At 46.4% G+C, this 115,343-nt stretch carries 86 protein-coding genes and 1 riboswitch (2 of these 87 only partly in view); of the genes, 66 read left to right on the top strand and 20 right to left on the bottom strand.

The window, feature by feature from the left end; all coding sequences use genetic code 11:
- Positions 1-1,133: the 3' portion of an MFS transporter gene (locus tag LOZ80_RS19135; protein ID WP_238172812.1), read on the top strand. Its footprint begins 76 nt before the window's first position; 1,133 of the gene's 1,209 nt are visible here — the last part of the coding sequence; its start codon lies beyond the left edge, outside the window; it ends in the stop codon at positions 1,131-1,133.
- A gap of 96 nt (positions 1,134-1,229) precedes the next feature.
- Complete coding sequence (locus tag LOZ80_RS19130) at positions 1,230-1,973, top strand: WecB/TagA/CpsF family glycosyltransferase (RefSeq protein ID WP_238172811.1); 744 nt, start codon at positions 1,230-1,232, stop codon at positions 1,971-1,973.
- Positions 1,974-2,557: 584 nt separating this feature from the next.
- Here the strand turns inward: LOZ80_RS19130 and LOZ80_RS19125 are convergent.
- Positions 2,558-3,739 carry an NAD(P)/FAD-dependent oxidoreductase gene (locus LOZ80_RS19125; RefSeq protein ID WP_238173041.1) on the bottom strand — a complete coding sequence of 394 codons (1,182 nt, stop codon included), beginning with the start codon at positions 3,737-3,739 and terminating at the stop codon, positions 2,558-2,560.
- Positions 3,740-3,761: 22 nt separating this feature from the next.
- Positions 3,762-4,193, bottom strand: coding sequence for a helical membrane plugin domain-containing protein (locus LOZ80_RS19120; protein WP_238172810.1), 432 nt, complete (start codon positions 4,191-4,193; stop codon positions 3,762-3,764).
- Positions 4,194-4,490: 297 nt separating this feature from the next.
- Here LOZ80_RS19120 and LOZ80_RS19115 point away from each other — a divergent pair, with 297 nt between their 5' ends.
- A complete protein-coding gene (locus LOZ80_RS19115) occupies positions 4,491-6,527 on the top strand; it encodes a Na+/H+ antiporter (protein ID WP_238172809.1) in 2,037 nt (678 codons plus the stop codon).
- Here LOZ80_RS19115 and LOZ80_RS19110 read toward each other — a convergent pair.
- From LOZ80_RS19110 to LOZ80_RS19095, 4 genes are all read right to left on the bottom strand, one after another.
- Positions 6,503-7,078 carry a VanZ family protein gene (locus LOZ80_RS19110; protein ID WP_238172808.1) on the bottom strand — a complete coding sequence of 192 codons (576 nt, stop codon included), beginning with the start codon at positions 7,076-7,078 and terminating at the stop codon, positions 6,503-6,505. The genes LOZ80_RS19115 and LOZ80_RS19110 overlap by 25 nt on opposite strands.
- Positions 7,075-7,953: a M15 family metallopeptidase gene (locus tag LOZ80_RS19105; protein WP_238172807.1), complete on the bottom strand. Its 879-nt coding sequence runs from the start codon at positions 7,951-7,953 to the stop codon at positions 7,075-7,077. The genes LOZ80_RS19110 and LOZ80_RS19105 overlap by 4 nt, the downstream gene beginning before the upstream one ends.
- Before the next feature lie 98 nt (positions 7,954-8,051).
- Positions 8,052-9,137, bottom strand: a complete 1,086-nt coding sequence (locus LOZ80_RS19100) for a sensor histidine kinase (RefSeq protein ID WP_238172806.1) — start codon at positions 9,135-9,137, stop codon at positions 8,052-8,054.
- Positions 9,130-9,825 (bottom strand): response regulator transcription factor, encoded by a 696-nt coding sequence (locus LOZ80_RS19095; protein ID WP_238172805.1) that lies wholly within the window; start codon positions 9,823-9,825, stop codon positions 9,130-9,132. The genes LOZ80_RS19100 and LOZ80_RS19095 overlap by 8 nt, the downstream gene beginning before the upstream one ends.
- 169 nt (positions 9,826-9,994) lie before the next feature.
- Here LOZ80_RS19095 and LOZ80_RS19090 point away from each other — a divergent pair, with 169 nt between their 5' ends.
- On the top strand, positions 9,995-11,215 hold the full coding sequence (locus LOZ80_RS19090; protein ID WP_238172804.1) for an MFS transporter: 1,221 nt from the start codon (positions 9,995-9,997) through the stop codon (positions 11,213-11,215).
- A gap of 45 nt (positions 11,216-11,260) precedes the next feature.
- Here the strand turns inward: LOZ80_RS19090 and LOZ80_RS19085 are convergent, their stop codons facing one another.
- Entirely contained in the window at positions 11,261-11,437 is a 177-nt protein-coding gene (locus tag LOZ80_RS19085; protein ID WP_238172803.1) for a YjfB family protein, read from the bottom strand.
- Between the two features lie 654 nt (positions 11,438-12,091).
- Positions 12,092-12,574 carry a hypothetical protein gene (locus LOZ80_RS19080; RefSeq protein WP_238172802.1) on the bottom strand — a complete coding sequence of 161 codons (483 nt, stop codon included), beginning with the start codon at positions 12,572-12,574 and terminating at the stop codon, positions 12,092-12,094.
- Positions 12,575-13,206: 632 nt separating this feature from the next.
- Between LOZ80_RS19080 and LOZ80_RS19075 the strand changes: the two genes are divergently transcribed.
- Entirely contained in the window at positions 13,207-14,076 is an 870-nt protein-coding gene (locus tag LOZ80_RS19075; RefSeq protein WP_238172801.1) for a prohibitin family protein, read from the top strand.
- Positions 14,077-14,151: 75 nt separating this feature from the next.
- Here LOZ80_RS19075 and LOZ80_RS19070 read toward each other — a convergent pair whose 3' ends face one another.
- A complete protein-coding gene (locus tag LOZ80_RS19070) occupies positions 14,152-14,310 on the bottom strand; it encodes an asparagine synthase (protein WP_238172800.1) in 159 nt (52 codons plus the stop codon).
- A 149-nt stretch (positions 14,311-14,459) separates the two neighbouring features.
- Positions 14,460-14,607: riboswitch (FMN riboswitch) on the top strand.
- A gap of 141 nt (positions 14,608-14,748) precedes the next feature.
- Here LOZ80_RS19070 and LOZ80_RS19065 point away from each other — a divergent pair.
- The 10 genes from LOZ80_RS19065 (at position 14,749) to LOZ80_RS19020 (ending at position 31,206) form a co-directional block, all read left to right on the top strand.
- Positions 14,749-15,699, top strand: coding sequence for a DMT family transporter (locus LOZ80_RS19065; protein WP_238173040.1), 951 nt, complete (start codon positions 14,749-14,751; stop codon positions 15,697-15,699).
- A gap of 143 nt (positions 15,700-15,842) precedes the next feature.
- A complete protein-coding gene (locus tag LOZ80_RS19060; protein ID WP_238172799.1) occupies positions 15,843-17,666 on the top strand; it encodes a sensor histidine kinase in 1,824 nt (607 codons plus the stop codon).
- Positions 17,659-19,179: a response regulator transcription factor gene (locus LOZ80_RS19055; RefSeq protein ID WP_238172798.1), complete on the top strand. Its 1,521-nt coding sequence runs from the start codon at positions 17,659-17,661 to the stop codon at positions 19,177-19,179. The genes LOZ80_RS19060 and LOZ80_RS19055 overlap by 8 nt, the downstream gene beginning before the upstream one ends.
- A gap of 176 nt (positions 19,180-19,355) precedes the next feature.
- Positions 19,356-20,834 carry an ABC transporter substrate-binding protein gene (locus tag LOZ80_RS19050; RefSeq protein ID WP_238172797.1) on the top strand — a complete coding sequence of 493 codons (1,479 nt, stop codon included), beginning with the start codon at positions 19,356-19,358 and terminating at the stop codon, positions 20,832-20,834.
- A 75-nt stretch (positions 20,835-20,909) separates the two neighbouring features.
- The gene (locus LOZ80_RS19045) at positions 20,910-21,848 is read left to right on the top strand and encodes an ABC transporter permease (RefSeq protein WP_238172796.1); all 939 of its coding nucleotides are present in this window, start codon (positions 20,910-20,912) and stop codon (positions 21,846-21,848) included.
- Positions 21,849-21,877: 29 nt separating this feature from the next.
- On the top strand, positions 21,878-22,798 hold the full coding sequence (locus LOZ80_RS19040) for a carbohydrate ABC transporter permease (protein ID WP_238172795.1): 921 nt from the start codon (positions 21,878-21,880) through the stop codon (positions 22,796-22,798).
- A gap of 46 nt (positions 22,799-22,844) precedes the next feature.
- Positions 22,845-24,164, top strand: a complete 1,320-nt coding sequence (locus LOZ80_RS19035) for a glycoside hydrolase family 125 protein (RefSeq protein WP_238172794.1) — start codon at positions 22,845-22,847, stop codon at positions 24,162-24,164.
- Positions 24,161-27,274 carry a beta-galactosidase gene (locus LOZ80_RS19030; protein WP_238172793.1) on the top strand — a complete coding sequence of 1,038 codons (3,114 nt, stop codon included), beginning with the start codon at positions 24,161-24,163 and terminating at the stop codon, positions 27,272-27,274. The genes LOZ80_RS19035 and LOZ80_RS19030 overlap by 4 nt, the downstream gene beginning before the upstream one ends.
- A 3-nt stretch (positions 27,275-27,277) precedes the next feature.
- Entirely contained in the window at positions 27,278-30,007 is a 2,730-nt protein-coding gene (locus LOZ80_RS19025; protein ID WP_238172792.1) for an alpha-mannosidase, read from the top strand.
- 392 nt (positions 30,008-30,399) lie between these two features.
- Positions 30,400-31,206, top strand: coding sequence for a serine/threonine protein kinase (locus LOZ80_RS19020; RefSeq protein WP_238172791.1), 807 nt, complete (start codon positions 30,400-30,402; stop codon positions 31,204-31,206).
- A 31-nt stretch (positions 31,207-31,237) separates the two neighbouring features.
- Here the strand turns inward: LOZ80_RS19020 and LOZ80_RS19015 are convergent, their stop codons facing one another.
- Both LOZ80_RS19015 and LOZ80_RS19010 read right to left on the bottom strand, forming a co-directional pair.
- Positions 31,238-31,429, bottom strand: a complete 192-nt coding sequence (locus LOZ80_RS19015) for a hypothetical protein (protein WP_238172790.1) — start codon at positions 31,427-31,429, stop codon at positions 31,238-31,240.
- Between the two features lie 65 nt (positions 31,430-31,494).
- A complete protein-coding gene (locus tag LOZ80_RS19010) occupies positions 31,495-32,343 on the bottom strand; it encodes an EcsC family protein (RefSeq protein ID WP_238172789.1) in 849 nt (282 codons plus the stop codon).
- A gap of 314 nt (positions 32,344-32,657) precedes the next feature.
- Here LOZ80_RS19010 and LOZ80_RS19005 point away from each other — a divergent pair, with 314 nt between their 5' ends.
- The 3 genes from LOZ80_RS19005 to LOZ80_RS18995 all read left to right on the top strand — a co-directional run bounded on the left by LOZ80_RS19005 (position 32,658) and on the right by LOZ80_RS18995 (position 34,787).
- Positions 32,658-33,083: a helix-turn-helix domain-containing protein gene (locus tag LOZ80_RS19005; RefSeq protein WP_238172788.1), complete on the top strand. Its 426-nt coding sequence runs from the start codon at positions 32,658-32,660 to the stop codon at positions 33,081-33,083.
- 20 nt (positions 33,084-33,103) lie between these two features.
- Positions 33,104-34,297, top strand: a complete 1,194-nt coding sequence (locus LOZ80_RS19000; protein ID WP_238172787.1) for an MFS transporter — start codon at positions 33,104-33,106, stop codon at positions 34,295-34,297.
- 67 nt (positions 34,298-34,364) lie between these two features.
- Positions 34,365-34,787 (top strand): universal stress protein, encoded by a 423-nt coding sequence (locus LOZ80_RS18995; protein WP_238172786.1) that lies wholly within the window; start codon positions 34,365-34,367, stop codon positions 34,785-34,787.
- Between the two features lie 41 nt (positions 34,788-34,828).
- Here LOZ80_RS18995 and LOZ80_RS18990 read toward each other — a convergent pair whose 3' ends face one another.
- Positions 34,829-35,605 carry a helix-turn-helix domain-containing protein gene (locus tag LOZ80_RS18990; RefSeq protein ID WP_238172785.1) on the bottom strand — a complete coding sequence of 259 codons (777 nt, stop codon included), beginning with the start codon at positions 35,603-35,605 and terminating at the stop codon, positions 34,829-34,831.
- Between the two features lie 147 nt (positions 35,606-35,752).
- On the opposite strand from LOZ80_RS18990, the gene LOZ80_RS18985 reads away from it, so the two are divergent.
- The 9 genes from LOZ80_RS18985 (at position 35,753) to LOZ80_RS18945 (ending at position 45,515) form a co-directional block, all read left to right on the top strand.
- Entirely contained in the window at positions 35,753-36,526 is a 774-nt protein-coding gene (locus LOZ80_RS18985) for a phytanoyl-CoA dioxygenase family protein (RefSeq protein ID WP_238172784.1), read from the top strand.
- A 649-nt stretch (positions 36,527-37,175) separates the two neighbouring features.
- Positions 37,176-37,559 (top strand): VOC family protein, encoded by a 384-nt coding sequence (locus LOZ80_RS18980; RefSeq protein ID WP_238172783.1) that lies wholly within the window; start codon positions 37,176-37,178, stop codon positions 37,557-37,559.
- A 19-nt stretch (positions 37,560-37,578) separates the two neighbouring features.
- Positions 37,579-38,334: a class I SAM-dependent methyltransferase gene (locus tag LOZ80_RS18975; RefSeq protein WP_238173039.1), complete on the top strand. Its 756-nt coding sequence runs from the start codon at positions 37,579-37,581 to the stop codon at positions 38,332-38,334.
- Positions 38,335-38,435: 101 nt separating this feature from the next.
- A complete protein-coding gene (locus LOZ80_RS18970; RefSeq protein WP_238172782.1) occupies positions 38,436-39,578 on the top strand; it encodes a GntR family transcriptional regulator in 1,143 nt (380 codons plus the stop codon).
- A 179-nt stretch (positions 39,579-39,757) separates the two neighbouring features.
- Complete coding sequence (locus LOZ80_RS18965) at positions 39,758-41,062, top strand: glycoside hydrolase family 125 protein (protein ID WP_238172781.1); 1,305 nt, start codon at positions 39,758-39,760, stop codon at positions 41,060-41,062.
- An 83-nt stretch (positions 41,063-41,145) separates the two neighbouring features.
- Complete coding sequence (locus LOZ80_RS18960) at positions 41,146-42,474, top strand: ABC transporter substrate-binding protein (RefSeq protein WP_238172780.1); 1,329 nt, start codon at positions 41,146-41,148, stop codon at positions 42,472-42,474.
- A 54-nt stretch (positions 42,475-42,528) separates the two neighbouring features.
- A complete protein-coding gene (locus LOZ80_RS18955; protein ID WP_238172779.1) occupies positions 42,529-43,416 on the top strand; it encodes a carbohydrate ABC transporter permease in 888 nt (295 codons plus the stop codon).
- A 69-nt stretch (positions 43,417-43,485) separates the two neighbouring features.
- On the top strand, positions 43,486-44,295 hold the full coding sequence (locus LOZ80_RS18950) for a carbohydrate ABC transporter permease (protein ID WP_238173038.1): 810 nt from the start codon (positions 43,486-43,488) through the stop codon (positions 44,293-44,295).
- Positions 44,296-44,300: 5 nt separating this feature from the next.
- Complete coding sequence (locus tag LOZ80_RS18945; RefSeq protein ID WP_238172778.1) at positions 44,301-45,515, top strand: glycoside hydrolase family 76 protein; 1,215 nt, start codon at positions 44,301-44,303, stop codon at positions 45,513-45,515.
- On the opposite strand, the gene LOZ80_RS18940 is transcribed toward LOZ80_RS18945, so the two are convergent.
- Positions 45,501-46,202 carry a hypothetical protein gene (locus LOZ80_RS18940; RefSeq protein WP_238172777.1) on the bottom strand — a complete coding sequence of 234 codons (702 nt, stop codon included), beginning with the start codon at positions 46,200-46,202 and terminating at the stop codon, positions 45,501-45,503. The genes LOZ80_RS18945 and LOZ80_RS18940 overlap by 15 nt on opposite strands.
- A gap of 198 nt (positions 46,203-46,400) precedes the next feature.
- On the opposite strand from LOZ80_RS18940, the gene LOZ80_RS18935 reads away from it, so the two are divergent.
- The 5 genes from LOZ80_RS18935 (at position 46,401) to LOZ80_RS18915 (ending at position 53,294) form a co-directional block, all read left to right on the top strand.
- Positions 46,401-47,429, top strand: coding sequence for a glycoside hydrolase family 76 protein (locus LOZ80_RS18935; protein ID WP_238172776.1), 1,029 nt, complete (start codon positions 46,401-46,403; stop codon positions 47,427-47,429).
- Between the two features lie 148 nt (positions 47,430-47,577).
- Complete coding sequence (locus LOZ80_RS18930; protein ID WP_238172775.1) at positions 47,578-49,146, top strand: glycoside hydrolase family 76 protein; 1,569 nt, start codon at positions 47,578-47,580, stop codon at positions 49,144-49,146.
- A 564-nt stretch (positions 49,147-49,710) separates the two neighbouring features.
- Positions 49,711-50,682: an ABC transporter permease gene (locus LOZ80_RS18925; protein WP_238172774.1), complete on the top strand. Its 972-nt coding sequence runs from the start codon at positions 49,711-49,713 to the stop codon at positions 50,680-50,682.
- Between the two features lie 64 nt (positions 50,683-50,746).
- Positions 50,747-51,634: a carbohydrate ABC transporter permease gene (locus LOZ80_RS18920; RefSeq protein ID WP_238172773.1), complete on the top strand. Its 888-nt coding sequence runs from the start codon at positions 50,747-50,749 to the stop codon at positions 51,632-51,634.
- A gap of 73 nt (positions 51,635-51,707) precedes the next feature.
- Positions 51,708-53,294, top strand: a complete 1,587-nt coding sequence (locus tag LOZ80_RS18915) for an extracellular solute-binding protein (protein ID WP_238172772.1) — start codon at positions 51,708-51,710, stop codon at positions 53,292-53,294.
- 84 nt (positions 53,295-53,378) lie between these two features.
- On the opposite strand, the gene LOZ80_RS18910 is transcribed toward LOZ80_RS18915, so the two are convergent.
- Together LOZ80_RS18910 and LOZ80_RS18905 are read right to left on the bottom strand one after the other, a co-directional pair.
- Positions 53,379-55,502 (bottom strand): helix-turn-helix transcriptional regulator, encoded by a 2,124-nt coding sequence (locus tag LOZ80_RS18910; protein WP_238172771.1) that lies wholly within the window; start codon positions 55,500-55,502, stop codon positions 53,379-53,381.
- A gap of 96 nt (positions 55,503-55,598) precedes the next feature.
- On the bottom strand, positions 55,599-55,775 hold the full coding sequence (locus LOZ80_RS18905) for a hypothetical protein (protein WP_238172770.1): 177 nt from the start codon (positions 55,773-55,775) through the stop codon (positions 55,599-55,601).
- Between the two features lie 427 nt (positions 55,776-56,202).
- On the opposite strand from LOZ80_RS18905, the gene hepB reads away from it, so the two are divergent.
- Both hepB and LOZ80_RS18895 read left to right on the top strand, forming a co-directional pair.
- A complete protein-coding gene (gene hepB / locus LOZ80_RS18900) occupies positions 56,203-61,374 on the top strand; it encodes a heparin/heparin-sulfate lyase HepB (RefSeq protein WP_238172769.1) in 5,172 nt (1,723 codons plus the stop codon).
- 90 nt (positions 61,375-61,464) lie between these two features.
- Positions 61,465-62,778, top strand: coding sequence for a carbon-nitrogen hydrolase family protein (locus LOZ80_RS18895; protein WP_238172768.1), 1,314 nt, complete (start codon positions 61,465-61,467; stop codon positions 62,776-62,778).
- Positions 62,779-62,872: 94 nt separating this feature from the next.
- Here LOZ80_RS18895 and LOZ80_RS18890 read toward each other — a convergent pair whose 3' ends face one another.
- From LOZ80_RS18890 to LOZ80_RS18880, 3 genes are read right to left on the bottom strand one after another with little or no spacing between them, the layout of a single operon-like run.
- Positions 62,873-63,994 (bottom strand): Ger(x)C family spore germination protein, encoded by a 1,122-nt coding sequence (locus LOZ80_RS18890; protein WP_238172767.1) that lies wholly within the window; start codon positions 63,992-63,994, stop codon positions 62,873-62,875.
- Between the two features lie 24 nt (positions 63,995-64,018).
- Positions 64,019-65,128, bottom strand: a complete 1,110-nt coding sequence (locus LOZ80_RS18885) for a GerAB/ArcD/ProY family transporter (protein ID WP_238172766.1) — start codon at positions 65,126-65,128, stop codon at positions 64,019-64,021.
- 14 nt (positions 65,129-65,142) lie between these two features.
- Positions 65,143-66,609, bottom strand: coding sequence for a spore germination protein (locus LOZ80_RS18880; protein WP_238172765.1), 1,467 nt, complete (start codon positions 66,607-66,609; stop codon positions 65,143-65,145).
- Positions 66,610-66,769: 160 nt separating this feature from the next.
- Between LOZ80_RS18880 and LOZ80_RS18875 the strand changes: the two genes are divergently transcribed.
- From LOZ80_RS18875 to LOZ80_RS18835, 9 genes are all read left to right on the top strand, one after another.
- Positions 66,770-68,584: a cache domain-containing sensor histidine kinase gene (locus LOZ80_RS18875; protein ID WP_238172764.1), complete on the top strand. Its 1,815-nt coding sequence runs from the start codon at positions 66,770-66,772 to the stop codon at positions 68,582-68,584.
- Positions 68,577-69,821 (top strand): response regulator, encoded by a 1,245-nt coding sequence (locus tag LOZ80_RS18870; protein ID WP_238172763.1) that lies wholly within the window; start codon positions 68,577-68,579, stop codon positions 69,819-69,821. The genes LOZ80_RS18875 and LOZ80_RS18870 overlap by 8 nt, the downstream gene beginning before the upstream one ends.
- A 221-nt stretch (positions 69,822-70,042) precedes the next feature.
- The gene (locus LOZ80_RS18865; protein WP_238172762.1) at positions 70,043-71,131 is read left to right on the top strand and encodes an ABC transporter substrate-binding protein; all 1,089 of its coding nucleotides are present in this window, start codon (positions 70,043-70,045) and stop codon (positions 71,129-71,131) included.
- A gap of 23 nt (positions 71,132-71,154) precedes the next feature.
- On the top strand, positions 71,155-72,264 hold the full coding sequence (locus LOZ80_RS18860; RefSeq protein WP_238172761.1) for an ABC transporter ATP-binding protein: 1,110 nt from the start codon (positions 71,155-71,157) through the stop codon (positions 72,262-72,264).
- Positions 72,242-73,933, top strand: a complete 1,692-nt coding sequence (locus tag LOZ80_RS18855; protein WP_238172760.1) for an ABC transporter permease — start codon at positions 72,242-72,244, stop codon at positions 73,931-73,933. Before LOZ80_RS18860 ends, LOZ80_RS18855 begins: the two co-directional genes overlap by 23 nt.
- An 83-nt stretch (positions 73,934-74,016) precedes the next feature.
- Entirely contained in the window at positions 74,017-75,252 is a 1,236-nt protein-coding gene (locus tag LOZ80_RS18850; protein WP_238172759.1) for an extracellular solute-binding protein, read from the top strand.
- Positions 75,253-75,281: 29 nt separating this feature from the next.
- Positions 75,282-76,139: a protein phosphatase 2C domain-containing protein gene (locus LOZ80_RS18845; RefSeq protein ID WP_238172758.1), complete on the top strand. Its 858-nt coding sequence runs from the start codon at positions 75,282-75,284 to the stop codon at positions 76,137-76,139.
- Between the two features lie 542 nt (positions 76,140-76,681).
- Positions 76,682-77,857, top strand: a complete 1,176-nt coding sequence (locus tag LOZ80_RS18840; RefSeq protein WP_238172757.1) for a SulP family inorganic anion transporter — start codon at positions 76,682-76,684, stop codon at positions 77,855-77,857.
- 20 nt (positions 77,858-77,877) lie between these two features.
- Entirely contained in the window at positions 77,878-78,969 is a 1,092-nt protein-coding gene (locus LOZ80_RS18835; protein WP_238172756.1) for an NAD(P)H-dependent flavin oxidoreductase, read from the top strand.
- Positions 78,970-78,976: 7 nt separating this feature from the next.
- On the opposite strand, the gene LOZ80_RS18830 is transcribed toward LOZ80_RS18835, so the two are convergent.
- The gene (locus LOZ80_RS18830) at positions 78,977-79,603 is read right to left on the bottom strand and encodes a nitroreductase family protein (protein ID WP_238172755.1); all 627 of its coding nucleotides are present in this window, start codon (positions 79,601-79,603) and stop codon (positions 78,977-78,979) included.
- Positions 79,604-79,868: 265 nt separating this feature from the next.
- Between LOZ80_RS18830 and LOZ80_RS18825 the strand changes: the two genes are divergently transcribed.
- The 18 genes from LOZ80_RS18825 to LOZ80_RS18740 all read left to right on the top strand — a co-directional run bounded on the left by LOZ80_RS18825 (position 79,869) and on the right by LOZ80_RS18740 (position 107,931).
- Complete coding sequence (locus LOZ80_RS18825; protein ID WP_238172754.1) at positions 79,869-80,291, top strand: MarR family winged helix-turn-helix transcriptional regulator; 423 nt, start codon at positions 79,869-79,871, stop codon at positions 80,289-80,291.
- Positions 80,292-80,343: 52 nt separating this feature from the next.
- Positions 80,344-81,615, top strand: coding sequence for an MFS transporter (locus tag LOZ80_RS18820; protein WP_238172753.1), 1,272 nt, complete (start codon positions 80,344-80,346; stop codon positions 81,613-81,615).
- Positions 81,616-82,086: 471 nt separating this feature from the next.
- Complete coding sequence (locus LOZ80_RS18815; RefSeq protein ID WP_238172752.1) at positions 82,087-83,109, top strand: LacI family DNA-binding transcriptional regulator; 1,023 nt, start codon at positions 82,087-82,089, stop codon at positions 83,107-83,109.
- A 77-nt stretch (positions 83,110-83,186) separates the two neighbouring features.
- Positions 83,187-86,321 carry an alpha-mannosidase gene (locus tag LOZ80_RS18810; RefSeq protein WP_238172751.1) on the top strand — a complete coding sequence of 1,045 codons (3,135 nt, stop codon included), beginning with the start codon at positions 83,187-83,189 and terminating at the stop codon, positions 86,319-86,321.
- A gap of 112 nt (positions 86,322-86,433) precedes the next feature.
- On the top strand, positions 86,434-87,930 hold the full coding sequence (locus tag LOZ80_RS18805) for an alpha-N-arabinofuranosidase (RefSeq protein ID WP_238172750.1): 1,497 nt from the start codon (positions 86,434-86,436) through the stop codon (positions 87,928-87,930).
- A gap of 5 nt (positions 87,931-87,935) precedes the next feature.
- Positions 87,936-88,202 carry a DUF6171 family protein gene (locus tag LOZ80_RS18800; RefSeq protein WP_238172749.1) on the top strand — a complete coding sequence of 89 codons (267 nt, stop codon included), beginning with the start codon at positions 87,936-87,938 and terminating at the stop codon, positions 88,200-88,202.
- A 456-nt stretch (positions 88,203-88,658) separates the two neighbouring features.
- A complete protein-coding gene (locus LOZ80_RS18795) occupies positions 88,659-89,705 on the top strand; it encodes a glycoside hydrolase family 88 protein (RefSeq protein WP_238172748.1) in 1,047 nt (348 codons plus the stop codon).
- Between the two features lie 369 nt (positions 89,706-90,074).
- On the top strand, positions 90,075-92,366 hold the full coding sequence (locus LOZ80_RS18790; RefSeq protein WP_238172747.1) for a glycoside hydrolase family 95 protein: 2,292 nt from the start codon (positions 90,075-90,077) through the stop codon (positions 92,364-92,366).
- 152 nt (positions 92,367-92,518) lie between these two features.
- Positions 92,519-94,903, top strand: a complete 2,385-nt coding sequence (locus tag LOZ80_RS18785) for a glycosyl hydrolase family 95 catalytic domain-containing protein (protein ID WP_238172746.1) — start codon at positions 92,519-92,521, stop codon at positions 94,901-94,903.
- Positions 94,904-94,924: 21 nt separating this feature from the next.
- A complete protein-coding gene (locus LOZ80_RS18780; RefSeq protein ID WP_238172745.1) occupies positions 94,925-97,231 on the top strand; it encodes a helix-turn-helix domain-containing protein in 2,307 nt (768 codons plus the stop codon).
- Positions 97,232-98,197: 966 nt separating this feature from the next.
- Positions 98,198-99,052, top strand: a complete 855-nt coding sequence (locus LOZ80_RS18775; RefSeq protein ID WP_443147071.1) for an ABC transporter permease — start codon at positions 98,198-98,200, stop codon at positions 99,050-99,052.
- Positions 99,053-99,067: 15 nt separating this feature from the next.
- Positions 99,068-99,964: a carbohydrate ABC transporter permease gene (locus LOZ80_RS18770; RefSeq protein WP_238172744.1), complete on the top strand. Its 897-nt coding sequence runs from the start codon at positions 99,068-99,070 to the stop codon at positions 99,962-99,964.
- Between the two features lie 126 nt (positions 99,965-100,090).
- A complete protein-coding gene (locus LOZ80_RS18765; protein ID WP_238172743.1) occupies positions 100,091-101,767 on the top strand; it encodes an extracellular solute-binding protein in 1,677 nt (558 codons plus the stop codon).
- A gap of 90 nt (positions 101,768-101,857) precedes the next feature.
- On the top strand, positions 101,858-104,308 hold the full coding sequence (locus LOZ80_RS18760) for a glycoside hydrolase family 27 protein (RefSeq protein ID WP_238172742.1): 2,451 nt from the start codon (positions 101,858-101,860) through the stop codon (positions 104,306-104,308).
- A gap of 111 nt (positions 104,309-104,419) precedes the next feature.
- Complete coding sequence (locus LOZ80_RS18755) at positions 104,420-105,097, top strand: GntR family transcriptional regulator (RefSeq protein WP_238172741.1); 678 nt, start codon at positions 104,420-104,422, stop codon at positions 105,095-105,097.
- Between the two features lie 66 nt (positions 105,098-105,163).
- Entirely contained in the window at positions 105,164-105,934 is a 771-nt protein-coding gene (locus LOZ80_RS18750) for an SDR family NAD(P)-dependent oxidoreductase (protein WP_238172740.1), read from the top strand.
- Between the two features lie 122 nt (positions 105,935-106,056).
- The gene (locus LOZ80_RS18745; RefSeq protein ID WP_238172739.1) at positions 106,057-106,785 is read left to right on the top strand and encodes a GDSL-type esterase/lipase family protein; all 729 of its coding nucleotides are present in this window, start codon (positions 106,057-106,059) and stop codon (positions 106,783-106,785) included.
- Positions 106,786-106,833: 48 nt separating this feature from the next.
- Positions 106,834-107,931: a mandelate racemase/muconate lactonizing enzyme family protein gene (locus LOZ80_RS18740; RefSeq protein WP_238172738.1), complete on the top strand. Its 1,098-nt coding sequence runs from the start codon at positions 106,834-106,836 to the stop codon at positions 107,929-107,931.
- A gap of 380 nt (positions 107,932-108,311) precedes the next feature.
- Here the strand turns inward: LOZ80_RS18740 and LOZ80_RS18735 are convergent, their stop codons facing one another.
- On the bottom strand, positions 108,312-108,770 hold the full coding sequence (locus tag LOZ80_RS18735; protein ID WP_238172737.1) for a GNAT family N-acetyltransferase: 459 nt from the start codon (positions 108,768-108,770) through the stop codon (positions 108,312-108,314).
- Positions 108,771-109,011: 241 nt separating this feature from the next.
- Here LOZ80_RS18735 and LOZ80_RS18730 point away from each other — a divergent pair, with 241 nt between their 5' ends.
- From LOZ80_RS18730 to LOZ80_RS18710, 5 genes are all read left to right on the top strand, one after another.
- Positions 109,012-110,685, top strand: a complete 1,674-nt coding sequence (locus tag LOZ80_RS18730; protein ID WP_238172736.1) for a permuted SH3 domain-containing protein — start codon at positions 109,012-109,014, stop codon at positions 110,683-110,685.
- A 33-nt stretch (positions 110,686-110,718) separates the two neighbouring features.
- Positions 110,719-111,441, top strand: a complete 723-nt coding sequence (locus tag LOZ80_RS18725) for an ABC transporter ATP-binding protein (RefSeq protein WP_283214774.1) — start codon at positions 110,719-110,721, stop codon at positions 111,439-111,441.
- Complete coding sequence (locus LOZ80_RS18720; RefSeq protein ID WP_189019661.1) at positions 111,438-112,616, top strand: ABC transporter permease; 1,179 nt, start codon at positions 111,438-111,440, stop codon at positions 112,614-112,616. Before LOZ80_RS18725 ends, LOZ80_RS18720 begins: the two co-directional genes overlap by 4 nt.
- A gap of 19 nt (positions 112,617-112,635) precedes the next feature.
- Positions 112,636-114,768: a hypothetical protein gene (locus tag LOZ80_RS18715; protein ID WP_238172735.1), complete on the top strand. Its 2,133-nt coding sequence runs from the start codon at positions 112,636-112,638 to the stop codon at positions 114,766-114,768.
- A gap of 146 nt (positions 114,769-114,914) precedes the next feature.
- Positions 114,915-115,343, top strand: the beginning of a protein-coding gene (locus LOZ80_RS18710; RefSeq protein WP_238172734.1) for an RNA polymerase sigma-70 factor. It continues 474 nt past the right edge of the window; only the first 429 of its 903 coding nucleotides appear in the window; its start codon is at positions 114,915-114,917; the stop codon falls past the right edge of the window.

The raw sequence follows: 115,343 nt of genomic DNA, 5'->3' as shown, positions 1-115,343 counted from the left end.
TGCTCGCCCTTGCAATGACAGGGTTTATCTGTATTCTAACCGAAACGATTCCATCCGGCTTATTGCTCCAGATAGGTGAAGGGCTTGGAGTGTCGGAGGCACTTGCAGGTCAACTAGTCACCCTGTATGCCCTTGGTTCACTAGTGGCAGCAATTCCATTGACCACTGCGACGCGCGGGTGGCGTCGTCGTCCGCTGCTTCTCATATGCATCCTTGGTTTTCTCGTATTCAACACGATCACCACACTTTCTACTAACTATACACTGACGCTCGCAGCCCGTTTCTTCGCTGGCGTCTCCGCTGGTGTTCTATGGGGGATGATAGCAGGCTATGCCCGGCGTATGGTACCAGAGTCGCTTAAAGGACGAGCGATGGCACTTGCAATGGTCGGCACGCCGCTAGCCTTGGCGCTAGGTGTTCCAGCTGGAACACTTCTTGGTTCCGTTATTGGCTGGCGCCCTGTCTTAGGGTTGATGTCGCTGCTGTCTCTTCTATTGATTGCCTGGGTGCTGTGGAAGCTGCCGGATTATCCCGGAGAGGCCGCAAACAAACGCCTCCCTCTCCGAAAGGTTTTCGTCATCCCAGGAGTTCGACCGGTATTATTTGTCGTTCTGACTTGGGTGCTGGCACACAACATCTTATACACCTATATTGCGCCGTATCTTGTCCAGGCTGGGCTTAACCAACGTGTGGATTTGATCTTGCTTATTTTTGGCGTTACAGCGTTTGCGGGTATTTGGGTTATCGGGGTTTGGATCGACCGCAGCCTGCGGTCATTGGTTTTGATCAGCCTCGCGGCTTTTTCCTTGGCGTCCTTCCTATTAGCTATTGGCAGCAGTCAGCCACTTGTCATCTATCTCGTGGTTACTGTCTGGGGGCTGACGTTCGGGGGCGCAGCGACTTTACTGCAGACAGCAGTAGCCGAAGCTGCTGGCGAGAGTGCAGATGTGGCCCAGTCTATGCTGGTAACAGCGTGGAATCTTGCCATTGGCGGTGGGGGAGTGATAGGCGGTATACTTATCGAAACACTTGGCGTCGGTTCTTTCCCATGGGTATTGTTTATTCTACTACTCCTTGCGCTGCTAGTAGCGTTGCGCGCTAGAGATCACGGATTTCCACGAAAAAACGATTAACGTCTAAATAACACTGGAAAACATCACTTGGGAGCGCTGCGTAGTTTGAGATCATGGATTATGTTAAAATGGTCTAAAAGGCTAAGGATGGATGCAATGCAAAGCAGTTCGCAAATCATGGGAATTCCAGTACCCAAAATAACAATGCAACATACCGTCGATTTAATTGATCAAGTCATTACGGAGAAGCAAAAGGAGCTTTTCCATGTGGTAACCCTTAATCCGGAAATCACAATGTCCTGTCAGCATGACACAGGTCTGCGAGCCGTCATTGACGAGGCAGGTCACTTAACCGCGGATGGTGCGGGGATTGTCATGGTCTCCCGATTGAAAGGTAATCCGCTTCCTGAACGGGTAACAGGGTGTGATCTTCTCATCCATTTATTGGAGCGGGGAAGCCAAAGGAATTGGTCGGTTTATCTGCTGGGCGCGGATGAGCGAACGAGTGAGAAGGCGAAGGAAGTCATCAGCAAGAAATACCCTAACGTATCCGTTGTGGGCAGGCAGCATGGCTTTTTTGAGGCAAAAGAGGAGTCGCGCATTCTTGCTGAAATTGCGGCGCTAAGCCCAGATATTTTAGTCGTGGCGCTTGGAGCTCCGAAAGCTGAATTATGGATTCACAAATATAAAAACACATTGAATGCTAAGGTTGCTATGGGCGTTGGGGGCAGTCTGGATGTCATTGCAGGGACTGTAAGAAGGGCACCCGCTATTTGGCAGAAGTTAAACATAGAATGGCTGTATCGATTAATCAATCAACCTTCCAGATGGCGAAGACAATTAATTCTGCCCCGCTTCGCAGTGCGAGCCTTATTGTTCAAAGAGCGGAAACTCGAATAGAAGATTCAGGAGTGAAGCATGATCATTCGAATATTGCAGGAATCCGATGCGAAGTTGTACCAAGAAGTACGCTTGAGCTCGCTGACCACGAATGGGCAATACGCAGATGAAGATTTAATGGCGCTAATGCTGTAAAACAAAAGAGGCTGTCTCCGAAGGTTGAAAACCTAGGGAGCAGCCTCTTTTGTTTTGGCGATAAAACATACCTCTAAACGCGGTCGCTCATCTTTGAATGGCCACGATAGAGGTTTTCTCAAAATATAAGAGTTTATATGTTTTGGAGTGAACGCGGAGTTACTCCAGCTGCCTCGCGCGGACGTAAGGGAACTACGGTCCGCTATTCTAGCCAAAAGTGTCAGTATCGGGAAGTTGAGGGAACTACAGTACGTTATTTTGCTGTTTCAAGGCAAATTCAGCGTTTTTCGTGGAAATAAGACCCTGTAGTTCCGCTATTACCCACGCATCTCTACTTTTTGCCTAATTAGCGTCCTTTAGTTCCCTTACAAGGTTTTGCCGCAAAGAAGAGACTGATCTATCAGGGCGGCGAACCCGTTTTTCTTTAACCTTTTTCTTTATACTTCGTTCTAGTAAGCTAAAGCGAACAGACCATGAATGTGGGACAAATAGCGAACGTTACTTGCTTCTTTCATAAGCGAAGCCGGTAAGCCTTTGAGCTTCGTGTTATTTCCGCCGATTGTACCGATGCCGTCTTTACGGCCTAAGCTGCCAAGTGTTCCGGAGAATACAGGAACGAACTTGTCCATGACGCCGCCTTTAATTTGAACTGCAAGGTTGTAGCCAATCGTTTCACCCATTTGCCAAGCCAATTGTGCGGTTGGCGGATAAGGTCTTTCACTGCCTTCAGGGAATACAACCGCGCAATCACCTGCCAGGAAGATATCGGAATGGGAAGTTGATTGCAGGGTGGATGTAACCGTCGCGCGGCCACGATCTTCTGCGATGCCACAGCTTCCTACAACGTGATTGCCTTTCACGCCGCCAGTCCAAATGATCGTGTTGGACTCGATGGTTTGACCGCTCTTCAGAGCAACCGTAGTTTTGGTAGCTTCTGTAATCGCTACGCCTGTCAAGAAAGTAACACCGCGCTTCTCAAGGCTAGTTACCGCGCGCTCAATCAAGACTGGAGGGAATACAGGAAGGATGGCAGGGCCAGCTTCTACACAGTAGATGGAAACATCGCTGAAATCGATGCCTTTGCTGCGGCAAACTTCAGGAAGCTTATCAGCGAATTCGCCTACAAGCTCAACGCCTGTTAGACCGCCGCCGCCAACAACGATCGTTGCATCTGCTTTGTTGCCGGAAGCTTTGTAAGCGTCCAGACGAGCTTCAACATGCTCGCGAATGCGGTTAGCATCTGCCGCGGATTTGAGGATCATGCTGTTCTCTTCGAGACCTGGGATACCGAAGTAGTTGGTTTCGCTGCCCAGTGCAACAACGAGCGTATCATACTTGTGAACAGCGCCGCTGCTTGTAAGTACTTGTTTGTCATTAGGTTTGATTTCTTTAATTGTGTCGACAACAACATTGACATCTTTGTCGCCCAGCAATTTTTGCAGAGGAAGAGCAACCGCTTGTTCTTTGATTGTGCCACCCGCCAAGCGGTGCAATTCAGTAATAATTTGGTGTGTTGAATAACGGTTGATGATCGTTATGTTGGCTTCTCCAGCCGTCAAATGTTTACGTGCAGTCAAAGCGGTAAGCAGACCGCCATAACCGCCGCCAAGAATAAGTATTTGTTTAGCCATCATTATCCATCCCTTACCCGTATTAGTTTTTGCGTTCGGAGAGCACGTTCAAGAATGCTTGAGCAAAACGAAGAGTCTTCTGCACTTCAGGATCTTTCAACATTTTTAGCATACCAAATAGACCGATTGTTGTTCCTGCTTCAGCTTGTGAACGTTCACCAGCTTCAATCGCTGCCGATGCGATGTCTTTCGCTTTGTCCTGAACAGGTTTGATGAATTCACCGAGACCTTGAGCAAAATCATTGATCAATACTTTGTCAGTAGCTACGCTTTGTGCGAAATCGTAGGCTTTTGTTAACACGGTCATCATTTCTACCATTTTGGGCAGGTTATCAACCAGCACTGTCAAAGATTGCTGCACCTCAGGCTTTAGCAATTGGTCGAGTACGTCTAATGATTTTGGTTCAGCAGCAAGTGTTGCTGCTACTTCTTGAACAGCAGATGTCTGTGACATATGAAAAATCCTCCTTTGCGGGTTAAAATAATCGGGTACTGTCACAATGTGTAAAAGCCGATACGATCTTTTACAATCGTTGTAACATTTTTCACATAGTAAAATGTTCATCAACATCGACACAATTGGATTTAAACCGTATCTAGATATTCTACACCTTTTGACAAAAAAATTAAAAAGAAAATATTGCAAATTCGTGAACATGAATCTAATATTTGTTTGTACGCTAATCTGAGATGTAAATAGGGTGTTAAAAGATAGCGAGTAGGAGATGTTATCAATAGGAGGGAAGTCCATTTGGAAGTATTTATTATTATTCTTATGCTGCTCGTTCTAATCGGAGTGTCGAATGTTGTACATCGCTTCGTGCCATTCATACCTATTCCACTGATCCAAATTGCGCTAGGCGCCTCTCTGGTGATGGTACCGCTCGGTATTCACTTGCATTTGGAGCCAGAATTGTTTTTCATCTTATTCATTGCCCCGCTTCTGTACAATGATGGCAAACATACGCCGCGGGATGAATTGTGGAGATTGCGAGCTCCTATATTGCTGTTGGCTGTGGGCTTGGTTTTCATTACTGTGCTCGTCGTTGGGTACAGTGTCCACTGGATGATACCTTCGATCCCGCTCGCGGCCGCTTTCGGATTAGCGGCTATCCTGTCTCCGACGGATGCAGTAGCTGTCAGTTCATTGGCTGGCCGTATCCATTTGCCGCGCAGCTTGAAACGGCTGCTCGAAGGGGAAGCTCTGATGAACGATGCTTCGGGTTTAGTTGCCTTTAAGTTCGCCATTGCGGCAGCGGTCACAGGTGTTTTTTCCTTTCCCAAGGCAAGCTTAAGCTTCTTCGTTATTTCCATCGGTGGTTTGATTATAGGAGCCTTGGTTGCATTCCTCATCATAGGTCTGCGACAGCTGCTGCGCCGGGCAGGTCTTGAGGATGAAACGATGCATATGCTGCTGCAAATTTTGACGCCATTCCTGCTTTATTTGATTGCTGAGGAGCTAGGGGTGTCGGGAATTCTCGCCGCGGTAGCAGGCGGACTGGTACATGCCATCGAGAATGAACGCATGGCATTTACGATGCCCAATCTCAAAAACGTCTCCAATCCGACATGGTCGGTCATTTTGTTTGTTCTGAATGGTCTTGTATTCGTCCTGCTCGGGCTGCAGATCCCAGGCGTATCCAACACAATCCTCATTGACCCGACTTTCAATAATTACAGAGTTATCGGTTATGCCATTCTTATTTATGCGATGTTATTGGTTCTTCGGTTTGGCTGGACGTTCCTATTCTCTAGAGGAGGGCGCTGGTTTGGGAACCAAAGCAAGGAAGTGCCTAGTCTGCGAATTCTGATGCTGACCGCCATATCGGGCGTACGCGGCGCAGTCACCTTAGCAGGTGCCTTTTCGATTCCGCTATTGCTGCAAAATGGCGAGCCCTTTCCGCAAAGAGATCTCATCCTATTCCTGGCATCATCCGTCATTCTGTTATCTTTGCTGACAGCCAGCATCGTGCTGCCGCTGCTGGCGAAGAAGAAAAGTACCGCTGATGATGCGGAGAAGGAACGTATCGAGCGAGAGTGGCAGATCGAGGTCATGGCTGCCGCTGTGAAGGCTCTTCAGGAGTCGAGCAATGAGAAGAATGAGTTCGCGGTTACAACGGTGATCAGCGATTACAAGATTATGATGCAGCAGCTCGGTCAAAAGGACAGCAAAGTAAATCGCCTGCCGCGTTACCAGCAGGAACAAGCAGGCATGCGTCTCATGGCGCTAGGGATTGAACGCAAATATGTGAACGATCAAGTGGAGAGCGGTCAGGTGAGTCGTGATCAGGCGAATTATTATTTGCAAATGCTGGAGCAAGTAGAACTTATTTTGGCCAACAAGCTGGATCTGGGTAAAGCCATTATGAAGACCCTCTGGCGGCGCCTGAAAATGCTGCTAATTATTCGCAAGCCAAGTGTAGCTACTGGTTTCAGTGAGCCGGACATGGCAGCGCTGCGCACGCTCAAAATGCAGTGCAGCCAAGCCGTCGTGGATGAGTTCTCAAGACGCTGCACCATTCAAAGCGATGAAGCCACCGAAGGCGTGTTGGACTATTATCAGCAGATGCTCGATAGACTGCGCAGATTCACGATGGGGTCGCGGCGCAAAGACAGGTCTTTCGAGGACTGCCGGCGCGAGCTTCACTGGATTGCGATTCAGGCGGAACGCGATGCTGTGCAGGTATTCTTCGAGCGCGGAGATATCACACGTGATTTGGCCGCCCTGCTTCGCCGAGTGATCCGCAACAGGGAAGCATCGCTCTATGAACTTGAGGAAATAGGTTGATCGGATTGAATCAAGGAGCCGTCTGAACCATTGCGAACATGGGGAGGAGGGCTCTTTAATTTGGAGATCCGCGGCGAGAGGCGGTATAACCTGGCTGCGAAGCAGCCGATCAAGCTGCCAAATACGTTAAGAATAAGATCATCGACGTCAAAACTTCCGATAGCGAAAACAACCTGCAAGCATTCCAAGCTCAAACTTAGAGCCAAGGCTCGCATAAACACGCCAAGCAATGAAATTCTTCGTTGTTTGGCCAGGTAAACTAGGAAAATACCATAAGGGATGAATAAGGCAATATTCCCATACAAATTAATTAAGTTATGGCTGGAGACCATCTGCACATTACTCGATATAGATTCAAATGGAGTGAAATTAGCTCTCTGCAAACGCTCTTTGATAAAAGAAAGATCATCCAAATTCCTTTGAAGCTGATGCCATAAAAAGTTGAAATCAATCGCATTGAATTTAAATAAAATAATTTTAAAAACCGCATAAAGATATAAGGCGAAAAGCGCCGGCGCGACAACATCATCTTTTAATTGGGGGCGTTTCATTTGGCTGCCTCGCCAAAAATCGTAACGATAACACCGTCGATATTATTGCCTGACAGTTCATAATGACGGTTCTTCGGCACTCCTATAGTCGTGTTTTTGGAAATAGGATAATAAGAGATTGTATAGGACTTACTGGAAAACTTCGTTGAATACGTCTTTTGTTCCTTAAGGAAGTCCAGATATTGTTCCAAAGTTAAATTCTTTTGCTGCATGATCATACTGTGCGGCAGACCCACATAACGAAAGTGCCATGGTTCATACTGAATGCCTGTGATATCTGTTTTATCTTTGGGATATCGCAAAATAAATCCATAGATGCCCGCATTTTTTTTCAACCATTTCCCTTCAGGGGCTTGATTCATCTCCATCTGGGTAGAACCAATATCAAGCGCTAGTCCAAGGTTGTGTTCGCTGTATCCCGCTGGAAGTGCATAATCAGCCCCCATTTCTTTATAAAGCTGACTCTGTTCTTTATTGTCACGGTAACCGCTATTGATGATAAAATGGCTTATCCCATCTTTGTCAGCCGCCGCGAGCATCGTGGAAAAGGCTTGTACAACATTCTGCGACAAGCGAATCGAACTATCCAGCAATCCGAACCCTTTGATCAATTCTTTATGCTGAAATAAATTGACCACATCGGATTTCATCCCCGCGGGATGTACGGGATACTCCTTATTAATCAACACCAGATCTCCTTGATAGATTTGGTCTTTGCCCACTTTTATCGGTAGATCATCCTTTTGGGGAGTCGCTTCATTCGTCGGAACATTTGCTTCTTCAATAGGGATATTGTTAACTGCATCTGGTCGTTGATGAAAGGTTTCAAAACCAAGCAATAGAACAATAATAAGCCAAAAAACCCACTTCTTCATTTCGTTGTTTCCTCCTTCACCTTGCTTGCATTCAGGATAAGGAAAACAGTTTAAGAAAGAAGTGGGGCAAAAATAAAATTTTTCTTAAATTTCGCGATTCACAGAGGCAGTCGCACTTCGAACAGCGTTCGAATGACATTGCTTTGGACCAAAATCGTCCCGTTATGCTGCTCGACAATATTCTTCGCGATGAATAAGCCCAGACCCGTACTTCCGCCTTGATGGCTTCGCGCTTGGTCCCCGGTATAAAACATATCAAAGAGATGTGGCAGTTCTTCCTCTGGAATGCTGTCGCCATAATTAATGACTTGTACAACCGCATCTCCTGCGTCTAGTCGGCAATGGATATCGACGAATTGGCCGTCTTTCCCATAACGATTGGCATTCGTCAGAAGGTTTTCGAAGACACGCGCCAACAACTCGCCATCCGCCAGGATTTTCAAATGCGGAAGGATATCCATGCGGGCTATCAGCTGATTTTTCTCAAAGACCGGGAATAATTCTTCCTGCAGTTGGATGAGGAGTTCACTTAAATCAATTTGTCTTTTTTCAAGTGTGAGCATGCCATAGTTCATTCGGGTGATTTCAAATAGTTCATCAATCAGCTTCTCCAGCCGCTGGGACTTGGTATAAGCAATGGTCGTATAATGTTTGATTTGTTCCTTCGTCAATTGAGCATCTTGAAGTATAATATCCAAATAGCCTAGAACAGACGTCAGCGGCGTGCGCAAATCATGAGCCAGATTCAAGACCAGCTGGTCTTTGCTGCTTTCCGCAAAATCACCACGCTCAACAGCCTTTTGCAGCTTCTCGCTGGCCATATTGATGTCTTCCGCAATCGCCTTAAACTCGTCATTCGAGGAAATGTGAACCCGACTTTGAAAATCTCCACTGGCCAGACGATGAATGCCTGTTGATATTTCTTGAAAATAGGTTGCATACGGCTTCGTGAGGAAAAAGAAAAACAAAATGGCCAGTGGAATAAACACAATCAGGAAGAAGTTGAAATCCCCGAATTTGTAAATCATATGGCGAAATTTAGCTAGGGGATCTTCGTATCGAACGCCCGTGTAATAAAGTTGAAGCACCTTATAAAGGATGTAGGTGATAGTTCCGGACAGCGCCATGCTGAGACCTAATAGGAGAATCATTTTGGAGCGGAAACTTCGAAGCATGTTAGCCATGGAATGAATATCCCACCCCCCAAACCGTTTTGATTAACTTGTTCTTGTTGGTGTCTTCACCAAGTTTTTTGCGCAGCGTACGGATATGTACCATAACTGTGTTGCCACTTTCATAGTAGGCTTCCCCCCAGACCTGCTGGAAAATATGCTCTGCACTAAAAACTTTCTTAGGATGACTGGCTAGCAGATAAAGAATATCAAACTCTTTGGGTGTTAATTCAACCTGTTTCCCATAGAGAATAACGGTTCGTTGGTCGGGATCCATCGTTAAACCGGCTGATTCCAAGATGGATTTAAGGCTGGAAGCTGGTTGATTCAAACGCGTAGATCGGCGTAATTGCGCATTCACCCTAGCGACCAATTCCATTGGGTTGAACGGTTTGGTCATGTAATCGTCCGCGCCCATGACCAATCCTGTAATTTTATCCAAATCAGAGGATTTGGCACTCAAGAAAATGATCGGCATATGATACTGCTCGCGAATTTGGCGAGTCACCTCATACCCATCCATTTTGGGCATCATAATATCTAAAATTGCCAAATCAATCGCTTGCGATTGAATCGCATGAAGGGCCTCTTTCCCATCATAGACCTGGATAAGCTGGTAGCCCTCTTTCTCTAAATGCAAAGCGATCAGATCGGCAATTTCCTTCTCATCATCCGCGATCAAAATCGTGGTTCGTTTCATCCATTCCAGCTCCTATAATAAAGTAACCTAAACGACTAGTGTAAGCCGTTCATTCTTATATTAACCGATTCATCCACTTGAGCTCTACTTTTAAGGATGAAAGATCTTAGAAACAAGAAACTCAAAAGAAACAAGAAACCAAAAAGAAACAGGAGATTAAGTAAAAGATATGGCTACATTTTTTTTGATCATCATTTATTTGGCATTTATCAGCTTGGGGTTGCCTGATTCCTTGTTAGGAGCAGCTTGGCCCGTTATGCAAGGGGATTTTGAGGCACCGCTGGAGACGGCAGGACTGCTGTTTATGACAATAGCAGCTGGCACCATTGTCTCCAGTTTGTTGAGCGGAACAGTTCTTCAGCGATTTGGAACGGGGAAAGTCACCCTGGTCAGTTGTGTAATGACTGCTGGGGCCTTGCTAGGGTTCTCATTTTCACCATCACTTGTTTGGTTAATGCTATGTGCCATCCCGCTTGGATTAGGCGCAGGTTCCGTAGATGCAGGCCTTAATAATTATGTTGCATCTCATTACAAAGCGCATCACATGAGTTGGCTGCATTGTTTCTGGGGAGTCGGGGCTACGCTTGGCCCCATGATTATGGCCCAGTTTATCTCGGGGCAAAACGCATGGAGACAAGGATACCTGACGGTTGCAGGAATCCAGATTCTATTGGTTATTATCTTGTTTTTCACATTGCCCTTATGGGATCGGGTCGCCCAAATAAGCAGAGCTGCTTCAAAGCAAGCGGATGGCGATATAGAAATAGGCGCTGAGGATGCAGCTTCCCAACCGATTAAACCTTTGCAGATAAAGGGAGTCAAGTTCGCTCTGTTATCCTTTTTGTTTTATAGCGGGGTGGAGGCAACGGTGGGGCTGTGGGGAAGCAGCTTTCTGGTTAACAGCAAGGAATTACCGGCCTCCACAGCGGCGCAATGGATATCCCTCTTCTATGCTGGCATTACAATCGGTAGATTTATTACCGGATTTATTACGTTCAAACTTAGCAATCGTACTCTCATTCGCAGTGGTCAAGTGACTGCATTAGCCGGCGCAGCACTGCTATTTCTTCCATTGCCGACAGAATTCTCGCTTGCAGGCTTGATGATAGTAGGCTTGGGCTTAGCACCGATATTTCCATGTATGCTGCATGAGACACCTGAACGTTTTGGAAAAAAACACGCGCAAACCATCATGGGCTACCAAATGGCTGTCGCCTACACGGGCAGCACGTTCATGCCTCCGCTTCTCGGTTTGCTGGCTTCTTTTGCGACAATCGGGATCTTCCCTTATTTTATCGGCCTATCAGCCGTGGCAATGCTCTTGTTTTCGGAGCGGTTGAATGTGTTTCTGGGGAGAGGGAAGCGCGGGGAACGATTAACTGTTTTTTGAAATAAAAAAGAGCCGCACGAACGAATTCGCACGACTCTTTAAAAATTAAACACTGATATCGAGATTTCCACCTAAATTTGGTTGCACACTACGTGTCATCATTTGAATCATTTGTTGTGCTTGTTCAGTTGATTGATCTTTAGCCATTTTCAGCACGCTTAATCCAACAGCTTGGCCTAAATTGTTCTGAGCTAAAGACATTGAGAGAGCAGGGATGTCCATGAGGTTCCTCCTTCGAATGGATTATCTTACTTGTTATCTATCGGCAAATGCATTTGCAATCGTTAGCTCAAAGCCGGAAATGGGATGTTGAAAAGGAACGTTTAATTCACTAATACTCCTGAGGTGCTCATGTAGTAAGGTGCACTGTTTGCTCCACCTGCTATCCAAATAACGTAACTTGAATTTTCATCAACTTGAAATTCAAGTTGACTGAAGTAGGGACTCTGAACATCTCTCTTAACTATTGGAGCTTCAGTGTAGGAGCCATTTTGAATCTTATATGCAAAAATATACATGTTTGGATTATCGCTATACAAATTTACAATGAATGTTCCATTATCAAAGGCACTGAAACCATACCAATCTCTATCATTTACTGAACTGATATAAGAAGTAAGGCTACTGCTTGTGGAGCCAGGAATTGACCACGCGTTATAAGGGGTATCATTTGGTTCATAGGTGTCGTTTATTGCAAATGCTGATTGTGAGGAAAAAACAAGTGATGATGCGATAATACCGACAGTTAGGATTTTTTTTAAAGGCTCTTCATCATAATGGATTCTCTCCTCCTGAAATGCGTTTTTTTGAAATGAATTATAATATATTCCCAGTTAAAAGACGCCGTTCTTATTAGAACGACGTCTGTAGTAATGATTAATTTATTGCGAGCTGATATTTATAAGGGCTGACCGAAGAACTAAGGGAATAAACGTGTAATTTATATTCGACATTCGGTAGGAAGTTAATTCGATATTGAGTGAGTTGCTCAGTATTTGTAATTATCGTTTTATCAACGACGCCACCGTTAGAATCTAGAATCGAAACACCATACTGAATCCCGCCGAAAGGTGATACTAAGGTGATTAGTGCAGTAGCCCCAGGGAAGTAAGTGTTCGAAGGGAACGTGACTGAATACCAATCAGTATCACTTGGGCTACTTAGTGTACCTAATTTATTATAATTGAATGGATTGATAGTTCCCGCAGGAGCACCAGCAAGATATGCTTCAGGAGTATAATAATTATTGTTCTGTACATCTGCTTGCTCATCGATATTGGTGTTTGCGAAAGCGCTTTGTGCACCAAATGCTAACATAGAGACTGCTGACAATACGATTGCGATTTTCTTGAATTTCATTTCTCTTTCCTCCTAATTTTTACTATATTTACCTGCAAGAGTTATAGTATACCAAATCCCAAAATAATACAATTAAATATTTATTATGTAATTAAATTGTAATAAATGGTAACTAACTTTATCTAATTTTGATAGAATGGTAATGAGGATTGGGATAGGATTATTGCACAGCTCCATAAATAAAGAGGCTAAAGCCCTTATGTACCTGGGTTTTAGCCTCTTTATTTTTAAAAGTTCGTATATTCAAAGCTTTACTTTTTACGTAAATTTGACTTGTAAAAGCTAAAAAAGAGTAACAATCATCAGTCTTTACGAGCGGATGCAACAAGCAAGAACAAGACAAAGATCAGCAACCATATCCCTTGCACCATATGTACCATCGCCTTTTACTGTAGTCAGTCCATCATAACAAGAATGCAAATTAATTTCTGTCTGATTATTAACAAAAAATGTCGAAAATGCTCGTTTTATTGAAGTTTTTTTCTGAAAGTTGTTGTGATTTTCAACTAAATAACTATGAAAGCGCCGCGCAAGAGGTGTTCTCCTTGGCTTTAGTGATGAGATGTGCGAATTTCGCATATTTTGAATGTAGCAGGGATGGTTTCATCCATTTACTAATCAGGGGGGCTTTCATGGAAACAGGGAAGAATGTAGGCAAAGTAATCACATACGGCGTAGTCGGAGCGGCCATAATTCTTATAGCTTTAACTGCGTTTAGCACGGTGGAAAACGGCCATGTTGGATTCAGAAAAACATTGGGAAGTGTTAGCCTAACCGTGCTTGAGCCAGGCCCTCATTGGAAATGGCCGTTTATTTCAAACATTGTAGAAGTTAATACGCAAGTGGCTAAGTCAGAATCTGACGCAGCCGCGTCATCCAAAGACTTGCAACCTGTTCATAGCCATGTAGCTGTTAACTTCACTATCCCAAAAGGACTTGCGTACAAGTTATTGCATGACGTAGGTTTAGACTTCGATGCCAAAGTAATCAGTCCTCACGTGCAGGAGATATTTAAGGAAGTTACGGCAAAGTACAGTGCAGAGGAGTTAATCTCAAAACGTGAACGAGTTGCCTTAGAGACTAACGAGTTACTGAAGAAATCGCTGGAGGCTTATAACATTCAAGTGGGGGATATTTCAATTGTTAACTTCACATTCTCCGATGCTTTCAACCAATCGATAGAGCAGAAACAAATCGCCGCTCAAAATGCAATGAAAGCTCAGAACGATTTGGATAAAGCAAAGATCGATGCGCAACAAAATGTAGTTAAAGCAGAAGCAGACGCTACTGCCGCGAAAGCTAAAGCGGATGCCGATCTATATGTAGCGCAACAAAAGGCAAAGGGGAACCTGGAGTTAGCGAAGTCAATTACTGCGGAGTTGGTAGATTATAAGTTCCTTGAAACGTGGAAAGGTGATGTTCCTGATGCTTGGGGCAACGGTTCGTTAATTAACATGCTGCCGAGTAAAACTCCCGTGCCTACTGAAGCCGCTAAGAAGTAATCTTATAAGCGGGCGGGGGATAGATGACCTATAGAAGAGGGAGGCAGTGAAGCCTCCCCGTTGATCTCGCCAAACTTACCGATGTTCAACCAAATCAATTGCGCCTAGAACAACATGGGCAAGACCAAAGCCGAGGACACCGATCCCAACAAGTTTATACTTGCTGTTCAGCAGTGTAGCACCTGAAGCAGAAACCACAGTTCCAAGAACAGTAGGAATCAATCCTTCACGCATATACAACACTCCTTTTGGTTTTGTTTGGTGAGACATTTTAGTGTGCTTCAAAAACGAATCAATAAACATGAAAATCCTTGCTTTTTTCATTTTATGGTGTTAATATAAATTTCAACGTTACTTATATTTAGTAAGTGAATTTTAAATGATTGAACCTTCAGGGCAGGGTGCAATTCCCTACCGGCGGTGAGGATACGAACACGTATCTCAAGCCCGCGACTCCCAGCTTAATCAGCTGGGACTGACTTGGTGGAATTCCAGGGCCGACGGTTAAAGTCCGGATGGGAGAAGGTGAAGGACAACTTGTTAAACGCAGCCGTTTAACAAGTCTGTTTGTCGATGCCCCCGCAGATTAAATCGCGGGGGCCTTATTTCTTTCTGAAAGGTTCAATTCAAAACATTCCTCAGGAGGTTTTTGAATTGGAAAATGCATGGAAGCTGGAAAGTAAGCGCGTGAATGGGTTGACTTCGCGCACGAGCGCCATCAACGGGATTTGGTACGTTGCACTTGGCGCTGCCTTGTGGGGGGCGGATCCTTTATTTCGCATCCTGTTGTTGAAAAGTTTTACCTCTGCACAAATTGTATTTATTGAACATTTGCTTCTGGCTTGTTATGCGCTGCCGGTATTGATCAAATACCGCAAGACCTTGACCGGCAAATTAACGCTCGGCGTAATTGGTGCGCTGCTCTTCATCTCTTGGGGCGGGTCGGCGATTGCCACCGTATTGTTTACCGCGGCCTTCTCTCACGGCAGTGCCAATGCTGTCCTGCTATTGCAGAAATTGCAGCCTTTGTTTGCGATCATTCTGGCTCGCGTGCTATTGAAAGAGACGCTGCCCGCCAAATTTTTCACCTATATCGGGATTGCGCTATTGGGCACGTATTTGTTGACATTCGGCCTTGCTTCACCGCAAATGGGCTTGAAGGATTTGGGAACAATAAGCTGCTTGTTTTCAATATTGGCAGCTGTTTTATGGGGCGGATCTACCGTTATGGGGAAATTCCTGCTGCAAAAAAACATAGATTTCCCTGTCGTGACTTCGCTCCGTTTCCTGTTAGCCATCCCCTTGCTGACCGTTATTCTTCTGGTGAGCGGTGATGTTTGGAAAGTTACTGGACCCGGCAGTGAACTGGCGATGATCGCGGTAAATTTGCTGTTCCAAGCCTTTTTCCCTGGCTTGCTCAGCATGCTGCTATATTATAAAGGGTTGTCATCGACCAAAGCGTTCTTTGCAACGTTGGCAGAGCTCGCATTTCCAGCCATGGGTGTATGCTTGAATTGGATAGTTTTTGGTCAAAAACTGACGATAGGGCAGCTAGCTGGCTTCATCCTTATCTGGTTAACCCTGTGGTTAATGAGTCGAAGTCAAAGGAATGTTTCCGAATAATTTATTTGCTAAATAATAGTTGCCCTCGTCTGGTCTTCAACGACTGCATGAGAGCAGTTTTTTTGTGCGCATGGAACGAAATTCATCTGCTTGCGATTGTTATGCTATAATGAACCCGATTAACAGCAGGAGATGATAACTGGATGGCACTGCGTAAGATGTATCGGAATTATTTGCAAAATAATTTGTTTATGAGGCTGCTGCTCCTCTTTTCCATGATTACGGTCGTAACGATTATTTCGTTTTCTTATTTTATGTACTATTCGATGTCGCAAGCGGCGATCAATCGCGAATTGGATATACAGAAGAAAGCGCTGACGAATGTTAACAATTATTTGGGTGGAAAATATGATTCAGCCCAGTCAATCCTATTTGGCCTCTACCGGGATAGCTCGCTGGCCTCGGGTGTATCTTTTATGCTGCAGCACCCTTTTCAAGAGTATGTGCAGCATAGTTTGGAGCAGTATAATTTGGGCGGCAACAGCATGTGGAATGATGGGCTGCAATATTTTAAAAATCAGGTGGAAGATAACGAAGATATCCGTAATTTGCTGTTATACAGCGAGGATCAGCAGACTTTATATGCGCTCGGGCAAAATGGGCAAATGAAATTCGTTCCCACCAATCGCGCCCGCTCTTATATCCCGGATGTGATGGCTCTCGAAAGCAAGAGTGTGGAACTGCCGAATATTTGGGTGCGTGAAGCGATCGGTCAATGGGATCAGAACCTATATGCGATTCGAACGCCGATCACGGACAAGCTGACGCTGAAGACGATCGGGCAGCAGGTCGTTTATTTTAGCACGGATGGGATTTGGAAAATTCTGCAGAACGATAAGGATGACCTGAAAGGGATCATTCTTGTCTTGGCTCCGGACGGCGGTGTGCTGTTCGATTCTTCGAATCAGTACGTTGGGCAGCCTTATCCGCACATGGATCAGATCAATGCGATGTATGAGAACCGTGGTTCCAGCCAAGGCGACTATGTGACGAAACTTACGCAAAGCAAAGGGAATTTCAGCACTGTCAGCATCATCCCCCGCAAAGAGCTGGATGCCTCTTCGAAGAAAATCGGAAGTACGATTCTCCTCATCAGCGCGATATGCATCTTCTTCGCCATCCTGATTCCGTTCCTGGTGGTGATGAGTGTCGCCAAGCGGACCAATCAAATCATCCGATTCACGCGAAAGGTGAAACAAGGTGATCTAAGCGTGCGGATACCTGATGTGCGCGAAGATGAGATCGGGCAAATTTCACGGAGTTTTAACGAGATGATTGAGGAATTGAACCTCTATATTGACCGGGTGTATAAGGCTAATATCAAACAAAAGCAGACAGAACTGACGGCGCTGCAAGCTAGGGTCAATCCACATTTCCTGTACAATACGCTGGAAGTGATTCGGATGCGGGCAATCTCGCAAGGCGCACATGATGTCGGGGAAATGATTTACAGCCTATCGGCACTGTTCCGAAGTTTTGTCCAACAGAAGAAAATCTACACGCTCAAAAATGAGTTGGAAGCCTGTCGCCTGTACCTGGAACTTTTCCAAATTCGGTATAAGGATAAATTTACGTATGCCATGGACTGGGACAGGCGGCTCGGGTCTGTGCGTGTGATGAAAATGTCGCTGCAGCCGGTAATTGAGAATTACATTGTGCATGGTTTGCGAAGCGAAAGCTCGGATAATCAGCTTCACATTCGGGTGAAGCAAGTTGAGGCGTTTCTACATGTGCAGGTAGAAGACAATGGCAACGGGATTTCGCCGCAGCGGCTCAAGGAATTGGCGTTATTTCTGCAAGATGAGGAATTGGAAGGGGAGTCTTTCGGGTTGCGAAGCATCAATCAACGGCTTAAACTGCTGTACGGCAGTGAGTACGGCGTCAAATTACACAGCCAACCGGGCCAAGGAACGGTCATCGATATCTGGTTGCCGATGGACGGTGGAGCGGAGGTGGACGATGTTTAGGGTTTTTCTTGCGGACGATGAACCTTTCATTATCGAAGGGTTGTATGACATTATTGATTGGGCGGAAGTTGGATTGGAAATTGTGGGGCATGCCAGCAATGGACAGAAGGCTTTGGACGCTTTGCAGGAAACATCCGTCGATATTTTGGTAACCGACATTTCTATGCCGATTATGAATGGGCTGGATTTGATTCGGCATGCAAGATCGATTCACCCCGAGTTGAAGGTGATCGTTCTTAGTGGTTTCGATGAGTTCTCTTATTTGAAAGAGGGCATGCAGCTAGGCATTGAAAATTACTTGCTCAAGCCCATTAATATTCAAGAACTTAAGGCGTCGCTGCAAAATACCGTTGAGAAGCTGAATACGATGAACGAGACTCAGCTGGTACAAGCATACAGCAAGCAAATTCTGAAGGACAACACGCTGCATCGTTGGTTGACGCATCAGATTGCGCCGCTGGAGTTCTACGAGCGTGCAGAACTTCTAGGCATCAACCTAGCGTGCGCCTATATGGTAGCAGCGGTTCTGCGAATGCCTATGGATGCAGATAAGGGCTTGGAATTTATAGCCTCCAGGCTGGATGCTCACGAATGGGTGACTGTCTTCCTCGATTTGGACGGAGATATCGTGCTGCTTGCGTCCATGGACCAGATGGAAGAGGGGAAAAAAGCCTTGATGGCACTGCTTCAGCAGCTGCATACCGCGCTTCAAGACCAAACGGTGCGCATCTCCATTGGGACCGTCGGGCACCTCCCGGATCAGGTCGCGCAAAGCTATGAAGCCGCCAAAAAAGCGCAGGAGTATTTCTGGATTTATCCGGAGCTGCCCTTGATTGATTATCAGGAGTTGGCCATGCACCAAGACAATCCGAAGGTGGATTTCTCGATCATTGATTGGCCGGCCTATGCGAAGCTTATTATTGCCAAAGATATAGAACATCTGCGTGCTTGCATACATAACGATTTCAAGCGAATTCAAGCTTTGCCGGGAATTACGCCGCACGACTTCCAGAATATCGCCTTCGAGATGGTCATTCATTTCAAATTGGAAATCAAAGCAATCCGCCATACAGAAGAACTCGAGGCTTATCATCTTGCCTTTGACCAGATTCGCGCGGCGGTTGCGTTGGAAGAACTGGAAGCTGCCATTCTGGAGATTGCTGAGACGACAATTGGCTTCCTGATTTCGGATGTTCGAAGTCCGATTGTGCAGCAGGTGTTGAAATATGTTCAACAGTCTTATGCTGAGGAGCTCTCGCTCAAAATGCTGGGCGCTCACTACCACATTCATCCTGTTTACTTAGGGCAATTGTTTCACAAAGAAATTAATGAGACATTCACGGAGTATATGAACCGTTTCCGGGTTGAGAAGGCCAAAGAACTGCTCAAGACAACGCATGCGAAGGTTCATCAGATTGCCAAAGAGGTAGGTTATTCCGAATTGGGTTACTTTTATAAACAATTTAAAAAGTATGTCGGTATCTCGCCGACGGATTATCGTGGATTGCTCTAGGGAAAACTTAGAAGCAGTCTTTTTTTTGAGCGAAAATGATTTGATAGCGTTTTTTTCTTTATTTTAGACATGGTTCATTTAGTTTATCGTCTATTTGTAATTGCTTTCATGCGGTACTGTAAATATAGCCCCTACGGGCGTAGACAAACGAGTATTCACTAGGGAGGATTCAAAAAATGAGCAAGATGAAAAAAAACTTGGTCACTACATTAGGATTGACGTTAGCTGTTTCCATGACACTCAGTGCTTGCGGCAGCAAAGATGCCGGCGATGCAAAAGGAAATGGGGCAGCGAATAAACCCGTTGAATTAATTTGGTATACGATCGGAACGCCACAGAAAGATGTGGATCGCGTTATGGCTGAAGTCAGCAAGTACACCGCGGAGAAAATCGGTGTTACGGTGAAAATGAATATGACGGACTGGGGCGATTACGCTCAAAAAATGCAAGTTATGACCGCTTCCGGCACACCTATGGACATTATGTTCACGTCTTCATGGGCATTTGATTATGTGCAAAATGCGCGTAAAGGCGCATTCAAGCCGATTGACGAGCTGCTGCAAAAAAATGGACAAGGCATTGTTAAAGCATTGGATCCTGCTTTCTTAAACGGTTCCAAAGTAGATGGACATAACTACGGTGTTCCAGCGAATAAAGAGCTGCCAGCACAAGACGTATGGCGTTTCAATAAAAACCTGGCTGACAAATACAACCTTAGCTTGGATAACGTGAAATCACTGGAAAGCTTAGAGCCGCTGCTTTCAGCGATTAAAGCCAAAGAGCCGAATATTTACGGACTGGCTGTTGATAAAAACTACATGCCGTATGTGCCATATGACTACATCATTGAGAAAATGCCAATGGCTGTTAGCGTAGACAACAAAGATTTGAAAGTAGTTAACATTCTGGATACACCAGAAATGAAACAAGCTTTGAAAACTATGAATAAATATTACAAAGCTGGCTACGTTCCAACGGAAGCTTCCACGCTGACATCATTGAATGACGTACAAGTGACTGGCAAGTGGTTCTCCGATAAAGCGACAAATCAACCTTTCGCGGACAACCTTTGGTCAGCAAGCTATGGGTACCCGGTCGTATCCAAACCAGCAAGCCCAGCTTTAATTTATAACTGGTCCGTTATGGGTTCTATGCAAGCAATCTCGGCCAACTCCAAATATCCGGAAAAAGCGATGGAATTCCTGAACCTGCTCAACACAGATCCTGTACTTCGCAACATGGTCGATTCCGGTATTGAAGGCGAACACTACAAAAAAGTCGACAACGATAAAATGGAAAACTTGCCGGCATCCAAAAACTATGATATGCCGACTTTCTCCCTTGGTAATGTGTTGTTAACATACAAAGATGTCAAAGATCCTGCGAACAAATGGGAAGAGTTCAAGAAATTTAACGATACAGGCGTACCTGCTCCACTGCTTGGCTTTAACTTCGATCCAACCAAAGTAATCAACGAAATCGCCGCAGTACAGAACGTGAAAGAAGAGTTCTGGGCAACACTGATGACGGGTACTGTTGATCCAGATAAATACATTCCGCTTGCAAACGAGAAATTCAAAGCAGCCGGATTGGATAAAATTATGACAGAAGCACAAAGCCAAATTGATGCTTGGAAAACAGCTAACAAAAAATAGAGGCAAGTTTAAGGATGAGGTGAATGTTCTGCATTCACCTGATCTTTGTCTTGTCATCAGCGAAGGGGTGATTGTATGAACAGAATAGGAACTTTTTTCAAAGATGTTAAACAAAGCAGAGTGCTGCTGCTCATGGCATTACCGGCAACGCTTTGGTTCCTGTTCTTCTCTTATTTACCGATGGCAGGCATGGTGATTGCTTTCAAGCAGTACCGTTACAGCCGTGATGGTTTTTGGGCAAGTATTGTGGAGAGCAAATGGGTTGGATTGCAGAACTTCAAATTCCTTTTTAGTACGAATGACGCTTATATCATTACGCGCAACACTTTGCTATACAATATTGTGTTCATTATTGCAGGTCTGGTGCTGTCTGTTGGACTCGCCATTGTGTTATCCGAAATTACGAATAAAAAGCTTGCTAAGCTTTATCAAACAGGTATGTTCATGCCCTATTTCTTATCATGGGTCATCGTTGGCTATTTCGTATTCAGTTTCCTAAGTGTGGATAAAGGAATGCTTAATCATATACTTCCCTGGTTTGGCGTGGATCCGATTCGTTGGTACAACGACAAGACGTATTGGCCGCTTATCATTATTCTCGTTTACCTCTGGAAATCAGTCGGTTACAGCAGTGTTGTGTATTTGGCAGCGATCATGGGGATAGATAAGTCGCTTTATGAAGCAGCCATGATTGACGGTGCGAGCAAATGGCAGCAAATCCGCAACATTACGTTCCCGATGTTAAAACCATTAATGACGATTCTGACGCTGCTGGCGATCGGACGAATTTTTTATGCAGACTTTGGTTTGTTCCTGCAAGTGCCTAGAGATTCGGGGACGTTGTACTCCGTAACGAATGTTATCGATACGTATGTATACCGCGGCCTTAAATCTACAGGAGAAATCGGCATGAGTACAGCGGCTGGATTGTATCAGTCTGTGATCGGCTTTATTCTTGTGATGACTTCGAACTATGTCGTTAGAAAATTTGATAGAGACAATGCACTCTTTTAACCTAGGATTGTGGAAAGGAGGAACTGGCTATGAATGCTGTCAAAGCGATGAAAAAACAAGATTTTCATAAATTACCGCCCTTGTTGAATGTGTTCGCTCATGTGGCCGCGGGTCTTTTTACCATTGCATGTGTGTTCCCGTTTCTGTTTGTGACGATTATTTCGTTCACCGATGAGAAATCACTGAATACGAACGGTTATCGCATCATCCCGGAGAAATGGAGCCTGGAAGCGTACCGTTATCTCTTCAAAGCTGGCGATCAACTGCTGATGTCCTATGGGGTCACGATCCTTGTGACGGTCGTAGGTACGCTTGTCAGCTTGATTCTAACCGCTACATTCGCCTATGCAATTTCCCGGAAAAGCTTTAAATTCCGTAATTTCTTTGGCTTCTTCGCCTTTTTTACGATGCTCTTCAATGGTGGACTTGTGCCGACTTATATTGTGATGACACAATTGCTCGGGCTCAAGGATTCCCTATGGGCTTTGGTTCTGCCATTAGCGGGCAACGCCTTCTATATCATGATTATGCGTACTTTTTTTGTTACATCCGTACCGGATGCTATTATTGAATCGGGTAAAATTGACGGAGCCGGCGAATTCGGCATTTTCGTCAAGCTTGTGCTGCCGCTATCCCTGCCAGGGCTCGCGACGATCGGGTTATTCAGTACCTTGGGGTACTGGAATGATTGGTTCAATGCGCTGCTGTACATCGACACGCCGAATTTGGTGCCGCTGCAATCGATGCTGATGCGGATTGAGAACAGTATGCAGTTCCTGCTCCAGAACACGAGCAACCCGTCGGTTGGCATTGGCTTGCTGCAATCGCTGCCGCAGGATACTTCGCGGATGGCTATGGTTGTGCTTGCGACCGGACCGATTATTTTCGCTTATCCGTTCTTCCAGCGTTACTTTATTCAAGGCTTGACGATCGGTGCTGTAAAAGAGTAAGTGCTGTAACCAACTTCGTGGACTATAGAGATGTGGAGGATTTACCATGGAACAATTCAGACTGCCGAAAATTCCGATGCCCAAGCTGGAACTGCCACAAGCCATTCAAGATGTCTTGTTGGAAGCCGAAGAAAAGCTGGCGCATCGCCCTAAACTTTTGCAATTATTTAAAAATTGTTTTCCCAATACATTAGAAACGACAACCAAGTTGATGCCAGATGGCACCACTTTCGTAATCACGGGAGATATTCCGGCGTCCTGGCTGCGTGATTCTGTCGAGCAGGTCATGCATTACGTACCTTTTGCCAAAGAAGACACGGATCTTCAGCGCATCATTAGCGGTTTAATTAAGCGTCATATTCAGTACATCCATATCGATCCGTATGCGAATGCGTTTAATGAGTCGGCCAATGACTGGCATTGGAACAAAGCAGACCAAACGGAGATGTCCCCATGGGTATGGGAACGTAAATTTGAGCTCGATTCCTTATGCTTCTCAATGCGTCTGGCTTATGCGTATTGGAAAGAAACCGAATTGACGGATATCTTTGATGCTGGCTTTAAAGCAGCGATGGTTAAGATTTATGAGTTGTTCCTAACCGAGCAGCATCACTTCGAAAAGTCGCCATATCGGTTTACCCGCAATAATGGGATACCGACCGATTCTCTGCGCAATAATGGCTTGGGAATGCCTGTGAATTATACGGGGATGGTGTGGTCCGGCTTTCGTTCCAGCGATGATGCTTGTGATTTTCACTACAACATTCCAGCGAATATGTTCGCTGTAGTCGCCCTGCGCCACATGCAAGAATTCGCGGAATGGGTGTTCCGGGACATGGATTTCCTCGCACAACTACAAGCGCTCGAAGCGGACATTGATCATGGGATTCAATTGTATGGGATTTATCGTCATCCGACATTTGGTCCTATTTATGCGTATGAAACTGACGGTTTCGGCAATTACTGCCTCATGGATGATGCCGGGACGCCGGGTCTGATGTCGATTCCTTACCTAGGCTATGTGGCTGCGGACGACCCGATTTATCAAAATACAAGACGTTTTGCGCTTAGCAAAGAGAACCCGTTTTACTTCGAAGGCAAGGTGGCTCGAGGAATCGGCAGTCCGCATACGCCGGACGACTACATTTGGCATATGGCTCTGTCCATGCAAGGCATTACGGCAGCGACGGCGGAAGAGAAGCTGGCGATGATCGCGATGCTTGAAGCGACAGATGCCGATACAGGATTCATGCATGAAGGTTTTCACGTCGATGATCCAACGATTTTCACGCGCAAATGGTTTGCATGGTCGAACAGCCTGTTCTCTCAGTTAGTTTATCAAGCGATGAAGGATGGTCTTCTATGAGTCGTCCGGTCCTAATATTCCATGACCCTGGATTCCCGAGCAGCTCGTTTAGCGATGTGCAAATCGAGCAATTGACGGCGCAAGGGGCGGTTGTGGTAGGTGCCCATGCACTTGGAGAGGCACTGAGATCAGCAGCCCACGGATGTTTCGTTAATTTGCATGCGCCGTATTTTCCGAAAGCGGCGTGGCCTGAGATTCTGGCGTTTTTGCAGCGCGGTGGCGGCCTGCTGAGTATTGGCGGCGCAGCCTTCAAGCATCCTGTCCGCTGGGAAGACGAGAAGTGGCAGGTGGAATCTGAGCAGACAGGCTATCACCAGCAGCTGCATATTCATGAAATTCTGCGAGTAGAAGGTACACCAATCCGTTCCTATAGCGCATTAGAAACTTTACCGCTTCTGCAGGGGCAAGAATCTTTATTCGCGCTTGCCGATACTTGGAATATGGTGCCGCATACGACGCGAGACAGTGATTTGCCTCATCAGATGGGCGCTGCGGGTACAATGAGTACGCAGATTTATCCCTTGCTGAAAAGCGTCGGCAAGACAGGCCGCGAAGTAGCGGCTCCTGTCGTCTTATGGGAGAACTCGCGCGGTGTGTTTATCGGTTCGCGGTGGATGTTCGTCAATGTGCCGCTGAGTCCCTCTTTTTGGAGCGAAGGCGGCGCGCAGAGCTTGGTTCAATGGGCGAGATCCTGTGCGAGCGGTATGACGGAGCTGTGGATTAAGCCGAATTATGCCAGCTATGAACCTGGCGAGCATGCGATGCTGACGATTCAGACACAACTTATCGGGGATCAAGATACCGCTAAGGCTTGGACACTGGATCTTCGTGTCGAGCATGATAAGGGTATACAAGATGCTTGGACTCATCGTCTAACCGTTCAAGTCAATAAAGAATTCAATGTGGTGCGCATTCCGGTACCGCTTGACATACAGCAAGGTTTATATCGGATAACGTGCAAGGCAGTCTCAGAAGATGGCGAGCTGCGTTATCTCCGTCAAGGATTCTGGGGGCACGATGCGGGGCTGCTCGCAGAGGGCCAGCCAATCACTTGCGGACGCGATTATTTCATCAAGGATGGTCGTCCGCTGCCCGTGGTTGGCATGACGTACATGACATCCGACGTGGCTCGCAAATTCCTGTTCCTGCCTAATAGCGATGTTTGGGACCGGGATATGGCCCAAATGGCCAAAGCAGGCATCAACTGGATTCGTACGGGCATTTGGACCGCCTACCGCAATATCATGCAAGTGGATGGCCATGCATCGGAAGAAGTATTGAGAGCCATCGATGCCTTCCTCCTGACGGCCAAAAAACATCAGTTGCAGGTGACGTTTACCTTCTTCTCCTTCACACCCGAAACTTGGGAAGGGGTTAATCCCTATCTTGATCCGCAAAGTGTGGAAGCTCAGAAGCGGTTTATTCGCTCTATTGTTTCCCGACATCAAGCGACAACCCATGTGGATTGGGACTTGATTAACGAGCCATCGATGTTCGATCCTGCTCAGATTTTCTCGGATGGCCCTCGTTCCAGTCGGGACAAGTATGAGAAAGAAGCTTTCATCACGTGGCTCAAGCAGCGTCATGAGAGCATCGAACTGCTGCAAGAACGCTGGAATATGACGCCTGTGCAGCTTCCAACTTATGAAGCGGCTGCAATTCCGGAAGCGGCTGATATCAATTTCGACGTGCAGGATATGCATCGGGCGAAAAAGGGGACACGCTGGCTGGATTACTGCTTATTCTCGATGGACATGCATAACCAGTGGGCCAAAAAACTGTATGACACAATCAAAGAAATCGTACCTGGGCATCTCGTTGTCGTAGGTCAGGATGAAGCGCTTGGCGCGCAGCGGCCTTCACCGCTTTTCTACGAAGAAGCAGTAGATTACACAACCGTCCATTCGTGGTGGTTGAACGATAACCTCGTTTGGGATGGCATCTTTGCCAAAACAGCCAGTAAACCGAATGTCATTCAAGAGACTGGCATTATGTATGTAGAGACCCCGGATGGACGGGCTAAACGTTCGGAGATCGAGCTGCGCAGCATACTGGAGCGCAAATATGCCTACGCCTTCGCAACCGGAGGCGCAGGAGCTATTCATTGGATTTGGAACACCAATTTCTATATGGATAACGCGAACGAGTCGCATATCGGAGCGCTTCGTGCCGATGGCACGGAGAAGCCGGAAGCGGATGTTTCGTATGAATTCGGCCGCTTTATGGCCGAGATCAGAGATTTATTCCAGGAGCGGGAGCTGGAAGATATCGTGGCTGTATTCCCGTATTCCAACGATTTCTCCAACCGGAAATTGGCGTTCGATGCCACGACATCCATGACTCGCGTGCTGTCGTATGAGTTGAAGCTGCCGTTCCGCGCGGCTTCTGAGTATCATTTGGAGGCGCTGGAGCAGCAACCGGCGAAGCTGATTATGCTCCCAAGCGCGCATAATTTGGATGAACAAGCATGGAATAAGCTAATAGATATTGTGAAGCGCACGGGTGCGACATTGTTGGCTACAGGACCAATCAGTCTAGATGCGTATTGGAAGCAAAAGCCGCGACTTCAGGCTGAGCTGGGTGAAGCAGAACTTCACAATGTACGCCGTGAAGAGATGCTTGAGCTGGAAGGCAATGCGCTTCATGTCTCCTATGGTCGGCGCCGAATCGCTGAAACTTTGAAAGAAGTGCGTCATGGAGGAGTAGAAGCGAAGTCAAGTGCTGGCGGAGATCGCGTTGTCGATCTACCTCTGGGCAATGGCCGATTGATTTGGAGTCCCTTGCCAGTGGAAGTAAACGATCGGATGGACACGGTAGCGGAACTCTACCGATATGCGGTGAATGCCGCGGGGTGCACCAGCGGATTGCAGTGGATTCAAGGCGATATCGCGGGGATTTACGGAAGGAAGCTGCGGTTCAAGGGTGGTTTCTTGTATGTATTTGTTTCCGAGTTTGCCTGGGATGTGACGGTTAAAGTTCGGGACACCGATAGTGAGACGACATATGCTTTTACCCTGGAGAAAGAGCGTTCTGTGCTCTTTGCCGCAGATAGACGAGGGCAAGTTATTTCCATTTACCGCCCAGATGAAGTCCATATTGAGAGGAGCTAACCCATGAGTACCAAGCGAACGGCTCATATCATTTCCCATACCCATTGGGATCGGGAGTGGTATTTACCTTATGAGAAGCACCATGTGCGTCTAGTTAAACTCATAGATACTTTATTAGATAAAATGGATCAAGATGCGAATTATCGCAGTTTCTTCCTGGACGGTCAGACGATTATTCTGGAGGATTACTTGCAGGTTAGACCCGAGCAGAAAGATCGCCTAAGCAAATTCATTCGGGATGGCCGCATTCTCATCGGACCTTGGTATATTTTGCAGGATGCCTTCTTGACGAGCGGGGAAGCCAATGTCCGCAATATGCAGATTGGACATCATGATGCGAAAGCCTATGGCGATGTGTCGAAAATCGGCTATTTTCCCGACACGTTCGGCTTAGTCGGACAGACGCCGCAGTTGATGCAGCAGTCCGGCATCACGAATGCCTTGTTCGGCCGAGGTGTGAAGCCGACGGGATTCAATAATACGGTCTCCGACGGTGATTTTGAATCCTCCTTCTCGGAGCTGATTTGGGAAGGGCCAGATGGCTCCCAGGTGCTGGGCATTCTATTCGCCAACTGGTATTCCAACGGCAATGAGATCCCGGTTGACAAGGAAGAGGCACAAGCCTATTGGGAACGCAAGCTGGCGGACGCTGAGAAATACGCTTCCACAGGCGAGCTGCTTTTCATGAATGGCTGCGATCATCAGCCTGTTCAGTTGGATCTGCCGGAAGCGATTCAAGCTGCGAGTAAGCTTTTCCCGGATACAACCTTTGTTCATTCGAATTTTAACGATTACTTGGCGGCGGTTCAGCGTTCAGGCAAGCAGGAGCTTTCGACGGTCAAAGGCGAGCTGCGCAGCCAGCGGACGGACGGTTGGTCTACGCTCGTCAATACAGCTTCGGCGCGCGTGTACTTGAAACAGATGAATCAGCTGGGACAAGCGATGTTGGAGAAAGTGGCAGAACCGCTGGCGGCTTTCGCCCATGTCCTCAAAGTCGGGGAGAAGTACCCTCATCATTTGTTCACGTATGCCTGGAAAACCTTGATGCAAAACCATCCGCATGACAGCATCTGCGGCTGCTCCGTGGATGAAGTGCACCGTGAAATGGTCACGCGCTTCGATAAGAGCCGTCATGTAGCTGAAGCCATTGTAGATGACAGCAAGCAAGCCATTGCGGATACGATCGATACGTCCGACTTTACGCTGGCAGGCGAAGGTGCTCTGCCCGTAGTCGTATTTAATACGTCGGGTTGGGAACGCTCGGGGGTTGTAAGTATCGAGATCGATGCTTTACGCCTCTATTTCCGAGATGGGTATACGTTGGAAGAGGCAAGTACTTTTGTCAAAGCGGCCGATATCACAGGACGAGTACTCGTGGATGCGTCTTCGCAGCCGCTGCCATGCACGGTCGAGGATCTCGGCCTGCAATTCGGTTACGATTTGCCGGACGACAAGTTCCGTCAGCCGTATATGTGCCGGAAAGTAAGATTGACTTTCGAAGCAGGCAACGTGCCGGCATTGGGATTGAAGACTTACGCATGGGTGAAGAGGGAAGCTGAATGGACAGATTCTTCGTTGTTCGCAGATGAGCGGGTCATGGAAAATGCTGCGATCAAGATTGAAATCGCGGATAACGGTTCATTCACGTTGACTGATAAGAAGAGCGGCCGCACCTACCGGGACTTGGGTGTATATGAGAATACCGGAGATATCGGCAACGAGTATATGTTCCGCCAACCGGATGGCGAAAAGCCGCTGACGACGAGTGGATTACAAGCACAAATCCGTGTGCTCCAAGATACGGCCTACCAAGCTTCCGTCGAAATCGTCCATGACTGGGAGGTTCCTGCCTCAGGCGATGAGATGTTGGAGGTGGAACAACGTGACTTGGTTTACTACCCGCATCGGCAAGCGCAGCGTTCAACGCGCATGATTCCGATGCGCATACGTACGGTGGTTAGCATGAGTCGAGCCGGACAAGGGGTAGAGATCGAGTCATCCTTCAACAATCAAGCGAAGGATCATCGTCTGCGGATGTTATTCCCAACCGATCTGACAGCGCAAACGCATCATGTCGATTCGATGTTCGAAGTCGTGCAGCGGGATAATACGCCAGCCACTGAGTGGGAGAACCCAAGCAATACCCAGCATCAACAGGCATTCGTTGATGTCAGTGAAGCGGGAACGGGCTTGGTCATTGCCAATCTCGGATTGAACGAATACGAAGTTCTGCGCGATGGTCGGAATACGATTGCCGTTACGCTTCTGCGTGCGGTTGGCGAACTCGGCGATTGGGGCTTGTTCCCGACTCCGGAGGCTCAGTGTCTGGGTGAACATACGGTTCGATTGGCGATCTTCCCTCACACGGGTGATGGCGCACAATATGAAGCTTATACGGCTGCGTACCAATTCCAAATTCCTTGGACATTGGCACAAACCGGCATCCATTATGGTCGAATCGCTGCGACATATGCTCCTTTCCAATGGCAGGGTGAAGGGCTAGCTTTCTCCTCAATGAAAATGAATGAAGCATCAGGCGATTTGCTGCTTCGTTGGTACAACATGCGTTCACAGCATGCGGAGGTTAAGGTCCGCACGCAACTTCCGCTGCGGAAATTCTATAAGAGTACGATCTTGGAAACACAAGGCGAGCGTTTGGCCGTAGAGGCAGACGACGGCTTGACGTTGCCAGTGGGTCCCTGTGAGATTGTGACGATTGGGATTCAGCGGTAGTCATTATCAGCTTGCAAAGACATGATTAGCTTAGGCTAGGGTCTTTGCAGGCTTTTTTTGTTTTTTGGAGGCTTCGGCATCCACGGTTCATACAAGTTAAGAGGATTTCCTCCTGCTAAATTCCGGGAAAATGCTCGAAATTGCCAACTTAGCGGGAAAAGCTCCATGTAGATCTGCATTTTATGGCAATTTCGTCGAGAATGGCTGCAAATAGCTGGAGCTTTTCCATGTAGGACGGCAGAAGAAGTGAGTTTGGATGAATTTAGCAGGATGTTTTCCAACTAACCCTTCATAGGGAAGCAGTTGGAGCTATCCCAGCGGCTAGGTTTATTAAGTTCCTTTCATCAGGTATGATTTACCTAATAGAATTAGGGGACGGAGGTATCCTGACATTGCTGACTTACTGGAAAAGTGCGTACGGGACTTGGATTGATTATCCGCAACGCGTGGGAAAAGTGCTGCAAAATCGCTATCGGATTGAGCGCTTCCTTGGGATGGGCAGCTACGGTTTGACGTACTTGTGCCGAGAGCTGGCGAGCTCGCGGGAGATCGTGCTGAAGCAAGCGAAGCCAAGCAAGGGGCTTCTGGGACAGCAGCTTTTGCAGCGCGAAATGGAGATCATGGGCCAGTTGGATCATCCGTCCATACCGAAATGTGTGTCATCGTTCCGAGCAGGCAAACGGCGGCTATTTATGATAACCGAATATGTCAGCGGGCAAACGATCGAAGATTTGATTTTTGAACAAGGCGTTGTCTTTGGAGAAAAAGAGGCGTTAGGCTTTATTCGCAGATTAATGGATATTGTGCAATATTTGCACGAGCAAGGGATCGTACACCTAGATATTCGAATCCCTAACGTGATTCTTCAAGGGGAACGTATTCATTTAATCGATTTTGGCTTAGCATCGCGTTTAGGGGAGCCTGGGTTCGCAGAAATCGGCGTAGATGAGGAGCAAAGAAAGCGAAAGACGGTAAATGTCATCTCGGATTTGTATGCGATCGGTCATTTTTTGCTTTTTATGCTTTATTCGGCTTATGTGCCCGAAACGGTTAGTGCGAATGACGCTGTGGGTTGGGAAGAGGAATTGCAGCTATCGGTGCAGACGAAACAACTCATTCGTAAATTGCTACAAATCGATCCGGCTTATGGGGATGCGCAAGCTCTGATTAGTGATTTGGACGCTGCTTTGAGGCAGTGAGGAACAAAAAAAGCCACTTTCGCGGCTTGGGTTAACTTGAGCTATGATGTCTATTTTTATAATAACGCTGCCCTTGCTGATGACCATATGAGGAGTAGTTGTCGGATGAGGAGTGGCGGCGATTCGGATAGACGTTGTGATAACTGCTGCTGTGGCGGCGATACGGTCTGCGTTTGGAATGCAGCAGAGATCCCAATAATTTGCGAAGCAAATATTTAAGCACTTGTCATTCCTCCTTTTGGTTTTCTGTTATTTAGTACGCCAGAAGGTTTCGCTGGTTTCAGGATATCAACCTTCAATCTGCTGCAATCGCGCAAGAATCCGCCGCTTTTTATACAACATTTTTGCGGCCTCGCCCACATCCTTGAGGGTACCGCGGTTGATCCATGCCCCGAATAGGATGCCGGCGATTGGAACCAGCTGGAAAAGCTTTTTCCAGCCCCAGTTATCGCGATAAGTCAGGAACACCTCGCGCCAGCCTTGAAGTTGAGAGATCATCTGGGTGTTCTTCTTATCGATTGCCGCATAATTGGCCAACTCGTCGAGGATGGCCTTTTTGCCAACGATATCGGAGGAAGAGAACTGCAGGCATTTGATTGTGAAAATGCGTTCCTGCTTGTCGTTGGGGTCATACCCGTAGCAGATCGCCAGCTCCTGGATGGTTTTCAAAGATAAGCCGAGGATGGCGGGAATATCGATCGCGAGCGTAATGATTCCGCCAATTCCCGTTGTTGCGCCTTGGAGCGTGGCGAATTTGGTACTGCTTTGGATGATTTCATCTGCGGTTTGATCCAGGATAGACAGGGGGAGCAATCGTACCTTGTCTACGGTCAGTTCATCCGTTTCAAAACCTTCATGACGCAGTCGTACGTTCTCGATATGTCTCAAGGTGCTCTTCTCCGAAATCAGATAGCGGCCTCCGGCTTGCAAATAATTTCCGATTTCGTCCAGTGCCTCGCCAATTTTCTTGTTCAGAAATTTCGGTGTCAAGCGGTCCAGCAGCTGAAAGGGAATTCGTCCGATTTTTTCCCAAAACCAAAGATCTTTTTGCTCAGCTTCCCAAGCTTCTATGTCATGGAGGGCTTGCCTAAGCTCATGATGTGTTTCCGGTTGATTCAACGGTATAGGGTCATTCATGATAGTTACAACTCCTTTGAGTTTGTATACGTTCCAATCCACATTTGGATGCAATTTCAGGGAATCCTAGTCAAAAGCAACTGGCCTCACACTATGACAAGTGATGTATAAAAGGTATCATCCATGTTAACATGATGAACACAGTACTTCGAAGTGAAGTGAGTTAATGTAGCTTTAGGGTTGGACGCTGCGAAAGCACGCCCAACCCTATTTAGTGCTGTCGCTTCACTGGCTCTCCATGCAATAAATATAACGTTGACGTTAACGTTAAAAAGGATTATGATAACAGCATAAGCACTAGAAGGGAGCAACTCATGGACAATTTCAAAATCGATGATGTAGCAAAAGAATGTGGTTTGACGAAACGGACAATTCGCTACTATGAGGAGATCGGTTTGCTTTCTGCACCGGATCGGAGTGATGGCGGCACTCGATTGTACACGAGAGATCATATTGATCAGTTAAAGCAAATTGTGAATGCGCGTGATGTACTAGGATTTACTTTGCAGGAAATTCAGGATTTTGTTTCAATCAGCAATCGACTTGCTCAGCGTCATCAAGAATATTTGCATACAGAGGATGTCGAGCAGAAGAGACAGGATCTTCAGGACATCGAGCGAATTGTGGCCAGGCAGCTTGAAATCATTGATCAAAAGCTCGCGAAGATTGCAGATATCCGTCAAGCCACAGAGGTTAGATATCAAAGTGTGCAAGATGCTTTGAACAAATTAAACGAGTAAGAAAGGAGTATACGAACATCATGGAACCTCAGTCACATAAATCGAATATGTTTAATCAACCTAAGGCAGTATGGGCAGTGGCCTTTGCCAGCATTATTGCTTTTATGGGTTTGGGGCTTGTCGATCCTATTTTGCCCGCGATTGCCCATAAGTTAAATGCATCACACAGCGATGTAACGATGTTATTTACCAGCTACAATTTAGTTATGGCTGTAGCGATGCTCATCACCGGGGTCATTTCCTCGCGCTTAGGGATGAAAGGGACACTGCTGGCAGGTATCGTGATCATTGCGATTTTCGCTGCGCTTGGCGGCAGCTCCAATGGCATCTGGCAGCTCGTTTGGCTGCGCGGCGGTTGGGGGCTCGGGAACGCACTTTTCGTTGCTACTGCGCTGTCCGCGATTGTTTCATTGTCTCGAACTGGAGTTGCTCAATCGATTATTTTGTTTGAAACAGCGATTGGTCTTGGCATTTCTGTCGGCCCCTTGCTTGGAGGGGAGCTTGGGTCGATTTCTTGGAGAGGACCATTCTTCGGCGTTGCGGTCCTCATGATAGTAGCATTTCTCTTCATCGCGTTCGTTATGCCAAAATCAAAGGCTCCGGCAACTGCGAAGAAAACGTCGATTCTGGACCCGTTCCGTGCGCTTAAACATCGGCCGCTGCGCATTTTTGGGATAACCGCATTTCTCTATAATTTCGGTTTCTTTACCCTACTGGCGTATTCGCCATTTTATATGGGATTAAAGGAGCGTGGTCTGGGTTACGTCTTCCTCGGCTGGGGTTTGTTGCTCGCAATTACCTCCGTGTTCATGGCCCCGAGACTGCAAAAGCGCTATGGAACTGTGAAGTCAATGTGTGTTCAATTACTGTTGTTCGCTGTGACGCTGATGGTCATGGGCATTTGGACTTCGACCAAAGAGGTAATTATTGTCGCGGTTGTTTTAGCGGGCGCATTTCTGGGTAATAACAATACATTAATCACTACAGCAGTGATGAATGCTGCGCAAGTAGAGCGTTCTACGGCTTCTGCGGCATACAGCTTCCTCCGATTTCTTGGAGCAGCAGCCGCGCCGTGGCTGGCAGGTAAATTAGCGGAATGGTACAATCCGCACGTTCCGTTCATCGTTGGCGGTAGTTTTGTTCTGGTATCTGTGATCTATGTTTGGCTCAATCGCCGGCACGTACAGCATGTGGATCAAGTCGAAGGTCATTAATTATCGTTTTCATTGCATTTCAAATGTAACGTTTACGTAAATGTTAAAATTATAAGGAGGAATTCACATGTACAAACACATTCTTGTTCCCATTGACGGCTCGCAGCAGGCAGATCGTGCCCTTGAGCATGCCATCGCTTTAGCACAAACATTATCCCCAGAAACAAAACTGACCATTCTATATGTAAGTCAACTGTTGACGCTGAATGAACCCACGATGGGGGTTGTCATGTACGATAATATGGAGGATCAAGACCGACAGGTGATTCAACCAGCTGCGGCCAAATTAGCGGCTTCCAATGTGAATTTCACAATCGATACCAAGACAGGTGATCCGGCGAGTGTTATTTGTTATATGGCTGATTATAACAAGTGCGACCTGATTGTGATGGGCAGCCGCGGCGTTGGGTTGATGTCCGAAATTTTACTTGGCAGTGTCAGTCACGGCGTGATTCAGCATGCACATTGTCCAGTTTTGATTATCAAATAGAACCGCCATCGCGAGGGATTTGCAAAAGCTCAACGCGATAATTACACACGGAAAGTCCTTCGGTAAGCCGAAGGGCTTATTTGCATGTGCTGCGAGAATACGCGGCTGAAATAGAAAGCATTTTGAAAGCCGCATTGTTCGGCGATGGCATCCAGTGTATCAGTGGTTTCAATGAGCAGCAAACGGGCTCGGGACAGGCGGACACGGGTTAAGTACCTAACAGGAGACATGCCGAAAGTGACTTGAAACCTGCGGGTGAGCTGGGAAGCGCCAATGCCTAAGGTACCAGCCAGTTCCTGCAAGGACAATCGGTGATCGAGAGCATGAGATTCCAAAAAAGCGGCAGCGCGGTTCATTAAAGGATCGAGGGAACTGGACGGTTTGCGTTCTGTTTTCACCCGTTCTTGGTGGACCATGAACAGCAAGTCCTCTAGTAGATGCTGGGCATCCGCAGTGTCCTGTTCACTGCTATCCTCATCCTGCCATTCCTGCAAATAACGAAAAGTTGAGCTGAGTCTGCCGACATCCATCATGCGTACTTTGCTCGGAAGCTGCCAGGGACCTTCAACCAGAAATTCGGCAAAATGAAAGGAGATTCGCTCCAACGCATGTCGCTTGAAGGTTTGACCCGGAGGACAAAAGACCAGTTCACCGAACTCGGCTGTCTGCTCACTCTGACTATCCTCTGCGAATGAAAAGTTGAACCGGCCCGAATCGGCGGCAAGCATACACCAGCCTGAATAGGTATCCTCCCCAAGCGAAAATTGTTCGCGTTCTTTCCCGAAATAGTAGCGTTTAAGGGTTATTTTCCAACTCATAAGATTGCCTCCGAATCATGCAAAAAAGTATATGAAATAGTATAACCTAGTGCATGGATAAAAGAAAGAAGTGGCTTTATTATTAGGTTATAAACAAGTCGATCACATGAGTGAAACGGCAAAAAAACAAATGGAGGATGATTTACTATGAAACAAAAATCCTTGAATATTTTGACGGAAGAGCAATTGCAAACATATAACGAGCAGGGGTATATCGTACTGCGAGGCGTGTTTTCAGAGCAAGAAGCAAAAGTGATTCAATCCGAATGCGACCAACTGCTAACGTTAGAAGCCTATACGAATAAGTTCAATATTCGAGCAGGGCACAAATCCTATGCGGATGGCCGATTGGCTATTGAGCGCTTGGACCCCGTTCATGATATTTCCGCCGTATTTGCAGATCTCGTGAAAGATGAACGCATTTTGGCTCCGCTTCGAGACATCTATTTGGATGAACCGACGCTATTCAAGGATAAATTGATCTTCAAGCTGCCGGGAGCAAATGGTTATTCCATGCATCAAGATGCTTCCTGGTGGCAAGGATTCCCGATCGAAGGTTTGATTTCCGTCATGGTAGCGATCGATGGAGCTACAACAGTTAATGGCGGGCTTGAATTGTTCCCTGGCTATCATGAAAGGTTGCGCTCTACGCCAGGCGAGCTGCGGAATATGAATGCGGAAGAAATTGCCGAGATAGATCTCAGTACCGGAGTTATTGTAGAAACAAATCCGGGGGATATCATTATCTTCCACTCCTTTACACCGCACCAAAGTGGAGCGAATGTGTCGGATGTCAGTCGCAAACAGCTTTACTTAACATATTCGCCAAGCAAGAATGGCGATTTGTACAAAGCCCACTACCAGCACTATCAACGTTATAGTCTGAAAGGCAAGGATACAACGCAGTTTCATTTGTTGTAGGCGTGCAGTCGCAAGGCTGTCCTAGGACTATTCAACTTGTCTATTCAACTGCAGAACATGCAATTGTGAGAACCTAGCCTCTGGCTAGGTTTTTCGTATATGTTTTTGGGTCGGTGGGGAGCTGGCCCAGCATTAAGGGAACGTCAAGCTGCGATACTAGCAAAAAGTGTCAGGATAGCGAGTTTGAGGGAACTACAGTACGCTATAATGCTGAAAACCGCCATATTCCACGCCAGAGGGAACTACGATCCGCTATGTCACCGTTTCCCGGTTGGAATCAGCAGGTTCCGCTGAAATAGCGGATCTCAGTTCCCTTTCAGGCTACGTTTCCCCCATTTCCCGCCATATAGAGGATCATAGTTCCTTTTCACACGACGCTCTCGGTCATGCCAAGCCCAAAGGGAACAAGGATCAGCTAGATTGCTGAAAACAGCTATGAAGACGCACATCTCTTAGGCGGTAAAGCCGCTTTTCTTATGTCTGTGGCAATTCTACATGAGCAGCAATCTTTAGCCTGCGAAAGGGAGCTGCCGTAAAAAAACGAAAAGCAAATGTAGCTTTTCGGCCGCAAATCCATTAGAATTAAGTTGAGTAATGAAACTTGTTTTCATCTAATGAAACTAAACAAATCTAATGAGGTGGTGACGCTATGTCCTATGCTATTTTGGGCATCGACCATGTGCAGCTCGCTGCGCCTGAGGGTTGTGAACAAGTGGCGAGAGAATTCTTCGCTGATTTGTTAGGCTGGAAGGAAATCGCCAAGCCAGAAGGCTTAAAAAGCCGCGGCGGTGTTTGGTTCGCGTGCGGGACGCATCAACTGCATGTAGGTGTGCAGAAGGATTTCACGCCCTCGGCCAAAGCCCACCCTGCTTTTGCCGTAAAGCATCTAGCAGCTCTTCGAGAACATTTGATTACGCATAACATGACAGTGGTCGATGATGCAGTTAGAGTTGATGAAGGCGTTCAACGTTTTTATCTGCATGATCCGTTTGGAAATCGTTTGGAGTTTCTGGAATATGGGCAGCATTCATAAAACAGGGAGCGTGTTAACGATGGAGAATACAGAACGTTTTTCGAATCGGGTAGATGTTTATGTGAAATATCGCCCGACCTATCCATTGGCAATGATGGATTATTTGTACACAGTTGTTGGTCTGCAAGCGGGGAGCAAGGTTGCGGATGTCGGAGCAGGAACAGGCATTTTCTCGAGTCTTCTGCTGGAACGCGGCAGTCTTGTTACTGCGGTTGAGCCGAATCAGGCTATGCGCTCTGCTGCCATACAATCGCTGGCTGATCAGCCGAATTTTCAGGCGGTGTCTGGATCGGCGGAAGCAACGGGGCTGGCTGATCAGTCTGTCGATTTTATCGTTTGCGCGCAGTCTTTTCATTGGTTTGACCGTGCAGCGACGAAGGCTGAGTTTCGCCGGATTTTAAAACCAGGCGGTCAAGTGATCCTTATCTGGAACGCACGCTTAACAAGCGGCACGCCGTTTCTCGAATCCTACGAGCACTTGCTTCAAACATTCGGAACCGACTATGAGCAAGTGAAGTACAAAAATGTGTCTCCGGAACAGTTAGCGTTGTTTTTCAAGCAGGATGCTATGAACCAAGCACAGTTCAAGATGAGTCAAGCGCTGGACGCCGTGGCACTCGAGGGCAGACTGCTATCATCGTCCTATAGTCCCATGCCAGGGCATGCAAATTATGAACCGATGATCGCCGAGTTAAAGCTGATATATGAGCGGACGAATCAAGAGGGTGTTGTGCATTTTGACTATGAGACGCTTGTTTATTGGGGCGAGGTTTAGTGTTAGATCCATACGATTCATTCTTCCCAAAACCCATATAACATGATATATTATTTATATTGTATGATATAACATTTGTTAGGGCATAGGGGGTGGGGCGCATGTCAACAGATTCAAGACCCATTTATGAGAGGATCTATGAAACGTTAAGAGAAGAAATATTACAACGGAAATACAATATTGGAGACCGTGTTCCTTCAGAGAAGGAATTGGCTGATGAATATAATGTGAGCCGTATCACGAGCAAGAAAGCGCTGGAGATGCTGGCGGAGGTTGGTCTGATCGTGCGGAAGCCGGGGAGAGGCTCGTTTGTTGCGGAAGAAGGCGCAGCCGTGCCAGAAACGGATCCAGCCGACGATAGGGCTAGACATACGCTGATTGGTTTGGTTATGACGGATTTTGGCAATACATTTGGGACAGCAATGATTTATGGCATGGAACGCGCATCTGCTGAGCATGAAAGTTTTCTCGTGCTGCGCCGCTCATTTGGCGTGCCAGAGAATGAAGAGAAGGCGATTCGCACATTTATGGATTTAGGTGTGGATGGGATTATTGTGCTTCCTGCGCAAGGGGAGTTCTATAATGCTGAAATTTTGAAATTAGTCATCCAACAATTCCCTTTAGTACTGGTGGACCGGCATCTCAAAGGGGTTGCGGCGGCTTCGATCAGCACGGATAACATCAGCGCTGCGCGTGCGGGTGTGGATTATTTACTGGATTTGGGTCATAAGCAGATTTGTTTGCTCACGCCTCCGCCAATGGATACGACGGCAGTTGAAGACCGCATTGAAGGCTTCGTTCGTGCGCATGCAGAGCGTGGCGTGATTGTGGATCGGTCATTATGGCTGGATGAAATCACCTCCACGCTTCCGAATTCCTTTCATCAGCCTAATATTGATCAGGATATTCGAATGATCGTGGATCACTTGCGCAATCATCCGCAGATTACGGCTTTATTTGCCATTGAGTACAATATAGCGCTGTTGGCCAAGGCTGCCGTGGAGCAGATGGGGCTGCAGATCCCAGCAGATATATCGATTATTTGTTTTGATAGCCCGCCTACTACCCTAGGGAGCGGTTACCGTTTTACGCACTTGATTCAAAGTGAAGAAGAAATCGGCAAGCTGGCCGTTGAGAATGTATTAAAGCTGAAACGCGGCGAAAAGGTCGCAAACAAAACTAGCTTGGACGCCAAGTTGATCATCGGGGATTCCACTGGGCCGGCCAAATGTGAGAGCCCATAACGCGTATCAAACAAAAGGGACTGCTAATCTAGCAGTCTCTTTCTTTTATGTTAATATATCATTTAAATTAAATGGTATGTAAATAATATAATAAATACATATTGACATAATGTTTATCCGTCCTCTATAATCATAAATGTAAGCGTTTTATTGTAAATTTTAAGGAGATGAATCACCCGATGACGCAAACAACACGGTTACCTGAATCGATGTGCAATCTCATTGATTTTGTAAATGATGAGTTGCTGAAAATGGAGAGACCTAAGCTGGCAGCGATGTTTCGCGAATGTTTCACGAACACGTATCAGACAACGATTCAACGCGAAGAGGATGGTTCGACATTCGTGATTACAGGTGATATTCCTGCGATGTGGCTGCGCGATTCATCTGCACAGGTTCGAACATACCTGCTGCTTGCAGATAAGGACGCTGAATTTGCAAATATGATTTCGGGCGTTATTGAGCGGCAAATCGCCTATATCGCTTTGGATCCTTATGCGAATGCTTTTAACAAAGGTCCGAACGGTGCTGGGCATCAGCAGGATCACACACAGATGAATCCATGGGTTTGGGAACGGAAGTATGAGATTGATTCGCTTTGTTATCCGATCCAGCTCAGCTACTTGCACTGGAAAGCGACGGGTAGAACCGCGCAATTCAGCGATGCGTATCGCTCAGTTGTTCTCACGATTCTGCAATTGTGGAAAGTGGAACAAGAGCATGAAGCAAAGTCGCCGTACCGCTTCCAAAGATCCAATTGTCCGCCTACAGATACATTGAGCAGAGCGGGCTTGGGCAGTCCTGTCCGTTATACCGGGATGACGTGGTCGGGCTTCCGTCCCAGTGATGATGCCTGTACATATGGCTATTTGATTCCATCCAACATGTTTGCCGTTGTGGTGCTTGGTTATATCGCAGAAATCGCGGAGCAAATTTGGCAAGACGCGGGAGTGCAGAGAGAAGCATTGCATCTGGCAGCGGAGATCAATAAGGGCATTGCCGTTTACGGGATAACGGAACATCCGAAATTTGGTTCCATATATGCTTATGAAGCTGATGGTTTTGGCAACGTTCATCTGATGGATGATGCCAATGTGCCGAGCTTGCTCTCAATTCCTTATCTGGGGTACGCAGCAGAATCCGACCCTATGTATCAGCGGACACGAAGCTTTATTCTAAGTGAAGATAATCCCTATTTCTATGCGGGAAAAGAGGCCCAAGGTGTCGGTAGTCCTCACACACCGGAAAGTTACATCTGGCCAATTGCCCTTGCTGTGCAGGGCTTGACGGCTTCCGCACAGGAAGAGAAGCTGCGCATTCTGGATGTTTTGGCGGCCACAGACGGTGGCACCGGACTGATGCACGAGGGCTTCCATGCTGACGATGCAGGGCAGTTCACACGACCTTGGTTCTCCTGGGCGAACTCCATGTTCAGTGAATTGGTGCTGGATGTATGCGGGCTCTCCTTGAAGAAATTCCTTTAATCCGCATGGTTATAGTGGGGGGAAGCCCCTTGTAACATAGCAATTCATGACTACTTTTTTACATATAAAAGGGAGGAAAGATCATGAAAAAATGGATGACCGTCATAACCGCTGTTTCACTTTCGCTAAGTCTGGCAGCATGTACGACCAAAACCGCAACAGATCAGACGAATACAACGAAGCAGCCTGAGAGCACGGCAGCACCTGCGACTACGGCTGCGGCTGCCAAAAAAGCCCCTGTTGAAATTACGTTCTGGGGCGATTGGGGAGGCGAAGGCGAGAAGCAATTCGTGATGATGGCGGATGCCTTCAACAAGTCTCAAGACAGAATTAAAGTGAAATATGTGCTGCAAGAAGATATGATCACGAAGTTTCTGACGGCAGCCACCTCCGGCGGTTCTCCGGATATTATGTTTTGGGACAGATGGCGAACCTCGTTGTATGCTTCCAAAAATGTGCTTCAGCCTATCGATGAGTATGTGAAAAAAGATGGCATCAACCGGGGAGATTATTACGAAGAAGCGTTGAAAGAACTTTCTTCCGGCGATAAATTGTATGGACTTCCGTTGACTGTTGATGCTCGCGCACTATTTTATAATAAGAAATTATTTGCCGAAAAAGGATTGCAGCCGCCAAAGACATGGGACGAATTGGAAAATGCAGCTAAACAGCTAACGATCTGGGAAGGTGATAAGCTGGTTCGCTCGGGCATGAGCATGAATGATAACGGCTTGTATAATATGTGGCTGCAGCAAGCTGGCGGCACAATGATGACCAGTGATTTGAAGAAAACCAACTTCAACACCGATCAAGGGAAGCAAGTGCTGGATTTCTGGGATAAGTTAATTAATAAGGATAAAGTCTACAAGGTTGGTTTTGAAAAAGGTCTCGGCGAAGGCACCGACGCATTCGTAACAGGGAAAGTCGCGATGACCTACACGGGTCCATGGATGTTGTCCACATACAAAAAATATGGGAAAGATCTTGATTTCGGGGTTGTCCCTCCTCCAACAGGTCCGAGTGGTGGCAAAGGAAGTGTAATGGGCGGCTTCGGACTCGTAATTCCGACCGGTTCCAAACACAAAGACGAGGCTTGGGAGTTCGAGAAGTGGTGGTTGGCTAATAAAGACAACGCGCTGCTGTGGGCCAAAACAAGCTTGAATTTGCCAGGCTTCAAACCGGCTCTGCAAGATCCGTTCTTCAAGGACGATCCGCTCTGGAAGCCATTCATGGATACGCTGGATTTCGCGAAGATTCGCCCGCAGCATCCTGGTTATTCCGTTATGGAAGTCGATGGCCTGATGCCTAACCTTGAGCTGTTCATTCAGGGCAAACAGGATGCGGCGACAGCACTGAAGAAGGGGCAGGAACAAGGAGACAAATTGCTCGAGCAGAACGCATCCGGCAAGTAATTGGACATCATTGGGGAAGGCGATCCTTCCCCTTTTTTGGCAAGGAGGGTACCTATGGCATCGATAACCAAACTCAGTCGTCATCAAGCAAGAATGGGCTACTTTTTCATTACCCCAACCCTGTTGTTATTCGTGATTTTTACGGTTATTCCGGTCATTATGGCATTTTATTTAAGTTTTACGAATTATGACATTGTGAGCAAGAACGATTTTGTTGGCTTGGATAACTACAAGCGCTTGGTAGATGACAACATCTTTTGGACGACTCTGAAAAATGTGCTGTATTACTCGGTGCTTTATATCCCTTTGAATATCGCGATTTCCTTATCGCTGGCGGTCTTGTTTATGCGCAAACGCATTGGCGTTAAGCTCTTTCGGACAGCCGGCTACTTGCCGACGCTGACATCCGGGGTTGCGGCTGCAACCGTGTGGATTTGGCTGCTGAATCCAGAGTTCGGCTTGGTTAACGATATCTTGAGCAAGTTCGGTATTGCCGGCCCTTCCTGGTTGGCCGAAATGCCCTATGCGATGATCTCTATCGTTTTCGTGACCCTCTGGCAATCCGTGGGTGCCAATATGGTGATTTACTTAGCTGGATTGAACGGCGTTCCCGAGCATCTGTATGAATCGGCGAAGCTTGACGGTGCCAACGGCTGGCAATCCTTCCGTTATATTACTTGGCCTGCGCTCAGGCCGACGACCTTCTTTGTCAGCACGATGGCGATTATTGGGGCGCTCCAGCTCTTCGATCAAGCTTTTGTTTTGACGAAGGGCGGACCGGCCAATTCGACGAAAACGACGGTTTATCATATCTACACGCAGGGCTTCGGGCAACTTCAGATGGGGTATGCGGATGCGATGGCTTTTGCCCTGTCGCTGATCATCTTAGTGTTTTCATTGGTCAATATGAAGTTAAACAAAGAAGAAGATGCCATGATTTAGGAGGGGTGGAGCGTGAAACAAAGCTATTGGCAGAAAACCATTTTGTATATCATTTCCATCGCTGTCTGTATGGTCATGGTTGTTCCTTTTGTTTGGAGTTTAATTACTTCGATACGCCCGGATGAAGAGATATTCCTATTGCCGATCCAGTGGCTTCCGTCCAGTGTGACGATGGACCATTACCGCAAAGCGTTTGAAACCGTGCCGTTTGGCTTGTATTTCTGGAATTCCTTTTACCTGGCGTTCATGGGTGTTTTGTTTAACCTCTTACTCGGCTCCTTGAGCGGGTATGCCTTTGCAAAGCTGCATTTTCCGGGGAGAGATACGCTGTTCAAAATCTTGCTCGCTGCCTTGATGATACCCGGTGTTGTAACGTTGATTCCGCAATTTTTTGTGCTGAAACATATGCCGTTCCTGGGCGGAAATGATTGGTCGGGCGCTGGCGGAAATGGTTTGCTGAATTCTTTCTGGGCCATCATTTTACCTGGTGCATCGGGTTCCTTTGCAGTATTTTTTATGCGGCAATTTTTCGTATCGCTGCCGAGTGATTTGCAGGAAGTTTCACGCATTGAAGGAAGCGGTGAGTTTCGGATCTACTGGAATATCTATATTCCTTTGGCGAAACCGGCACTCGCAACGCTGGGCATCTTTACTTTTCAGGCAGGCTGGAACAGCTTTCTGGGGCCCCTCATTATGCTTAATGATCCCGCCAAGAAAACCATTCAGTTGGGCTTAGCTGCTTTTGCCTATAACAAACAGGTTGATTTCGGCCCATTGATGGCAGGCGCTCTAATTGCAGTAGTACCGATCTTGATTCTGTTTCTTTTGTTGCAAAAATACTTTGTGCAAGGGATCGCTTTTACAGGGACCAAAGGGTAATTCGGATGTCAGACTTTCAGGTGAAGCATGTGAGAATTCGACTTGTCAGAGCAGCAGCCTTCGCGGCAGTTGGAATCGGAGTCCTACTAGGAGTAAGTTGGGGAGTGGAGAAAATGGCGAATGAACAGAAAGTAACGGAGGCAAAAGTGAGCCAAGAGCAGGGAAAAGGTTCATGGGAGCAGCGAGCAGAATTGGCGCAGGCTGGGCTTATCGAGCATTATTGGAACAGCAAATTGAACTTATTCAATAATTTATCGCCCTGCAATGATTTGTGCAATGAGAAGTTTCATTATTGGTGGCAGGCGCATGGCGTAGATACGTTGGTTGATGCGTATGTACGAACGGGCAGCAGTGAGACTAAAGGCTATTTATCAAGTATGTATCAAGGCATGCTGGATCGTAATGCAGGGGTTTGGCCTAATGAATTTTATGACGATATGGAATGGTTGGCACTAGCTTGGCTTAGGGCTTTCGAAGCAACAGGCGAGGAGAAATATAAAGAAGCAGCGCTTATTCTCTGGGCAGATATCCAAACCGGTTGGAATGAGCTGCAAGGCGGAGGCATTGCATGGCGCAAGCCGCAGCTTGATTACAAAAATACACCAGCCAATGCCCCTGCCGTCATTCTTGCCGCTAGGCTGTATCAGAAATTCGGCCATGAGGAAGATTTGGTATGGGCCCAAAAAATTTATGATTGGCAGAAGGCCAATCTCGTTGATCCAGACACAGGCTTCGTTTGGGATGGCCTAAATCGCGAAGGTGATGGCCGCATCGACAAAGTCTGGGAATTCTCGTACTGCCAAGGGGTTTATATTGGCGCAGGGGTTGAACTTTATCGTGTGACAGGTGATAAAAGGTATTTGGCCGATGCTGCCAGAACAGCGCAAGCGGCGCAGGAAAGGCTGGCAAGCCCGATCACAGGGATGCTGCCTAGCGAGAGCAATGGAGACGGCGGGTTGTTCAAAGGCATATTCATCCGATACTTGGCGGACTTGGTGTTGGTTGACCCAAGCCAGACGGCGGCTCGGGAGCTGCTGGAAACCAATGCTCAAAGTCTCTGGCTAACAGGCAGGGACGAACAGCGTCAGCTGTTTAGCAAATCGTGGACAACTGCGCCTGACCCAGCTGAGGATTTAAGCGTCAATCTGAGCGGCGTTATGCTAATAGAGCAGATGGCTCTTCTGGAAAAGCGAGGTTTATTGCATTCACGGAGCAAATAGGCTGTTAGCGGACCGTGAATAGATGGGATTGAGCTGATCCAGATCTGATTGGATAAATCCAATGGAATCATCCATATCAGGGCTTAGGGGACGATTCCATTGGATAAATCCAATGGAATCATCCATATCAGTGCTTTGGGGACGATTCCATTGGATAAATCCAGTGGAATCATCCATATCAGTGCTTTGGGGACGATTCCATTGGATAAATCCAATGGAAGCATCCATATCAGGGCTTAGGAGTCGATTCCAATGGATAAATCCAATGGAAGCATCCAAATCAGGTCTTAGGAGTCGATTCCAATGGATAAATCCAATGGAAGCATCCATATCAGGGCTTAGGAGTCGATTCCAATGGATAAATCCAGTGGAAGCATCCATATCAGGGCTTAGGAGTCGATTCCAATGGATAAATCCAATGGAAGCATCCATATCAGGGATATGGGGACGCTTCCATTGGATAAATCCAGTGGAATCATCCATATCAGGGCTTAGGAGTCGATTCCAATGGATAAATCCAATGGAAGCATCCATATCAGGGCTTAGGAGTCGATTCCAATGGATAAATCCAGTGGAATCATCCATATCAGGGCTTAGGAGTCGATTCCATTGGATAAATCCAGTGGAATCATCCATATCAGGGCTTAGGAGTCGATTCCATTGGATAAATCCAATGGAAGCATCCATATCAAGGCTTGGGAGACGATTACAATGGATAAATCCAGTGGAATCATCCATATCAGGGCTTAGGAGTCGATTCCATTGGATAAATCCAGTGGAAGTTCAGCCTCCTTGCCGAAATGAGAACGAGGCAGATCTTTAAGCCGCCAAATCGACCAGTTGCGTGCTTGGAGATCAACCCAATACGAAAGGAGTACGGCTAAGATGAACGCAGCTGCCTATGCAGATCAAATTCAATCCACATTAAGCAGGCTGTACTGGAATCCAGAAATACAGTTGATGAACCAATGGGATGACAGCTTGACCAATCCCAGAGTAGACGAGAACTACTATTATTGGTGGCAAGCTCATGCGGTGGATGTGTGCCTGGATGGTTTGTTGCGAACCGGTCGTGCTGAATATGCTGATCGCGTAGATCAGTTGTTCCGCGGCATACTGCGCTCCAACGGCGGGACTTTTCGCCATAATTATTATGATGATATGGCCTGGATGGCCTTGGCTTGGCTGCGAGCGTATGACATTCTGGGTGATCCCCAATACCGGGAAAGCGCGACTGATTTATGGGCAGACATCCGTGGCGGCTGGAATGACCACATGGGCGGAGGCATCGCTTGGCGAAAAGACCAGCTTGATTACAAGAATACGCCAGCCAATGCACCTGCGGCGATTCTGGCTGCGCGTTTATTTCAGCGCTTCGGGGATGCGGAAGATTTGGCTTGGGCGCAGAAAATTTACGCTTGGAATAAAGCGGTTTTGCGCGATCCTAGTGACGGCTTCATCTGGGACGGCATCAATCGTCTTGGCGATAAGCAGATCGACAAAGATTGGCAGTTCACCTATTGTCAGGGGGTATATCTCGGGGCTGCCCTGGAATTATTTTCCTGCACAGCTGACCAGTCTTACCTGATGGATGCTCGTCAAACGGCGGAAGCCGTCGTGATTCGATTATGTGAACCGGGAGCGGGAATATTGCCTGATGAAGGGATCGATGACACAGGGTTGTTTAAAGGGATATTGATTCGCTATCTGCTGCAAATGGCACAACTACAAGCGGAATTGCCGACCCGAATCATCACGGACAATGCGATCATGCTGATCACAAATGGCTTAGACGTTTACGGGCGTGTTGGAACGAATTGGCGAACGCCCCCTGCCGATGGACCTATTCAGCTAAGCGTCATGTTAAGCGGCGTTATGTTATTGGAGGCGTATGCACGATTTACGAACGACTAGGATGAACTTGTTTAGGAAAGGGGGTGAAATTGCAATATATGTAAGCGCATTCAAAACATTTCATTGCAACGTACCGCTTGCAACGTACCGCAGTTCAATGCAGCACATGTCAATGTCATTCATTTTATCAGTGAAGGAGATGTTTGGTGTGAAACTAGTTCGAACAGCGACAGCAAAATGGCTGGCTGCGAGCCTCGCAACCGTTCTCTTGGTGACAGCATGGGGAGGCGATCAACGTGCGGCTGCTTTTACCGCATCCAATGCTGATGCAGCCATGACTTCGTTCGTAAATGTTTTTTATGATGCATCTGCTAAGTATTTTTACACAAACAGTGATCATCAGATCCAAGCGGCGCATGCCTATGGTCCGAATGGCGGGCTCTACACGGATTTCTGGTGGGAAGCCCAGATGTGGGAGACGGTCATGGATGCGTATCAACGTACCGGAAGCACCACCTATCGCACGATGATCGACGATATCTATACAGGCTTCAATGCGAAATATGCGAATATGGTGGATAACCAGTTCAATGACGATCTCGGTTGGTGGGCGCTAGCCTGCTTGCGTGCCTATGAACTTACGGGTACGCAGGATTATTTGAACCGCGGTTCCTTTCTTTTCGATCATGTTTACGCCAGTTGGGATACGACTTACTACGGAGGCGGAATCTGGTGGCGAGCGGACGCTAAGAATCCTGCAACGAATACTAGCTCGCAGAAAAATATGGCTACCAATGCCCCGATGGTCATGGCGGCTATTAAATTGAAGAATGCTTATAATAACAGCAATTATCTTACCAAAGCGCAACAAATATATAGTTGGATTCAAAGCAAGTTGATTAACGGCAGCAAAGTGAATGACCATATGGAAGGCACGGGCGCAGGGATCGTGAAAGATTGGGATTTTACTTACAATTACGGTACTTATCTAGGTGCTGCCACAGCTCTTTATCAGGCGACTGGAACGAGCAGTTACCTAACGGATGCGAATAACGCAGCGAATTATGTCATCAACAAAATGACCTCTGCCACGACGCTTCTCTATGAAGGTGAAAATGACGCTCCAGGGTTCAAAATGATCTTTGCGCGAAATCTCAATCAACTCCGCGTACAAGCGAATCAAACGCAGTACCTTACTTTTTTACAGCAAAATGCGACGCAAGCCTGGAATCATCGACGAACCTCGGATGGCATTATTGGCAGTGATTGGACGGCGCCTACAGGTTCATCTTATGTTCAAAGCTTGGCGGCGGCAGCTGGAACGTCGATTCTGCAGTTCGTGCCAGCTGATAATTATACGGGGAATATTGCAGGAAATGGCTTATATGAAGCGGAAAATGCGAGACGCACCTTGGTCAGTGCCGCAGGTATGATCAACGAGAGTTCACAAACTGGCTTTAATGGCCGTGGCTATGTGGCCGGGTGGAATACGAATGGCACTTCACTTAATTTCTATGTGAACCAGAATGCCGCCGGCAGTAAAACCATCACTTTCCGCTATTCAGCCGCAGCTGGCAATGCGGGGCGTTATGTCAAAGTCAACGGTGCCGTTGTCACGAACAATTTGACATTCACGGGCACATCCAACTGGAGTACGTGGAACACAGTTTCTGTGACTGTAGCTCTGCAAGCAGGTTCGAATACGATTGAGCTTGGCTATGATACGTCCAAAGGCAACAATAACTATTTGAATCTGGATCAAATGTACGGTCTATAACTACCGAGTATCAATCACATTATGCCATGTGGTCAATCATGGCTTGTCCGCTTACCGAGCGAATGTTCAAGAAAAAGCGCTTATGAGCGCGGTAGCACAAAACATAAAAAAGATCGCCAGCCAGCTTGCAAAGCGTGCAAGTTAAGGGGCGCTCTTTTTTTTTTGTTAACAGAGTGCTGCACTTAATGAAACATCACGGTCCCTGGATCGATGACTACTCTGTTCCGATAGTTCATCTCATTACGTCATGTACGGATACGTCGAAACGCCAATTTTTAACCATCATCCAATTATCATCAATATGTTCACTACTCATCATTATTATGGTTTTCGTAAAAACGGTGAATTAATTAGAATACCGATGATGTTCAGCTCCTACTAATTCCGATAAGGTGAAGGTATAAAGGAGTGAGAGTTCACTGATATGAATGTAAACAAGCAGCCTAGACATCGATTCAACCCAAAAGATGTTGAGATGGAGCAAGAGGATGGGTGGTCTGAGAAAGTTATTATTATTGTAAGCGCACTCAGACATATTCTGCAGGAAAGGCGTGTAGGGACATCATGAAAACAACGAATGGAACGACTGTTCAAACAGCAGCGGCTCCTAAGCTGATAGTATCTAGAAAAGGCAGGAAACTGAAGGACCGCTTGTGGAGAGAGCGATACTTATTCCTACTCCTAATGCCAGGACTGCTTTATTTCATCATATACCGCTATGTCCCTATGCTAGGAAATATCATTGCTTTCCAGGATTATAGTCCGTTCCGCGGGTTCTTAAACAGTGATTGGGTAGGATTGAAACATTTCAAGACGATATTTAGCGATCAGGAAGTTATCCGTGTATTGTGGAACACACTTTTATTGTCTCTTTTACAAATTGCATTCGCGTTTCCAGTTCCAATTATTCTGGCGATTATGCTCAATGAGATCAAGAATGAGCTGTTTAAGCGCATCGTGCAATCCATTATTTATTTACCTCATTTCTTATCCTGGGTTGTCGTCATCGGAATTGTAACCATATTCCTCAAGACGGAGGGAATGGTTAATCGGGTTCTAGACCCATTGTTCGGCATGGAGCCGATCTCATTTCTCCAGCAGCCAGGATGGTTCATGCCTTTGATCATTTTGGAGGTTATTTGGAAAGAGGCCGGTTGGGGAACGATCATATTTCTGGCTACGTTATCGGGTATTAATCCAGCCTTATACGAAGCAGCGGTCGTGGATGGAGCAAACAGATGGCGCCAGATTTGGCATATTACGTTACCAGCCTTACGCAGCACCATCATTATCTTGTTCATCCTCCGTCTTGGCACTGTATTGGATTCAGGCTTTGAGCAGGTATTCCTGATGTTAAATCCATTTACGATGGATGTTGGGAATGTATTGGATACTTTCGTTTATTTTAAAGGTATTCAAAAGGCAGATTTTAGCTTTGGTACGGCGGTTGGCTTATTCAAGAGTGTAATTGGATTAATTCTAATCCTAGTTGCGAATCGTGTTGCCAAGAAGTTTGGAGACGAGGGAGTTTTTTAACATACATGAAAGTCTATGTTTTGCTCCAAGCGCTTTACTTATATAAAAAGGCAGGTGTCCATCTATGAATCAACAGAAATCGATGTCGGGACGGTCGGCGGATATCATCAATATCGTTGCGCTGAGCCTGTTAGCCCTGATTATGCTTTTTCCTTTTTACTACATCTTCGTAGTCTCCTTTGTTTCCTATCAAGAATACGTGCTTAGCGAGCTCATCATATGGCCAGAGAGATGGGTTATAGATGCGTACGCATACATCCTCGAATCCAAAGCGTTTATTCACTCGATCGGTGTAACCATCTACATCACCATAATTGGGAGCCTTGTCAATTTAATTTTGACAGCAACGATGGCCTATGCGATAACTCGAAATATATGGGGAGAAAAAGTATACTTGTTTTTAGTACTGTTCACCTTCATATTCAATGCAGGTATGATTCCAACTTATTTGATGGTTCAAGCTACGGGTCTCATTAATAGTTATTGGGCGCTCATTATTCCCGGTGCCATCAATTCGTTTAACCTTATTGTCATGCGCCAGTTCTTCCTTAACATTCCGAATGAACTGAATGAATCGGCATTAATTGATGGTGCCAACGACATGCAGATTTTCACGAAAATCGTAGTCCCCTTATCCAAGCCAGCGTTCGCCACGTTCGGATTGTTCTACGCGGTAGCCCATTGGAACACGTATTTCACGGCTATCTTATATCTGAATGATCCTGCCAAATGGACAGTACAAGTCATTCTGAGGCAAATAGTGGTTCTGGGCGACGCGACGAATTCCCTGGGCTCAGCGGCTCGTGACGCTGCTAGATCAGGCCAACTTCCTCCCGCAGAGACGATTGGAATGGCAGCCATTTTGTTAGCCACCTTGCCGATCTTAATCGTATATCCCTTTCTGCAAAAGCATTTTGCGAAAGGGGTGATGCTTGGTTCTGTGAAAGGTTGAAGGTGTCTAGCAATCAGAATGTAAGGGTGTCATAAAGAAGAGTTGACAATGAATATGAGGAGGATTTACTTAAATGAAAAAAATACTAGCGTTAGGACTTACCGTGAGTTTAGCTTCAAGCTTGGCTGCTTGCACATCGGGCACTAAGGAGCAGCCTGAATCAAGCGCTTCTACACCATCTTCAACCCCATCAGCAAATTCGACGACAGCCAAGAAAATTACGGTTACTTCCATCGAGGGCACATGGTCGCCTCAAATTCCGGGTGCAACAGGCGACGGTTTGAAGAAGATCAACGAGAAGTTCAATGTGGAATACAAGCCGCAGTATGTCCCATTCGATGAATATGGCAGCAAATTACCGGTCGTTATGGCTGCTGGGGATTTGGCTGATGTCATCGGAATGGAGAGCGCAGATGCGAATTTCTTCAAATGGGCGAAGCAAGGTGCGTTCCTTCCATTAAATGAATATATCGACAAGTATCCCTCGTTGAAATTGGTTCCCAAAAGTGTGTGGGATGCTGTTACTGTAGACGGAAAAATTTATGCGATTCCGCAATACTTCCCTGCGAAATATGGTAAGAAACCCATTATTCGTAAAGATTGGCTAGATAATCTCGGTCTTAAGATGCCAACTACCTATGATGAATTAAAGAAAGTGGCAATCGCATTCACGAAGGATGACCCAGATAAGAATGGCAAAAACGATACCTATGGCTTTGGATTGTCTAAGCAGATCGTTTATGGGGCCCAAATGGGTGCTGCGTGGGATTCGGGATGGTATAACAAAAACGAGCAAGGACAATTAATCCCAGGTATTATATCGGAAGGGTTCAAGCAGCAGACGCAATTTCTCGCGGACTTGTACAAAGAGGGAGCGATTCACAAGGATTGGGCAATCTCTAAGAATGTCGACATCCGTAAAGACTTCTATGCTGGTAAATACGGGATTTGGTATGAGCAGCCTGTTGGGACTCCTGAAGATCTCCTCAAGAGTATGAAGGAACTAATACCAACTGCTGAACTTGCCGTTATTCCAGCTTTCAAACAAGCAGATGGTGGACAAGGATATATGGCGCTTTCCGGATATTATACGCTGACCATGTTGAATGCTAAGATAAAGAGCGATCCCGATAAAATTAACCGGATTCTGCAAATGCAAGACTATTTCCGAACCTTCATACCTGTTGACAATCGTAACCCCCAGAATGCTGAGTTCGATTGGGCAAACGGAGGGGGAGGCGTAGGGTATAAGATGGTTGATGGACTTCCATTAATCGACATTTCAACCGTGGAAAAGCGGCCTACAGGGTATTTTAGTGGTATAAGTGGCTGGGCACCAAATGATGAGGCTAACGAACCTGGAAAAGTATTGACGAATCCATTTGCCAAGAGCTTCGTGAATTCTGCTGTTGAATTGTTAAAGAATACTAAATTTTATATTAATCCTGTAGATCGCATTTATTCAGAGGTTTTCGCATCCAAGGGAGCAGAGTTGAGCTTGATTACTCAGGAATGGCAAACGAAAATGATCGTTGGGCAGGAGCCGGTTTCCAACTGGAGCAAGATGGTCGACGAATATATGAAAAAGGGTGGTAAAGAAATGATCGACGATGTCAATAAGGTGTTACAGACGTCTGGGATCAAGGGCGAGTGGAAATAAGCTCATCTCATTAAAGCGCGCAATGAACCGTCCGATGATTAGATCGGACGGTTTTTGGACGATGCTGTGTTAAACTGAGAAAGCTTACTGTTGTTCATTTCTGCGAAATTCACTGGGCGTGAAGCCAGTGGATTTCTTGAACATGCGGTTAAAGGAGTTAATGTTCTGGTAGCCTGCAAACTGGGCAATATCTTGAATACGAATGTCTGGATTAAGCAGCAGCTTCTTCGCTTTATCGATTCGAACTGAATTGACATAATCAACAAAGTTAGTACCCGTCTTTTCTTTGAAATATGTAGACAAGTAACTGCGGGTGATATGCAGCTTATCTGCCATGATATCCAAGGTGATATCCTTGTCATAGTTATTCTCAAGATACTCATACACGTAGTGAATAATGTGGTCTCGCTTATCTTTGAGTTCCCTGACAAGCAGGGCTGATCTCTTAATATCACAGGACAAAAGTGTGTCAAGTTGCTCATAAGTATGACAGTTCTGCAATTCAGCGAAAGTCTGACGGAGAAACGTGTGGTCGATATTACGCTGCTGAAGATTTCTTTGTGTATGAAGCAAGATGGATTCAGCGAATTGATGGACACTTTTCGTGCTCTCATTACTTTTTCTTATTCTAGCGAGCACTCGTCTCACCAATAGGAGAACAACATCATCGTTCCCGTTGTATAGATTGGCATCTAGTTCCTCTTCTTGCGCTTGTGTTAATCGAATATTCTCAGCTTGCAGCTCAGTATCCACGATAATCTGAGTTTCATCATCGAACTTCCTCTTTTTAAGCTGTTCAAGCCCACTTTGATACGCTTCATTCCAATCCTCGGTACCACCTGAAGCCGTGATCGTAAGGAAGCAATACTCCCGTTCTGCTTCCATCATGTGATTAATTTGTTTGAGTGTATGGTTGATATTCGGATCAGTGATTTCTGTGAAAATAATAGACAGGATTTGATCATTTTCCATCTGGAAGGTCAAGGAATCCGAGAAGGTCTCCGCAATAATCCGATTGATATATTCTCTGATAAAAACCGTTGCACGTTCCTCATCTACCTCCAAACGATACAGATTAGCTTTGTAATTGACTTTAAACAATACCAGAACAAAGGGACGATCCGATGGAAGCCAAGGTGTGCTATCACCATGCTGATGACGTATCTTTTTTAATACATTGGAATAAGCGTAGTACCGCAGCAGAGACTCTTTCTCTGACATATCCTGATGCATATCCTGGTTTGATTTGAGGATGTCACTTATTTTGTGATGGATGATATTAAATTCCTTGATTCCACTCTCCCAAAGTGGATGGGTATTCCACTTCTGAATCCCTTCAATAATCCGCTTAACAGGTGTGTTGAGTCGAACGCTAAACAGGAAGGAAGCAATCAGGCTAATAGCAATGGTGAGGATGAGCAACAACACAAATGAGAAATTCCAACGCACCTGACTCGAGATTGTGTTATCTGGAACCACATGAATATAAGTTAGTCCGCTCGCGCCTTTTTTATAGAAGTAGTAGATATTATCCTTAATCATATAACCTGAATGATATTTGAATTTGGGTAATGAGACTTGATTGGCGCCTGGAGAATGATACATGGGTTGATCAGCTTCATTTATGATATAAAACTGGTCGTCGAGGGTCTGATGCAGTTGGGCGTAAATGGTGTCTGCCTCGACCATAGCGATTAAATAAAAGTTCGGAAGCTGTTCATTCTTGACGACAATGGGCAGTAACGTCCGTTCACCCATTCGTCCTGTAGAATCGGACTCAGCAAACGAAGAAGCAGGTAGTACTTGGAATTTGTACGGTAAAGCATATTGATCGTTCCAGAAAGAGGCGTTGTAATCCTTGCTATTGTAATAGCGATCGAACATGGTGTTGACATCAGTCCCACGGCCTTTTTCAAGCGTATAGCCAGAATTCTGAAACATCAACAATATATTTTCCAAGTATAATTGTCGATTGGACATCACTAGTCGGAGCTTCTGCATCGTAGAAAGCGCGTTCATATAATTAATGGACGGACTTTGCACTTCCTCTAGTTCTAGTGAAACGGCTAGAACGGAACTATGAATGACAGCTATTAGATTCTCATAGTTTTCGGATGTTTTTTGCAAGCTGAGTGTATTGTATTTAATGATCTCATCTTTAATCCCCCCCCTGTAGTAGACGACGGAAAATAAAATAAACGAAACCAATAGAGCAATTATGATTAGAAAACTGACGAATAATCGGATGAATAAAGAGGAGTTTTCTCTTTGAGCCTAAGTTTGAACAACGCTTTTAATGGGAATTTATGATCGGGCATATGCCTCACCTGCCTTAAGACTGAATAAGATCAGATATTTTCTTTCGATAATCACCTGATAGTTCCATACACGATTTGAATGTCGATTCGGGTTGGTTAGATCTTCACGGTGTATTTTCTCGCCATCATTGACGGCCCATATTTGAACATGGTGGGTAGGCATGAAAGTCTCCTTCATTCATCATATATTTATCATTTAAACATGAATAGCAACAGGTTGATATCATCATATCATTTACTTTTTCACATATTGTTAGCTTTTAAGCTTTGCGTAAGGCCTTCATGGATGTTCCATTAGTATACATGCTTACGAAATGCTTGTCGTAAATGGTTTCACGCAAATGCGGGATTGCAAGCATCTGTGAATTCTTGCACACGCTTACATCGATATGATCACTACTTCACCAATTTATGATTTTCGTAAAAACGATGAAGTAACTAGAATAACGACGATATTCAGTTCCCAATAAATTAGATATGGTGAGTGCATAAGGGGGGGATATTTTTCTGGCCGTATCCAGCGGTATGTTGTAATCCAGTTACTATTTAGCAGGTGTATATTACTTTATTGAAAAGGGGTTAGTTAACTGATGAATCTTAAGTGGCAGTCAAACTTGCAGCTTTTCTTGTCCTTTCTCATGGTTCTCTCCATTTCCAACGGTTTGTTGGGCAGTCAGGAAGTTCAAGCAGTTGAGGCTAGTAATGTCAGTGATATAAGCGTATCTAGTCAGACTTATTCGGTCGCTCCGACACCGGAAAACCTAGTGGTAAATCCAGGCTTTGAATCCGGAGATACAGGTTGGGAATTTTGGGATGGTGCCTCCTCCGTTGTCAGTAACAATGCCAACAGTGGTACAAACAGTGTAGTGGTAAGTGCCGGAAATACAGGATTTGCTCAGAATATTACCACGGGTGTTGCAGAGAATGAAACCTACTATTTTGAAGTCTATGGAAAGGTCGAAAGCGGTCAAGATGGTCGCATTTTTGTTACTTGCCGCGATTCAAATAATCAGGATCTCTATACAACTTCAATGAAAAATTTCGTAATTGCATCGACAGACTATAAGCTGCGATCTGCAATCTTCACTGCACCGCCGGGTACAGTGAAGATTCAAATCTGGACATGGACAAATCATCCAACTGGTAATTATTATTTGGATGATTTTGTGCTAAGAAAACATAGCGGTCCAACACCAACTGATAATCCATACCCGGCCCCTCCTGTGCTGCCGCCAGCCGAACATCCACGTCTGTTCGTTAGGGCAACTGATCTGGATGAGATCCGCAGCCGCCTAGCGCATGCAGAAGTAAAGGATGCTTGGGAACATATGCTGGATGCTGCTGGACAAAGCTTTACCGGAGAACTTCCAGCTCCAAATTCCAAAGAAAAAAATAATATGGACAATGTTATTATGAAGACGATCCAAGCTAAGGCTTTATTGTATTTACTGCAAGCAGACGAACCAAGTGGCCAGCAGGCCGTCAGCATGATGACTAATTATTTGAACACTGTCGTCTTCCCACATCACGATTATCGTCCGATTGGTGAAGCTCTTACATTGGGTTCCATTGTATATGACTGGTGTTACCCGCTGATGACCGCGTCACAGCGATCGCATTTCATTCAGCGCTTTGAGTCTATAGCCGAAGGTATGGAGATTGGCTATCCTGCGATTGAGCAAGGTGCTGTAGTTGGACATGGCAGCGAAGCGCAACTGATGCGTGATCAGTTAAGTGTTGGTATTGCGGTTTATGACGAGAATCCAGCTATATATAACCTAGTAGCTGGGCGGTTCTTCGCTGAGTATGTGGAGCCGCGTAACTATGTATACCCTTCTAATGCTCAGTCTCAGGGGGATTCCTACGGACCTTATCGTTATCAATGGGATGTGTTTGCCTCATGGATATTCAAGCGGATGGGTGCTGGTGATGTATTTAATTCCGATCAAGGGATGACCCCATATGAATGGATCTATGCGCGTCGTCCCGATGGGCAGCTCATGCGTAACGGTGACACGTTTCAATCGCAAAGGCCATTCGGCGAATATTGGTCTGAGCCTATGCCGAACATGCTGCCTGCCAGCTACTATCATGATCCTTTTTTGAAGAATGAATTTCTGAGGCAAAATAGTTACAACAAATCAGCCAAGGATGATCTGTGGGTTATATTATTGGATGACCCTCAGTTGGGGACAATGAATGAACAAACGCTTCCGCTCACCAAATATTTTCCCGAGCCTTCTGGCCAGATGACGGCTCGAACGAGTTGGAGAGGCGGTGTACAGTCTTCTACCGTCGTTGCAACAATGAAGGTTGGCACCACCATGTTCACGAACCACCAGCATATGGATGCTGGACAGTTCCAACTGTATTACAAGGGTGGTTTGGCCATAGATTCGGGTATTTATGAAGGTACGATGGGGGGATACTTTGATTCCCACGATCTTAATTACAATAAACGCACGATTGCGCATAATACGATGTTAGTCTATGACCCTAACGAAACTTTTCCAGCTGGTTCGAATGATGGCGGTCAGCGCTTCTTATATGAAGAACCTGCTACGATGCAAGAATTGCTTAATCCCACGAATAATTATGAAGTTGCTGACGTCGTCAAACATCAGCTCGGTCCGGATGCAGTTACACCAGATTATAGTTACATAAAGGGAAACCTTACTAAAGCGTATACGTCCAAGATGGAGGATTTCAAACGTTCTTTTGTATTTCTTAACCTGAAGAATGATGATCATCCAGCTGCGTTGGTTGTATTCGATAAGGTAACTTCTGCTGATGCCAACTTCAAGAAAACTTGGTTGCTGCACAGCGAGAACGAACCTCACATATCAGGCGATACAGTCACCCTTGAACGCACAGAGAAAGGTTATAATGGGAAATTGGTCAATCGCACCTTACTGCCGGCTAGCAATAATGCTGAAATCACCAAGATTGGCGGAACAGATAAAGAATTTTTCGTCAATGGTGTCAATTATCCGCAAAAACCCTGGTCTGAGGATAGCACAGAAGCGGGTGCCTGGCGTGTGGAAGTTTCTCCGAAGGCTAACGCCGAAACAGATGTATTCTTGAATGTCATGCAGGTGATGGATGCAGTGGATGGTCCTCAGCCGCTGGCTACGGAATCGATCGTTTCGAATGAGATGGTTGGTGTGAAAATCGAAGATCGGGCTGTGCTTTTTTCCAAAAGTGGTGTTGATATAACCAACACTGCCAGCTTTGAACTGCCAGTATCGAACAAGGATGTCCGTGTATTGGTGACTGACCTAAGCACTGGCTATTGGACGGTAACTAAAGCTGGGGAAACGGCTTCAGCCGAATATGAGGTAACGCCTGATGAGGGTACGTTATATTTTGCTACTACAGGAGGTACGTATACCTTACAGCATTCTCCAACAAGAACTCTATCCGTACCAATAGCGATTGTAACATTACCGGTACAAGCTGAGAAGGATGCCGTAGTTATGCAAGTTAATGGCGTTGATTTCGCTTTTAATTCAGAACTGGCCTTAAGTGATAGTCAGGTGATTATTCCTTATGAACGGCTGGCTGCTGAGCTTGGTCTGAGAACCAATCTGCAAGGATCGACTTTGACAATGAGTCGCCGAGGAACAACGGTTGAGATGACCATTTCTAGCAATGTGATCACCATCAATGGTCAATCCGCAACGCTGCAAACACCGGTAACCCTTAGAAATGGAGTCGTTTATATTCCACTTGAGGTCGCCTCTATAACCAATTGGGCGGTGGTCAAGTGGGATGAATTCTCCCTGAAAGCGAAAGTATTTTCGATTCTACCGGTGACCGAATATAAAGTAGTCGAGATCGATTCCAGTACGACCGCAGATGTTGCTTTACAAGCAACTGATGGAGATCTGAATACCGTATGGACCGATAATGTACCGGGCGCCTACTTGGTCTATGATCTCGGTGAAACTCGGAAGTTCGATCATATCGATCTCGCCTGGCTCAATGGGCAGGATCGTTACTATCAATACGAGCTGTTGACATCACCGGATGGCAGCAATTGGACTTCCAGATATGCAGGGGAGAGTTTAGGAAGCAATGATACCTATGAAGCAATGTATTTTGCCCCTGTATCTGCTAGATTCGTTAAGCTAATTGGGAACGGATATCGCTCAGATCTGGGAGGAAGCGGTGAAGTATCGCTCAAAGAGATGCGCATTGCTACGCCGTATTACAAGGTTGAAGCTGTACGGTCCTCTAGAGGCAAGGGAGAAGAGGCCATTGACGGCACTTTGGGAACGATGTGGACGGCTGAAGATAAAGGGTCATGGATCGAATTTGATCTCGGTGCATCCTACACGGTGGCCGGGCTGGGCAGTTCTTGGTACGTAGGAGAAGAGCATTTTTTCGATGTGTGGGTCTCAGATGATCAGAAGCAATGGACGACTGTATTCCAAGGCAGCAACAGCGGAACCACGAGAGGCATGGAGGATATCTTCTTTACACCGATCGGAGCAAGGTATGTTCGGGTAGTTGGGAAAGGTGATTGGAATTCAATATGGGAAGCAGTCTTGTATAAACCCGGGGTATCGAATAATGCGAACTTAAGTGGCTTAAATGTCGATAGTGGAGCCCTTAACGAGGATTTTGCCTCAGGAACGAAAAGCTACACACAAAATGTTGCTAACCGGGTAACAAGTATAAAGGTCACGCCAAAGTTGGAGGATACCTCGGCAAGGGTCAAAGTAAACGGTATAGCAGTTGCGAGCGGTCAGGCGAGCCAACCGATCTCACTTGGTGTAGGGTTGAATACCTTTGAGGTGGTAGTTACTGCGGAGGACAGTACGATGAATACCTATACCATTAAGGTAACCCGCATGGCAGGTCATACCACGGAGGGCGAAGTGTCATCAGGCGGGTTGGCAAGTAAAGATACGAATTTATCCACAATGAACCTTGTAGCCGATGGGAAGACACTAGGACTATCTCCAGCGTTTTCTCCGGACATTGTTCAATATACAGGGGAGACGGATGCGGAATGGATAGAGCTTCAACTAGCTGCTACAGATTCGAAAGCGGTTGTGAAGCTGAAAGATGAAACGATTGGCTCTGTAAAAAGAGTGCCATTACTAATCGGAGACAATAAGTTGATCGTTTCCGTCAAAGCTGAGGATGGGTCCACGAAGACCTATACGTTAAGCATTAAACGCAATGCGGCTAAAGACCCTTCAATTCCGACCTTGGCATGTTCGATTACGGATATCGAACATCACTGGGCTAAGCTTGATATATGTAAAGCAGCGGCGCTTGGAATTGTCGAAGGTGTTGTAAATAACTATGATCCTGACGGACAGGTAACACGAACAGAGTTTATTGTCATGCTGCTGAAGACCCTTCAACTATCTACAGCTAAAGAATCGGCTTTATCTTCATTCACTGACAGCAGCAGCATTCCAGAGTGGGGACGATCTGCTATCCAAACAGCAGCAGCTATGGGATTGATCGAAGGATATTCGGATGGGACATTCCGTCCACAAGAGCATATTAACCGATTAGAAATGGCGGTTATAATCTCAAGAGCAATGAAATTGGAGAAGGGTACTACCCAACAGGCTATTGCTGATTATAACCAGATTCCAGGCTGGGCAAAGTCCTATGTAGAGGCTGTCTATGAACATGGGCTTCTAGAGGGAGCGGCAGGTAACCGGTTTGTTCCTTATGGCGTAACAACTAGAGCTGAATCCGCTGTGATCATGCTAAGGATTTGGAATAAACTTCACTAATGAACTATGCATACATGACTAATGAAGTAATGTTGGCGTACGGTACAGGTGCACGAGGATCTGCTGTACTTCATCTAGAGGGAGATACGAATGAAAGTAAATGTACAAGATAACAACATATTGCCTCCGTTTTCTTCTGGAATTTGGCAATCGTGGACACCAAGACTGGAAATAGCTCCGATATTTGATAAAAAGTTAGAATGTAACGAGACGTTGCTTATCATATCTTCAGTGGACTCTTTTCAAGCTTATGGGGCTTGGTATTGTGAAATACATGGTGTTCTTGATGGTACTTCATATGAAATCATGACTGACTATGAAACGAGGCAGGTCGATTATGAATCAGTTTCTGTGAATGTAATTGTGACGTGGATGGATCAATCAGGCAAATGGTTAGGTAGAGGGTATATAGATACGTACGAAATTACGGAGGACGGCCTTACAAGACTAAAGAAAAGATTGGATCCGCCAGCAGGCTCGAGGTCAGTGAAGATTGAACTTGAATTTCGCTGGTCCCAAGGCGGTTCGGTTACTTTCAGGCAAGCATCACTTCGTCCAGTTGAGGCAGCTGGATCACGTAAGGTTAAGCTGGTGACCACCTATGTGAATCCAAATGGTGATCATAGATCAGATCTTTCCGCTAATTTACAGGAACTGCTTAATACACTTGAGCTTGCAGGACACGAACAACCAGATCTGGTTTGTTTATCTGAGACCTTGTATGATCGTTCCTCTGGCTATAGGGTCGAAGAGATCGCACAAACTTTGAATGGTGAAGTTGTGAAGGCTATTTGCCAAAAAGCGAAAGAGATCCAAGCTTATGTCGTATTTAATCTTTATGAAAAAGATGGTTTTTGTTTGTATAATACAAGCCTATTAATTGATCGCAGCGGAGAAATTGTTGGTCTTTATCGCAAGGTTCATCTTCCTCTGTTTGAAGCTCAAGACGGTATAACACCGGGAAGTGATTATCCCGTTTTTGCTACGGATTTCGGAATAGTAGGCCTATTGATTTGTTGGGATCAGAGTTTTGCAGAGTCTGCGCGGTGCCTTCGGATGAAAGGTGCGGAAATTCTCTGTATTTCTACGGCAGGTGAATCGAAGATCCAACAGATCGCTCGAGCCGTTGATAATGGCATGTATGTCGTAGTTGCTGGAATTAATGGTGATATGGTAGATGATGGATCCGGCAAATGGGTCTGTAACCCTAGGAGTAAGCCTAGTCGAATTATTAACCCAAATGGAGACATTTTAGGTGAAATCGGTCCAGATGATTCTAAAGTGTTAGGGGTAGAAATCAATTTAAATGCCAAATTTATGGAATATTGGATGTCGGTAGGGCCAACTTTTGGTGAAAAACGCAGCTTGTTCGCTCGTGAAAGAAGACCGGATACTTATAGTTAATGGGGTAAGGTGAAGGAAAGAGGCATTGCAGAAGATCCTGGAGATCTTTTGTAATGCTTTTTTCCCTTTGGTGACAGCCTCTTTGCATCATGGCTCACTCGATAGCACCGGTATGCCGCAGATTGAAATTTACGTGCACGTTGATTTTTGCTTCTTTGAACATGAGATGCCACTTGTCTTTGGTTAGCTTTGTGTTTCTGATGTGAGAGCGATAAACCTCACCAAAACCAACAGCATCCGATTCATTCGTCTGCAAACTAGTCAGGAAGGCTTCTATTTCTTTCTTGAGTTTCTTTTCGATTTCTTGCTGCAGCGCAGCAATGGCTTCGGCCTTGTCAAGTGGATAGTGGACTGAGATTTCTTGCAGATCGCCAAGGATGGACACTGACAATGCAAACTCTGGCTTTTTCGTGTCAAGAAGCTTAATGGAACTGCTGCTTCGCGCATTGGCAAAGACAAGCTTTACCTCTGTATCTGGATGTTCCAAATACTGCGCTAACTTTTCGGTGCCAACAATCAGCTCGTAGTATCCCGCCTTCTTGGTATTGCAAATTACTTTGAGCAGAAATCCTTGTCGTGGCGAAGCTTCATGAACCATGCGGTCATCATGAAATAAAGCGAGGCCTTTGATATAAACCTCGTTTCCCTTTCGTTTCAGCAGAGGTATAACGGGATCTTTGCCTACACTGTAATAATCACGCAGAAAATCTTGCAGAGTTGGGGAAGGGAGCTCCTCCCGCTCTGAATTTTGTTTTAAATTTTCATAAAGGTACATGCCAATATTAGAAATTTCCCGATAGCGATGCGTTAAAATATGTGAAGCTTCATCATCGCTTACGCAAAGGTAAATCATATCGCCAAGGGTGGGGTCACGGGACAACGTATCAACCATATCGATGATCCCTTTGGAGGCTAGTTTTTTGCCGTACATCACGACTCGCACCTGTCCGCCAACCAAATTCTTGCTCAGCTCTCGATTCGAAGAAATGCGCGAACCTTTACTGGTGAAAGCCGTACTGGCTACAACCTGCGTCTTTTCTCGGGCGCTGGGATCGATTTTTTGCAAAACCGAGGTTGTCAGTATGCGTTCATTCTCCAGAGCATCATACCCGATAATAATGCCGAGCGCCAAGTTTTCCAAAATGGATGGTTTGACACATCCCGAGAACACAACGGTTGTGCTCAACAACATCGTTAGACAAAAGCGTTTTCTCACGCATATCACTCCTCGTAAGTCATCCTAGCGATGAATGGCTCTTTTCTTAATGGCATGTACGGTTTTCACCAGTAGAAAAAGAAGGGGGGGATAGTACAAGATCACATAGGTCGACACGGAGTTCAAGAGGGAGTTCATCTTGTATACTTGTCCATGTCTATGGAACATAAAGGAGGAAGCGAAGAGTATGACACAGAATACGGCTAGCGATCGCTTTTGATTTATTTGAAAAACACGCTTCATCCCGCGTAAAATGACCCATGTGAATAACATCAAATTGCATACAAGAATCAGCATCCATATTGGAATGGCGATGTATTCGAAGCGTTCCAGGAACGGAAAACGGATAATTTTCAAAAAACTGAAAGTAGCCCAAATCGTTTTTGGCATCTGATTTTGACTGTAATACACGATGGAGATGGTCATAACGAACAAATAAAACAGATTGCTTAGAAGTACGCCGATTTGTGCGTAACGATTTGCATTTTGCGGGTCGCGAATAAACGGGTACAGAAAGAGGATGACCTCAAACCCAGCGACCGTAAGCGGCATCTTGCTTGCTCCTTCTAACACTTGAGAGGGGGTAGCCTCCATGATCGGCAGCAAAAAACTCCAATGAGCATGCTGCACCGCCGCATAAAAAAATAGGGTGGTTAAGATCCAACCTCCAAAACCAAACAGACACATGCCAATAATTACTCGAATTCCGCCAGTCACCCCATAGGCAATTAGCATGATGAGAAGCAGCATAAGGAGCCATGTCGGGAAATCGGAAAAGATCCACGACTGTACGGTTTCGATATACGTATGGGAGATCGTTAAGACGTAGAAAGCGAAATAGGTCATAAAGGCGAGGCTTAGAAGCTGCCCTATCCATTTTCCGAATAAGGCATAATGAATGCCAAACAAGTCCGCGGAATCATAATGCGCCAGCGTGCGAATCATCAGCCATATGGAAAGATGTGTAAGCAAACCGGCTAAGATGACCGAGATCCAGGCATCATGGCCCGATGATTTAAAAATAACGCGCTGGAATCCCAGTACACCTACGCCCAATTGGGCCTTACTTATGACAAAGACAAGTAAGAATGCTTGAAATAGTAGTCCTTTCCTCGGTTTATCCGAGATTTCCATTGGCTATCACCCGTCTACTCGTCGATGTCTTTTTTCTGCTTCGCTTGTTCCTTATTGAATCTTTGCTTATTCGGCATGCGGGTAAAGGTAGAACGTCCGGAGAGCATTGGAAAAGGAAGTCGGAAAACGGTATCCATCAGGTCCCGCCATCGTGGTGGAAAGATCGGGTGCAAATACGGATGTCCCAGACTTGTTTGACGTAAAAGATGGATGATCAGCAAACTAATCGTGAATACGATGCCGATACCACCCCAAATTCCCGCTGCAATAATCATCGGAAAACGAACGAATCGGATACTGATGCCCATTAAATAAATCGGTGTTGTAAACGATGACAGAGCGGCTAAAGCAACAATCATAATCAAAATATTGCTTGTGAAACCCGCTTGAACGGCCGCTTGTCCAATAACAATACCGCCCACAATGCCCATCGTTTGCCCAACCTTAGTAGGCAGTCTAGCCCCAGCTTCCCTCAGTAGTTCAATTGTAATCTCCAGAAATAACGATTCAAACAAAGGGGGAAAGGGTACTTTGGAACGCGACTGTGCTAATGGAACGAGCAGACTCGGCGGAATGATCTCATAATGGAAGGTTAAGGCTGCCACATAAGCGGGTGTCAAAAGGATCGAGATGAAGATAGCTAGAAACCTCAATCCTCGGATGAATACGGCAATATTCCAATGCAGGTAATGGTCTTCCGGTGATTTGAAAAAATCAAGGAAGGTGCTCGGTCCAACGATGGCAAAATTGCTGCCGTTGACAAGGAGAACTACTTTACCTTCCAATAAGCTAAAGCCCACTCGATCAGGTCGTTCGGTTAAGATCAATTGCGGGAAGATCGACATGGAATTATCTTCAATAAATTGAACCAGCAGGGAACTTCCGATGACTCCGTCTATTTCGAGGTCTGTGATACGTTGGCGCAGCGTATTGACAGTCTGCTCCTCTGCTACATCGCTCAAGTACAGCAATTGCACCTGTGTCTTCGTTTTTACGCCAATTTCCAATGATTCAGTACATAGGTTTTCATTGGCGATATAACTGCGAACAATCCCCAAATTCGTCTCGATGGATTCGGTGAAGCCAATTTGCGGTCCGATCACATTCGTTTCGATTTCGGCAATGGATGGTGTGCGTTCCGGTGGTTTAGCGGTATTAACCAGTATGGCATCGGAATATCCAGCTTTGTAAACCACGGTCCAACCGCGAAGCAGCGAGGTAATGGCTTGTTCCATTTCACATGTGAGGACCGTCAGACCCACAGGAATTAATGGGCAGAGGTCTTCCATCGCGAATGGTTCCAACTCGATATTCTGCAGCGCGCTGAGCAGTTGAATGTTAACGAGATTGGTGTCAGCTAAATTGCCGAAATAGATGAGAGTTAGATCATCTTTGGCGTGCTTAACAATCAGGTCTGTACAATGAAGCTGCAGCTTCGTCAGTGTTTCTTCGAAAATATCAACAGAATTCGGTAAATTCATTCCTACCACCTTTATCCTTAGTATCCATTTCTTATTCATACTTTATGCATGGATGTATAGAGTTAGGGCTGCGGCGGTCTCTTGGTCATATTGCTTAAATAAAGACTAGTCGTTATGATAAGAAAAATAGAAATTGAAGAAGAATGGAGGAGGAGGACGAGTGGCTCAGTGGAGTAGGCGATTGCATGCATTGGAGCTAAAAACGAAGCTGACGCTGCTGCTTCTTATCATCGCCGTCATACCGCTTGCGTTTTTGGGAACGTTCTCTTATCGGAAGGCATCCAGTGAAATTCAGATCAAGGCCTGCGAAATTATTTTGGAGAACTTATCGCAAGTAAACTACAGTCTGACCTATTTCGTGAAAGATATTGAGCAATTATCCATGTATATTTACAGCAATAGAGACATTCAGAAAATTTTGGCGAAGCCCGCAGACCGCAGCATTCAAGAGAAATACCAGGATGAACAGACGGTAAATCAAATATTAAAAAGCTTTCTAGGTTTCAAGGTATGGGATATCGAATTGTATGTGCTTGGAGAAAATGGCGATCGTTATTTTACTGGAGATTTACTGCCGAATGTGTATCGTGACTACAATCCGAATTGGGGGCTTATCCGCAAAGCAAGGATGGCTGGAGGCAGTGTTGTCTGGGATACGAATTACTCGCTGAAAAAAATGGAGGATTACGGTGCGGTGCTGAGCTCTGGGCGCCAGTTGAAGCAGGTTGGATCGGGCTTGCCGCTGGGGTATTTTGTTGTCAATATTATGGAGCCTGCGCTCGCCTATAAGTACGATAAGGCTCATCAATATCCAGGTGGAGAGGTCTATTTGCTTGATAGCAATGGGTATGTAATCTCCAGCTTGCCCTATAAACAACAGGTCGGGACTCGCCTGGACAAGCCTTATATGACGGAAGTGCTGCAAGGAAAGAAAGGCTTTTTCCGCAACCAAGTAAAGGACAGCCAATCCGATAACATGGTGATCTATGACACCTCAGATACTTCGGGCTTCAAGCTTGTAAGCGTGATTCCCGTCAATGCTCTGACCCAAGAGAGTTCAAGTATTCGCAATTTGACGATATTCATTGTTTTGGCCGGGATGCTGATTTCCTATTGTCTCGCTTATTTACTAGCAGAATATATTACTCGTCCGCTTCGCAAGCTTAGATTGTTGATGAAGGATGTGGAGAAAGGGAACCTGGATGTGGTGTTTACTTCGAAATATCAGGATGAGGTTGGACATTTAGGCTTGAGTTTTAATAAAATGCTGCAGCGGATCAAACATTTGATCGATCAAATTTATGCGAAGCAATTGAAGGTGCAGGAGGCGGAGCTCAAAGCGATCCAAGCACAATTTACTCCGCACTTTCTGTACAATGCACTAGATTCGATCAATTGGATGGCGCGCATCCACCGAATAGAAACGATCAGTAATACGGCTGTCGCTTTGGGCGAGCTGCTGCGTTTCAGTATTAACCGAAGTCATCCTATTATCCAAATTCGCGAAGATCTCAAGCAAATTCATAACTATTTGAAAATCCAGGAGGTCAGATACCGGGACAAAATTGAAGTGCAGCTGCACATTCATGAGGATATTCTTGATCTGTACGTTCCTAAATTATTGATACAACCGCTTGTGGAGAATGCAATCAGCCATGGGCTTGAGATGAAGAAAGGCTCCGGTTTTCTGAAAATTGAGGGGAAACGTGTGGATGATTGGGTGCAAATTATCGTGGAGGATGATGGGGTAGGCATTGCCGAGTGGAAGCTGGCGACGTTAGCTGAGGATGATAGCTATGTCTCTGATCGTGAAGGGAAAACGGGTATTGGACTAAGCAACTTGAGACGACGCCTTGCGCTGCACTTCGGTTCTTCCTATCAGCTTGACATTGAAAGTGAAGTTGGCGCGGGTACGAAGGTGCTTCTGCGTATTCCCGTCATTACTCATCCGTCGGAGGTAGATACGTATGTATAGAATCGTTATTGCGGATGACGAATGGTTGATTCGTGAGGGTTTGAAACAAACCGTAGATTGGGCAAACATCGGTTGCAGCATTGTGGCAGAAGCGGCTAACGGGGAAGAGGCTTTGCAGGTTGTGCTCGAACATAAGCCTGACATTCTGATCACCGATATTCGGATGCCAGGGATGGACGGGCTGAGCCTGGTCGCTCAGGCGCGCAGTTTGCTGCCGCACTTAATGGTTATTTTCTTGACGGGCTTCGATGACTTCTCTTATGCGCAGCAGGCAATTAAATTGCAGGCTTCTGATTTCGTGCTGAAGCCAACGAACCCCGATGAGCTGATCAAGGTCGTCGCTCGTGTGTGCGAACAAATAGGCAAAAGCAGAGATCATGCTGCAACGCTGCAGAATCTCCATGAACAATTGGAGCAAGGTCAGGTCTTAATTATGCAGAAATTGCTGCATGATCAGATGCTTGGGATTGCTGATGATGCTTCCTGCATCATGCTGGAGGAACTGCTGCGTGGCTGTCATTTGGAGAAGGAAGGTTTTCGCGTTGTGCTTACTGAAGTTGATGCGCGACTACTTGATAATCCGCCAGGCATGTCCCTTTGGCATAAAGTGGTTGGGTTAATGGAAAGCCGCAGCTTGAATAGAGCGATACAATTCGATGAGAGTCGGATAGCGTTTATCATGCTCAATGGCTCAGGCGACATTATTCCGCATCTGCGGCAGACCGCAGCTGCTTACGCAGGCAATCTTGAATTGACTTTTGGCGTAAGTCTGCCGTATCACAAGCAAGAACATATGCGCACGGCGTTTCGCGAAGCCTCGGTTGCGCTGCGGAATAAAAGGCCCGGAGCTGAGCAAACTATCAGTGAATTCGGTGACATTCTGCAGTGGACAGGGCAAGCAGCACTTCCTAACGCGGACAATTTCCGGCAGATTGAAGCCTACATTCAAAGTCGATATGCCGAGGATATCTCGTTAAGCAAGCTGGCTGCCCTGCTTCACATGAGTGAAGCTCACTTCAGTCGCTTATTTCGTAAACGCGTCGGAACGAGTTTTATTGACTATGTGACGCAAATTAGGATGGAGCAAGCCAAGCAGCTATTAGGCCTTCCTGATGCTCGGATCAACGAGGTTTCGGTATCTGTCGGCTATCAGGATGCAAGATATTTCAGTCAAATTTTTCGGAAATATACCGGAAAAACACCGACTGAATTTCGCAATGGCCGAGGATACAATTAGCTTGAATGACACATATATGTTAGTAAAACGAACATTGAAAAAGAAGCCCACCGCGTTTGAAGGTGGGTTTTTCTATGGTTGTTCAAATGAATTCGGTTACAAAGTGATCATTTTTTTAAACAATTAGGAAATTTCGTCGCATTGTGTAGTTAAAGCGTAATCCGTATAGTTAAATCATAAGGAATTGTTAATAAACCTTACATCAAACGGAGGTCGACAAAATGAGAAAAACGTGGATCACAGGCGTATCAGCAACCGTACTTTTAGCTTCAATCGCAAGTGGATGTGGGACAAGCACAACAGGCGGTGCAAGTTCAGCTTCAAGCTCCCCGTCTGCCAAAGACGCAGGAACGGCGAAGACAACCGCGGCACCTGCCGGTAAGGGCAAGTTGACACTTTATTCACCGAATGCCGCTGAAATTAATAATCCGATTATTAAAGAATTTCAGGACAGAACTGGGATTGAAGTTCAGCTAATTACAGGAGGAACCGGTGATCTGCTCAAACGCGTTCAGGCAGAAACGCAGAATCCGTTAGGCGATGTGTTCTGGGCAGGCGGCGCGGACTCGCTTGAAGCTTACAAACAATTCTTTGAGCCTTATACAACTAAGGAAATCGACAATATTCTACCGGCCTATGTGGATGTTACTAACGTATGGACACCATTCAATGCATTGCCAATGGTCATTACGTATAATAAAGAGCTTGTCAGCGAAAATGATCTTCCTAAATCATGGAAGGATTTGCTTGACCCTAAGTGGAAAGGCAAAATCGCTTACGCTGATCCTGCTAAATCAGGTTCCTCCTATACACAGTTGATCACGATGTTAACCGCTTTTGGCCGAGATGACGGCAAAGGCTGGGAGTATGTGAAAAAGCTGAATGCCAATTTGGATGGCAAGCTCCTCTCTAGCTCAAGCCTCGTACAGCGCGGTGTGCCTGATAAAGAATTCGCCCTCGGGATCACATTGGAAGATGCAGCCATTCGTTATATTGAAGGCGGATCGAAGATCGGGGTGCTGTATCCTTCGGAAGGAACATCGGCAGTGCCAGATGCAGCAGCCATTATCAAAGGGAGCAAAAATTTAAGTCAAGCCAAGCAATTCATAGATTTCCTTGTCAGCAAAGATGTGCAAGAGTTGATTCAAAAAGAATTCAAACGTCGTTCCGTACGCAAGGATGTTGCTCCTGTAGAAGGACTGCCGCAAACGAAAGATATTAAGCTTGTGAACTACGACTTTATCTGGTCTGCAGCGAACAAAAATGAAGTAATCAAAAGATTCTCCAAAATTACAACAGGACAAGAATAATCAGCAGAAGGGAGAATCCCTATATGAATCGAGTCGTATTTGACCATGTAACCAAATATTTTGGCGAGAGCAAAGCCGTTAATGACGCCCATTTTACGATTCAGGATGGTGAATTTTTCACCTTATTGGGTCCGAGTGGATGCGGGAAAACAACGCTGCTGCGAACGATAGCAGGATTTTACCGGCAAGAAGAAGGCGACATTTATTTCGGGGATAGGCTCATTAATGATATTCCTACCCATGAGCGTAATATTGGGATGGTTTTTCAAAATTATGCGATTTTCCCGCATATGAGCGTCTTTGATAACGTGGCTTATGGATTGAAGGCCCGCAATGTGGGGAAAGCAGAGATTGAGCAGCGCGTCATGGAAGCGCTGGAGATGGTGGAACTTACGCATCTGCGCGATCGCATTCCTTCTAATATGAGCGGCGGGCAGCAGCAGCGTATCGCTTTGGCAAGGGCAGTCGTTATTCGCCCTTCCCTGCTGCTCATGGATGAGCCGCTGTCGAACCTCGATGCCAAGCTTCGCGTGAAGATGCGTACGGATATTCGGAAGCTGCAGAAAGAGCTGAATATTACGACCATCTACGTGACCCATGATCAGGAGGAAGCGCTGGCTGTTTCCGACCGTATCGCGGTTCTCAGTGAAGGGCGCGTCCAGCAAATTGCTACGCCGCAAGATATCTATTTATTCCCGCAGAACCGTTTTGTCGCCAATTTCATCGGAACATCCAATTTTCTGGATGCCAGTTGCGAAGTGGCTAAGGGGGCAGCAGAGGAGATTGAGGTGACGCTGCTGAATCAAAAGACCAATTTGCATTTGGCTAAGCCCTACTCCGGTAAGGCACTCTTCTCTATTCGCCCTGAGCTTGTCAAACTCAGCGTCTTTCCTTCACCAGACTACACCTATGAGGGTACGGTTGAGACGGTTACGTTCTTAGGAGAGAAGGTCAGCTATACGATAAAGCTGATCAATGGACAGGTCATTGAGGCGCACCAACATTTGGCGGTTAGCCGTAAAATTTTGCGAGAGAACGAAATGGTTTACATTGATCTTCAGCTTGAGCAATCGGTCATGTACAACGGCTCTGGCGAGGAGGTGGTGTATCGTGCAGTCGAGTCTTGGTCATAAGTCACCGCCCACTACCTTGCAAAGATTATTGCTAATCAAATGGGATTTCTGGACAGTAGTCACGCTGCTCGTTTACGTGTTCATGTTCGCATTCATTATTTATCCGCTTTTTTCGCTGTTGATGAACAGCTTTCTGAGCGAGGATGGGCAAGTTACGATCCAGAATTATATTTTGTTTATGAAACTGAAATATTATCGCAGCGCACTCATCAATAGTTTCATGGTCTCTACTGTAGCGACAGTGTTCGCTATTCTAATTGGCGTACCGCTCGCTTATATCACAAGCAGATACGCCATCAAATTCAAGGGCTTGCTGCAAATTATGGTTATTACCTCGCTGTTGTCGCCACCATTTATTGGGGCATACTCTTGGATTTTGCTGACAGGCAATAATGGCTATATTACAAGGTTCATTCATAGCTTAGGGATTAATATTCCTTCGATTTATGGTTGGCATGGCATTGTGATTGTGTTCGCCCTGCAATTCTATCCGCACATCTTCCTGTATGTGTCAGGAGCGCTGAAAACGATTGACACGTCACTGGAAGAAGCTTCTGAAAGCTTGGGGATGAATAGCTGGCAGCGGCTTCGCACCATCACGCTGCCGCTTATTTTCCCCACCTTGTCCGCCGGAGCGCTGATGGTATTCATGGCTTCCTTCGCTGATTTCGGCACACCGATGCTGCTGGGACAAGGATTTAAGGTACTGCCGATCCTTGCTTACGAGCAATTCATCAGTGAAATGGGCGGGAATCCAGCGATGGCGAGCACACTCAGTATCATATTGATCTTGTGTTCGACGCTAATCCTGTTCTTTCAACGGTATTTTGTGTCCCGCAAAAACTTTTCTATGACAGGCATGAGAACGCCAAAAGTCAAAGAGTTGAGGCCAGTTCTAAAATGGGTATTTACCATTCTTGCTTTTATTCCAGCCTGTATTTCGATCCTCCCACAGATTACCGTGATTATTACTTCGTTTATTAAAACGAAAGGACCGGTTTTCCAGAGCGGTTTTAGCCTTGGGAGCTATAGAGAAGTGCTGTTTCGGGTTCCGCGGGCAATTATTAACACGTATTCGTATTCCATTTTATCCATCATCATTATGGTCGTTGCCGGTATGTTGATCGCCTACATCCTGGTTCGCCGCAAATCCAAAGTGACAGCATTCCTGGATGGAATTATCATGATCCCTTACGTAATGCCAGGGACTGTTCTGGGAATTAGTCTGATCATTGCTTTCAACAAGCCGCCAATCGTGCTTACAGGAACATGGTTCATATTGGTTATTGCATATGTAGTCCGCAAAATTCCGTACACCATTAGATCCAGCACGGCCATCTTGCATCAGTTGGATCACAGCGTTGAAGAAGCTTCCATCAGTTTAGGCGTTCCGCCGATGAAAACATTTTTCAAAACGACAGGCAGGCTTATGGCGCCTGGTGTCCTATCGGGAGCTATTCTCAGTTGGATTACGACGATCAATGAATTAAGTTCTACGTTAGTGCTTTATTATGGAGCGACGGCAACGATCTCTGTAACGATTTATAGCGAGGTTATTACTTCGAATTTTGGAACGGGCGCTGCGCTTGCCTCCATTCTTACGATGACGACTTTGATTTCCCTCATTATTGCAAGCAAACTCTCTGGTGGTAAGGGATTATCACTGTAAAAAGATCTTGATTTTGGCTTTTGCTAAACTCCTTATATACTAAAGGTAGCGAATAAAGTCAGGATCCGGATAGGGGAGTAGCAATGAACAGGAATGCCGTTGTATGGATCGTGTTAATCATGTTGGTGTTGGCAAGTCTTGCGGTTTATTCGACCTACTTCTCTCAAGTGCGCAGCTTTCCTGAACAGCGAAGTTCGGAAGTTGAGCAGTTGGAATGCTGGGTATACAACAAAACATGGGAGCCATTCCTTTCACAGTTCCAGAATGAACATCCACAGGTAGATGTGAAAGTTCGTGTATTCCGTTCTTATGAAGATTTATATGAAGAACTTCTAACTTCATTGTCAGCCAATACTACACCTGATCTTGTTGAACTGAACAGTTCCTATGGCGTGGCGGAATTAGCGCAGATGGGCGCTCTACAGCCCAAATCCGGCTATATGGCAGCAGCCGTTGAAGCTGCTTCAGGTGAGATTGATCCTTCTTTTTCGGCTTCCTTCAGTTATAAAGGGAAGGAATGGGCTGTTCCTATCGGAGTGTCAATTCCTGTCCTTTTTTATAATCGGGATTTGGTTAATCGAATGGGGTCCGTGCAGCAGCTTGCCTTTAACAGCCTGGCTGACTTGGGATCAACTATCGAAAAATGGACGGCTGCGGGTTCAAAAGATTGGCAGCAAGAGCTGGCCATGGATAAAGATTTACCCTCGCTTTTCTTGAATTTGTGGTTGGGTGCAATCGGTGAGACACGCACAGAACGCTTATCCGAACTGCTTCAGATGTGGAGAGGATTAGTGTATGATGCGAGAGTCATGAAGCCGCTTCAACATAATTTGGCTGCCAGCGACTTTATTGCGGGCAAGACACTATTTTATGCTGCAGGTAGTGAGAATGTGGAATGGTTTGATCGCTATATCGCAGGGAAATTTGCATATGGGCTGCTTCCGCTGCCAGGCACGACGAATCACAAATTTGTTCCAAAGTTAACAGCTTTTGCTGTCCTGGCGGGTGAAAATAAAAGCAAGCACGCGGCTCAGATGATCCAGTTCTTAATCGCCAAAGACAATCAAAAAAAGATGCTGGGACTGACTGGCTATTTGCCAGTACTTCAGAGCGTGCTGGAGGAACTTCGCAAAGATCCTGCGCTGCCTGATAAATACAATCAGCTTCTGGCTAAGCCTTTATCATTCGCCAATTGGCAACCAAGTTCGCAAGATCGTCCTCGCGCTCGTATGATCTCAGACATACTCGGACGGATAGAAGGTGATCCGGCTGCCGATGAGAGTGAGGCAATTGAACAGTTGCTTCCTTATATGCCGTGAAAATGGAATTGAAAAACGGAGGTTTCGTTATGCAAATGGAATGGATATCCATACAAGGCACCGCCGCATGGAATGAAGATGCAATCGTAATTAACGAATCACAAGGCTTGTACGCCGTCATCGATGGTGCGACCTCACTAGTTCCATTCCGTGGTCCGAATCTGGAAACTGGAGGCAGGCTGGCTGCGCAATTAATGAAGCATTTTCTTGAATCTCAGGCGGTTTCAAATGATGCAAGCTTGGAACAGCTGCTTAAGCAAGCTAATGTGATACTTCGCCAAGAGATGGCGGCCAGCGGCATTAATCTTGCTGCCAAGGAACAGTTATGGACGGCTGGCATAGCGCTCATTCGGGTAACGGAAACCCATATTGAATATGTTCAAACGGGCGATTGCATGATTTATGCGAAGTACGCGGATGGTTCCATACGAAGCGTAACGAGAGATCATGTGGCGCACATTGATCATGAGTCGAAGCTGCTGTGGGAACAAGGCATTGCTGCCGGCATCCAGACGAAAGACGAACTGCTGGCTAGGGTGAAACCTCGCATTGCGGCGAATAAAGAGAAGATGAATACGCAGATGGGCTATTCGGTCATGAATGGCGACCCCGCGGCCGAGCTGTACTTCGAAAGCGGGAAGTTGAACCGGATTATGCTGGAGAGTCTGTTCCTCGTCACAGACGGGCTGTTTCTGCCAGAAGGTTTGGCAGAAAGCGGCAGTAGCCAAATAGAGGAAGAGATGGTTGAGCGTATCGCGGCAGGCGGCCTGCAAAGTTATGCAGATTGGCTTATTGAAGTGGAAAAGAGTGATCCGGAATGCATCCGGTTCCCAAGATTCAAAATGTCCGATGATAAGAGCGGGATTTGGCTGCGCTTGCATGCCTAGTCTTCTCTTGTCTATCCTGATCTGTTGCAAAAAAACGCCCTTCAACTTGCATGATTTGCAAGCTGGAGGGCGTTTTTCTTTATGCATATGGGCTTGCCTCAAGGTTCAATGACTTGGGAGGGAACTACAGTCCGCTATTCTAGCCAAAAGTATCCATATCGCGAGGGTGAGGGAACTCCAGTCCGCTATTTTGCTGTTTCAAGGCAAATTCAGCGTTTTTCGTGGAAATAAGACCCTGTAGTTCCGCTAATACCCTAGCATCCCTGCTATTTATCTATATAGCGTCCTCTAGTTCCCTTAACAGGTTTTGTCGCTACGAAGAGGCTGATCTCTCAGGGCGGCGAAGTCGTTTTTCTTTATCTGTGGCATCAAGAGTGAGGCTAGGTTTCGCCTAAACCCAAATTAGCTTTGTACTAGCAGAGGAATACATAGTACAATCGAAAAGCGCAAAAAACGTGATTTCGTTGAAAGAATAACGCTATATGTGCGGGCTTTCCGGTATTTGATAACTTTGTTCCAGCGTAAAGGGGTTGCAAGGAATTATGATTCAACGTTTAAAAAACGTCTGGTTGTTCAACGTGCGTGCGGATGTTCTCGCTGGTTTAACGGCGACACTCGCGCTTATTCCGGACTCTATTGCTTTTTCCTTCATAGCTGGCGTGAATCCGATGGTAGGCGTCTATGCATCTGTTTGCATGCTCATTGTGCTTTCCATTTTTGGGGCTAGACCTGCGATGCTGTCAGCAGCAGCTGGCTCCATGGCTGTATTGATGACATCCCTCGTGGCGAATCATGGTGTGGAATATTTGTTTGCCGCCACGGTATTAACGGGAATACTACAATGGTTGATGGGGATTCTCAAAATGGGTCGATGGATGAATTACGTGCCGCATGCTGTAGTCACCGGCTTTATCAATGCATTGGCGATTCTCATTTTGATCGCGCAATTCAAATATTTGAAAGGTGAATCGTGGTGGATGGGGCTTATTATTGTTGTAACGCTAGCCATTATTTATTTATGGCCCAAAGTGATCAAAGCGATTCCATCTCCCCTTATTGCTGTAACCGCTGTAACGCTGCTAACTTTAACGATTGGCGGCGGTACAACGACGGTAGGTGATATTGCGCCATTAACTGCTGCATGGCCAACCTTTCATGTTCCCATGGTCGCGTTTAGCTTAGAAACGCTGCTGATCATTTTGCCATATTCGTTGTCACTGGCGATCGTGGGTTATTTTGAAACGCTGTTGACCCAAAATCTCATTGACGAACGCACCGAAACAGTAACGGATAAGGAAAAAGAAATGAAAGGCCAAGGCTTCGCCAATTTCATCTCCGGCTGGTTCGGAGGCATGGCGGGTTGTGCGTTGGTCGCAGAATCGGTTATTAATACGAAGCTTGGCGGCCGTGGCCGATTGTCGAATTTGGCTGCGGGGATTGGCTTGCTGCTGCTTATTGTGACATTTGGCAACGTAGTCGCGCTCATTCCTATGGCTGCTTTAATTGCTGTGATGCTGATGGTTTGTTATGAAATTTTCGACTGGAAATATGTAGGGGCCATGCGTAGAATGCCCAAAAGTGATAGTCTTATTATGATTGCGACAGCAGCCATATCTGTCATAACGCGTGATTTGGCCAAAGGGGTAGCGGTTGGCGTTGCCATTCATGTCGTTGTACGGCTTTATCGCAGCCGCAAACGGTTGAATATGGGCAATTAGATCTCCAAGGAGGAATCCAGATGAAATTACAACTTGATACGCCGCTATGCCAGCAATTCGGCATTCGTTATCCAATTTTTCTGGCGGGCATGGCTGGCGGTCCGTCGACTGTCCGTTTGACGAGCGCAGTGTCCAATGCGGGTGGATTAGGGACGCTTGGAGCAGCTTATATGAAGCCGGATGCGATTCGGGCAGCCATTCGTGAGGTTCGCGAGCAAACAGCTGCGCCGTTTGGGGTTAATCTGTTCAGCCTCCAGATGCGCGATGACAAGACGAGAATTGAAGCGGCCAGACATGCTCTGATTCCGATAAGGAATGAGCTGGGGCTCGCGGAACTTACAACTGGGGATATTCAGTCAGCGAATGATTTTGATGAGCAAATCCAGGTTCTATTGGAAGAAAAAGTGCCAGTGATCAGCACCGCATTTGGGCTGCTTCCTGAATCGTATATGAAGCAGGCCAAATCCGCTGGCCTAATAGTGGTATCGATGGTGACGACGGTTGGAGAAGCGCTTATGGCACAAGAAGCTGGTTGTGACGCGGTTGTGGCTCAAGGCAGTGAAGCGGGCGGACATCGGGGAACATTTGACATGACCACTCATCCCATGGGGGCGAATATCGGTACATTGGCTTTGGTGCCTCAAATCGCAGACAAGCTAACTATTCCAGTTATTGCGGCTGGCGGGATTATGGACGGAAGAGGGCTTGTTGCAGCACTAGCACTTGGCGCGCAAGGCGTGCAGATGGGGACGCGTTTCCTGACGGCAAGCGAATGCGGCGCTAATCCAGCCTATAAGCGGGCATTGCTGGCAAGTACGGAAGAAAGCACAGTACTTACGAAGGCTTTCTCTGGACGCCCGGCTCGCGGAATTCAGAATGCCTTTATCCGCCAATGGGCGGAAGGCGGAACAGAACCGCTCCCTTTTCCAACACAGAATACACTCACACGCGAGATTCGCAATGCGGCCGCGCAGCAAGAAAACGCGGAATATATGTCGTTGTGGGCTGGGCAAGGGACGCGGTTGTTAACGCCTGACCAATCGGCAGAAGAGATTGTAGTTGAAGTGATGCAACAAGCGAAGGCTATTGTTGGATCAGCTAGTGATTCGTAGCAACGGCTTAAAAGGTATCGAAACTTACAAACTCGCCAACCGGTTTGCGATACCCGCGAGGTCTGCGTTTGACGGTGTCTTCTTTACCTAGCGCAACCAGCAGGACCGGCACATAGTTGGCAGGAATGTTCAAAGTTTGGCTCAACAACGCGGGATCGAAGCCGATCATCGGGCAGGTATCCCAACCCTTCTCTTTGGCCGCAAGCATGAACAATTGTGCGGAAAGACTGGCGTTGCGGATCGCTTCATCCCGCATAAATGCTTCGCCGCGATCTTCATAAAACTGTGTCACAGATTCCACGGTCATATCATATTCCTGTTTGCTGAATACACCGAGCTGCAGGAATCCTTCATTGATTTTGGCAACGTCTTGATAGGCATTCAGATTACCTAAGACAACAATGACCGCAGATGCGGATTGTACCTTGTACTGTTTATAGGCGGCGTTATAGACAGCATCTTTGGTTGTAGGATCTTTCACTACAATATAATGACTATGCTGCAGATTAAAGGCGGATGGAGCGAATTTAACGGTATTAAAAATATCGTTGAGTTCTTCATTCGAGATTTCGACGTCAGGCAGAAATTTGTTGGCGGAACGACGTTCTTTCACTACGGATGCAAAATCAGTCATAAGATCACACTCCTATTTATCTTTAAATTAAGATTATTTTATAATGGGAAAATCATAAGCTTTATTTCACGCAAAGTCAATGATTCATTTGTAGAATTGTGATGATTCTTGGCGAATGATAGGAGCAAGATTGTTTGGTTTTACGCGAAATTCTGTATTGACAAAATGAACTGTTCAACATATATTAGTTGTACATACAAAATAGAGGCATGTAAATAATAATCATGTCCCTTGCACATATTAATTTTAGATAGGAGTAGTCGCCATGGATGAAGATTTCTTGCACACTTGTCTTTTTTTTACAACGAATCGATTAAGCAGATTGATTACCAAGATGGCCGAAGAGGAGTTCGCGCCAACGGGCTTAACGCCGATGTACGGCTATTTGATTCGACTTGTGAACAACACGCCCGGAATCTCCCAAAAGGAATTAGCGGAGAAATTATCTATTGCAGCATCTACGTTAACGCGTTTTATTGATAAGTTGGAAGGCAAACAGTTAGTAGAACGTAAAGTACAAGGTAAAACAGTACTCGTATACCCAACTCCCAAAGGGACGGAGCTTGAAAGCGAAATTCGCAAAGCTTCGAAACGCCTGCATCAACGGTATTGCGAGATCCTCGGTGAGGAAACAGCGGTGTTATTGTCGCAAAACTTGGAAATAACCAGTGACCAGTTGGAGAACTAATTTTTTTGATTTATATTTTGTATGTACAACTAAAATAAAGGGGATTTTTCAAATGAATCAAATGCAGACGGGGACCAGGTCGACCAAATTATTTTATGGCTGGGTGGTCGTATTGATCACTTTTGTAACTTTGTTAGTTGCCGCGGGCATCAGGGCGATGCCAAGTATTTTAATGCTTCCTTTCGAAAAAGAGTTTGGCTGGTCGCGTGGCGGTATCTCGGGTGTTATTTCTGTCGGGATCTTCCTGTATGGCCTAGTTGGTCCTTTTTCTGCGGCTTTATTAGCGAAATTCGGAATTCGAAGAATCATGTTGGTTTCCCTGATCGTTCTCGCAATCAGTCTTTCCATTACGCCGCTCATGACGCACTTATGGCAATTTCAAATTCTGTGGGGTGTGGTTGCAGGGCTTGGAACGGGGATGATGGCCAATGTGCTAGGCGTTACTGTATCGAATCTGTGGTTTGTAAAACGCAAAGGCTTGGTAGTTGGGATGCTGACAGCCAGCGCTGCTACAGGACAGCTTTTATTCTTGCCGCTGCTGGCCAAAATTATCGTGGATATCGGATGGCGTTATGCGATTTATACCTCAGTAGCTGCTATTCTTGTTCTTGTTGTTGTGGTCGCCATATGGATGCGGAATCACCCTTATGATCTGGGAATCGCCGCTTACGGCTCAGATGAGGTTGCCAAGCCAGATGTGTTCAAAGGCAATATTTTCATAACACCGATTCAGACCTTATTTTCCGCATTGAAAAATAAAACATTTTTGCTGCTCGCGGGGACGTTTTTCTTTTGCGGATTTTCGACCAACGGCTTAATCGGAACACATTTGATTCCGGCTTGCGGCGATTATGGTATTCCTGAAATTATGGCAGCCGGATTACTGGCTATGATGGGTTTGTTTGATTTGATCGGCACTACGCTTTCCGGATGGTTGTCAGATCGGTTCGACAATCGCTGGCTGCTATTCTGGTATTACAGCTTGCGCGGACTTTCGCTGTTGTTTTTGCCTTTTGCCTTAGAGTCAGGCCCGACATCTTTGATTATTTTCTCCGTCTTCTATGGGTTGGATTGGATCGCAACGGTTCCTCCTACGGTCAAGCTAGCCTCGAAAGAGTTCGGCAGAGAAAAGGCTGGGATGATTTTTGGATGGGTCGTCGTGGCTCATCAGGTGGGTGCTTCTGTCGCAGCCTATAGCGGCGGTGTTGTTCGTGAATGGCTGGGCAGTTATACACTGCCATTCCTTAGCGCAGGGCTCATATGCCTGATTGCCGCATTGATGGCGATCCGGATTGCCAGAAAATCGGCAACGGCTGCTGCCTGAGTTAAGAGTACGCATAACTAGTCGATTGACCTGGTGAGTTCTGTCGGTGAACCTTGAGCGAAGTTGGTTGAGCGAAGTTGGCTAACGAATTCAATAACCCTTATTGGAGCTAAAATCATTGAATTTGGAGAATAATGAATTCCAGAAGCGTTATTTCACGTAAAAGATCCCGATTCCACCAATATTCTGCTTCATAAAGACAATTCAGTTCGTTAGATTTTCAAAGAGGCCGTTTTCGCGTCTATAAGCATCATAGAGTTCGTTAGAATGTCAGATTGATTTTGAGGCGACTAGGTAGTGAATGATGGCTAAGCAACCTGAGTAACACTGCTTGTGCGTTAAGCACAGGTGGTGTTTTTTCGGGTTTCGAATGTGGCACTATGGCAGCAGATCAGCACGTTCCTGTGGTCTTCCTCCTTCCCATTGAATGATAACACGTGTTAATATGTTTCTAAGAGGAGTGAATACAACATGCAAAAACGAGTTACAAGCTTTGATGTCGCTCGGAAAGCCGGCGTCTCGCGAGGCGTGGTTTCCGCCGTTTTGAACCAAACGGCAGGCATTCGCGTGAGTGAAGAAACGCGAGCTGCTGTCTTGCAGGCGATTGAGGAGTTGGGCTACCGCGTCGATGTCCAAGCGAGGGGGATGCGGCTCGGACGGAGTCAATGTTTTGCAGCTTTCGGCAACATGGATAATCCACTATTCCTGCAGATGCTCCAAGGCTTTCAAAAGCGTTGCACACAAGCTGGCTATCATGTCTTGCTGTATGGAACGGATCAAGATGAGGCGGCTCGCTATGAACTGCTCGAAATGTTTCGAGAACGCCGTATCGACGGGATCGTGTCTAAGGATGCGACGCAGTACGCGGATGAAGCTTGGGCTCAGGCGATCCAAGAGAACAAAGTTCCGTATATCAGCGTTGACGGTTATGCCGAGAATGAAGCTGTTTGTTCGGTACTCATGGATTACAAAGCAAGCATGAAAATTGCTTTAGACCATATTTGGCAAAAAACATCCTCATCTCCAATCTACATGGAAGTATATAGCGGCCCCGCATATTCGCTGAATTGGGGGGATCGTCAGCGCCGATTAGGCTACGAAGAATGGATGATAGAACATGGACTGAATCCGACTACGATCAATAGGATGAGAAATGATAGGGAACCTAATCGGAGTGAATGGGTGTCCATTTTACGTGAAATGGAACTGCCAGCCGCTGTGGTGTGCAATTGGTCTTACGGTGCCAGACGTATCTATGAAGCCTGTCATGAGTTGCATTTGCGGATTGGCAAAGACGTTTATGTAATGGCTGCGGATAATACGGAACAAGTCAACGCATACATGATACCACCGCTCAGCGCAGTAGAAGTTCCGTACCAACATATGGGAGAGCTTGCTGCACAACGGTTGCTGCAATACGTGACTGCTGATGTTTCTCTTGCAGATACCTCGACAATTCGTGTGCCTTGCCGCCTGGAAATTCGCGAATACTAGGAGATAGTAACAATGAGGTTAAGGCCTCCCCTTGCATGATAACACGTTATATCAAAAAATGATTTGGAGGAAAAGAGATGCTATGGACTTATGAGAAGATTGCCAAACGCGTGGAGGAGCTTCAACCTTACCGCTATCGTGATGCGGTTCAACTGAATGAATTCCGATTCGCTTTGGATGCAAATGGACATATTGGAGAGTACCCTTCTGAGCATGGGGAGTGGGGGACGATTCGGCTTGGCGATACTTGGCGAGGCTATGACCAATACGCCTGGTTAGCGGCATCTGTGCAGATTCCAGCCCAATGGTCTGGTAAAAAAGTGCTCGGTCTTTTTGATTTTGGCACAACGGGGGGCGGACATAACAGCGGTTTTGAATCGCTGCTTTTTGTGAATGGTCAGCCCTTTCAAGGGGTGGACAGCAATCATCAGGAGGTTTTTCTGCCCGAGGCGTTGGCTGGAGAAGAGCTGAATCTATCGTTTCGGCTATGGTCTGGCCTAGGAGGTTATCATCCAAAGCCGGATCCTTTGGAGCATAGGTTGCACACAGCGCAGCTATGCTGGCTGGATGAGGAAACCGATGATTTGTATTTTACTGCGAAGGCGGTCATTGACACGGTTCGTTTGCTGCCTGAACATCAGCCTGAAAAGCATAGTTTACTATCTATTGTGGATAGAGCTTTTCTTCAATTAGACTGGTCACGGCCTGGATCATCAACGTTTTATTCGTCTATCAGCGCAGCCAGAGCGATTATGCGAGAAGGGTTAGAAAGGCAGCAGAAAACAAGTCCTGTTGTTATTCAATGTATCGGTCATACGCACATTGACGTAGCTTGGTTGTGGAGGCTTGCGCATACGAGAGAAAAAGCAGCCCGCTCTTTCTCCACGGTATTGAGACTGATGGAGCAGTTTCCCGACTATGTTTTCCTGCAAACCCAGCCTCAGCTATATGCCTATATCAAAGAGGATTATCCGGATATTTATGCACAAATCAAGGAAAGAATCGCGGAAGGACGCTGGGAAGCCGGCGGTGCGATGTGGCTGGAGGCGGATTGCAATTTATCCTCGGGGGAGTCTCTGGTACGTCAAATTTTGTATGGAACACGCTTTTTAAAAGAGGAATTCGGCGTCGAGTGCACGTATTTGTGGCTGCCGGATGTATTTGGCTACAGCTGGGCGCTACCGCAAATCTTAAAGAAAAGCGGCATCACGATGTTTATGACGACGAAAATTAGTTGGAATCAGTACAACCGAATGCCGCACGACACATTTCGTTGGCGGGGCATCGACGGTTCTGAGGTGCTGACGCACTTCATCACGACGCCTGATCCAGGAGGCGGTGAAGGTGCCTTTTACTATACGTATAATGGGGCAATTACCCCTTACTCAGTGAATGGAATCTGGGAAGGCTATCGCGATAAGAACTTGAATCGCAACTTGCTGCTGGCTTATGGCTACGGTGACGGTGGCGGTGGTGTGAATCGTGAGATGCTTGAGATGAGGCGGCGGTTAGATGAGCTGCCAGGTCTGCCGCAGGTGACAACAGGGCGTGCAGATGCCTTTTTCGCTGAGTTAGAGAAAACCGTAGAAGCGTCCGATGCTTATGTGCATACGTGGGATGGCGAATTGTATCTAGAGCTGCACCGCGGCACCTATACAAGTCAAGCTTACAACAAACGGATGAATCGCAAACTGGAGCTGTTGTATCGGGAAACGGAGTGGCTTCAGGCGATGACAGCCTTGCAAGCCGGTTCTCCAATCGCAGAGCAGCAGCCCATTGAGAGGCTGCAAGCTGGTTGGAAAATCATTTTACGCAATCAGTTCCACGATATAATCCCAGGCTCATCCATTCGCCAAGTCTACGAAGACAGCTGGGCGGAATATCACGAGGCTGAACAAATTGCGCGAGATGTTCGTGCGTTATCATGGGCAAACAATGGCGATGATACATGTATCACTGTGCTGAACAGTTCGTCTTGGACACGAACTGATCTTGTGGAAATAAGTGCGGCGAGTGATAAAGCCGCCTGGGCCACGTCGACTGGTCGGTGCGATGCGCAGCGAACTGAGAATGGCTGGCTTGTGTTGACACCGGAACTGCCGGCGCTGGGAAGTTTGACGCTGACTGCCGCTGAAGCTTGGAGTGGTACATCCCAAGATGAGGTTTTTCAACCGATAATGAACGGTTTGGAGACTCCTTTTTATGTGCTGAATTGGGATGACAACGGTAGTTTGACTCGCTTGTATGACAAGCAGGCTCAGCGGGAAGTACTGGCGAGCGGCGAGCGGGGCAACGAATTGCAAGTGTTCGAAGATAAGCCAAAAGGGCGGCATGAGGCGTGGGACATTGACATTTTCTATACAGAAAAGAAAAGGGTTGTAGAAGACTGCCGCAGTATCAAGGTCATTGAATCAGGCCCGTTGCGAGCTACCATTGCGTTCATCTGGGGATACGGCGATTCGACGATTGAGCAGCAGATGAGGCTCTATTCGCATTCGCGGCGCATTGATTTTGAGACGCGCATTGACTGGCATGAACAGCGGCAATTATTGAAAGTGGCTTTTCCCGTTGCTGTCCGCTCGACGGAAGCGACTTATGATATTCAATTCGGCAATGTGAAGCGGCCAACGCACTGGAATACGAGCTGGGACTATGCGCGTTTCGAAACAGTCGGACATCAGTGGGCCGATTTGTCAGAGCGGGATTATGGCGTCAGCCTGCTGAATGATTGCAAATACGGCTATGATATCAAGGACCATGTCATGCGGCTCACACTCATTAAATCGGCGATGGTTCCAGACCCTATAGCAGACCAAGGGGAGCATGTATTTACGTATTCGTTGCTTCCACATCAGGGTGACTGGTATGCCGGTGGAACTGTTCAGGAGGCTTGGGCATTGAATAATCCGCTTACGAGCATGGCCGGCAGATCTTCCCAAGAAAGCTATTCTCTGCTGCGCTTGTCGCTGCCGAATGTTATGGTTGACGCGGTAAAATGGGCAGAGGATGGGCACGGTTTGATTGTTCGTGTTCACGAATTTGCCGGAGCGCGAGGCACTCTTTCGGTGGAAACCGGATTCCTTGTATCATCTTGGCAGGAAACCGATTTAAGAGAACAGCCGATCGGCGACGTCATGACAGGGACGATTAGTTGTGAGATTATGCCGTATGAGATTAAGACCTGGCTTATTCGACACATCGATAATTGTTAATTTCGCAAATAAAACGGTTGCAAAATGTGGTAGATGCTTTTATTATGAAAGTAATGATTAATGAATTAATTTATTGATTCATATTTTTATTAATTAAAGGAGTGGCTAGCCTATGACAAACCGCCTTACAATTAATGCTGACAGGGTAAAAGGTACTATTAATCGCAACATTTACGGGCATTTTTCCGAACATCTCGGACGCTGTATATATGAAGGTTTATGGGTTGGGGAAGATTCCTCCATTCCTAACACGAAAGGCATTCGCAATGATGTCGTCGCGGCATTAAAACAGATGAAAATACCTGTTCTCCGCTGGCCGGGTGGCTGCTTTGCCGATGAATATCACTGGAAAGACGGCATTGGTCCTCGCGAGCAGCGAAAGCGGATGATTAACACACATTGGGGTGGTGTGGTAGAGAATAATCATTTTGGAACTCATGAATTCTTGATGCTGTGTGAGATGCTGGAGTGTGAACCTTACATCAATGGAAATGTGGGGAGCGGGACGGTTCAGGAAATGTCCGAGTGGGTGGAGTATATGACATTCGAAGGCGTTTCCCCGATGGCCGAACTTCGTGAATTGAACGGGAGAGCGGAGCCGTGGAAAGTTAAATATTTTGGTGTAGGGAATGAGAACTGGGGCTGCGGTGGCAATATGCGTCCTGAATACTATGCGGACCTATATCGCCAATTTCAGACGTATGTGCGTAATTATGGCGATAACCGCATACACAAAATTGCTTGCGGACCTAACAGTGATGATTATCATTGGATGGAAACTTTAATGAAGCAAGCCCATCGCTTTATGGATTCAACGACGCTGCATTATTACACAATTACAGGGGACTCTTGGCAAGAAAAAGGGGCGGCAACCGGCTTCCCGGAACAATTATGGGCCCGTACGATGAAGAAAGCGCTCTATATGGAAGAGCTGCTCGTGAAGCATTCCGCCATTATGGATCAATATGATCCCGAGAAACGGATCGGTCTGCTCGTCGATGAATGGGGGACTTGGTTTGATGTAGAGCCAGGAACAAATCCAGGCTTTCTCTATCAACAAAATACGATTCGTGATGCGCTCGTAGCGGGTATTACCCTTCATTTGTTCAACCAGCATTGCGATCGGGTGCAGATGGCGAACCTTGCTCAGTTAGTCAATGTGCTGCAGGCTGTGATTTTGACGGAAGGAGAGAAGATGCTGCTGACGCCGACTTATCATGTTTTCAACATGTACAAAGTTCATCAGGATGCACAACTGCTCGATATCCATTTGACAACTAAAGAATTAAAGAGCGATATCGATGATGCGATTCCGCAAATTTCAAGTTCAGCTTCCATCGATGCTTCTGGTAAAATTCATATCAGCTTGTGTAATTTGGATCACCTGGCCAGCGCCAAAGTCGATCTCGATCTTCGTGGCTTGACGATTGGGAATGTTCGTGTGAGCGGGACCACGTTAACCGCTGATTCAGTAGATGGTCACAATACTTTTGAAAATCCGGACCGGGTAGCGCCTGCGCCTTTTACCTCGTTTGCATGGGATGGTCAGTTGCTAAAAGTAGACCTGTCTCCAATGTCGGTAACCGTTCTTGAACTAATCACGGATTAATTGCAATGAATCAAAGCGATCGGTCTTGCAAAGGTTGCCGCGAAGAATACAAGATAACGGAAGTACAAATCGATAGGATGCTAAGCGCACCTATGTTTCAAGGCGAAAGCTGTGTGCCAGAAAGCGTCTACCAGGAGCGATTGCGAATGTGTGGCGCGTGTCCTAAGCTGCTCGGCGGCACAACTTGCTCGTTCTGTGGGTGCATCGTGCGAGTTGCAGCGAAGCTCAAGGAGAAAAATTGCCCTTTTCCGGGGGCTAGTAGATGGAAATAGGGCAGCTGAAAGTGCTTATTCGTTCGAATTGCTCATGGTTTGGGTGAAGGAGGCGCTATGTCCACATGATCGAGCTAACGAACTGCAATGTGCTTATACGAGCCAAAATAGCCTTGTTATTGGTCTAATGAACTCCATTGGCGTTATACAGCAAATTCAAGGCGAAATGAAGGCGAATTGCTCGCAATAACGCATCTGGAGTTCGTAACAATTTCAAAATGCTTCATTTTGAGCAAATAAGGCTTGTTGAGTTCGTAAGGTTGAGGAGCATCGAACCGATCCGACTGATCTTACCGATTGAAATTATCGGAATGTTCCAACCGGCCCGATCGCCGACCCCACGCTGGACTTTTCCCCATGTTTTCAAGACGGAATCCCAAGCTTCTGCTGATTCATCGGTGATACAGTGAAGGTATCACTTGGGAATCATGTGGAATTGTAGAGGAGCTGATTTTGTTGACACTGGAGAAGATTGCTGACAACGTATGGAAAGAAATGATCAAGGATCACCAAGGTGAATGGGGAATGGATATTCATCACTGGGACTGGGTGCCAGGCGTAGGTGTAATCAGTATGCTGGCTTATTATGAGGCTGCGCAGAAGCCGGAAGTTATGGACTATCTGCTGACATGGGTGGAGCAGAACAAGGAGAAGGCCAAAGGGAATAAGGTTATAAATTCCATCGCGCCTTTCGCGATATTCCCTGCACTGTATCGGCATACGAAGGATGCCTGGTTTCGCGACGAGGCCATCCGTGTGGCGGAATGGATGATTCATGAGGCGCCGCGTACGAGGGAGTTGGCTTTTGAGCATACCGTTACCGAAAAAGCAGAGTTTCACGAGCAAGTTTGGGCCGATACAATTTTTATGGCGGTATTATTTCTAGCACGGACCGCTTCGCTGATTGGCAGTACGAAGTATGCAGAAGAAGCGCTGCAGCAAGTGTTGATCCATCTCAGATTGCTTCAAGATGACGAAACGAATGTGCTGTTTCATGGTTGGAACTGCGCGACTGGCGATCATATGTCCGCAGCTCGTTGGACTAGGGCAAATGCTTGGATTGCAAGCGGAGTTCCCTTGATCGTGGAACAAATTAAACCGCTCATCACGATTCCGACTGAGTTGCAGGAACGCTATCAACGGTTGATGAACGGTCTTCTTGCTTACCAACAGACTGACGGCTTGTGGAGTACGGTGATGGATTATCCTGATTATTACCGCGAAATATCGGGAAGCGCAGGTATTGCCTATGGGGTATGGAAAGCGATGGATATCGGCCTGTTAGAACAGGAAGACCATTATAACGAAGCGGTGGAGCGTACGCTTATTGCTAGTACTGCATTTATTTCGGCAGCAGGTGTTGTGGGGGGAGTATCGGGGGGAACTCCAGTAATGGAGAGCATTCCCGCCTACCAAGAAATATCGATTTATCCAACGTTGTATGGACAAGGGTTAACGCTCATGCTGCTTGCGGAATCGCTGCGGCGGAAGTCAGATATCTAAAGATCGAATTTGCAAGGCAACCAGGCATCCGCTGTGTTGCCTTTCTTGTGTTTCATTGCTTCTATGCGATACTGCTTAGGGGGGAGTGATGTTTTTTTTTGAAAATAGTGTAAAAATGCGAGATATCCCCAAAGCCTTCATCGTGACCTCTAAATAGGGAAAAAAGCAAGCAAACTCTCAATTTGCAGCTCTTCCTGATAGTGTGCGATTAAATAGGAGAGGACAATGAACAGGATAAGAAGCCGTATTATTTCCCAAGAAATAGTTATTAGTAAGAATAGGAACCTTATCTTTACATCGAATAGGAGCGATGTTACTATTTAATCATACATGATAAATAGTATATGATAATCAAGGGGGACATCTGACATGAATGAGATGAAATTATGGTATGCAACGGAAGCCCAGGATTGGTCGCAGGGTTTGCCTATCGGGAACGGGAGACTGGGAGCCGTCATTTATGGGGGAAGCAGGCAAGAAACATGGCGATTGTCTGAAGTTACTTTTTGGTCTGGGCAAACGGAAGAAATCGCAAGCGAGGACAACGAATTAGGCGATTTGTCAGCGATGCGCGAGCTATTCTTTGCCGGAGATTTCAAGCAGGGAGAAGATCAGGCCAAGCGGCTGCTGCAGCCTAAAAAGCAAAATTTCGGCACGAATTTGCCGATGTGTCATCTCATTTTGCAAACGGAGCATGAGGGAACTCATTATCAACGTGAATTACAGTTGGATAATGCTATTTTACATACGTCATATGAAAGCAAGGGCAGCCGTTACCACAGAGAGACGTTTGCTTCGCATGCGGACCACGTTATTGTTTCACGGTTATGGAGTGAGCTGGCAGGGGGAATTTCCTTTACACTCAGCGTCGAGGGATTGACGGATCGATTTGGGATTCAAACCGTTCATGGTGATACGATCGCCATAGACGGACAAGCAGCGGAGACGATGCATAGTAACGGGGAGTGCGGCGTGTGCTGTCAGGGCCTGTTCAAAGTGGTCGCTCAAGGCGGCACTGTTGCGATAGATGGATCGCAAATTGTCGTGACATGTGCAGATGAAGCTTGCATTTATGTGGCTGTCAATACCGATTATCGCAAAACCGATGAGCAGTGGCTGCAGGATTCCAAACAACAAGTGGAGAGCGCCATTGCGCTCGGTTATCCGCAGCTGAAAGCCAATCATCTAGCCGATTACCAGCAGTTATATGGCCGGGTTAACCTGGATCTCGGTCATTCCGAAGCGTCAACTCTGCCTACGGATGAAAGGGTTCGGTTGTTCCGTGCAAATAAAGTGGATGACCCGCAGCTTTATGCGCTATTTTATCAATATGGGCGCTACTTGATGATCGCCGGTTCACGCGCAGACTCTCCGCTGCCTTTGAATTTACAAGGAATCTGGAACGATGGGGAAGCGAATCGGATGCAGTGGAGCTGTGATTATCATCTGGATATTAACACGCAAATGAACTATTTTCCCACCGAGGTCAGTCATTTAGCAGAGTGTCACCTCCCTTTAGTCTCCTACATTGAGCAATTAGCCATAGCGGGTAAAAGAACTGCGAAGCAGTTTTATGCCTGCGAAGGTTGGGCAGCGCATGTATTTTCCAATGCTTGGGGATTTACGGCTCCCGGTTGGGAAACGTCTTGGGGATTGAATGTGACAGGCGGTCTATGGATTGCGGCGCAATTGCGCGAGCATTACGAATACAACCTGAATAGAACGTTTTTGGCTGAGCGCGCTTATCCGGTGCTCAAGGATGCGGCTGCATTTTTCCTCGATTACATGACGGTGCACCCGACCTATGGCTGGCTTGTGACGGGGCCGTCCAATTCACCGGAGAACAGCTTTTATATTGGAGACCATGAGCATCAATTGTCAATGGGGGCAACGCTTGATCAAGTGTTAGTGCGTGATCTGTTCGTCTTCTGTTTGGAAGCGGCCGAGTTGCTTGAGGTAGATGGAGACCTGCAAAAGCGGTTGGAGCAAGCAATCGCGATGCTGCCGCCCCTGCAAATTGGCAAGCGAGGACAGTTGCAGGAATGGCTTGAGGATTATGCAGAGGCTCAGCCGGATCATCGTCATTTGTCCCATTTGGTCAGTTTGTATCCAGGGGATCAAATAACGATTCAGGGGACGCCGGAATTAAGCGAAGCGGCAAGAACAACCTTGGAGAACCGCATGACTCGAGCAGAGCTGGAGGATGTGGAGTTCACGGTTGCCGCTTTCGCTGCCAGCTTCTCGAGGTTGCACGATGGCGAGAATGCCGTGAAGCATTTGACCCATTTGATCGGCGAACTATGCTTCGACAACCTGTTGACCTATTCGAAGCCGGGTATTGCCGGAGCAGAAAAACAAATCTTCGTCGTAGACGGCAACTTCGGGGGAACGGCGGCTATTGCTGATATGCTGCTGCAAAGCCGAATTGGCGACATTCAGCTGCTTCCCGCGCTTCCCCAAGCCTGGTCAACAGGCAAGGTGTCTGGCCTTCGCGCTAAGGGAAACATAGAAGTTGATCTCGTCTGGCAGGATGGAGAACTTGTCGAAGCAACCATTCAAGCTTTCTCACCAGGCAATGTGCAACTGCAGTATCGGAATCACGTGAAATCCCTTGTACTGCAAGCTGGAGCAGTCTTCAAGCTAAATGGCGTATTGCAGTGACAGCGTAGAAATAGGAAAATTGTATGCTAGCCACCCAAGTGTACCTAGGCGGCAACAAGTAAAGTCGATATAATCAGGCGAGTAGGAAGTAAGCGCTATCATATCAACTTCGGCTTTTTGCTTCTGGGCACTTCATTAGGGAGGTTATCGATTTGAACACATTACATCAGGCAAGCCGGCATCCTATTCAAGCAGATCGTCCGGCTGCAGATTTTTTTGAAGGCGCTTTATTAGGAAATGGGGGATTGGGAGCCGTTGTCACGACTCGGCCCGATTCGGTGCTTATCCATTTTGGACATAACAATGTATGGGATATCCGAATTGCTGAACATAATCAAGAGAAGATTGGTACGTTTGACAAATTATTTGCTAGATTGAAAGACATACCCGAGCATTACGCCTCACTAACTGAAGATTCTTGGTATCAAGATTATGTAGCGATGGCTGCTGAAAATTACAGCTTTCCGTACCCGCGTCCGATGCCATGCGGTTCTCTGCTGCTAGGCTTCGATCAACGTACAACAGAAGTGCTCGGCCACACCGTGCATATCGAGAACGGGATTTGCGATATTCATTTTCTGGTAGAAGGAACTCCGGCCACGCTCCAAGTGTTTGTTGATCAGCAGACAGATCGCCTGTGGGCAACGATCAAGGAAGCAGGATCGCTCTTAACTGCGGGTTCTTTCATCAATCGCATGAAGCTAATTCCGGATCCTTCCACGCCTAAAGAGATTCCTCCACATCAGCCAACGGTTAACCTTGCGAGCAAGATGGCGGGGTTCTACCAGACTTTGCCTTATGCCAGCAGCGATCAAACGGAAGCTGGAGCTGAACCAATCAGCGCTCCTTCAGACCGCGCATTCCGACTATCCGCCATACTATCCGATTCAATTCCAGTATCGCCAAGCGGACATGAACTGGAGCTGCGGTTAGCGCCCAGCGATGAATTCTTCGTCTGTGTCCAGTTAGAAGAAGGACTTGCGTCCGTCATTACCGAAATAGTAAAGCCGATCGAACCGCCTACACAGATGATCTACGATAAAGCTTACTCGAGCGCTAATCGGAGTTGGGAAGCATATTGGTCACGGTCTGGTGTAGCCCTTGGGGATGCCTTGTTGGAACAAATCTGGTACCGAAATTTGTATTTCTTCCATTGTTCTGTGAAAGCAGAAGTCACTTGCCCGGGCATTTTTGCCAATTGGAGCTATGGCATGATTGGTGCCGAGTGGCATGGCGATTATCATATGAATTACAATACGCAGCAGCCTTTCTGGCTAGCGTTTTCAAGCAACCATGTCGATAAGCATTTGGCTTATGTGAACATGGTGGATCATGTGCTGCCAATTAGTCGAAAATGGGCGCGGGACTATTATGGTTTGCGTGGAGCCTATTATCCACATTCCGCCTATCCCGTTGACATGAATGTGATGCCTTATCCTGTGCCGCATTGGGGCTGGGAGATTTGTGAAACACCATGGACGGTGCAAAGTCTTTGGTGGCATTATTTATATACCATGGACAAATCCTTTCTGGCAGAGCGGGCATTCACCCCTATGAAGGAAGCTGTTTTGTTTATGGTTGACTATATGAAACGACCGGATGCCCATGGCGAAGCTTGGGGGGATGATCGTTATCATATTTTTCCTACTGTTGTACCAGAGCTCTATGAATTAACACCAGGCTTTAAGAAGAATAGAGATTGCATCGTGGATTTAACCTTAACAAAGTTCCTGTTTCAAGCGTTTATTAGAGCCTGCGATGAGCTGTCGCTTAATGAAGCGGAAGCCGAACTTCTTGCAGAAGTGGAAGAGGTTCTGCTGAAATTTCCAGACTATCCGACGGCAGATTCCCAGCGGGGCAAGGTGTTCGTTTCTGTGCCAGGCGAAGATCCGGAAGTGGTCTACAATGTGCCTAACGGAGTTTCGACCATTTTCCCCGGAGAAGATCACGGGCTGCATTCGCTGCCGGAAACGTATGACATCGCCGTAAATTCCTATCGCAATCACCGTAATGAGGGGGGAAATGATCTCGTTTTCTATCATATGGCGGGGGCTCGCTTAGGACAACTCGATCTGGAACGCTTTAAACGCCACGTCGCTTACTGTTTACTGCCGAACGGCACCTGTACAGATAAACTGCTGCAAGCTGGAGGCAGATATTCGGACACGACCGGATATGCCTATATGGGTAAAATGGGGATATGGTTCGAGAATTTTGCTTTGCCAGCTGTTATCAATGAATGTTTGCTGCAAAGCTACAACGGTATTTTGCGCTTTTTTCCGAATTGGAACCTGGAAATCGATGCTGAGTTTACCACATTGCGCGCAGTTGGCGGATTTCTCGTCAGTGCACAGGTTGATCAAGGTGACATTCAATGGATCGAGATCTATAGTGAAGCGGGTACGCTGCTTCGGCTCTATAATCCGTGGGATCAAGGAGCGAAAATGATAAGTTCTAGCGGTCAAACCGTATGGACAGACAGCCTCATAACGATCGAAACCACACAAGGCGAGCATATTCGGTTCATACGGGCTTAAGCACAAGGAGGGGGAGCTGTCGTGCCTAAGTATTCGCGTATCTTTCGTAGGTTTTTGATCTCTTATATTATTATTCTAATCATCCCAAGTATTGCCGGCTACATGTCCTATCGTACGGCGATCTCGGTAACGCAAACAATTTCTATTGAGAACAAGGTGACCCAGCTGCAAAAGAGTCAAGAAATCTTGGAGCGGCGGATTGCCGAAGTGGAAAGTTTTACGCGACAGTTAGCGTTAAATCAAGATTTGAGCTTGCTTTTAAGTGAAAATTTGGTAGATGAGAAAGCGAATGTTTATGGGATCTGGAAAATATCCAGAGATATTAAGGCTTACAGCCAAACCAACGATTTTTTAAAACACTTTTACATTTATCTGAAAAATTTCAACGTCATTATTACCCCGGGCAATGCTTATTTTCGGCCTGAGCATTATTATTTGACTTCTCATTATACCAATCTAACGTTGGAGCAATGGAAGAGCTCGATCTTGGATAAGACGCACCGAAGTGAAATGATGCCGCTCAGCCCATTTATGAACAATGGCACACAAACCTCGGTAATGACCTTTATGCAATCGCTCCCATTAGACAGCTTTAACGATTCTGCGCCTGCAACCGTCGTAACGATCCTCGATGAACAAACCATTAACGGTTTATTATCGGGTCTGCGTGATCCAGACGGAGGTTGGACTTATATAAGTGATGCGCAGGGGCATACGCTTAGTTTGCAAGGGATTAATCAGCAGGAGATCGAACAATTATCGTCAGATAAACGATTGGATAAAGAGGGAATGAGTCAATTTTATCAGGATGACCTCGTCATCACGATTCGTTCGGATCAATCCGGCTGGGTGTATCGCGCGGGAATTCCCAGACATAATTTGATGGAAAATGCGAATAAAATTAAGTATATCACCTGGTCGGTAACCGGTGCGGCGCTGTTCATTGGGCTTATTGTTGGATTTATGCTGTCTTATCGCAATTCAGCTCCAATCAATCGGCTGCTTGGTGTAATGAAGGAACAGTTTGGCAAGGATGAGACATTAGGGCGTAACGAATACGATTTTTTGCAAGGGAATATCTCGCATATTTTGACCAATAATAAACGCTTGGAAACCGAATTGAATCGGCAGCTTCCACTTATCCGCGATGCATTCTTGAAGCGGTTAATCGCCGGGGAGTTTCAATCCAAAGAAGAGATTGCTTCGGCCGCCGCACAAGCGGACACAGGTTTGAACATGTCGGTCGGCTTTACTGGGATTCTGCAAATTAACGGCTATTCGGGGATGGATAGCGTTGAAATTTTGAATGAGCTTAACGCTGCAAGACTAATTTTGAAGCAAATTTTGCTGGAGTCAGGCCGCCGCTTGGACGTCCATATGACAGATTTGGGTTCAGACCGAATCGTAACCATTTTCACACCTGCTAGTCAGGAGGAATTGGAGGAAGTTCGCAAAGAGGATATCGAACAGCTCCTGACTTCGCTTGCGGATACGGCTTTCGGCGAGTATCGGATCACAATTACGGCTGCTATGTCAGATCCATTTGCTTCAATTCTTGAAGTTAGCCACGCTTACGAACAAGCAAGGCAAGCGTTGGAATACGCTGTGTATATGAATCGCAAAGGAATGGTTTGGTTCAGCGAGACACGAATCGAAAGCACTACCTATTACTATCCGATTGATGTGGAACTGCGTCTCATTAGTACGATCAGAGCAGGAGACGTAGAAGAAGCTGAGCGTATCGTGCAGTCCATTATGGAGCAAAACACGCAAAACAGGGAACTGTCGATGGAGATGAAGCATCAGTTTATCGGTGAATTGAAAGGTACGCTGCTCAAGCTGCTCGATCAAAAAGCGCTGATGGAATCGCCCATGTTCGAGAAAATGAAAGACCGAATCATCAGCATTCAGACACAAGAGGGCACGGAGGTTATTTCCCGAGAAATAACAGAGATCATCGTTGCGATGTGCGGACTTATTTCGAGCAAGAAAAGTGATATTCATATCAAAACGGTGAAACAGATCAACGATTACATTGGAGAGATGTATGCGGACCCGGATTTGAACCTGTATCGCATTGCCGAAAAAGTGGAGCGTCCAGAAAAGTATATTTCGCAGTTGTTCAAAGAGGTCACCGGCACTAATTTATCCGACCATTTGGAAAAGATAAGGATGGATCACGCTGCTGAATTATTGAAACACAACGAATATAACGTCGATGAAATTGCTATACATGTCGGATACAACAGTTCCCATTCGTTCCGCCGAGCATTCAAACGGGTGATGGGCGTGTCGCCGACGACGTTTAGACAGTCGATTAAAGAGTAGAAACTTGAGAACCCGACCGCGTTAGCGGTTGGGTTTTTTGGTTGGCAGATGAGGGAACTACAGTACGCTAATATAGCCGAAAGTGTCATTATCGTAAGGCTGAGGGAACTACAGTACGCTATTTTGCTGTTTGGTGGGAAATTCAGCTCTTTTGGAGGAAATAAGACCCTGTAGTTCCGCTAATACCCCAGCATCCTTGCTATTTGCCGAAATAGCGTCCTACAGTTCCCTTATCAGCATTGGCCGTTTTAAAAAAGCTGATCTCTCAGGGTAGCGAGGTCGGTTTTCTTATGAGCGCCCATCGCAGACTTCGCTTTAGGGGTTTTCGGTCTCAGAGGGCATCTAATGAACTGTATGATGCTTATAGTGGAGAAACTGGCTACTTTGGAGATTTAATGAACGGAGTTGGCGTTATCCGGCACTATATTATCCGAATGGTGATCATTTGCTTGAAATAGAGCGTTTGGAGTTCATAAGATTTTCAGAATGAGCGATTTTGAGCGAATAAAGGGTATTGAGTTCGTTAGGAGGCTTGGGTTTGCCTTAAGGTCCATTGACTGGGTGGCCTAGTTGAGGCCAGGTTTTCCTTTAGGTCAACGGGGGGGGAGAGGAACTTTCACGGGAACGTGTGACATGCACGATGCCCAGTCAAGTCAAGTCAAGCCAAGCCATGCTCAAACACTCCCGGCTATATCAAGGGAAAATTGGCTGTTCCAGCTCAAAATGTCCGCTGAAATCGGGCTATTTGTTCGCTAAATGACGCAGATGTACCTATACGGAAAGCGGAAAAACGCCCTATAATCAGCCATATAGAAAGCGCTATCATATTGGGCAGAATGCATTGGGGGGAATCATTTGGAAAAGAGTGTCGTCATGAAACCAAGTCGAGCAGCAGGTAAAGCACGTGGGGGCTTAGCGTTAGCCGCCTCAAAAAGCTTCAAGAAGCATTGGCAATTATATCTGATCATTATACCGCCGGTTTTATTCTTTCTTATTTTTAAATACTACCCGATGGTGAATGCCGTCTTGGCTTTTAAAGATTACAACGTCATCAAAGGGATCTGGGGCAGCCCGTGGGTGGGCTTCAAACATTTTAAGCTGTTTTTCGAAAATCCGATTTTCTGGACATTAATTAAAAACACGGTCCTCATTAGCGGCTACTTGCTGATTGTCGGTTTTCCGATACCGATTATACTCGCTTTAGCGCTCAACGAGATACGAAATGGCAAATTTAAACGCCTTGTTCAATTAGTTTCTTTTGCCCCTTACTTCATTTCTACAGTTGTGATGGTGTCGATCATTATGTTATTTCTAGCGCCAAGACTGGGCTTCGTTAACGTCATCATGAATCACATGGGACTGGATTCGATCAACTTCTTGGGTGAACCTGGCATGTTCCGATCCATCTATGTATGGTCGGACATCTGGCAAACAGCCGGTTATTCGGCCGTAATTTTCTTGGCAGCTTTGGCTGGGGTAGATCCAGCGCTATACGAAGCGGCCAAAGTCGATGGCGCCTCCCGGTTTCAGAAGATTCGCCATATCGATCTGCCGGGCATCATGCCGACGATTACGATTGTGTTTATTTTAAATGTAGGCAGTGTCATGTCGATTGGATTTGAGAAAATCTATTTGCTGCAAAACCCGCTAAACAAAATTAATTCTGAAATTATTGCTACCTATGTTTATCAAATCGGTCTGTTGAATGCGAACTACAGTTTCGCAACGGCAGTTGGCTTGTTTAATTCACTGATTAATTTGGTGCTGCTGGTAGTGGTCAATATGATGGCGAAGCGATTATCTAACACAAGTATTTGGTAAAAGGGGCTGAAACACATGAGTACGACGAAATCAGCGATTAAAGATTCAGTCGGAGACAGACTATTTCTAATTGGCATTTATGTGATGTTGGGCCTCTTATTGATCGTCGTTTTGTATCCGCTGATTTATATTTTAAGCAGTTCCTTCAGCAGTCCATCCGCCGTAACTTCCGGTCGTGTGTGGCTTTATCCCGTGGATTTTTCGTTAAAAGGGTATGCAAGCCTGATGGATAATCCGAAGGTTGTCACCGGCTATGCGAATTCGCTTTTCTATACAGCAATCGGGACGATTGTTAGTGTAAGCCTTACCATTATGATTGCGTATCCGTTGTCGCGACACACCTTTTTTGGCCGGAACATTCTCATGATGCTGATCACGTTCACGATGCTGTTTAGCGGTGGTTTGATTCCAACGTATTTGGTCGTGAAACAAATGGGACTTATCGATACGCGCTGGGCGCTGTTGATTCCGAATGCGATCTGGGTATGGCAGGTCATCATTACAAGAACGTTCTTCCAAGCTTCGATTCCAGCTGAATTGATTGATGCCAGTGAGATTGACGGCTGCAGCGACATCCGGTTCATGAGAAGTGTGGTCGTTCCTTTGTCCAAACCGATCATTGCTGTGCTTGTCTTGATGTATGCAGTTGGTCAATGGAATGCTTATTTTGATGCGCTGATCTATTTGAAAACAGCTAATTTATTCCCGCTGCAGTTGATTTTGCGAAGCATCATTATATTGAATAACAGCTCGAACGCCACAGATGCAATCAAGTTGGTGGAAAGACAGCAGTTAGCCGAGCTTTTGAAATATTCGCTGATTGTCGTTGCTACCTTGCCTGTCCTGATTATTTATCCATTTGTGCAGCGGTTTTTCGTGCAAGGGATGCTGGTAGGATCTGTGAAAGGGTAACCGGCTCGGTAAAGAAGGAACGGCTGCATCTTTGAAGAATTGAAAGGGGTGATCACTATACGATAATGCCTGCCCTCGTGTTTACCTATAGATCGATTAGCCATAATAAAAAGGGAGCGGATCCACATGAAAAAAAGATCAGTCATAGCTTTGTCCAGCATACTAATGGCCAGCTTGCTTGTAGCTGCATGTTCCAATACCGATACAAATTCGGCCACTACGAAGCCTACATCAGAGACAGCATCACCAGGTGCGGCGCAATCAGGCAAACCCGTGGAAATCAGTGTTTTTGCTCAACAGGATAACACGATCGATTTGAATACGAATCTGTTCACAAAACATTTGCAAGATAAATTCAACGCGAAATTCAAATTCGATGTCATCCCCTACGATGGCGCCAAAGAAAAACGTCAAATCTCACTGGCAAGCGGGGATTATCCGGATTCCTACATCCTGACTTCGTATATCGATCAGTTCTCGCAAGCCGATTTGCTGAAATTTGGCAAGCAAGGTGTTATCCTGCCGCTCAATGATTTGATCGATCAGTATGCACCTAATATCAAAGCAGCGATGGCCAAAGAGCCAACATTCAAAAGCTTCATTACAGCGCCGGACGGCAAAATTTATGGGTTAGGTTCCTATACGGAATGTTTCCACTGTTCCTATCCGAACAAGATGTGGATCAATACAAGTTGGCTGAAGAAATTGAATCTCGAAATGCCAAAAACAACGGAAGATTTCAAAAAAGTGCTGCAAGCTTTCAAGAAAAACGATCCTAACGGAAACGGCAAAGCGGATGAAGTACCGCTGAGCGGGTCGATTGAAGATTTCGGAGTACGTGTCATACCGTTCCTGATGAATGGGTTTATTTATAATGATGACCGTAATTATTTGAACTTAAAGAACGGCAAAGTGGATACAGCTGCCAATAAGCCTGAATGGAAAGAAGGACTCACCTACATCAAATCTCTCTATGAAGAGGGGCTGATTGATCCAGGTGCGTTCACACAAAATGCGGAAGCTTACAAAAAAATTGGCGAGAACGCCAGCGGCCAGATTCTAGGAGCTGGAGCGGGCATGCACCCTGCCATTTTCGTCAATATCGATAAAGGCAACAAAAACTCCGCAGATTATAATGCCGTACCGCCACTAACTGGACCACACGGTTCATTTGCAACGCACGATGGAGGCGGCTTGACGCCAGGCGCCAAGTTCGTCATTACGAATAAAGCAAGCAAAGAAGCACAAATCACATTGATCAAAATGGTTGACTATATGTTCACGATGGAAGGTCAAACGAATGCAGCTTCCGGCATGGAAGGCATCGATTGGAGAAAACCAAAGGAAGGCGAGGTTGCGCTAGGCAAAGGAGTAACACCCCAAATCGCAACGATTCCTGCCGTGGATGGTCAGCCTCCGCGCAACGCCGGCTGGAGCGGCATGGGTCACTTCTACCAACCAGCAGCTTACCGGGATAGCTTTGTACAAGGAACGGACATTTATGACTCTGCAAACTATGAGCGCAGATTGTATGATGCAACCCTTCTGTACCAAGGACACGAGCCTAAAGAATTGTTCCCGTTGTGGGCAGTTTGGATCGATCCTGCTTTAACGGATGAAGCCACTATTCTGCAAACGAACATTAAAAACTACATCGAGCAAAGTGCGCTTCAATTTATTACAGGCAATAAAGATTTGACGAAGGACTGGGATGCCTATGTCAAAGGTCTGGATAACTTGAAGATCGGCCGATACCTCGAAATCTTACAAAAGGCGTATGATGCAGCAGCCATTAAAAAATAAGCGCTAAACAGTAGTCAGGTCAGGTGTTTGATCGCGTTATTAAGCACCTGGCTTTTTTATGCCAATCCAACCGCAAAGGGGATGTATGATGTGGGTAAAAAAATGAAAAAAGCGCAATTTCTTCTTACTTTAGCGATTTTCCTGAGTTTATTGTTGGTTGCGTTTTCACCGGTGAATACGCAAGTTGCGCAAGCAGCGAATAACGGTTTGGCGCAAAAACCGTTGATGGGCTGGAGCAGTTACAGCATGCAAAGCTATACCAATAGTGCGAATTGGATTACTGCTGCTCAGATCAAAGCGCAATCTGATGCGATGCATACAACGCTGCAGTCTCACGGCTACAACTATATTAATGTAGATGCAGGATGGAGCGGAGGCTCAGATGCTTACGGACGACCAGTTCCAAGCACGACGCTATATCCGAATGGTCTGAGTGATGTCATTACCCATGTACACAATAATGGGCAAAAGTTTGGCTTATATTTTATCCCGGGGATGTCACCTGCGGTGTACAATGCCAATCTGCCGATCTATGGCACATCCTGCCATGCGCAGGATATCGTCGTGCAGCCCTTAACGACAGCGGATTACTGGAACATTGGTTACAAAATCAATTTTGCTAATCCGTGCGCTCAAAGCTACATCACTTCCATCGCGGATCTAATCGCCTCCTGGGGCGTTGATTTCGTCAAATTCGATAGTGTAACGCCCGGTTCCGGTCATAATGATACAACCATTGACGCGCGTGACGATGTGAAAGCATGGGCCCAAGCCTTGGCTCCGCATCAAATTTGGTTCGAACTCTCCTGGGCGCTGGATCATAATTATGCAAGTACGTGGAAGCAATATGCCAACGGTTGGCGTGTTGATTGGGATGTCGAATGCTATTGTGGAACCACCGCGCTAACGGCGTGGCCGAATATCGCGAGGCTGTTCCCGGATGCCAATCAGTGGTGGCGGGAAGCGGGCCCGGGGGGCTGGAACGATTTTGACTCCCTCGACATCGGGAACGGCGCGATGGACGGCATCACACCGGATGAGCGGCAAACGGCGATGTCGCTTTGGGCCATGTCAGCCGCCCAGTTGTATACCGGGAATGATCTGACGAACTTGGACAGCTATGGCATTCAACTCCTAACGAATGATGAAGTGATTGCCGTCAATCAGGCCGGGCACCCGGCGCACCCCGTCTCCATGGCTTCCAACCAACAGGTTTGGTACGCGAATAACGGGGATGGGACCTATACGGTTGGGTTATATAATCTGGGAAGCGCGAATGCTACCGTAACTGTGAATTGGAGTGATCTCGGTCTGAATGGCCCAGCAAGTGTGCGGGATCTTTGGAGCCACAGTGATCTGGGTACTTTTAACAGCAGCTACAGTTCTGTGAATTTGGCTTCTCATGCCTCTCGACTGCTGAAAGTAACTGTGCTAGGTGGATCCGTTACTGCCAATGATGATGATACAGGCATTCAATACAATGGTTCTTGGACGCGAAGCTACAACAGGGGGCTCGGCGATTATCAGGATGATGTTCATTATACCCAGACGAACAATGACTATTTTGAGTATACGTTTACAGGAACGGGGATCGATTTCATCACAGAAAAAGATGCCTCACAAGGAAATATCGATATCTACGTGGATAATGTGTTCAAGCAGACAGTGAATACGTACAATGCAACCCGCTTAGTTGGGCAAAAAGTGTATAGTATTACCGGTCTCCCGAATGGTGTTCATACGATTAAAGGCGTTAAGAAAACGGGGACTTATATGCTTGTTGATAAGCTGGTTTTTGCTGTGCCAGCTCCAGCACAAGTGAATGATACGAATTCGTCGATAACTTACTCCGGCGCTTGGTCCCTCAGCAGTGCAAGGGGATTAGGCGATTATCAGGATGATGTGCATTTCACGCAAACGAATAACGATTATGTTCAGTATACGTTTGCGGGCACGGGAATTGAGCTAATCGCTGAAAAGGATTCGACCTCAGGCAATATGGATATATATGTAGACAATGTGTTCAAACAAACCGTTAATGCGTACAATCCGAGCCGTCTTGTGCAGCAAACGCTGTACAGCATATCCGGGCTAGCTAGTGGTTCGCATACGATTAAGGCTGTGAAAAAGTCAGGAACTTACATGCTGCTTGATAAATTCAATGTGAAAGAAAGCAAAATTACGTACAATAATACAGACCCTGCCTTTACTTACTCAGGCAGTTGGTCGCTGAACGGCAATCGTGGCTTTGGCGATTACAACAATGATGTTCATTTCACCCAAACGAACAATGATTACTTGCAGTTTTCCTTTACGGGAACAGGGATCGAATGGATTACGGAAAAGGATGCCGGGCAAGGGAATGTCGACATTTATATCGATAATGTGTTCAAACAAACCGTAAACACCTACAATGCGACCCGACTTGCGCAGCAATCGCTGTACAGTATTGCAGGACTGGCAAGTGGCACTCATACGTTCAAAGCCGTGAAGAAAACAGGCACGTACATGCTTTCCGATGCACTGATGATTACACCATAAGGATGAATCGGAGCCCTTCTTGCCAAATAAGAAGGGCTTTGCTTGTTTAAAAAGCTTGATCCCTCACAATCATACATGATATATTAAAAGAAAACATAGGGTGTGGGTCATATGAGCAGTAAAATTAGTCGTGTCAATTTAACCGAAGAGATTTATCGCATCGTGAAAGAGGATATTCTCTCACATAAATTAAAATCAGGCGAAAAAATTAATATTGATCAGTTAGCGCGCCAATTGGAAGTCAGCAATATTCCGATCCGGGAAGCGCTTTCGAGACTGCAATCGGAAGGTTTTATCCATGTCATACCGTTCAAAGGTATGTTCGTGACGATGATGAGCCTCAAAGATTTAAACGAGTTATATGAAATTAGACTACAGCTGGAGCCCTTAGCTGTGGAGAAAGCAGCTTTGAGATTGCCTGTGGACATTCTGGAAAGATTGCAGGATACGATGGAATCGCTTCATGACAATCCGCCTTCTGCAGAGAACGGTTTAGAGGTTGTCGATCAAATGAATACATCGATTCATGGGACCATTCTTGCCTATTGTGACAATGCCAATCTTGCAAATTTGGTTAGAGGTTATATGGAACAGGTTCAGCGTTATCTTAGCTTTATTCAATTAACACTTGATGTTGACACGACGAAGGTGGAGTGGGAGGAGCATCAGGCTATTTTACAGAAATTAAGGGAACGAGATTCCCAAGGCGCCGCTGAAGCGATGTCCATTCATTTAAGAAATTCTCAGAAGAGGACAAACGAGTTGTTCATGAGAACCGGTGTTGAATAGAGAATTGCCAGATAAGACAAGTGGTACATACCTATCACAGGTTGTAGGAGGAGGTGCTTGGGTATCATGCTTTTAAAAGGAAAAGTTGCGATCATCACAGGTGCTGGATCAGGGATTGGGGAAGCCGCAGCCAAACGATTCGTGAGTGAAGGAGCTCAAGTCGTTATTGCAGATTGGAACGGTGAGGAAGCTGAACGGGTTGCGGCTGAAATGAATGCTGCAGTTTCTGGCGCTCGGCGTGCCCTTGCAGTGAAAACCGACGTTTCATCCGAGGAGCAAGTGAAGAGACTAGTCGAGCAGACGCTTTTTGCTTGGGGAGGTATCGATATATTGTTCAATAATGCGGCTGTTGTGCTGCCCAAACCACTAGAAGAAGTCACTGAGGATGAATGGACGCGTACGATAGATATTAATCTAAAAAGCGTGTTCTTGATGATTAAGCATTGCATTCCAGAGATACGCAAGAAGCAAGGACATATCGTGAACATGGCCTCATTGAACGGCTTAGTCGGCCAGCTGCAGAACCCCGTTTACGCTGCGAGCAAAGGCGCGATCATCGCGATGACCAAATCCTTGGCGCTCGATTATGCCAAGGACGGCGTTCGCGTGAATTGCATTTGCCCAGCCGGTGTCATGACGCCGCTATTGGAGCAGTGGATCGACCAACAGCCTGATCCGGCAGCGACCGTTCAAGCGTTGGCGGAGATGCATCCGTTAGGCCGATGCGCGACAACGGAAGAGATCGCACAGGCGGTGCTGTATTTAGCGAGCAATCAGTCTACATTTGTGACGGGTATTGCTTTGACCGTGGATGGCGGGGCATCTTTGGGTTACTGAAAGTGGGTTCAATTGCAGGTAAATAGAGATTCGAGGCTGAAGTCACCTTCATCCTTATTTATTGCAATTAATCATACATGATATACGAAATATCATAATACGAATGAGAAAGGGAATGTTCGATGAGTGAACCAATTAGAATCATTTTTCTAGGCGACAGTATTACCCAGGACGGCACATTTATTGCGTATATGGATGCCTATTGTCAGCAATTTAGACGAGAAAATACGTACACCTTCTTCAATCAGGGTCTTAGCAGTGAAACGGCATCCGGCTTATCGGAGGATGATCATCCGTTTCCACGCCCATGTGTCCATGATCGACTAGCAAGCGTACTTCAAGAAACCTTACCGGATTGGGTCATTATCGGCTATGGGATGAATGATGCCATATATGCTCCCTTTTCAGCAGAGAGATTTGAAGCCTATCAGGAGGGTATGCTGAAGGCGATTCGGCTCATTCATCAATGTGGCGCCAAAGCCATCGTCATGACGCCGCCGCCTTTTGATCCGATGTGTATAGAGGCAGGCACTCTTTTGCCAGAAGGTGAGCTGGCCTACAGCTATAAAACTCCCTATCAACACTATAACGACGTGCTGCGAATCTACGCGGACTGGATCCTTAGTCTGGGATCGGTGGTTGAGCAGGTTGTGAATATTTATGATCCATTGCTTCATCATCGTCAAGCAGAACGTGAGAAATGTGCTGACTATCGTTCAGGTGATGGGATACATCCGAACTCCGATGGCCATTGGGTCATCGCCACAACGTTATTAGCTCACCTATTTTATCTGTCAAATGAAGAGGTCCCTGAGTTCGTGAAGCAGCCGGGTTCGGCGCCTTTAACCTAATTGGAGATAGTTCACGAGCCTAAATTCAAAATTGAAGGAGAAATTAGAATGAAAATTGTTAAAGTAGAAAGCTTTATTCTGCATGTTCCCTTGAATCCACCGATTACTGATGCCATTAATTCGCCGACACACTGGGGATTGCCTGGTGTCCGTATTTATACGGATGAAGGCATTGTGGGCTACGGTTACACGGGGACTTGCGCGAATGGGGATCAGATGATTGCCGACACCATTGACCATTATTATGCTCCAGTTTTGCTGGGGAAAGATCCTTTCATGGTGAAAGGCATCTGGGATGAGCTTCGTTTTGGCAAAATGCACTGGATTGGCCGGGCTGGTATTACGCACATGGCGCTTGCTGCGGTAGATATTGCCCTGTGGGATATTATGTCGAAAGCATCGGGCAAGCCGCTTTGGCAATATCTTGGCGGACATAAAGACAAACAAATCAAAGCCTATAATACGAATGGCGGTTGGTTGAATTGGTCGCAGGAACGATTGCTGCAAGACATCAGTTCTTATGTTGAAGAGGGCTTTACTGGGGTCAAAATGAAGGTCGGGAAGCCAAATCACCGGGAAGATTATGAACGCGTTAAAGCGGTTAGAGACGTCATCGGGAAAGATATTATTCTGATGATCGATGTCAACCAGCAATGGAATATCAATACGGCCATGACATGGGGCAAAAAACTGGAGGAGTTCGACCTATTCTGGCTGGAAGAGCCACTGAATCCGGATGATATCATGGGTCATAAAAAGCTCGCCGATGCCTTAAATGTGCCAATTGCGCTCGGCGAACATGTGTATAACAAGTATGCTTTTCGTGATTACATCCACGCTGGTGCTGTAGAATACGTGCAAGTAGACTGCACGCGCGTCGGCGGTATCAGCGAATGGCTGCAAGTAGCGGGACTTGCTGCTTCCTACGATTTGCCTATTGTTCCGCATGTAGGCGATATGGGACAAATCCATCAGCATCTGGTTGCTTCAACGTCGAATGCGATCATGCTGGAATACATTCCATGGATTCGTGAAATATTCGTGGAACCAGCGACGGTTCGTGACGGGCACTACATCCTGCCGCAAATGCCGGGTGCTTCCACAGAGGTCATTCCGCAATATTTTGAGAAGTATCGTGTGAAATAGCATGATTTTTAATGGAGACTGCCGAGTCATCGGCAGTCTTTTTCACGTGGGGTTACTCCAGCTGCCTCGCGCGGACGTAAGGGAACTACGATACGCTAATCTAGCCCAAAGTGTCAGTATCGGGAGGTTGAGGGAACTACAGTACGTTATTTTGCTGTTTTATGGGAATTTTTACGCTTTTTGCGCAAATAAGACCCTGTAGTTCCGCTATTACCCTCAAATCCCTATTTTCTACTTAATTAGCGTCCCCTAGTTCCCTTACTAGGTTTTCCGCTAAGAAGAGGCTGATCTATCAGGGCGGCGAAGCCGTTTTTCAAATTTGTCACAGCCGGACAAATGCGACTGTAGAGGGAGTTCAGGCTCTTATCTAATTTTGTCTGTTACGGAGCAGGGGGGACAAAGGAATAGTTGACCCATTCGCTGCGCACAGCGCCTTTCTGGTCAAAAAACTGCTGTGCACGTTGATTATCCGTACCAGTAATCCACGACATGTAGGCATAGCCTTTATGCTGTGTATAGTGTTGACAGTGCATAAACAATTGATCTTCAACTTCCGTATTCCGATAGGGTTCATACAGAAATAGATCATTCATAATCGTGATTTCTTCGGCTCTCATCGTGCTGAAGGCGAAGTAAAGAGTCGCAAATCCAACTAAGTCTCCATCTTGTTCTGCCACGAATTGGATCCCTCTTTGATGCTCCAATAAGGTTTGAATTAATTGATGGATTTTGGAAGTATCGGGTTTAGGTTTCTTATAGAAACCAACGATGTAAGCGAACATTAATACCGTCAAACTGTCTTGATCTCTGGTTTCAGCATTTCTAATGATTAATGGCATGTGAATCCTCCTTACTTGGTTCGTACATTCATTATAACGATTCTCTCAGGGAAATCCACTCGATGCTTGGCTTTCACCTAGTAAGGCTGCCCGCTTTTCAGCAAATGTTCAGCTTGTATTCAACTTACTTTCAGCCGATGCTCAGACGGGTTTCAGCCACCGCCCTTACACTGATTCTTGTGAAGAAGTACTTAGGATCATGACATTTGGAGCTACGGGACATGGGAGAGGGGATTTATCGATGAAATTCGGTCGGAAGAAAAAATGGATCATTGTGGTCTTGGCTGCGATCTTATGTGGAGCAGGAACGTACGTGTACATAAATCAAAAGGCGCAGCCAGCGACTGCGGCGACGCAACAGCAGGTGATGAAAGTAAGCAAAGGAGCCATTACCTCCACCGTATCTGGGACGTCTCAATTGGATGCCAAAGATAAGCAAAATATCGTCATTCCAGTAGAAGGCATTATTAAAACGATGAATTTGACGCAAAATCAAGCTGTAAAAAAAGGGGATGTGCTGGTCGAACTTTCGGTGCCATCTACGGAAACGAATTTAAAAGAAGCACAAGTCAGCTTGGAGCAGTTGGAGAAAGAACTGGCTGAGCTGCAGGATGAGCAAAACCATATGACAATTTCGGCTGCGATCAGCGGCAAGCTGACCTTGGCATCCAATTTGGATGTGGGCAGTCAAGTGAATAAAACGACGAAAATCGGAACGGTTTCAGATACGACACAATTTAAGGTGAAGCTGCCTTTCCCACTGCAATCCGCTGTTCAACTGAGCAAAGGCGATAATGTCGAGTTGACAGTAGACGGGTATTTGTTATCCAAAGTTGGCAGTGTCAATACGATTGGTCACGATATGAAGGCAGATGCCAATGGGAATAAAATGGTGGATGTGGAAGTGCTGGTTGCTAACGATGGCACCTTGTCTGCTGGCTTGAAGGTCAAAGGCAGCGTGGGCAACGGAGACAGCAAAGTGGAATCCACCGAACAGGTCGCTTTGGATTATGTGAAAACGTCGCCGATATTCTCTGATGCGAGCGGAACGGTGAAAAGCATGAAGTTCAAAGACGGAGAGACTGTGAAGCAGGGCGAACTGATCGCAACCTTGTTCAACGACGATTTGCAGAAGAATATCATCAGTAAACAAGCGGCTATCGAAAGTCAGAAGATCAAAGTGGATGACGCGCAGCAGAAGATTGATCAGTTAACGATTAAAGCGCCGTTCGATGGCGTCTTCTCAGCCGATTTTGCCAATAGTAAAAACAATGTTCTTCGCAATTATCCAGTGGGCGCGCAGATTAACGCCAATACCACTTTGGGCGCGGTAGCTAGCTTGAGCACGATGCAGCTGGCGATTGCGGTAGATGAGCTGGACTTGACAAGTGTCAAGGTCGGACAAAAGGTCACGGTGAAAATCGATGCGATTTCGGGCAAATCATTCGATGGCGAAGTGACATCGGTGTCTAACGTAGGAACGACCACCAATGGCGTAACGGCTTATGATGCGGTTGTTGCCATTCCGAATACAGCTCAGAATGATTTGAAATATGCGATGACGGCAACAGCGGAGATCTATATTCAGAATAAAAAGGACATTCTGGTTTTACCGATTCAAGTAATTACCACGACCAAAGGCAAATCGACTGTTTCTGTGAAGAAGGCGGACGGTACGACGGAGGAGCGCGAGATTAAAATTGGGATTCGCAGCAAGACGCAAGCTGAAATTTTGAGCGGCTTGCAAGAAGGCGATGAAGTGGTCATGCCAACGCGGAGAGCAGCGACAACGACGACTCAGCAGCAAATGCCAGGCGGCTTCCCAGGCGGAGAAGGAGGTCCACCTGCCGGATTCCAGGGTGGTGGCAACGCAGGTGGTGGCGGTGGCGGCCAAAACGGTGGCGGAGCACGGTAGACAGGAATCAGCTTCCGGAAAGGAGCCATACGAATGAATATCATTGAATTGAACGAAGTCACCAAGAGCTATGCGCGAGGTGAGGAGCAGCTGCAAATTCTAAAGGGGATTACCCTTCATATTGAAAAAGGTGATTTTGTAGCGATTATCGGTCCTAGTGGATCTGGAAAATCTACCTTAATGAACACCATTGGGCTTCTGGACATCCCAAGTTCAGGCACGTACGCCCTGGATGGAGTCGCTACTCAAAATATGTCCGATAATGGACTTGCCGAACTTAGAAATCGCAAGATCGGCTTTATTTTCCAACAATTCAACCTGCTCCCAAGGTTGTCGGCCATTGAAAATGTTGAACTGCCCATGATTTATGCCGGCATTCCGACCAAGCAGCGCAGGGAACAAGCCAACTTCATGTTAGAGAAGCTGGGAATGGGCCAACGTGGTCATCACAAACCAAGTGAGCTTTCCGGCGGGCAGCAGCAGCGGGTTGCGATAGCCAGAGCCTTAGCGATATCGCCTTCGCTGATTCTGGCCGATGAGCCGACAGGTGCCCTGGATTCCAAGACAGGGATTGAAGTGTTGGAATTGATTAAAGAATTGAATCAACAAGGCAATACGATTGTGCTGATTACCCATGATAATCACATCGCGGATAACGCCAAACGCGTCGTTACCTTGCGTGATGGTGAGATAATCAAAGATGTTCGCAATGAGCCTTTAGTTACATTGGTGGCACAGGAGGCGGTTTCCTCATGAGAATTTGGGAGCTTTTCCAAATGGCGATGGCTACCGTACGATCCAATCCGCTGCGGACCGTTCTAACGATGCTGGGCGTTATTATTGGGGTCAGCTCGGTGATTACGCTCGTTTCCATCGGGCAAGGCACGTCGAAGTCGATCGAGAAACAATATGAAGGACTGGGAACGAATCTTCTAACGGTTAATTTGTTGGGGAATGGACGCGCTACACAGTTGAAATATGAAGAACTGATGGAGATGGAGGGGACTTCGGGCATTAGCGCCATTGCGCCAACGATGACCAGAAACAGCACAAGCATTAAATATGACCGGACAACACAAACCTATAACGTAATTGGCACGAATGATCGTTACTTGGATATGCAAAAAGGGGAAGTCGACAATGGTCGATTCCTCGCGGCAGCAGACCTGGATTTTCGAAATCATGTGGCGGTTATCGGAACCGAAGTCGCCACAAAGTTTTTTGGTAAGGATGATCCGATCAATGAAGAGATCAATGTCAATGGTTACATGTACACGATCATCGGTGTATTGAAAAGCAAAGGTTCGAATACGAGCGGCACTTCCTTAGACAGTTCAGTGATTGTACCTTTGCCAACGATGAGCAGAGATTTTAAATTAGGTTCGATTCGATCTACGTATGTAGAAGCGGTGAACGGGGATGCGGTAAGCAAAGTACAACAAGTGCTCGAACGCTATTTGTATAACAAGTTTAAAAGCACGTCTGGTTACAATATTTTCAATTCATCCGAATTAATTACTGCCAGACAAGCTGCTTCCAGTACATTGACGAATCAATTAGTCGCTGTAGCCGCGATCTCTCTCCTTGTTGGCGGAATCGGGATTATGAATATTATGCTCGTGACCGTCAGTGAACGAACGCGCGAAATTGGTATTCGCAAGTCGATTGGTGCCAAACGCCGCAATATTTTACTTCAATTCCTCGTGGAAGCTACCTTAATCAGCGGCATGGGCGGATTGATCGGACTGATTGTCGGTGTTGGTTTATCCCTGGCTTGGCCTTATATGAATCCGAGTCAGGAAACAAGTCTCTCAATTAACGTAGGTCTTTATGCTTTCTTATTCTCTGCGTTAGTCGGTGTCATCTTTGGTCTCTATCCAGCCAACAAAGCTTCTAAGTTAAAACCTATCGATGCGCTAAGATATGACTAATTTCTAGGAGGTAATTCCTGTGATTCGTAAATTAACATCCATTTCTATCAAACATACAAGCTTAGCACTCCTGCTTACGAGCACGCTAGCGGCTGCTTCTTGGGCAGCTCCTGCTGCTCAGGCCGCATCTGAGGCTGTCTATATTTCGAATGCTTCCTATTTCACCTTAAATCAAGCGGCGTTATCGTCCTCTTCCCTTCAGTTCTCTGTCGCTTTACATAATGGAGATAAGAAGTCGATTGACTTTAATCAGTACGGTGTCCGAGTAACAGATACATCAGGACACAGCTATACGGCCAAACTGAGTGAGAAGAAAAGCGCAAGCGTGCTTCCGGGACAAGACGCGAGTTTTCGGTTTTACGCCAGTCTGGGCGAGGGCGAAACCGCTGATCAATTGAAGGTTGATGTATTCCGGTGGGATGCCAGTCAAGCTGATTTTATGAATCATCTCGGTGATCTTCCAGTAGCATCTGCGCTGCAAGAAAATCAGGTCAAAGTGCCGGAAGAAATCATCAATCTGCGGACACTAGACAGCACATTGCCGAATGATGCTTCTATCTCTTTTCAATTGGGGCAAAGCGTACGTGTATCAGAGAATGGCAAATGGGTGATGTATACGCAAGTGTCTGCCAAAAATTTGGGCTCCAGCAGCGTGAAACTGCCAGCCGGGCTGCAAGTTAGACTAGTGGATGCCAATGGTTTGAAATATACATCTACAGTGGCCGAGGGAGCAGGCACTTCTTTCCTGCCAAGCGAGTCCGATACCATCACTCTGAAAACGCCGATATCAAAACAGTTGTCTGCGTCAGGGCTTTCGCTGGAGTTTTACTTTTTGAATCAAACGGAAGACGTCTCGCTGGGGACGATGAACCTCAATGCTTCGCTGCAAACGACGGCTTTGAACACCAAGCAAACTTACAGCGGTCAGCAAGATGGCGAACAAGTAACGGTGAAAGCAAATTCATCTACCTACAGCAAGCAATCCGATGGGGTGCATGTCCAAACGGTTGTAACGCTTAGCAATGATGGTGAAGCATCGGCCGCGGTGCCGTCATTCTTCGCTTCGTATCAATTCGGTGATTCAGGAACATCGATATCGGCAACGGACAATTCAGCACGGAATGCCTATTTGGCTCCGAAAGAAACGACGACGTATTACTTTAATGCTATTTTGCCCGCGGGCGTTGATCCGAATGCGGCGCAGCTGGTGCTGTGGGAGAAAACAGCCACTTCGGCAAGTTCAAGCAGCGCAGCATCAAGCGGAGCAGCGAATGGCTCAGAAACGTCCAGTTCTGCGGCAAGTGGTCAGATGCCCGTGGCAGTCTTCCAGCTCCAAGGAGCAGCAGAAGCGCAAAGCGGCTTCACTACGGCAGCAAGCTATACGTTGGGCAGCAAGTTAACCCTTAGCAACAGCTCCGTTATCAACAAAAATCTGGACGTCTCTCTTGTGGAACTGCATGCTCACCAGAATGATGATCTAGGCTACAAAACTGCGATAGCCAAGTACAAAATTACGAATAACGGAACAAGTACCATCGCACTCCCTGAATTGCAAAATGAACTGATCGACAGCAGCGGAAACGCGTATACGGGTACTCGCCAAACCTCGGTGACGACACAGGTTACACCGGGAAGCTCTTATGTTGTCAGCTACTCTTACCTGCTTCCGAATAAAAAGGAGACGGAGAACGAATCGTTTGCTTTGAACATTTTCGACGATAAATCAGTCTCTCAAGGCAAAGTATCCGTAGGTACGTATCAGGTTGCTCTGCAAGAGGAAGAAGACAGCGATATCTTGGCTCTGTATCCATTCACGATCAAAGTGAACAGTGATTCCATCAGCTGGCTTTACAATAATGGCACGTATTCGTACCAATTGAATCTTGATCTTGATGTTACCCATGAAGATCAGGTCATCGTGGATGCCAACTTCTCCAAAGTGGAATTCGACATGGTCGATTCCCTCGGCCGTGTGGTTGGGACGCAATCAGCCTCACTGCTAGGCTCAGGTAAATTGGTTAGCGGCAAGCAAAAGGTCGTTGTTTCCGGTCTCAAGGATGAGCAAGTAGATTCGGGCGTGAAAGTTTACATGTATGAAGTCATCGAAACCCCGAATGGGACGGCTAAACGTTTGATTAAACAGTTTCACTAAGAAGTAATGACAATGAAAAGCGTCTGTATGCTTATGCATATAGGCGCTTTTCTGAATTTTTTTTGCAAGTAGGGATATGCTATATTATTGGCGAATTAAGTGTTAGTTCTCTTACTTATTTCATGAGTTGGATGGGAGTATTCGCTATGGATTTCGAAACGATTTATCGTACTTATAAGCAGTTGCTGTTCTCAGTGGCTTACCGCATGCTGGGGTCTGTGTCTGATGCTGAAGATATGATGCAAGATTTATTCGCTTCTTTGCCGTCTGTAGAAATGGAATCAGTCAATAATCCGAAAGCCTATTTAGTTAAAATGATGACGAACCGCTGCCTGAATTACTTAAAATCGGCTCGCAAGCAAAGGGAAGTGTACGTGGGAGAGTGGCTGCCGGAACCATGGATACAGAACGAGACTGAGGATCCTATCGGACAAGTCGTACAGGATGAAACGGTCTCATATGCCTTTCTTGTCCTTCTGCAAACTTTATCCCCGATGGAGCGAGCCGTTTTCGTATTGAGAGAAGTACTTGGCTATGAGTATGGGGAACTCGCCGAAATGCTGGGCAAATCAGAA

Source organism: Paenibacillus sp. HWE-109, assembly GCF_022163125.1.
GTDB lineage: Bacteria > Bacillota > Bacilli > Paenibacillales > NBRC-103111 > Paenibacillus_E.
Note: the sequence above shows the minus strand (reverse complement) of the source record. Positions and strands in the feature narration are given on the sequence as shown.

Excerpts from the sequence above, each read along its gene's own strand:
- LOZ80_RS18735 (WP_238172737.1), bottom strand. The coding sequence starts at position 108,770 with ATGCCATTAATCATTAGAAATGCTGAAACCAGAGATCAAGACAGTTTG.
- LOZ80_RS18860 (WP_238172761.1), top strand. The coding sequence starts at position 71,155 with ATGAATCGAGTCGTATTTGACCATGTAACCAAATATTTTGGCGAGAGC.
- LOZ80_RS18755 (WP_238172741.1), top strand. The coding sequence starts at position 104,420 with ATGAGCAGTAAAATTAGTCGTGTCAATTTAACCGAAGAGATTTATCGC.
- LOZ80_RS19060 (WP_238172799.1), top strand. The coding sequence starts at position 15,843 with ATGGCACTGCGTAAGATGTATCGGAATTATTTGCAAAATAATTTGTTT.
- LOZ80_RS19025 (WP_238172792.1), top strand. The coding sequence starts at position 27,278 with ATGAGTACCAAGCGAACGGCTCATATCATTTCCCATACCCATTGGGAT.
- LOZ80_RS18835 (WP_238172756.1), top strand. The coding sequence starts at position 77,878 with ATGAAATTACAACTTGATACGCCGCTATGCCAGCAATTCGGCATTCGT.
- LOZ80_RS18825 (WP_238172754.1), top strand. The coding sequence starts at position 79,869 with ATGGATGAAGATTTCTTGCACACTTGTCTTTTTTTTACAACGAATCGA.
- LOZ80_RS19055 (WP_238172798.1), top strand. The coding sequence starts at position 17,659 with ATGTTTAGGGTTTTTCTTGCGGACGATGAACCTTTCATTATCGAAGGG.
- LOZ80_RS18810 (WP_238172751.1), top strand. The coding sequence starts at position 83,187 with ATGCTATGGACTTATGAGAAGATTGCCAAACGCGTGGAGGAGCTTCAA.
- LOZ80_RS18790 (WP_238172747.1), top strand. The coding sequence starts at position 90,075 with ATGAATGAGATGAAATTATGGTATGCAACGGAAGCCCAGGATTGGTCG.
- LOZ80_RS18840 (WP_238172757.1), top strand. The coding sequence starts at position 76,682 with ATGATTCAACGTTTAAAAAACGTCTGGTTGTTCAACGTGCGTGCGGAT.
- LOZ80_RS19085 (WP_238172803.1), bottom strand. The coding sequence starts at position 11,437 with ATGGACATCCCTGCTCTCTCAATGTCTTTAGCTCAGAACAATTTAGGC.
- LOZ80_RS18905 (WP_238172770.1), bottom strand. The coding sequence starts at position 55,775 with ATGCCTACCCACCATGTTCAAATATGGGCCGTCAATGATGGCGAGAAA.
- LOZ80_RS19075 (WP_238172801.1), top strand. The coding sequence starts at position 13,207 with ATGGAAACAGGGAAGAATGTAGGCAAAGTAATCACATACGGCGTAGTC.
- LOZ80_RS18765 (WP_238172743.1), top strand. The coding sequence starts at position 100,091 with ATGAAAAAAAGATCAGTCATAGCTTTGTCCAGCATACTAATGGCCAGC.
- LOZ80_RS19120 (WP_238172810.1), bottom strand. The coding sequence starts at position 4,193 with ATGTCACAGACATCTGCTGTTCAAGAAGTAGCAGCAACACTTGCTGCT.
- LOZ80_RS19005 (WP_238172788.1), top strand. The coding sequence starts at position 32,658 with ATGGACAATTTCAAAATCGATGATGTAGCAAAAGAATGTGGTTTGACG.
- LOZ80_RS18970 (WP_238172782.1), top strand. The coding sequence starts at position 38,436 with ATGTCAACAGATTCAAGACCCATTTATGAGAGGATCTATGAAACGTTA.
- LOZ80_RS18745 (WP_238172739.1), top strand. The coding sequence starts at position 106,057 with ATGAGTGAACCAATTAGAATCATTTTTCTAGGCGACAGTATTACCCAG.
- LOZ80_RS19010 (WP_238172789.1), bottom strand. The coding sequence starts at position 32,343 with ATGAATGACCCTATACCGTTGAATCAACCGGAAACACATCATGAGCTT.
- LOZ80_RS18965 (WP_238172781.1), top strand. The coding sequence starts at position 39,758 with ATGACGCAAACAACACGGTTACCTGAATCGATGTGCAATCTCATTGAT.
- LOZ80_RS18960 (WP_238172780.1), top strand. The coding sequence starts at position 41,146 with ATGAAAAAATGGATGACCGTCATAACCGCTGTTTCACTTTCGCTAAGT.
- LOZ80_RS18750 (WP_238172740.1), top strand. The coding sequence starts at position 105,164 with ATGCTTTTAAAAGGAAAAGTTGCGATCATCACAGGTGCTGGATCAGGG.
- LOZ80_RS19090 (WP_238172804.1), top strand. The coding sequence starts at position 9,995 with ATGGCTACATTTTTTTTGATCATCATTTATTTGGCATTTATCAGCTTG.
- LOZ80_RS19030 (WP_238172793.1), top strand. The coding sequence starts at position 24,161 with ATGAGTCGTCCGGTCCTAATATTCCATGACCCTGGATTCCCGAGCAGC.
- LOZ80_RS19045 (WP_238172796.1), top strand. The coding sequence starts at position 20,910 with ATGAACAGAATAGGAACTTTTTTCAAAGATGTTAAACAAAGCAGAGTG.
- LOZ80_RS19070 (WP_238172800.1), bottom strand. The coding sequence starts at position 14,310 with ATGCGTGAAGGATTGATTCCTACTGTTCTTGGAACTGTGGTTTCTGCT.
- LOZ80_RS18730 (WP_238172736.1), top strand. The coding sequence starts at position 109,012 with ATGAAATTCGGTCGGAAGAAAAAATGGATCATTGTGGTCTTGGCTGCG.
- LOZ80_RS18940 (WP_238172777.1), bottom strand. The coding sequence starts at position 46,202 with ATGGATGCTTCCATTGGATTTATCCAATGGAATCGACTCCTAAGCCCT.
- LOZ80_RS18935 (WP_238172776.1), top strand. The coding sequence starts at position 46,401 with ATGAACGCAGCTGCCTATGCAGATCAAATTCAATCCACATTAAGCAGG.
- LOZ80_RS19130 (WP_238172811.1), top strand. The coding sequence starts at position 1,230 with ATGCAAAGCAGTTCGCAAATCATGGGAATTCCAGTACCCAAAATAACA.
- LOZ80_RS18975 (WP_238173039.1), top strand. The coding sequence starts at position 37,579 with ATGGAGAATACAGAACGTTTTTCGAATCGGGTAGATGTTTATGTGAAA.
- LOZ80_RS18870 (WP_238172763.1), top strand. The coding sequence starts at position 68,577 with ATGTATAGAATCGTTATTGCGGATGACGAATGGTTGATTCGTGAGGGT.
- LOZ80_RS18955 (WP_238172779.1), top strand. The coding sequence starts at position 42,529 with ATGGCATCGATAACCAAACTCAGTCGTCATCAAGCAAGAATGGGCTAC.
- LOZ80_RS18950 (WP_238173038.1), top strand. The coding sequence starts at position 43,486 with ATGGTCATGGTTGTTCCTTTTGTTTGGAGTTTAATTACTTCGATACGC.
- LOZ80_RS19125 (WP_238173041.1), bottom strand. The coding sequence starts at position 3,739 with ATGGCTAAACAAATACTTATTCTTGGCGGCGGTTATGGCGGTCTGCTT.
- LOZ80_RS18945 (WP_238172778.1), top strand. The coding sequence starts at position 44,301 with ATGTCAGACTTTCAGGTGAAGCATGTGAGAATTCGACTTGTCAGAGCA.
- LOZ80_RS18880 (WP_238172765.1), bottom strand. The coding sequence starts at position 66,609 with ATGAATTTACCGAATTCTGTTGATATTTTCGAAGAAACACTGACGAAG.
- LOZ80_RS19100 (WP_238172806.1), bottom strand. The coding sequence starts at position 9,137 with ATGGCTAACATGCTTCGAAGTTTCCGCTCCAAAATGATTCTCCTATTA.
- hepB (WP_238172769.1), top strand. The coding sequence starts at position 56,203 with ATGAATCTTAAGTGGCAGTCAAACTTGCAGCTTTTCTTGTCCTTTCTC.
- LOZ80_RS18920 (WP_238172773.1), top strand. The coding sequence starts at position 50,747 with ATGAATCAACAGAAATCGATGTCGGGACGGTCGGCGGATATCATCAAT.
- LOZ80_RS18995 (WP_238172786.1), top strand. The coding sequence starts at position 34,365 with ATGTACAAACACATTCTTGTTCCCATTGACGGCTCGCAGCAGGCAGAT.
- LOZ80_RS18865 (WP_238172762.1), top strand. The coding sequence starts at position 70,043 with ATGAGAAAAACGTGGATCACAGGCGTATCAGCAACCGTACTTTTAGCT.
- LOZ80_RS18805 (WP_238172750.1), top strand. The coding sequence starts at position 86,434 with ATGACAAACCGCCTTACAATTAATGCTGACAGGGTAAAAGGTACTATT.
- LOZ80_RS19105 (WP_238172807.1), bottom strand. The coding sequence starts at position 7,953 with ATGAAGAAGTGGGTTTTTTGGCTTATTATTGTTCTATTGCTTGGTTTT.
- LOZ80_RS18990 (WP_238172785.1), bottom strand. The coding sequence starts at position 35,605 with ATGAGTTGGAAAATAACCCTTAAACGCTACTATTTCGGGAAAGAACGC.
- LOZ80_RS18925 (WP_238172774.1), top strand. The coding sequence starts at position 49,711 with ATGAAAACAACGAATGGAACGACTGTTCAAACAGCAGCGGCTCCTAAG.
- LOZ80_RS19095 (WP_238172805.1), bottom strand. The coding sequence starts at position 9,825 with ATGAAACGAACCACGATTTTGATCGCGGATGATGAGAAGGAAATTGCC.
- LOZ80_RS19080 (WP_238172802.1), bottom strand. The coding sequence starts at position 12,574 with ATGAAATTCAAGAAAATCGCAATCGTATTGTCAGCAGTCTCTATGTTA.
- LOZ80_RS19110 (WP_238172808.1), bottom strand. The coding sequence starts at position 7,078 with ATGAAACGCCCCCAATTAAAAGATGATGTTGTCGCGCCGGCGCTTTTC.
- LOZ80_RS18720 (WP_189019661.1), top strand. The coding sequence starts at position 111,438 with ATGAGAATTTGGGAGCTTTTCCAAATGGCGATGGCTACCGTACGATCC.
- LOZ80_RS19050 (WP_238172797.1), top strand. The coding sequence starts at position 19,356 with ATGAGCAAGATGAAAAAAAACTTGGTCACTACATTAGGATTGACGTTA.
- LOZ80_RS19035 (WP_238172794.1), top strand. The coding sequence starts at position 22,845 with ATGGAACAATTCAGACTGCCGAAAATTCCGATGCCCAAGCTGGAACTG.
- LOZ80_RS18915 (WP_238172772.1), top strand. The coding sequence starts at position 51,708 with ATGAAAAAAATACTAGCGTTAGGACTTACCGTGAGTTTAGCTTCAAGC.
- LOZ80_RS18725 (WP_283214774.1), top strand. The coding sequence starts at position 110,719 with ATGAATATCATTGAATTGAACGAAGTCACCAAGAGCTATGCGCGAGGT.
- LOZ80_RS18980 (WP_238172783.1), top strand. The coding sequence starts at position 37,176 with ATGTCCTATGCTATTTTGGGCATCGACCATGTGCAGCTCGCTGCGCCT.
- LOZ80_RS18800 (WP_238172749.1), top strand. The coding sequence starts at position 87,936 with ATGAATCAAAGCGATCGGTCTTGCAAAGGTTGCCGCGAAGAATACAAG.
- LOZ80_RS18845 (WP_238172758.1), top strand. The coding sequence starts at position 75,282 with ATGCAAATGGAATGGATATCCATACAAGGCACCGCCGCATGGAATGAA.
- LOZ80_RS18985 (WP_238172784.1), top strand. The coding sequence starts at position 35,753 with ATGAAACAAAAATCCTTGAATATTTTGACGGAAGAGCAATTGCAAACA.
- LOZ80_RS19040 (WP_238172795.1), top strand. The coding sequence starts at position 21,878 with ATGAATGCTGTCAAAGCGATGAAAAAACAAGATTTTCATAAATTACCG.
- LOZ80_RS18740 (WP_238172738.1), top strand. The coding sequence starts at position 106,834 with ATGAAAATTGTTAAAGTAGAAAGCTTTATTCTGCATGTTCCCTTGAAT.
- LOZ80_RS18895 (WP_238172768.1), top strand. The coding sequence starts at position 61,465 with ATGAAAGTAAATGTACAAGATAACAACATATTGCCTCCGTTTTCTTCT.
- LOZ80_RS18850 (WP_238172759.1), top strand. The coding sequence starts at position 74,017 with ATGAACAGGAATGCCGTTGTATGGATCGTGTTAATCATGTTGGTGTTG.
- LOZ80_RS18820 (WP_238172753.1), top strand. The coding sequence starts at position 80,344 with ATGAATCAAATGCAGACGGGGACCAGGTCGACCAAATTATTTTATGGC.
- LOZ80_RS19000 (WP_238172787.1), top strand. The coding sequence starts at position 33,104 with ATGGAACCTCAGTCACATAAATCGAATATGTTTAATCAACCTAAGGCA.
- LOZ80_RS18830 (WP_238172755.1), bottom strand. The coding sequence starts at position 79,603 with ATGACTGATTTTGCATCCGTAGTGAAAGAACGTCGTTCCGCCAACAAA.
- LOZ80_RS18885 (WP_238172766.1), bottom strand. The coding sequence starts at position 65,128 with ATGGAAATCTCGGATAAACCGAGGAAAGGACTACTATTTCAAGCATTC.
- LOZ80_RS18815 (WP_238172752.1), top strand. The coding sequence starts at position 82,087 with ATGCAAAAACGAGTTACAAGCTTTGATGTCGCTCGGAAAGCCGGCGTC.
- LOZ80_RS18770 (WP_238172744.1), top strand. The coding sequence starts at position 99,068 with ATGAGTACGACGAAATCAGCGATTAAAGATTCAGTCGGAGACAGACTA.